General features: G+C 69.8%; 87 protein-coding genes and 1 pseudogene. 31 read left to right on the plus strand and 57 right to left on the minus strand.

All coding sequences use genetic code 11. The annotated features are described in order from the left end of the window. The 6 genes and pseudogenes from ACG0Z3_RS20160 to ACG0Z3_RS20185 form a co-directional block, all read left to right on the plus strand. A pseudogene (locus ACG0Z3_RS20160) lies at positions 1–249 on the plus strand (IS1634 family transposase); the annotation flags it as partial. Positions 250–472: 223 nt separating this feature from the next. Continuing rightward, entirely contained in the window at positions 473–1603 is a 1131-nt protein-coding gene (locus tag ACG0Z3_RS20165; protein WP_394400967.1) for a glycoside hydrolase family 88/105 protein, read from the plus strand. An 8-nt stretch (positions 1604–1611) separates the two neighbouring features. Further along, positions 1612–2859 (plus strand): DUF2264 domain-containing protein, encoded by a 1248-nt coding sequence (locus ACG0Z3_RS20170; protein WP_394400970.1) that lies wholly within the window; start codon positions 1612–1614, stop codon positions 2857–2859. Next, positions 2859–4112, plus strand: a complete 1254-nt coding sequence (locus ACG0Z3_RS20175; RefSeq protein WP_394400973.1) for a DUF4861 family protein — start codon at positions 2859–2861, stop codon at positions 4110–4112. Before ACG0Z3_RS20170 ends, ACG0Z3_RS20175 begins: the two co-directional genes overlap by 1 nt. Beyond that, positions 4109–5431, plus strand: a complete 1323-nt coding sequence (locus ACG0Z3_RS20180) for a BNR repeat-containing protein (RefSeq protein WP_394400976.1) — start codon at positions 4109–4111, stop codon at positions 5429–5431. The genes ACG0Z3_RS20175 and ACG0Z3_RS20180 overlap by 4 nt, the downstream gene beginning before the upstream one ends. Positions 5432–5476: 45 nt before the next feature. Continuing rightward, positions 5477–5608: a hypothetical protein gene (locus ACG0Z3_RS20185; RefSeq protein WP_394400979.1), complete on the plus strand. Its 132-nt coding sequence runs from the start codon at positions 5477–5479 to the stop codon at positions 5606–5608. Positions 5609–5689: 81 nt separating this feature from the next. Here the strand turns inward: ACG0Z3_RS20185 and ACG0Z3_RS20190 are convergent, their stop codons facing one another. After that, positions 5690–6469, minus strand: a complete 780-nt coding sequence (locus tag ACG0Z3_RS20190) for a helix-turn-helix domain-containing protein (RefSeq protein WP_394400982.1) — start codon at positions 6467–6469, stop codon at positions 5690–5692. 123 nt (positions 6470–6592) lie between these two features. Here ACG0Z3_RS20190 and ACG0Z3_RS20195 point away from each other — a divergent pair, with 123 nt between their 5' ends. After that, positions 6593–7387 carry an SEL1-like repeat protein gene (locus tag ACG0Z3_RS20195; RefSeq protein ID WP_394400984.1) on the plus strand — a complete coding sequence of 265 codons (795 nt, stop codon included), beginning with the start codon at positions 6593–6595 and terminating at the stop codon, positions 7385–7387. 56 nt (positions 7388–7443) lie between these two features. Beyond that, positions 7444–7665, plus strand: a complete 222-nt coding sequence (locus ACG0Z3_RS20200; RefSeq protein ID WP_394400986.1) for a SlyX family protein — start codon at positions 7444–7446, stop codon at positions 7663–7665. Here the strand turns inward: ACG0Z3_RS20200 and ACG0Z3_RS20205 are convergent, their stop codons facing one another. Beyond that, positions 7666–8151 (minus strand): cupin domain-containing protein, encoded by a 486-nt coding sequence (locus ACG0Z3_RS20205; RefSeq protein ID WP_394400989.1) that lies wholly within the window; start codon positions 8149–8151, stop codon positions 7666–7668. It lies immediately after the preceding gene. 26 nt (positions 8152–8177) lie between these two features. Here ACG0Z3_RS20205 and recQ point away from each other — a divergent pair, with 26 nt between their 5' ends. Then, positions 8178–10067, plus strand: a complete 1890-nt coding sequence (recQ, locus tag ACG0Z3_RS20210; protein ID WP_394400991.1) for a DNA helicase RecQ — start codon at positions 8178–8180, stop codon at positions 10065–10067. Here the strand turns inward: recQ and ACG0Z3_RS20215 are convergent, their stop codons facing one another. After that, positions 10068–10358 (minus strand): hypothetical protein, encoded by a 291-nt coding sequence (locus ACG0Z3_RS20215; protein ID WP_394400994.1) that lies wholly within the window; start codon positions 10356–10358, stop codon positions 10068–10070. A 171-nt stretch (positions 10359–10529) separates the two neighbouring features. Between ACG0Z3_RS20215 and ACG0Z3_RS20220 the strand changes: the two genes are divergently transcribed. Then, the gene (locus ACG0Z3_RS20220; protein ID WP_394400996.1) at positions 10530–14060 is read left to right on the plus strand and encodes a Dyp-type peroxidase; all 3531 of its coding nucleotides are present in this window, start codon (positions 10530–10532) and stop codon (positions 14058–14060) included. 48 nt (positions 14061–14108) lie between these two features. Here the strand turns inward: ACG0Z3_RS20220 and ACG0Z3_RS20225 are convergent, their stop codons facing one another. From ACG0Z3_RS20225 to ACG0Z3_RS20240, 4 genes are all read right to left on the minus strand, one after another. Next, positions 14109–15509 (minus strand): pectate lyase family protein, encoded by a 1401-nt coding sequence (locus ACG0Z3_RS20225; protein ID WP_394400999.1) that lies wholly within the window; start codon positions 15507–15509, stop codon positions 14109–14111. A gap of 333 nt (positions 15510–15842) precedes the next feature. Then, complete coding sequence (locus ACG0Z3_RS20230; protein ID WP_394401002.1) at positions 15843–18830, minus strand: ATP-binding protein; 2988 nt, start codon at positions 18828–18830, stop codon at positions 15843–15845. Between the two features lie 91 nt (positions 18831–18921). Continuing rightward, positions 18922–20172: a hypothetical protein gene (locus ACG0Z3_RS20235; RefSeq protein ID WP_394401005.1), complete on the minus strand. Its 1251-nt coding sequence runs from the start codon at positions 20170–20172 to the stop codon at positions 18922–18924. 154 nt (positions 20173–20326) lie between these two features. Continuing rightward, positions 20327–20551 carry a hypothetical protein gene (locus ACG0Z3_RS20240; RefSeq protein WP_394401008.1) on the minus strand — a complete coding sequence of 75 codons (225 nt, stop codon included), beginning with the start codon at positions 20549–20551 and terminating at the stop codon, positions 20327–20329. A gap of 177 nt (positions 20552–20728) precedes the next feature. Between ACG0Z3_RS20240 and uvrA the strand changes: the two genes are divergently transcribed. Continuing rightward, positions 20729–23623: an excinuclease ABC subunit UvrA gene (uvrA, locus tag ACG0Z3_RS20245; RefSeq protein ID WP_394401010.1), complete on the plus strand. Its 2895-nt coding sequence runs from the start codon at positions 20729–20731 to the stop codon at positions 23621–23623. Here uvrA and ACG0Z3_RS20250 read toward each other — a convergent pair whose 3' ends face one another. After that, complete coding sequence (locus ACG0Z3_RS20250; RefSeq protein ID WP_394401012.1) at positions 23624–24499, minus strand: MHFG family PEP-CTERM protein; 876 nt, start codon at positions 24497–24499, stop codon at positions 23624–23626. A 165-nt stretch (positions 24500–24664) separates the two neighbouring features. Between ACG0Z3_RS20250 and ACG0Z3_RS20255 the strand changes: the two genes are divergently transcribed. Beyond that, entirely contained in the window at positions 24665–25078 is a 414-nt protein-coding gene (locus ACG0Z3_RS20255) for a response regulator (RefSeq protein WP_394401015.1), read from the plus strand. A gap of 75 nt (positions 25079–25153) precedes the next feature. On the opposite strand, the gene ACG0Z3_RS20260 is transcribed toward ACG0Z3_RS20255, so the two are convergent. From ACG0Z3_RS20260 to ACG0Z3_RS20310, 11 genes are all read right to left on the minus strand, one after another. Next, positions 25154–25579 carry an SWIB/MDM2 domain-containing protein gene (locus tag ACG0Z3_RS20260; RefSeq protein ID WP_268166521.1) on the minus strand — a complete coding sequence of 142 codons (426 nt, stop codon included), beginning with the start codon at positions 25577–25579 and terminating at the stop codon, positions 25154–25156. Positions 25580–25787: 208 nt separating this feature from the next. Beyond that, positions 25788–27155, minus strand: a complete 1368-nt coding sequence (locus ACG0Z3_RS20265) for a sulfite reductase subunit alpha (RefSeq protein ID WP_394401018.1) — start codon at positions 27153–27155, stop codon at positions 25788–25790. Next, on the minus strand, positions 27152–28189 hold the full coding sequence (locus ACG0Z3_RS20270) for an FAD:protein FMN transferase (protein ID WP_394401021.1): 1038 nt from the start codon (positions 28187–28189) through the stop codon (positions 27152–27154). The genes ACG0Z3_RS20265 and ACG0Z3_RS20270 overlap by 4 nt, the downstream gene beginning before the upstream one ends. Next, positions 28190–29026, minus strand: a complete 837-nt coding sequence (locus ACG0Z3_RS20275) for a DUF4198 domain-containing protein (protein ID WP_394401023.1) — start codon at positions 29024–29026, stop codon at positions 28190–28192. Positions 29027–29043: 17 nt separating this feature from the next. Continuing rightward, positions 29044–29580, minus strand: a complete 537-nt coding sequence (locus ACG0Z3_RS20280) for a DUF2271 domain-containing protein (protein WP_394401025.1) — start codon at positions 29578–29580, stop codon at positions 29044–29046. A 26-nt stretch (positions 29581–29606) separates the two neighbouring features. Next, entirely contained in the window at positions 29607–30245 is a 639-nt protein-coding gene (locus tag ACG0Z3_RS20285) for a PepSY-associated TM helix domain-containing protein (RefSeq protein ID WP_394401028.1), read from the minus strand. After that, positions 30230–30910 carry a Fe2+-dependent dioxygenase gene (locus tag ACG0Z3_RS20290; protein ID WP_394401031.1) on the minus strand — a complete coding sequence of 227 codons (681 nt, stop codon included), beginning with the start codon at positions 30908–30910 and terminating at the stop codon, positions 30230–30232. Before ACG0Z3_RS20290 ends, ACG0Z3_RS20285 begins: the two co-directional genes overlap by 16 nt. 71 nt (positions 30911–30981) lie before the next feature. Continuing rightward, positions 30982–33366: a catecholate siderophore receptor Fiu gene (locus ACG0Z3_RS20295; protein ID WP_394401034.1), complete on the minus strand. Its 2385-nt coding sequence runs from the start codon at positions 33364–33366 to the stop codon at positions 30982–30984. 202 nt (positions 33367–33568) lie between these two features. After that, on the minus strand, positions 33569–33985 hold the full coding sequence (locus ACG0Z3_RS20300) for an ExbD/TolR family protein (protein ID WP_394401037.1): 417 nt from the start codon (positions 33983–33985) through the stop codon (positions 33569–33571). Positions 33986–33995: 10 nt separating this feature from the next. Then, the gene (locus ACG0Z3_RS20305) at positions 33996–34754 is read right to left on the minus strand and encodes a MotA/TolQ/ExbB proton channel family protein (protein ID WP_394401040.1); all 759 of its coding nucleotides are present in this window, start codon (positions 34752–34754) and stop codon (positions 33996–33998) included. Between the two features lie 18 nt (positions 34755–34772). Continuing rightward, on the minus strand, positions 34773–35510 hold the full coding sequence (locus tag ACG0Z3_RS20310) for an energy transducer TonB (protein WP_394401043.1): 738 nt from the start codon (positions 35508–35510) through the stop codon (positions 34773–34775). A gap of 159 nt (positions 35511–35669) precedes the next feature. On the opposite strand from ACG0Z3_RS20310, the gene ACG0Z3_RS20315 reads away from it, so the two are divergent. Continuing rightward, positions 35670–36023, plus strand: coding sequence for a phage holin family protein (locus tag ACG0Z3_RS20315; RefSeq protein WP_268166533.1), 354 nt, complete (start codon positions 35670–35672; stop codon positions 36021–36023). Positions 36024–36033: 10 nt separating this feature from the next. Here ACG0Z3_RS20315 and ACG0Z3_RS20320 read toward each other — a convergent pair whose 3' ends face one another. Next, positions 36034–37626 (minus strand): M48 family metalloprotease, encoded by a 1593-nt coding sequence (locus tag ACG0Z3_RS20320; RefSeq protein WP_394401048.1) that lies wholly within the window; start codon positions 37624–37626, stop codon positions 36034–36036. Between the two features lie 99 nt (positions 37627–37725). Between ACG0Z3_RS20320 and moaC the strand changes: the two genes are divergently transcribed. Continuing rightward, positions 37726–38217 carry a cyclic pyranopterin monophosphate synthase MoaC gene (gene moaC / locus ACG0Z3_RS20325; protein WP_394401051.1) on the plus strand — a complete coding sequence of 164 codons (492 nt, stop codon included), beginning with the start codon at positions 37726–37728 and terminating at the stop codon, positions 38215–38217. Here the strand turns inward: moaC and ACG0Z3_RS20330 are convergent. From ACG0Z3_RS20330 to recA, 12 genes are all read right to left on the minus strand, one after another. Continuing rightward, positions 38206–39906 (minus strand): PglL family O-oligosaccharyltransferase, encoded by a 1701-nt coding sequence (locus tag ACG0Z3_RS20330; protein WP_394401054.1) that lies wholly within the window; start codon positions 39904–39906, stop codon positions 38206–38208. The genes moaC and ACG0Z3_RS20330 overlap by 12 nt on opposite strands. 50 nt (positions 39907–39956) lie before the next feature. Further along, entirely contained in the window at positions 39957–41330 is a 1374-nt protein-coding gene (locus ACG0Z3_RS20335; RefSeq protein ID WP_394401057.1) for an O-antigen ligase family protein, read from the minus strand. A gap of 81 nt (positions 41331–41411) precedes the next feature. Continuing rightward, on the minus strand, positions 41412–41876 hold the full coding sequence (locus ACG0Z3_RS20340; RefSeq protein WP_394401060.1) for a pilin: 465 nt from the start codon (positions 41874–41876) through the stop codon (positions 41412–41414). Between the two features lie 243 nt (positions 41877–42119). Continuing rightward, the gene (locus tag ACG0Z3_RS20345; protein WP_394401063.1) at positions 42120–42905 is read right to left on the minus strand and encodes an MBL fold metallo-hydrolase; all 786 of its coding nucleotides are present in this window, start codon (positions 42903–42905) and stop codon (positions 42120–42122) included. Positions 42906–43061: 156 nt separating this feature from the next. Further along, entirely contained in the window at positions 43062–43727 is a 666-nt protein-coding gene (locus tag ACG0Z3_RS20350; RefSeq protein WP_394401065.1) for an FHA domain-containing protein, read from the minus strand. Between the two features lie 49 nt (positions 43728–43776). Beyond that, positions 43777–44574 carry a Stp1/IreP family PP2C-type Ser/Thr phosphatase gene (locus ACG0Z3_RS20355; protein WP_394401067.1) on the minus strand — a complete coding sequence of 266 codons (798 nt, stop codon included), beginning with the start codon at positions 44572–44574 and terminating at the stop codon, positions 43777–43779. Continuing rightward, positions 44571–45704, minus strand: coding sequence for a serine/threonine-protein kinase (locus ACG0Z3_RS20360; RefSeq protein ID WP_394401070.1), 1134 nt, complete (start codon positions 45702–45704; stop codon positions 44571–44573). Before ACG0Z3_RS20360 ends, ACG0Z3_RS20355 begins: the two co-directional genes overlap by 4 nt. Before the next feature lie 84 nt (positions 45705–45788). Next, positions 45789–46682, minus strand: coding sequence for a succinate--CoA ligase subunit alpha (gene sucD, locus ACG0Z3_RS20365; RefSeq protein WP_394401073.1), 894 nt, complete (start codon positions 46680–46682; stop codon positions 45789–45791). Between the two features lie 19 nt (positions 46683–46701). After that, on the minus strand, positions 46702–47862 hold the full coding sequence (sucC, locus tag ACG0Z3_RS20370) for an ADP-forming succinate--CoA ligase subunit beta (RefSeq protein ID WP_394401075.1): 1161 nt from the start codon (positions 47860–47862) through the stop codon (positions 46702–46704). A gap of 25 nt (positions 47863–47887) precedes the next feature. Next, entirely contained in the window at positions 47888–48460 is a 573-nt protein-coding gene (locus ACG0Z3_RS20375; RefSeq protein ID WP_394401078.1) for a DUF2889 domain-containing protein, read from the minus strand. A gap of 177 nt (positions 48461–48637) precedes the next feature. After that, complete coding sequence (locus tag ACG0Z3_RS20380; protein ID WP_394401080.1) at positions 48638–49171, minus strand: regulatory protein RecX; 534 nt, start codon at positions 49169–49171, stop codon at positions 48638–48640. Between the two features lie 25 nt (positions 49172–49196). Next, on the minus strand, positions 49197–50240 hold the full coding sequence (recA, locus tag ACG0Z3_RS20385; protein WP_394401082.1) for a recombinase RecA: 1044 nt from the start codon (positions 50238–50240) through the stop codon (positions 49197–49199). A gap of 148 nt (positions 50241–50388) precedes the next feature. Here recA and ACG0Z3_RS20390 point away from each other — a divergent pair, with 148 nt between their 5' ends. Together ACG0Z3_RS20390 and ACG0Z3_RS20395 are read left to right on the plus strand one after the other, a co-directional pair. Next, positions 50389–51060 (plus strand): response regulator, encoded by a 672-nt coding sequence (locus ACG0Z3_RS20390; RefSeq protein ID WP_394401084.1) that lies wholly within the window; start codon positions 50389–50391, stop codon positions 51058–51060. Further along, the gene (locus ACG0Z3_RS20395; protein WP_394401087.1) at positions 51060–52565 is read left to right on the plus strand and encodes a sensor histidine kinase; all 1506 of its coding nucleotides are present in this window, start codon (positions 51060–51062) and stop codon (positions 52563–52565) included. The genes ACG0Z3_RS20390 and ACG0Z3_RS20395 overlap by 1 nt, the downstream gene beginning before the upstream one ends. Before the next feature lie 31 nt (positions 52566–52596). Here the strand turns inward: ACG0Z3_RS20395 and rodA are convergent, their stop codons facing one another. The 5 genes from rodA to ACG0Z3_RS20420 all read right to left on the minus strand — a co-directional run bounded on the left by rodA (position 52597) and on the right by ACG0Z3_RS20420 (position 58481). Further along, positions 52597–53751 (minus strand): rod shape-determining protein RodA, encoded by a 1155-nt coding sequence (gene rodA, locus ACG0Z3_RS20400; RefSeq protein ID WP_394401090.1) that lies wholly within the window; start codon positions 53749–53751, stop codon positions 52597–52599. Further along, a complete protein-coding gene (gene mrdA, locus ACG0Z3_RS20405) occupies positions 53748–55793 on the minus strand; it encodes a penicillin-binding protein 2 (RefSeq protein ID WP_394401092.1) in 2046 nt (681 codons plus the stop codon). The genes rodA and mrdA overlap by 4 nt, the downstream gene beginning before the upstream one ends. A gap of 8 nt (positions 55794–55801) precedes the next feature. Further along, the gene (gene mreD, locus ACG0Z3_RS20410) at positions 55802–56323 is read right to left on the minus strand and encodes a rod shape-determining protein MreD (protein ID WP_394401094.1); all 522 of its coding nucleotides are present in this window, start codon (positions 56321–56323) and stop codon (positions 55802–55804) included. After that, positions 56320–57324 (minus strand): rod shape-determining protein MreC, encoded by a 1005-nt coding sequence (gene mreC / locus ACG0Z3_RS20415; protein ID WP_394401096.1) that lies wholly within the window; start codon positions 57322–57324, stop codon positions 56320–56322. Before mreC ends, mreD begins: the two co-directional genes overlap by 4 nt. Before the next feature lie 113 nt (positions 57325–57437). Then, complete coding sequence (locus ACG0Z3_RS20420; RefSeq protein ID WP_268166557.1) at positions 57438–58481, minus strand: rod shape-determining protein; 1044 nt, start codon at positions 58479–58481, stop codon at positions 57438–57440. A gap of 210 nt (positions 58482–58691) precedes the next feature. Here ACG0Z3_RS20420 and gatC point away from each other — a divergent pair, with 210 nt between their 5' ends. The 3 genes from gatC to gatB all read left to right on the plus strand — a co-directional run bounded on the left by gatC (position 58692) and on the right by gatB (position 62008). Next, positions 58692–58991: an Asp-tRNA(Asn)/Glu-tRNA(Gln) amidotransferase subunit GatC gene (gatC, locus tag ACG0Z3_RS20425; RefSeq protein ID WP_394401100.1), complete on the plus strand. Its 300-nt coding sequence runs from the start codon at positions 58692–58694 to the stop codon at positions 58989–58991. Then, complete coding sequence (gene gatA / locus ACG0Z3_RS20430; protein ID WP_394401102.1) at positions 58988–60475, plus strand: Asp-tRNA(Asn)/Glu-tRNA(Gln) amidotransferase subunit GatA; 1488 nt, start codon at positions 58988–58990, stop codon at positions 60473–60475. Before gatC ends, gatA begins: the two co-directional genes overlap by 4 nt. Before the next feature lie 81 nt (positions 60476–60556). Beyond that, a complete protein-coding gene (gene gatB / locus ACG0Z3_RS20435) occupies positions 60557–62008 on the plus strand; it encodes an Asp-tRNA(Asn)/Glu-tRNA(Gln) amidotransferase subunit GatB (protein WP_394401105.1) in 1452 nt (483 codons plus the stop codon). Positions 62009–62164: 156 nt separating this feature from the next. On the opposite strand, the gene ACG0Z3_RS20440 is transcribed toward gatB, so the two are convergent. The 3 genes from ACG0Z3_RS20440 to ACG0Z3_RS20450 all read right to left on the minus strand — a co-directional run bounded on the left by ACG0Z3_RS20440 (position 62165) and on the right by ACG0Z3_RS20450 (position 65888). Continuing rightward, positions 62165–62854, minus strand: coding sequence for a hypothetical protein (locus tag ACG0Z3_RS20440; protein ID WP_394401108.1), 690 nt, complete (start codon positions 62852–62854; stop codon positions 62165–62167). Continuing rightward, positions 62854–63519, minus strand: a complete 666-nt coding sequence (gene pyrE / locus ACG0Z3_RS20445) for an orotate phosphoribosyltransferase (protein ID WP_394401111.1) — start codon at positions 63517–63519, stop codon at positions 62854–62856. The genes ACG0Z3_RS20440 and pyrE overlap by 1 nt, the downstream gene beginning before the upstream one ends. Positions 63520–63626: 107 nt before the next feature. Then, entirely contained in the window at positions 63627–65888 is a 2262-nt protein-coding gene (locus ACG0Z3_RS20450; RefSeq protein WP_394401114.1) for a TonB-dependent receptor, read from the minus strand. Between the two features lie 180 nt (positions 65889–66068). Here ACG0Z3_RS20450 and ACG0Z3_RS20455 point away from each other — a divergent pair, with 180 nt between their 5' ends. Next, positions 66069–66857 carry an exodeoxyribonuclease III gene (locus tag ACG0Z3_RS20455; protein ID WP_394401117.1) on the plus strand — a complete coding sequence of 263 codons (789 nt, stop codon included), beginning with the start codon at positions 66069–66071 and terminating at the stop codon, positions 66855–66857. A gap of 326 nt (positions 66858–67183) precedes the next feature. Further along, complete coding sequence (locus ACG0Z3_RS20460; RefSeq protein ID WP_394401119.1) at positions 67184–68746, plus strand: peptide MFS transporter; 1563 nt, start codon at positions 67184–67186, stop codon at positions 68744–68746. 76 nt (positions 68747–68822) lie between these two features. Here the strand turns inward: ACG0Z3_RS20460 and ACG0Z3_RS20465 are convergent, their stop codons facing one another. The 5 genes from ACG0Z3_RS20465 to ACG0Z3_RS20485 all read right to left on the minus strand — a co-directional run bounded on the left by ACG0Z3_RS20465 (position 68823) and on the right by ACG0Z3_RS20485 (position 74290). Then, entirely contained in the window at positions 68823–71105 is a 2283-nt protein-coding gene (locus tag ACG0Z3_RS20465) for a DUF5916 domain-containing protein (RefSeq protein ID WP_394401121.1), read from the minus strand. Between the two features lie 203 nt (positions 71106–71308). Further along, complete coding sequence (locus ACG0Z3_RS20470) at positions 71309–72082, minus strand: SDR family oxidoreductase (protein WP_394401124.1); 774 nt, start codon at positions 72080–72082, stop codon at positions 71309–71311. Further along, positions 72079–72732 (minus strand): LPS export ABC transporter periplasmic protein LptC, encoded by a 654-nt coding sequence (gene lptC, locus ACG0Z3_RS20475; protein ID WP_394401127.1) that lies wholly within the window; start codon positions 72730–72732, stop codon positions 72079–72081. Before lptC ends, ACG0Z3_RS20470 begins: the two co-directional genes overlap by 4 nt. Continuing rightward, complete coding sequence (locus ACG0Z3_RS20480; protein ID WP_394401130.1) at positions 72729–73304, minus strand: KdsC family phosphatase; 576 nt, start codon at positions 73302–73304, stop codon at positions 72729–72731. Before ACG0Z3_RS20480 ends, lptC begins: the two co-directional genes overlap by 4 nt. Beyond that, entirely contained in the window at positions 73304–74290 is a 987-nt protein-coding gene (locus ACG0Z3_RS20485) for a KpsF/GutQ family sugar-phosphate isomerase (protein ID WP_394401133.1), read from the minus strand. The genes ACG0Z3_RS20480 and ACG0Z3_RS20485 overlap by 1 nt, the downstream gene beginning before the upstream one ends. 123 nt (positions 74291–74413) lie before the next feature. Between ACG0Z3_RS20485 and ACG0Z3_RS20490 the strand changes: the two genes are divergently transcribed. Together ACG0Z3_RS20490 and ACG0Z3_RS20495 are read left to right on the plus strand one after the other, a co-directional pair. After that, positions 74414–75907 (plus strand): sulfatase-like hydrolase/transferase, encoded by a 1494-nt coding sequence (locus ACG0Z3_RS20490; protein WP_394401135.1) that lies wholly within the window; start codon positions 74414–74416, stop codon positions 75905–75907. Between the two features lie 71 nt (positions 75908–75978). Beyond that, positions 75979–76185 (plus strand): hypothetical protein, encoded by a 207-nt coding sequence (locus tag ACG0Z3_RS20495; RefSeq protein ID WP_394401138.1) that lies wholly within the window; start codon positions 75979–75981, stop codon positions 76183–76185. A gap of 4 nt (positions 76186–76189) precedes the next feature. On the opposite strand, the gene ACG0Z3_RS20500 is transcribed toward ACG0Z3_RS20495, so the two are convergent. Further along, positions 76190–77347, minus strand: coding sequence for a GGDEF domain-containing protein (locus ACG0Z3_RS20500; RefSeq protein ID WP_394401140.1), 1158 nt, complete (start codon positions 77345–77347; stop codon positions 76190–76192). Beyond that, complete coding sequence (locus ACG0Z3_RS20505; RefSeq protein WP_394401143.1) at positions 77344–78531, minus strand: GGDEF domain-containing protein; 1188 nt, start codon at positions 78529–78531, stop codon at positions 77344–77346. The genes ACG0Z3_RS20500 and ACG0Z3_RS20505 overlap by 4 nt, the downstream gene beginning before the upstream one ends. Positions 78532–78552: 21 nt before the next feature. On the opposite strand from ACG0Z3_RS20505, the gene ACG0Z3_RS20510 reads away from it, so the two are divergent. Then, positions 78553–79302 (plus strand): SDR family oxidoreductase, encoded by a 750-nt coding sequence (locus ACG0Z3_RS20510; RefSeq protein ID WP_394401146.1) that lies wholly within the window; start codon positions 78553–78555, stop codon positions 79300–79302. On the opposite strand, the gene ACG0Z3_RS20515 is transcribed toward ACG0Z3_RS20510, so the two are convergent. Next, positions 79299–79874 carry a TetR/AcrR family transcriptional regulator gene (locus ACG0Z3_RS20515; RefSeq protein WP_394401149.1) on the minus strand — a complete coding sequence of 192 codons (576 nt, stop codon included), beginning with the start codon at positions 79872–79874 and terminating at the stop codon, positions 79299–79301. The genes ACG0Z3_RS20510 and ACG0Z3_RS20515 overlap by 4 nt on opposite strands. Here ACG0Z3_RS20515 and ACG0Z3_RS20520 point away from each other — a divergent pair. Beyond that, positions 79873–80529, plus strand: a complete 657-nt coding sequence (locus ACG0Z3_RS20520; RefSeq protein ID WP_394401152.1) for a peroxiredoxin-like family protein — start codon at positions 79873–79875, stop codon at positions 80527–80529. The genes ACG0Z3_RS20515 and ACG0Z3_RS20520 overlap by 2 nt on opposite strands. On the opposite strand, the gene ACG0Z3_RS20525 is transcribed toward ACG0Z3_RS20520, so the two are convergent. Then, a complete protein-coding gene (locus tag ACG0Z3_RS20525; protein ID WP_394401155.1) occupies positions 80526–81419 on the minus strand; it encodes a septal ring lytic transglycosylase RlpA family protein in 894 nt (297 codons plus the stop codon). The two genes, ACG0Z3_RS20520 and ACG0Z3_RS20525, sit on opposite strands and share 4 nt — an antisense overlap. On the opposite strand from ACG0Z3_RS20525, the gene ACG0Z3_RS20530 reads away from it, so the two are divergent. Then, positions 81418–82116, plus strand: coding sequence for a fumarylacetoacetate hydrolase family protein (locus ACG0Z3_RS20530; protein WP_394401158.1), 699 nt, complete (start codon positions 81418–81420; stop codon positions 82114–82116). The two genes, ACG0Z3_RS20525 and ACG0Z3_RS20530, sit on opposite strands and share 2 nt — an antisense overlap. Then, positions 82116–82979, plus strand: a complete 864-nt coding sequence (gene nadC / locus ACG0Z3_RS20535; RefSeq protein ID WP_394401191.1) for a carboxylating nicotinate-nucleotide diphosphorylase — start codon at positions 82116–82118, stop codon at positions 82977–82979. The genes ACG0Z3_RS20530 and nadC overlap by 1 nt, the downstream gene beginning before the upstream one ends. 44 nt (positions 82980–83023) lie before the next feature. On the opposite strand, the gene ACG0Z3_RS20540 is transcribed toward nadC, so the two are convergent. Genes ACG0Z3_RS20540 through ACG0Z3_RS20555 form a run of 4 tightly spaced genes read right to left on the minus strand, consistent with a single transcriptional unit; the run spans position 83024 to position 86618 of the window. Further along, positions 83024–83929 carry an alpha/beta fold hydrolase gene (locus ACG0Z3_RS20540; protein WP_394401161.1) on the minus strand — a complete coding sequence of 302 codons (906 nt, stop codon included), beginning with the start codon at positions 83927–83929 and terminating at the stop codon, positions 83024–83026. Continuing rightward, on the minus strand, positions 83926–84669 hold the full coding sequence (locus ACG0Z3_RS20545) for a proteasome-type protease (RefSeq protein ID WP_394401164.1): 744 nt from the start codon (positions 84667–84669) through the stop codon (positions 83926–83928). Before ACG0Z3_RS20545 ends, ACG0Z3_RS20540 begins: the two co-directional genes overlap by 4 nt. Before the next feature lie 36 nt (positions 84670–84705). Continuing rightward, entirely contained in the window at positions 84706–85962 is a 1257-nt protein-coding gene (locus tag ACG0Z3_RS20550) for a sensor histidine kinase (protein WP_394401166.1), read from the minus strand. Next, entirely contained in the window at positions 85959–86618 is a 660-nt protein-coding gene (locus ACG0Z3_RS20555; RefSeq protein WP_394401194.1) for a response regulator transcription factor, read from the minus strand. Before ACG0Z3_RS20555 ends, ACG0Z3_RS20550 begins: the two co-directional genes overlap by 4 nt. Positions 86619–86720: 102 nt before the next feature. Here ACG0Z3_RS20555 and ACG0Z3_RS20560 point away from each other — a divergent pair, with 102 nt between their 5' ends. Continuing rightward, positions 86721–87428 carry a phosphatase PAP2 family protein gene (locus ACG0Z3_RS20560; RefSeq protein WP_394401170.1) on the plus strand — a complete coding sequence of 236 codons (708 nt, stop codon included), beginning with the start codon at positions 86721–86723 and terminating at the stop codon, positions 87426–87428. Between the two features lie 43 nt (positions 87429–87471). Next, the gene (locus ACG0Z3_RS20565; protein WP_394401173.1) at positions 87472–89151 is read left to right on the plus strand and encodes a phosphoethanolamine transferase; all 1680 of its coding nucleotides are present in this window, start codon (positions 87472–87474) and stop codon (positions 89149–89151) included. Between the two features lie 122 nt (positions 89152–89273). Here ACG0Z3_RS20565 and ACG0Z3_RS20570 read toward each other — a convergent pair whose 3' ends face one another. The 3 genes from ACG0Z3_RS20570 to ACG0Z3_RS20580 all read right to left on the minus strand — a co-directional run bounded on the left by ACG0Z3_RS20570 (position 89274) and on the right by ACG0Z3_RS20580 (position 91013). Then, complete coding sequence (locus ACG0Z3_RS20570; RefSeq protein WP_394401176.1) at positions 89274–89585, minus strand: DUF3861 domain-containing protein; 312 nt, start codon at positions 89583–89585, stop codon at positions 89274–89276. Between the two features lie 2 nt (positions 89586–89587). Then, a complete protein-coding gene (locus ACG0Z3_RS20575) occupies positions 89588–90271 on the minus strand; it encodes a PadR family transcriptional regulator (RefSeq protein WP_394401179.1) in 684 nt (227 codons plus the stop codon). A gap of 121 nt (positions 90272–90392) precedes the next feature. Next, positions 90393–91013, minus strand: a complete 621-nt coding sequence (locus ACG0Z3_RS20580) for a site-specific integrase (RefSeq protein ID WP_394401182.1) — start codon at positions 91011–91013, stop codon at positions 90393–90395. A 328-nt stretch (positions 91014–91341) separates the two neighbouring features. Here ACG0Z3_RS20580 and ACG0Z3_RS20585 point away from each other — a divergent pair, with 328 nt between their 5' ends. Together ACG0Z3_RS20585 and ACG0Z3_RS20590 are read left to right on the plus strand one after the other, a co-directional pair. After that, a complete protein-coding gene (locus ACG0Z3_RS20585; protein ID WP_394401197.1) occupies positions 91342–91599 on the plus strand; it encodes a type II toxin-antitoxin system Phd/YefM family antitoxin in 258 nt (85 codons plus the stop codon). Then, the gene (locus ACG0Z3_RS20590) at positions 91599–92012 is read left to right on the plus strand and encodes a type II toxin-antitoxin system VapC family toxin (RefSeq protein ID WP_394401185.1); all 414 of its coding nucleotides are present in this window, start codon (positions 91599–91601) and stop codon (positions 92010–92012) included. Before ACG0Z3_RS20585 ends, ACG0Z3_RS20590 begins: the two co-directional genes overlap by 1 nt. A 519-nt stretch (positions 92013–92531) precedes the next feature. On the opposite strand, the gene ACG0Z3_RS20595 is transcribed toward ACG0Z3_RS20590, so the two are convergent. Then, complete coding sequence (locus ACG0Z3_RS20595) at positions 92532–93293, minus strand: hypothetical protein (RefSeq protein ID WP_394401188.1); 762 nt, start codon at positions 93291–93293, stop codon at positions 92532–92534. Positions 93294–93533 lie beyond the last annotated feature (240 nt).

Here is a 93533-nt window from a genome sequence, read left to right on the forward strand (position 1 = left end):
CACGCCAGCATCTGCTTCCTGGCGCTGATCCTGTACCGCGTGATGCGCCAGCGCCTGAAGCTGGCCGGCAGCGATTTGTCACCCGAAGCCGCCCTGGCGGACTTGCGCCGCATCCAGCGCCACACCGTCTGCATCGACAGCGGCGCGCCCATTCACGGCGTATCCACCGTTCAACCCCGCCAGGCCCAGGCACTGGCCGCACTTCGCATCAAGAAACCGACCATCGACACCCAACTGACGCTGCTGTAGTGACAATTCCGAAGGCCTGGCCTATACGGATCAAGCACTTACGGCGGTTGGTGTCGAACTCGAGGGCAACGCGCCGCCCAGCTATCCGGAAGCGGCCCGCAGCCATATGAAATCGCGATAACGGCCCGCCGGGCCCGCCTGCAGAATGGCGCCGCCCTGCGGGGCTGGGTGGTGGCGCGTGCCGCCAGTGATGCGGCCTTGTGGGGTGGATGCGATGACGTGGATGAAGCGCCTGGGAGGGCTGCTCGTGGTGGCGGGCCTGGGGCTGGCGGGCTGTGCCGGCACGGCCAACGAGCGTGAGGGCGAGCGGCGCGCCGTGGTCGCCGCGATCGACAAGGCCAACACCCACTGGATGGCGCTCAAGCCCGTGCAGGAGAACGCCTTCTGGGACGTGGCGGCGTATCACACCGGCAACGTCGAGGCCTACCGTGTCACCGGCGACAAGCGCTATCTGGCCTACACCCAGGCCTGGGCTGAGCACAACCGCTGGATGGGCGCGAAGTCGACCGACAAGGCGCGCTGGAAGTACAGCTACGGCGAGACCGACGACTACGTGCTGTTTGGCGACTGGCAGACCTGCTTCCAGGTCTATGCCGACCTCTACCAGCTGGACCGCGACCCGACGAAGATTGCCCGCGCCCGCGAAGTGATGGAGTACCAGATGGGCACGCCTGCGCAGGACTACCTGTGGTGGGTGGATGGGCTGTACATGGTGATGCCGGTGATGACCAAGCTGCACCGCATCACCGGCAATCCGCAGTACCTGGACAAGCTGCACCAGTACTACAGCCATGCCAACGCCATCATGTTCGATGCGGCCGAGGGCCTGTACTTCCGCGATGTGCGCTACGTGTACCCCAAGCACAAAAGCGTCAACGGCAAGAAGGACTTCTGGGCGCGCGGCAACGGCTGGGCGTTCGCGGCGCTGGCGCGCGTGCTGGCCGAGCTGCCGGCCGAGCACCGCCACCGAGCCGAGTACGAAGCGCAGTTCCGCCGCATGGCCGCCGCGCTGCTGCCGCTGCAGCAGGCCGACGGCACCTGGGCGCGCAGCCTGCTGGACCCGGCCCACGCGCCCGGCCCCGAGACCAGCGGTACCGCCTTCTTCACCTACGGCTTGCTGTGGGGCATCAACCAGGGCCTGCTGCCGCGTGACACCTACCTGCCGGCCGCGCAGCGTGGCTGGCGCTTTCTGAGCACCGTGGCCCTGCAGGCCGACGGCCGCCTGGGCTACGTGCAGCCCATCGGCGACCGCGCCATCCCGGGCCAGGTCGTCAACCAGCAGTCCACCGCGCACTTCGGCGTGGGCGCCTTCCTGCTGGCCGGCGCCGAGATGGTGCGCCTGCTCGACCGCTGAGGCCCGCCATGCAACGACGCCACCTCCTGCAGGCCGCCGCGCTTCTGCCCAGCCTGAGCCTCACCACTGGCCAGGCCGCCGCCAGCGCCGCGCCCGGCGCCGAACGCGCCTTCCAGCTCGACCTGCTGCGGCAGATGGCCGAGCCCGTGCTGGGCCTGATGTCGCGCGGCGAGCTCCAGCGGAAGTTCCCGCTGGAGGTCAGCCCCAGCTGGGACGGCCGGCCCAAGGCCGTGGCCTACCTGGAGTGCTTCGGGCGGCTGATGGCCGGCATCGCGCCCTGGCTGGCGCTGCCGGTGGACGACAGCGCCGAGGGCCGGCTGCGCCAGCGGCTGCGCGAGCAGGCGCTGCAGAGCTTCGTGCACGCGGTGGACCCCGCCAGCCCTGACTATTTGCTGTGGCAGGGCCAGGGCCAGGCGCTGGTGGACTCGGCCTACGTCACCAATGCGCTGCTGCGCGCACCGCAGGCGCTGTGGGCGCCGCTGGACGCGGCTACCAAGGCCCGCCTCGTGGCCGAGATCCAGGGCCTGCGCCGCATCGACGTGCCCAACATCAACTGGCTGCTGTTCGCGGCCATGAACGAAGCCTGGCTACTGTCCATCGGTGAGCAGTACGACCCGATGCGGCTGAACGGCGCCGTCCGCAAGATCAACGAGTGGTACGCCGGGGACGGCTGGATCAAGGACGGCCAGAACTTCCACTTCGACTACTACGGCGCCTTCGTCATGCATCCCATGCTGGTGGAGGTGCTGGAGGTGCTGGTGGCCCGCAAGGCGCCGTTCTGGGGTGCCAAGCCGGCTGAGCTGCTCGCCCAGGCGCTCAGGCGCGCCCAGCGCTTTTGCGAGCACCTGGAGCGCCTCATCGGCCCGCAGGGTAGCTACCCGCCGATCGGCCGCTCGCTGACCTACCGCACCGCCGCCTTCCAGCCGCTGGCGCTGCTGGCCTGGCGCAAGCAACTGCCGGCTTCGCTGCCCGAGGGCCAGGTGCGTGCCGCGCTGCATGCGGCCCATGTCGCCCTCTGGGGCGGGCCCAGCAACTTCACGCCCGACGGTTTCCTGAACATCGGCTTCCGCGGCCCGCAGCCCGAGCTGGGCGACCGCTACTCCAACAACGGCAGCATGTACATCGCCAGCACCGGCCTGCTGGCGCTGGGCCTGCCCGCCAGCGACAGCTTCTGGACCGCCCCGGCCCAGGACTGGACGCAGAAAAAAGCCTTCGCGAGCGCCCGCTTCCCGAAGGACTACGCGGTGGACTACTGATGCGCGGCCCGCACCGCCGTGCCGTGCTGGCCGCAGGCCTGGCGCTGCTCATGGCTGGCCATGCCGGCCTGGCCGGCGCGGCCGAGCACACGCCGCGCTTGCAGCTCACCGTGCGCCACACGCTGGCTGCTGCGCGGCCCGCGGAGACTATCGCCGTGCCGTGGCGCGAGGTGGCGCGCCAGCTGCCTGGCGCGCGCCTGCACCAGCTCGCCGTGCGCGACGAGACCGGCCGGCTGCTGCCCTACCAGGTCACCAACGTCGACCCGCAGGCCAAGGACCCGCGTGGCGAGGGCAAGGCCTACGGCGAGCTGCTGTTCCAGCACGACTTCGCGGCCGGCGAGCAGCAGGCGCGCTTCACCATCGAGCCGGCCGAGGCGGTCGTGCCGCCCTTCCCGGCGCAGGCCTATGCGCGGCCTGTGCCCGAGCGGCTGGACGACTTCGCCTGGGAGAACGATCGCATCGCCCACCGCACCTACGGCCCGGCGCTCGCCGCCCCGGCGCCGCCGGGCAGCGGCAAAGAGGTGCTGGTCAGCAGCGGCATCGACGTGTGGTTCAAGCGCCCCAGCTACCTCGTCATCGACCGCTGGTACACCAAGGGCCACGACCACTACCACCAGGAGCAGGGCGAGGGCCTGGACATGGTGGCCGTGGGCCGCTCGCGCGGGCTGGGCGGCACCGGTGTCTGGAACGGCCAGCAGCTCTTCACCAGCGGCAACTACTCGCGCTGGCGCATCCTCGCCAACGGCCCCATCCGCGTCGCCTTCGAGCTGGCCTACGACGCCTGGGACGCCGACGGCCGCGCCGTCAGCGAGCTCAAGCGCATCACACTGGATGCCGGTCAGCTGTTCACAGCCGTGGAGAGCCGCTTCACCGCCGCTGGTCCACAGCCACTGCGCGTCGCGCTGGGTCTGCACAAGGCGCCTGCCTATGCCGCGCAGGCCCCCGTGATCAGCACGCATCGCGCGCCCGACACGCTGGCGCAATGGGTGCGCCAGCGAAGCGCGGGTGATTTCGGCACCGCCCTCATCCTTCCCGGCGCCGACGGCCATGGCGCCGACGCGCTCAACGAGCTCATCCTCGCCACCGTGGTCGCCGGCCAGCCGCTGCGCTACCACTTGGGCGCGGCGGTCAGCTGGTCGGGCGAGTTCACCAGCGCCGAGGCCTGGCAGGCCCACGTGGCGGCCTGGCGCGACCGCCTTGCGGCGCCCGTGCAGGTGAGCGTCGACCCGCCGGCCGGCGGCGGGGCGCCGTGAAGCGCCGCGCGCTGCTGTCGTGCGTGGCCGCGGCCGGGCTGGCCGGCTGCGCGCTGGGGCCCGTGCCGGGCGCGGTGCGCCTGGTGGACGTGGGCCCGGGTTGGGCGCGCAACTCGGTCAACGCTGTCGTGTTCCGCAAGAACGCGCTGGTCAGCGACGGCGATTGGCAATACATCGCCTACTACGACGACCAGGCCCGCGTCGTGCTCGGCAAGCGCCGCCTGGGCAGCACGCACTGGACGCTGCAGACCACGCCCTACCGTGGGAATGCACGCGACGCGCACAACAGCATCAGCCTCATGGTGGACGGCGCGGGCTACCTGCACCTGGCCTGGGACCACCACAACAACCCGCTGCGCTATGCCCGCAGCCTGCAGCCCGGCGGTCTCACGCTGAGCGAGCTGCTGCCCATGACCGGTCAGCAGGAGCGCTCGGTCACCTACCCCGAGTTCCACCGCCAGCCCGACGGCGGGCTGCTGTTCTTCTATCGTGACGGCGGCTCTGGTCGGGGCAACCTCGTCATCAACCGCTACGACCCCGCCACCCAGGTGTGGACGCGCCTGCACGCCAACCTGATCAGCGGCGAAGGCCGGCGCAACGCCTACTGGCAGTCCACCCTCGACACGCACGGCACGCTGCACCTGTCCTGGGTGTGGCGCGAGTCGCCCGATGTGGCCAGCAACCACGACCTCGCCTACGCCCGATCCCGCGACGGCGGCGTGAGCTGGGAGACCTCCGACGGCCGCCCCTACACGCTGCCCATCACCGCGGCCAGCGCCGAGATCGCCGCACCCATCCCGCAGCGCCGCGAGCTCATCAACCAGACCGCCATGGCGGCCGACGCCGACGGCAACCCCTACATCGCGAGCTACTGGCGGCCCGAGGGTAGTGACGTGCCGCAGTACCAGATCGTCTACCGCCGCGACGGCCAGTGGCGCCGCCTGCTGCTGGACTGGCGGCGCACGCCTTTCTCGCTCAGCGGCGCCGGCACCAAGGCCATCCCCATCGCGCGGCCGCAGCTGATGCTGCGCCAGGGTGGCGGCCGGCCCGAGGCGCTGCTGGTGTTCCGCGACGAGGAGCGCGGCAGCAAGGTCTCGGTGGCCCACATCACCGACTTCGATGCCCGCCGCTGGACGCTGCACGACCTCACGCCAGGCAGCGTCGGCGCCTGGGAGCCTAGCTTCGACACCGAGCTCTGGCGTCACCGCGGCGAACTGCACCTCTTCGTGCAGGCCGTGCAGCAGGTGGACGGCGAGGGCCAGGCCCAGGTGCCGGCCAGCCCGGTGCGGGTGCTGGAGTGGCAGCCTCAGCGGCCTTGAGGCGCCGGGCAGGCAAGTCAACCAACGGGAGGTTTGATCACGGGCATGTCGATTTCCCTGGTGTTGCTGGTGGCTGCCGGCGTCATGAACGTGGTGATTTTTCTGGTGCTGCTCTTCGCGGTGCTGGCGGTGTTCCGTCTGGACAAGAGGACCCGACAGATGGAGTGGGGCTTGTAGGCCCCGCACGAAGAGCTGCAGCAGGCAAAGCAAGACATCCTGCGGGCCACGCGGGAAAGCTAGTCCAGCGAATCAGGCGGCTCAACGCCGCGCCTGGGCGCGCGGCGCGATGCCCGGCGCGGCGCCGGGCATGCGCAGCAGCGTGCGGAAGGGCTCGAACAGCCAGGAGCGCATGCCCAGCACCAGCGTGTAGGCCGTCTTGTCGCCGGCCGGCCGGACCTGGTCGGCCACATGCTGGTGCACGAAGTCCTGCGCCAGGCGCTGCAGGCGGTCGTGGAAATCGGCGGCACGGGCATGGGCAATCTGGCCGTGCACCAGGGCCAGCTGCTCGCCCGGGCCGTCGAAGCCGCCCTCGAAGTAGTCGGGCACTGCGTGCTGGCGGAAGAATGCCATCACCGGCCCGTCAGGGCGCCAGCGGAAGGTCTGGTCCACCTTGAGCCGGTAGCGGTTGTGGGCGCGCAGCTCGATGAAGCCCAGGCGGTCCAGCACCGTCAGCGCCGCCACCAGCTGCGCATGGGTGATGGCGTAGGTCTCCAGGATCTGCGCCGCCGTCCAATGGGCCTGCACGCAGATGGCCACCAGCAGCAGATGCGGGTCGGCCACCACGGCGGCTTCCTGTTCGGCGCTCAACGCCTGGCGAGCTGGCGTGGCCTGGGCCACCTCGCGGGCGAGGTCGACGAAGTCCAGCTGCAGCAGGGCCAGCACCTGGTCGATGCGGGCCAGCGTCAGCTCGCCGCGCGAGAAGATGCGCTTCACGCTGCTCTCGGCCAGGTCCAGGTGGACGGCCAGCTGCGCGTAGGTGATGCCGGCGCGGCGCAGCTCGGCCTTCAGTGCGGTGGTCAGGGCCTGGGTGGCTTTCATGGCCGTCAGTATCACTGGGCAATACCGGCGGGTGCGCCGGTCGTCACCTGCCGGGCAATGCTGGCCGCGCTGCGGCACGCGCCCCAGCATCCGCCCCCGTCGCCACTGCCCCGCTCCACCGCTATGCGCTGTTCGCCCCCCACCCGTCGCCACCTCAGCTCGCGCCGTGCGTTGCGAGCGCCCCTGCTGGCCTTGTGCGTTGCCGGCTTTGCGGCGGCCGCCAGCGAGCCCTCCCGGGCGCAGGCCGTCGATGATCCAGCAGCGCTGTTCGCCCGCGTCGAGGCAGCGGCCGGCCGTGGCGATCACCCCGCGTTGAAGTACCACCTGGGCATGCTGTTGAACAACGGCATCGGCACCGCGCGCGACCTGCCCCGCGCCTATGCCTTGTTCAACGAGGCGGCTGCGGCCGGCGACGTGCTGGCGGCCTACAAGGTGGGCTGCTATCTCGCCGGCCAATGGCCTGGCGTGGTGCCGCTGGACGAGACCCAGGCCCTGGCCAACAAGCAGCGCGCCGCCGAGGCCGGCTACGACCTCGCGCAGCACGATGTGGGGCTGATGCTGCTCAAACGTGGCGACCGCGCCGGCGGCGAGCGCTGGCTGGGCCTGGCGTCGCATCAGGGCCACGTGCCGTCGACCGCGCTGCTGGCCTGGTTGGCCGAGAAGGACGGCAAGGACCCGGCGCAGGCCCTGGGCCTCGCGTTGCTGGTGCAGGCCGGCATGAAGCAGGCGCCCGTGGGGCTGCCTGACCGCATCGCCGCGTTGAGGTCGGGCCTGGACGAGGCGGGTCGCCAGCGCGCCCAGGCGCTGCAGGCTGGCTGGGTGACGGGCCCGACCGCGTTGACCCAGCAGGCCCGCGCCGGCATGCGCGCCGTGGCGCCGTTGCTGGCCGCCGCCCCGCCGGCCACGCAGCAGCCCTGAGGCGCAGCGGCAGCCGCCCACACGGGCCGCCGCGCCGGCTCTGGCCCAATACGGGCATGGACACCCCCCTGCAGGCGCTGGAGCAGCGCATCACCGACCTCGAGATCAAGGCCAGCTTTGCCGAGGACACCGTCGAGCAGCTCAATGCCGTCGTCGTGCGCCAGCAAGCGCAGATCGACCGGTTGATCCGCGAGCTGGTGGAGCTGCGCGACCGCGCGTCGGCGGCCGAACCCGGCGCGGCGCGCACGCTGCGCGACGAGCTCCCGCCGCATTACTGATCAGGGCTCGCCGTCCCAGTAGTCCAGCCCGGCTTCGCGGCGCTGCAGCAGGCGCAGGCCGTCGCTGAACACGCCCACCTTGCCCGAGTCCGGGTACTCGCAGACCTCGGGCCTTGCCTGGGTGCTGATGGACAGGTAGTGCAGCGGTGCGTCGGAGGTGTTGATGAGCTGGTGCGGGTACTCGGGCCCGGGCGGGATGGTGATCACGTCGCCAGCACGCACCGGTACCCGCTCGCCCGCCACGCGCAGCGTGCCTTCGCCCTGCAGGATGATGAACATCTCTTCCTCGGCGTGGTGCAGGTGGTAGGGGCAGCTCATCTGGCCGGGCGCGACGGTGTCCACGCTCGCGCCCAGCTGGCGGGCGGCGGTGCCTTTCGTGAGGCTGGCGGCCTCGCTGTCGTACAAAGGCGCGCGCTGGAAGCGCTCGCGCGGCACGTCGTTGAAATTGCGGATCAGCCGCTCGCGCAGCTCGGCAGGTGTTGGCATCCGAAGGCTCCTGGGACAATGGCGGCGTGAACCCGCCCGTGCATCTTCCAAGCTCCACCGACGACCTGCAATCTGCTGCGCACCAGGTCCTGTCAGCAGTCTTCGGCTACACGGCCTTCCGAGGCCAGCAGGCCGAGATCGTCGAGCAGGTGGCCGCCGGCGGTGATGCGCTGGTGCTGATGCCCACCGGTGGCGGCAAGAGCCTGTGTTACCAGGTGCCGGCCATCGTGCGCCATGCGCGCGGCCAGGGCGTGGCCATCGTCGTCAGCCCGCTGATTGCGCTGATGCACGACCAGGTCGGCGCGCTGGAAGAGGCTGGCGTGCACGCCGCCTTCCTGAACAGCAGCCTGACCGGCGAAGAGGCCAGCCGCATCGAGCGCGAGATGATGAGTGGGCGCCTGACGCTGTTGTACGCCGCGCCCGAGCGGCTGACGACGCCGCGTTTCCTGGCGCAGCTGGAGAGCCTGCGCGAGCGCGGCCTGCTGTCGATGTTCGCCATCGACGAGGCGCACTGCGTCAGCCAGTGGGGGCACGACTTCCGCTCAGAGTACCTGCAGCTGAGCCTGCTGCACGAGCGCTTCCCCGAGGTGCCGCGCATCGCGCTGACGGCGACGGCCGACGACCTGACGCGCGCCGACATCATCGAGCGGTTGCAGCTGCAGGACGCGCGCGTCTTCATCAGCAGTTTCGACCGGCCCAACATCCGCTACCTCATCGTCGAGAAGAACGGCTCGCCGCGCGAGCAGCTGCTGCGCTTCATCCAGGATGACCACGACGGCGAGGCGGGCGTCATCTACTGCCAGAGCCGCAAGAAGGTGGAAGAAACCGCCGAGTGGCTGAAGAGCGAGGGCATCAACGCGCTGCCGTATCACGCCGGCCTGGACGCCGACGTGCGCCGCCGCCACCAGGACCGCTTCCTGCGCGAGGAGGGGCTCACCATCGTCGCCACCATCGCGTTCGGCATGGGCATCGACAAGCCCGACGTGCGCTTCGTCGCCCACCTGGACCTGCCCAAGAACATCGAGGCCTACTACCAGGAGACCGGCCGTGCCGGCCGCGACGGCGCGCCCGCCGAGGCGTGGATGACCTACGGCCTGGCCGACGTCGTCAACCAGCGCCGCATGATCGACGAGAGCCCGGCGGACGAGGTGTTCAAGCAGGGGCAGCGCGGCAAGCTGGACGCGCTGCTGGCGCTGGCCGAGGCGACGGACTGCCGGCGCGTGCGGCTGCTGAACTACTTCGGCGAGATGTCGACGGCCTGCGGCAACTGCGACAACTGCCTGAACCCGCCGGCCACGTGGGACGCCACCGAAGCGGCGCGCAAGCTGCTCTCCTGCATCTACCGCTTTCACCAGCGCGGCGAGCGCTTCGGTGCCGGCCACCTTATCGACGTGTTGCGCGGCAAGGCGACCGACAAGACCAAGCAGTACCGCCACGAGAGCCTGTCCACCTGGGGCTGCGGCGCCGACCTGTCCGAGCAGCAGTGGCGCGCCGTGCTGCGCCAGCTCATCGCGCTGGGGCATGTGGCCGCCGAGGGCGAGTTCCACACGCTGGCGCTGCAGGACAGCGCGCGCGGTGTGCTCAAGGGCGAGGTGGAGATCCGGCTGCGCGAGGCCGAGGAGAAGAAGCCGCGCGGCAAGGGGGCCAAGGCTGGCCGTGCGGCCAAGCCGAAGGCCGACCCGGCGCTGGGGCTGGACGCTGATGCCTCCGAGCGCTTCGAGGCGCTGAAGGCCTGGCGCTCCGAGGTGGCCAAGGAGCACGGGCTGCCGGCCTATGTGATCTTCCAGAACACCACGCTGGCCGAGATGGCGCGGCAGATGCCGGCCGACCTGGCCGAGCTGGGCGAGATCAGCGGCGTGGGCGCCAAGAAGCTGGAAGCCTACGGCCGCGAGATCCTCAGAGTCTTGGGTCGCTGATCAGCAGACCGCCGGGGCCACGCAGGCCGCGGCGACCTGGATGCCGTCGGCTGCGGCGTTGCGCTTGCCCACCACGACGACACGGGGCAGCTGCTTGACCTCGGCTACCAGGGCGTTGGCGCGCTTGCCTTCGACGACTACGCGTTCCAGCTTCACGACCGTCGGGCCGTCGTCGGGTGCCGTGACGGTCAGCCAGGCCGCGCCGGTCAGCGCGGTCAGTGCAATCAGGGCGGCAGCGCTGGCGGCCTGCAGGCGGGCGACGTGGTGGCTGGTGGTGCTGATGCGGGTCATTTCTTGCTCCTGGTGTGTGAGCGTGACTGTGCCCACCACGGGTTTGCCCGTCCTGGGGTTTGCGATAGGTCGCCATTTTTCGGCGACGAGCTGCAGCTGACGAGGATGAGCGCCGGTGTCACGATGCGCGCCGACACTGATTCGTGCACCAAGCACAGGGAGAACACACACATGGCACGCGGCAACGACGTCCAACTGGGCGGCATCACCGACCTCAACCTGCTGGCCGACATCAAGCGCGGCTTCGTCGACGCACTGGAAGTCGTCACCTACGTGGACCGGCTTCGCAAGGTGCTGAAGACGCTCAACGGCCTGCGCCTGGGCTCGCGCGAGAGCAGCGCGCCGGCTTCGCCCTACACCGACATCGTCGCCCGCTGGCGCATCGTCCACTCGTTCCGCTGGAGCATCGTGGAGGGCAAGGACGGCGCGCCGGACCGGCTGCTGCTGTGCGTGAACTTCGATGGCGGCTGGGAGCCCTACATGCGGGTCATCTGGGACCAGCTCGGCTCCACGCTGGACCTGATGCTGTGCCACACCGAAGGCTACACGCTGTCGCGCGACTGCAGCTTCGAGACTTACGCGCGCTGGGTGCGCGAGCACGAGGTGTCGGCGGATTTCCTGTTCATCGAGTCGGGCCGCACCGTCAGCGACGGCGAGTACCTGGCCAGGCTGGAGGCCGCCCAGCGCGGCCGCGCCAGCGAGCTGGAGTTCAACCGTCTGCGCGCGCCGGCTTCCGGCGAGACCCAGCCGCTGCCCGCCGCCGACAAGGACCGCTTCGCGATGGCCGCGCGCGGCCTGGTGCCGCTGGCGGGGCTGTTCACGCTGCAGCGCTTCTTCGGCGCCGCCGCGCCCGACCGCGCCTGCCTGCTGCGCGCCACGCACGACATCCTGTTCGAGCTGCGCGAGCTGGACACCGCCAAGCAGTTCCCCAACGACGGCGGCAAGACGCCCGGCGGCGCGCTGCGGCAGCGGCACTACGAGATGCTGCAGTGGTTCGAGCAGCCGCTGCCCGAGCCGCAACCCCAGGCGCGCGCGCTGACGCTGAAGCCCGGCGACCTGCAGGCCTGCATCCTGACCAAGCCGCCCGGCAACCGTGGCGGCCTGGTGCTGCTGCGCGTGGCCAACGCGGCGCAGGCCGTGGCCTGGCTCAGCACGGCGCCGGTCAACCGTGATAACGACGACGCCAGCCAGCCCGGCGTCTGGCGCCAGGTGGCGCTGACGCTGGCAGGCCTGAAGGCGCTGGGCGTGCCCGCCGCGCGGCTGGAGCGTTTCCCGCAGGCCTTCAAGGAGGGCATGGCCGCCCGCGCCGGCCTGCTGGGCGACGTGCGTCACAACCACCCCACGCACTGGGCGCTGGCCCGCCACGTCAACGGCGTGGACCGCGTTGCGCCCGACAACACGCATGTGCTGGTGCAGCTGCGCTTCCCGGCCGCCGAGCCGGGCGACACCTTCACGGCGGCCGACGACCAGCGCCTGCGCGCACTGGCTGACGCGCTGACAGTGGGCACCGGCCTGGCGCTGGTGGCGCTTGAGCCCATGCGCAGCAACGCGGCCGACAAGGAGCACTTCGGCTTCAAGGACGGCATCAGCCAACCCCAGCTCGCCGGCGCTGGCACGCCCGGCACCGCCTGGGACGACACCGTCAAGACCGGCGAGATTCTGCAGGGCTTCCCCACCGAGCGCGACAAGGGTTACGCCGTGCCCGAGCAGCCCGACGCGCTGCTGGACCGCGGCAGCTTCCTCGTCGTGCGCAAGCTGCGTCAGTACACCGGCCGCTTTGCCAAGCGCACCTACGAGCAGGCGAAGAAGATCGGGCTGGACCACGACCTGGTGCTCGCCAAGCTGATGGGCCGCTGGCAGGACGGCCGCGCGCTGGCCGCACCGGCTGTGACCGGTAACGACTTCAACTACGCCAAGGACGCACAGGGCGCCGCCTGCCCCTTCCACGCCCACATCCGCCGCGCCAACCCGCGCGACCTGGCCGGCACCGCGTTCTCGAAGAACCGCATGCCGCGCATCCTGCGCCGCGGCATGAGCTACGGCGCGCCGGTGCATGCCGACGCCCCGGACGACGCGGACCGCGGCCTGGTGTTCATGGCCTACAACGCCCACTTGGCCGAGCAGTTCGAGGTGGTGCAGCGCTGGATCGCCGGCGGCAACGCCAGCGGCGGCTACTCGGGCCAGCCGGACCCACTGCTGGGCGTGGTGGACGGCAGTGCCGGCCCGCGGCTGTTCCCGTTCGAGCATGCCGGCAAGCCCTACGAGGTGGACCTGGGCCCCGACCCCTTCGTCACGCTGCAGTGGGGCGCCTACTTCTTCGTGCCGTCCATCGCCGCGCTGAAGGGCTTGCCGGGCCTGGTGGAGTTGGCCCTGCCGCTGCCGGCGCCCGTGCCGGTGCCCGAGCGCGTGCCCGACCTGCAGGACAAGGCCGCCATGCAGCTGTGGCTGGAAGACACCAACACCCGCGATCAGGCCTGGGCCTGGGTGCGCGCCCAGCCCGGCGGCGTGGTGGACACCGCCTACGGCGTGCTGGTGGGCGCGGCCGAGCGCGTCTGCGAGGTGCTGAGGAACGCCCCCGACCGCTACTCCAACAGCGGCTACGGCGAGCGCATGCACGACTCCATCGGCGTGGGCTACCTGGGCCTGGACGACGACACCGGCCACCGCGAGCAGGCGCCCGCCGTCAACGCCGCCATCGAGGCCTACAGCGAGGCGCAGTGCTACGCCACGGCCTACAAGATCGCCAAGATGGGCCTGGAGAAGCTGAAGGGCGAGGCGCGCGCGCTGCTGGACGCCTTCCCCGCCAGCCAGAAACCCAAGGATCTGCCCGCTGACACGCCGCTGGACTTCGAGCGCCTGAGCGAAGGCGTGCTGGCCGCGTTGTGCACGGCCTGGTTCGGCCAACCCGACGGCAAGCGCATCTGGGGCACGGAGTTCCACGCTGAGGCCTATGCCGGCGCGCCGGGTGTCGGTGCCGTGGCGCCGCGCTGCCCGCGCGACCTGTTCAAGGTGTCGCGCCATGTGTTCGGCCCCTACCCGACCGACGCCGTGAAGGCCGAGGGCCGTGCGGCGGGCCAGCGCTTCCTGGCGGCCACCCAGGCTTGGCTGGAGGAGCCCGGCACGCAGCTGCCACCGCTGGCTGCCAAGATCGTCGCCGCCGCCCAGGCCGTGCCCGGCGCCACGCCGGACCTGCCGGCGCGCACGCTGGCCGGCATCATGCTGGGCTTCCCGCCCACCACGCACGCCAACCTGCTGACCGTGCTGGCCGGCTGGGTGCAGACGCGCAAGCTGTGGGAGCTGCAGCCGCTGTGGACCGAGGTGAAACCTGACGCGGCCACCGGCATGCGGCCCTACGCCGAGGCGGTCGCGCGGCTGCGGCCCACGATGGTCGCGACGCTGAACCAGCGGCCCACGCCGTTCCAGATCTGGCGCAAGGCGCGCGTGGCGCACAGGCTCGGGCAGGTGGATGTCCAGCCGGGCCGCGTGTTGGTGGTGGGCCTGGGCTCCGCCACGCAGCAGGACCCGCTGCGCCACCACGTCGCCTTCGGCGGCGACCGCGCCGACCCCAAGGGCGCGCCGCCGCACGCCTGCTCGGGCTACGGCATGGGCATGGGCGTGATGCTGGGCGTCATCGCGGCGGTGCTGGACGCCGGGGTCATGCGCTTCACGGGGGCGCCGACGGTGGTGGCGCTGGCGGTGTGAGCCACGTAGGGCGGGTCGAGACCCGCCCGACGAGCGAGACCGGCAGCGTCAGCAGCTGATCTTCGCGAAGTTCGTCCCCGCGCCCGCCGCTGCCGGCAGCTTCTGCTTCACACAGGACGCCGGCTGCAGCGTGTAGCTGTACGGGATGCCCAGCGGGAAGTTGGCGGTCGTCGTCCAGTCGGTCGCATCCCGCGACGGCGATGAGCCGCTGGCCACCCAGGTGATGCCGTAGGTCGCGAAGTCGGCCGGTGTGCGCACGTTGTTGTCGCGCAGCTGCCAGTAGCCGATGGCCGAGCTGTCGCGCGAGGTGACCGGGTTCTGCGCGTTCTCGAACCAGTTGCCTTCGATCAGCGAATAGCCGCTCATGCGGATGTTGGCGCCCGAGGTCTTCACGCCGCTGTAGAGGTTGTTGTAGAGGTGGGTGTAGCCGCCGCGCTGCAGCGGCAGGCGGGCGCTGACGTTCTGGTAATGGTTGTGGTGGAAGGTGATGAAGCGGTCGCTGGCGTCGCTGTCGCTGCTGCCGATCAGGCCGACCTTCTGGTGGTCGTGGATGTGGTTGTACGAGTAGGTGATGTGGTGCGCGCCGGCCTTGCTGTCGATGAGGCCGTCGAATTCCAGGTCACCCGCACCGCTGCAGTCCTTCAGGCTGCTGAACAGCGTGTTGTGGTCGATCCAGATGTAGCCGGGATAACCGCCGCCCTGGCCTTCGATGCCGATGGCGTCGATGGAGCCGGGCAGCAGGCCGAGGGTCATGTTGCGGATGATGACGTTCTGCGCATTGCCCTTGATGGCCAGGCCGAAGTTGGCGCCTGAGCCGTTGGCGCCCTCGATGGTGACGTTGCTCTTGTTCTTGACCTCGACGATGGCGCCGGCCGGCTTCTGCCATTGCGTGCAGCTGTCGGTGATGGATGCGAAGTCGAAGGTGCCGGTGTAGCGCAGCACCAGGCCGGAGCTGCCGTCGTAGGCGTTGATGGCCGCCTGCATCGCAGCGGCCGTGCTGACGGTGACGGGCGCCTTGCTGCCGCCGCCGGTCACGGTGCCGCCATAGCCGCCGCTGTGGCCGGCCGGCGCGGGCGCGGGCGTCGGCGCCGGGGTCGGTGCGGGCGTGGGGGCTGGGGTGGGCGCCGGCGTCGGTGCCGGGCCAGCCACCGGGCCGACGGCGCATTTCTCCTTCAGGCCGGGGTTGGGGTCGCTGCCGAAGGTGGCCGTCGTGCAGGCGATGTTGCCACTCAGGTTCTTGATGACCCACTTGTCCTTGACGCCGAAGGACACAGCGCGCGTGGCGGTGCCGACCTTGCAGGTGCCGCCTTCGTCGGCGCACTTTGAGTAGCCAGACGGCCAGTCGGCAGCCTGCGCGGCGGTGGCGGCCAGCAGCAGGCTCAGGGCAGTGCCGGCCGTGAGCACGGTGGGCAGCGGCGGCGGGGTCAGGGGCTTGTGCGAATGGGGCATGGAAGTCTCCGTGGTGGTGTGTGGGCCGCACGACGGAGCCAGACCCGGTTCACGCGCGCAGCCACGCCCGCGTCGGCCGGCGCGCAGGAGCGCACAGCCAGGGCGAACGTTGTTTTTGGGCAGGGGGAGCCAGCGCGGACGTCAGGTCGCCGCCGGTCGATCCGCGCGCACCGCGCAGCGACGTCAGGTCGGCGCGGCGTCTTCACCGCGCATCGTGGCGACGATCATGAAACGATGTTTCGATTTTGGCGATGCGGGCTTGCACGTAGCCCGCAGCGGGGTCGTTGCAGGTGTAAGCGACGTGACCGGATGCAGCGGCGCGGGCAGGCCCGTTCAGGGCTGCTGCAGCCGGTGCGCGCGCTGCAGAAAGCCGGTCATGCCCATGCGCTCGAACTCGGCCAGCGCCAGCGCCAGCGCGGCCGGCCAGGCGCTGTCCAGCTGCAGCTCGGCCTCTAGCAGCGCGGTGACGGCGGTCTCGTGGTCGGAATTGCGTTGCTCGCCGGCGCCCCGGGCCAGCGACAGGTAGCGGCGTGCCTGCACGGTGTCGCCCGCCTGGGCTGCCAGCCGGGCGGCGGCGCGGTAGGCCATGGCGCCGCCGATCCAGTCGTGCTGGCGGCCGCGCTTGAGCGCTCGTGCGATGTGGTGGCGCGCGGCAGCGTTGTCAGCCTGGGTGGACAGGATGTCGGCCAGCCAGCCGTGCTGGAAGCTGCTGTACAGGCCGCCGCCGCGCGGCGCCAGCCAGGCCGTGGCGTCGAGGATGTGCTGGCGGGCCAGCGGATCGGCGGCCGCCATCCAGGCGCCGTAGGCCCCGGCGGCATGGCCCATGGCGCATGTGAACATGCTGCGCACCTGGGCGCCGACGCGGTGCGCCACGGCCGCGGCCTGGCGGGCGTCGGCCCAGCGGCCCTGCCACAGCAGCACGGCGGCGCGCCAGCCCTGGATGCTTGCTTCCACGGCGTGGCCGCTGCCGTCGAAGGGCTCCAGGGCCTCGGCGAACACCTCATGGGCGTCGCTGAAGCGGCCCTGGTCGCCCAGGACATAGGCGCGGCAGCACAGCGAGAACGACAAGCCGATGCGGTTGACGGCGTTTTTGCTGGCGCGCGGGCGCTGGCGCTGGATGGCCAGGTCCAGCATGGGGATGGCCTGGGCGTAGTCGGCCGCGGCGGCCTGCAGCTGGCCCACGGTGCCGGGCAGCTGGGCCAGCAGCGCGTGGTCGCCGCACTGCTGGGCCTGCTCGACGGCGGCGCGCGCGTGGCGCAGGCTGTCGCGCGTCTCGCCCAGCGCGTAGCCCACGTAGGCCAGCCAGTACTCGGTGCGGGCGATGAGGCCGGCGTCGCCGTCGGCCTGGGCCAGCTGGGCGGCATGGCGCAACACGCGCAGGTCGTCCTGCGAGGCGTCGAACACGCAGGCCATGCCCAGCCGCTGCGCGACGCTGATCCAGCGGCGGCGGCGGCCGCGCCCGGCGTCGTCGCCGTCGGGCAGAAACTCCAGCGCGGCCAGCGCGGCGCGGAACTGCTTCTTGGCGCGGTCCAGCGCCGATGCGGCCAGCGCCTGGTCACCCGCGGCCTCGGCATGCAGGCCGGCGGCGGGCCAGTCATTGGCGGCGGCGGCGTGGTAGGCCAGCTGCTCGTGCAGCTCGGCGCCGCCGCGCGCGCGCAGCTCGGTGCTGATGCGCCGGTGCAGCGCCTGGCGCTCGTGCAGGCCAGTGGCTTCGTAGACGACGTCGCGCGTGATGCCGTGCTTGAAGCGCAGCAGGCCGGGGCTCTGATCCGGGAAGATGAAGTCCTGCCCGGCCAGCGCGCGCACGTCGGGGTGCTGCTCGCCGCAGCCGCTGAGGGCTTCGAGCAGCCACACCGGGATGACGGTGCCGATGACGGCGGCCAGCCGCACCAGCCGCGCCTGCTCTGGCGGCAGCCGGCCCATGCGCGACTCCACCAGCGCCGCCAGCCATGCGGCGCTGCTCTGCCCGGCCACCAGGCTGGCGCCCGCGTCGGCCGCCGCGTGGCACAGCTCCTCAATGAACAGCGGGTTGCCGCCGGCGTGGCGTCGCACCTCGGCGGCGATGAAGGGGTCTCCCTGAGGCAGCAGCTGTTGCACGGCGTGGGCGGACTCGCAGTCCGTCAGCGGCGGCAGTGTGATCAGCAGCTGGGCATGGTCATCATGGGCGCCCAGGCCGGTGCCGCCGGGCTGAGGGCGGCTGGCGGTCAGCAGCAGCAGTGGCAGGCCCTGGCGCTCGGCGGTGGTGCGCAGCCGGTGCAGCAGGCGCAGCGAGGCGTCGTCGGCCCATTGCAGGTCGTCGACGAACACCAGCTGCGGCATGCGTCGGGCCAGCGCGAGCAGCAGGTCCAGCAGCGCATCGGCGCGCTGCGGCGCGGCGCTGGCCTGGGCGTCGACCAGCTCGGGTGGCGCGTCGGTCATGCCGTCCATCGCGCGCAGCATCTGCAGGAAGGGCTGCAGCGGCTCGGCACTGAGGTAGCTCTCGCAGTAGCCGCGGTGGATGTGGCAGGGCTGCTCGGCCTGGTCGACGACGTGGCGCAGGAATTCCTCGGTGAGCCGGGTCTTGCCCACGCCGGCGCCGGCGCGCACGCCCAGCCAGCGGGTCTGACCGGACAGCGTGTCGGCCATGGCGGCCGACAGCGTGGCCAGCTCGTCGCCGCGGCCCACGAAGGGCGCCAGCCCACGCCGCATGCTGGCCTCGTAGCGCCGGCTCACGGCGGCGCGGCCCAGCACGCGGTAGGCCGCCAGCGGCGTGGCGCGGCCGCGCAGCTGAAGCGAGAAGCGTGCGCCGGTCTCGAAGAACTGCGCCTGCAGGCCCAGGCTCTCCTCGCTGGCGATGATCTCGTCGCGTTTGGCGGCCTCGCTCAGGCGGGCGGCGATGTTGGGCGCATTGCCCAGCAGCTCGAAGCGGCCGCGCATCTGGTCGCCCTCGCCCACAAGCACGATGCCGGCGTGGATGCCGCTGTGCAGCGTCAGGCCAGGGAAGTCGGCGGGCAGAGGGCCGGGCGGGCGCAGGCCGCGCACGGCGGCGTGCAGCTCCAGCGCGGCCTCGGTCGCGCGGCGGCCGTCGTCCTCGCGCACCTCGGGGTGGCCGAACACGGCCAGCATGCCGTCGCCCTGGATGCGCGCGATGACACCGCCGTGGTGCGGCACGATGCGTTCGTACAGGTCGCGCAGGGCCGCCAGCATGGTGGCGTAATGCTCTGCCTCCATCCACTCGGCCATCGCGGTGGAGCCGCTGAGGTCGACGAACAGCAGCGTCAGCAGGCGGCGCTGGCCTGCGGCCTGGGGGCCGGTGGCGGTGGAGGCAGGGGACAGAGTCACAACGCCCGGGATGCTAGCGGCTGTCGCCCCCGCTTTCGCCGAGATCGTGCGCTAGTTGGGGGCTGGCTCTAGACAACGTGCGGGGCGCCGCTCAGGCGTGCAGCGGGTGCAGGTCGGGGTCGGCCACGGTGCGGGCCACGGTGACCGGCAGGTCTTCCTCGCGCAGGCCCAGGTAGATGGGCTCGCCGTTGCGGCGGTGGATGTTGATCTTGGCGTTGTAGACGCGGTGGATCAGGCCGTGCTTGTCAGCGATCTGGTACTCGCTGATGCCCCACAGCCCGGTGCTGTCGCGCCGACCGGTCAGGTAGCAGGCGATCTCGTCGACCTCGGAGCCGGCCAGCCGCAGGCCGTTGAGGCTGCGCAGCGGGGCGCGTGTGCGCTCGACGAAGTCCAGGCTGTCGATGCGCACGTCCTCGCCGGTGGCGGCGTCGTGCATCAGCGTGTTGAACTTGCCCACCAGGATCTGGCCGGGCTGGGCGTTGTCGATCATGCGCGCCAGCTCGATGGTGACCTGGCCGACCAAGTAGCTGAACGAGGTCGGGTTCAGGCCCTCGGATTGGTAGAACTCGTAGTGCGAGCCGACGTGGAAGCAGGCGCGCAGCCGAGGCACGGACTCGGGCCGCGTTGCGCGCTCCTGGGCCAGCGCGTTGTCGGCCAGGATGAACTGCATCAGCTGGTACAGCTCGACATTGGCCTCCACGCCGCGCATGCGGTTCCAGATGTAGAAGCCGTCGCCCGTGGTGGTGCGGGCGAAGTTGATGTTGATCTCGCGATCCAGCAGCTTGGCGTAGGCGGCGTTGACGGAGCAGGACAGGCTGTTGAGCTGCACCACCTGCTGCAGCGGCGTGAGCAGCGAGAAGCCGACGGCGTCGAACAGGATGACGGCGCGGTCTTCCACCAGGCGCACGCCGTAGCGCGCGGCGATGGCGGCGATCAGCGGCAGGCCCAGGCCGTCCTCGGGCGCGAACGGCAGTTCGATGAGGCGGGGGCGCACGTCCAGCGCGCTGGCCACGCGGTCGAACTCGGCGGCCTCCAGGTGCTCCTGGTTGGACAGGAGCTTGTCCAGCAGCCGGGCGCGGCGCGTCAGCTCGGCCGGCGGCAGGTGGCCGTCGCCCAGCGCGAACTCGGTCAGCAGCGGGTGCGGCGCAACGATGACGCGCAGCCCGCGGGCCTCGGGCGTCCAGCCGAACAGCAGGTTGTCGCCGAGGTTCCACAGCGCGTAGAGCGCCTGGTCCAGCAGGATGATGTTGTCGCGAAGCTGGTTCTCGCCCAGGCCCGCCGGCGCCGGATAGGCCATGAAGCCGTCCAGCCATGAACGGCGTTTGCGCAACTCTTCTTTCACAAGCGGGCTCCGATGAAGAAGCCTGGATTGTCTTTCAGAGCCGTGACTTTTTACGCAAATTGACAAGCCGACTCGGCGGCGCAGCCCCGGCCACCGGCCTGCTGCGCCGGCGACTCGGCTCGTGGGGACGACATGCGACGGGTGCGCATGCAGCTCAGGCGCGGCGGGCCGTGACGGTCACGCGCGGCAGCTGGGCCACCTCGCGCTGGGCGTAGCCGGTCACGACGACGCGGGGCAGCTGCACCACGGTCTTGACGGCCTTGCCGGTGACGACGACGCGCGGCAGCTGGTGCACGGTCTGCGGGGCGGCGCTGGCGGCCAGGGCGGTGAAGGCAAAGGCGGCGATGGCGGCGGCCTGGATCAGAACGGTGGTCTTCATGGTGGTTTCTCCTGGTGTTCGCACTGCGGAATCGCGGTGTCGATGGCAGGCAGTGTGCGCAGCCGCGCCGGGCGCCGCGAGGCGCTTGCGATGAACCGCAGGCGGGGCGTGGTGAGCTGCGGCAAGCCAGGATGAAGCGCCGCGCCTATCATGGCCGGTTCGCTTGCAGGCGCCGCCATGTCCCATCCGCAGTCTCCCGAATCCCGTTTCATCCGCGTGCGCGGCGCGCGCACGCACAACCTGAAAAACATCGACGTCGACCTGCCGCGGCACTCGCTGGTGGTCATCACCGGCCTGTCGGGCTCGGGCAAGTCGTCGCTGGCCTTCGACACGCTGTACGCGGAAGGCCAGCGGCGCTACGTGGAAAGCCTGTCCAGCTACGCGCGGCAGTTCCTGCAGCTGATGGACAAGCCCGATGTGGACGTCATCGAGGGCCTGTCGCCGGCCATCTCCATCGAGCAGAAGGCCACCTCGCACAACCCGCGCTCGACCGTGGGCACCGTCACGGAGATCCACGACTATCTGCGCCTGCTCTACGCTCGCGCCGGCACGCCCTTCTGCCCCGACCACGACCTGCCGCTGGAAGCGCAGTCCGTCAGCCAGATGGTGGACGCGGTGCTGGCCCTGCCCGACGAGAGCAAGCTGATGCTGCTGGCACCCGTGGTGCGCGACCGCAAGGGCGAGTTCGTGGAGCTGTTCCAAGACCTGCAGGCACAAGGCTATGTGCGCTTCCGCGTCGACGGCGCGACGGTGGAGGCGCCCGACATCCCGGCGCTGAAGAAGGCCGAGAAGCACGACATCGACGTCGTCATCGACCGTATCAAGCTGCGCCATGACAGCGCCGACAGCCTGCGCCAGCGCCTGGCCGAGAGCTTCGAGGCCGCGCTGCGCCTGGCCGATGGCCGCGCGCTGGTGATGGACATGGATTCAGGCGCCACCACGCTGTTCTCCAGCAAGTTCGCCTGCCCGGTGTGCTCGTACTCGCTGCCCGAGCTGGAGCCGCGTCTGTTCTCCTTCAATTCGCCGGTGGGCGCCTGCCCCAGCTGCGAGGGGCTGGGCCAGGTCACGGTGTTCGACGAGGACCGCGTGGTGGCCTTCCCGACGCTCAGCCTCGCCAGCGGGGCTGTGAAGGGCTGGGACCGCCGCAACCCCTACACCTTCTCCATGCTGGAGGCCGTGGCCGCGCACTACAGCTTCGACGTGGAAGCGCCGTGGGACAGCCTGCCCGCCGACGTCCAGCAGGTGCTGCTGCATGGCTCGGGCGAGACCGAGATTGCCTTCACCTACCAGGCCGAGACGGCCAGCGGCAAGAAGCGCTCGGTCAAGCGCAGCCATGCCTTCGAGGGCATCTTGCCGACGCTGTCGCGCCGCTACAAGGAGACCGACTCGACTGCCGTGCGCGAGGACCTGGCCCGCTACATGGCTGCCAAGCCCTGCCCGCACTGCGAGGGCTCGCGCCTGCGCCGCGAGGCGCGCAACGTCGTGCTGCAGCCCGCCGACGCGCCCGCCGGCACGCGCGGCCGCCCCATCTACGAGGTGGAACATTCGACGCTGCGTGAGTGCCTGCACTACTTCGAGGGCCTGACGCTCAAGGGCAACAAGGCCGACATCGGCGACAAGGTCATCCGCGAGATCGCGTCGCGCCTGCGCTTCCTGAACGACGTGGGCCTGAACTACCTGAGCCTGGACCGCAGCGCCGACACGTTGTCCGGCGGCGAGGCGCAACGCATCCGTCTGGCCAGCCAGATCGGCTCGGGCCTCACCGGCGTCATGTACGTGCTGGACGAGCCCAGCATTGGCCTGCACCAGCGCGACAACGACCGGCTCATCGCCACGCTGCGCCGGCTGCGCGACCTGGGCAACTCGGTGCTCGTCGTCGAGCATGACGAGGACGCCATTCGCGCCGCCGACTGGGTGCTGGACCTCGGCCCCGGCGCCGGCGTGCACGGCGGCCGCGTGATGGCCCAGGGCACGCCCGACGAGGTGGCCGCCAACCCGAACTCACCCACCGGCCGCTACCTGAGCGGCGCCGCGCGCATCGAGGTGCCGGCCACGCGTCACACGGCGCCCGAAGGCCAGGTGCTGCGCATCGTCAACGCCCGGGGCAACAACCTGAAAGGCGTGACGGTGGACATCCCGGTCGGCGTGCTGACCTGCGTGACTGGCGTCTCGGGCTCGGGCAAGAGCACGCTGGTGAACGACACGCTGTACGCAGCTGTCGCCAAGAAGCTGTACCAGAGCCACGCCGACCCCGAGGCCCACGACGAGATCGAGGGCCTGGACGCGTTCGACAAGGTCATCAACGTCGACCAGTCGCCCATCGGCCGCACACCGCGCTCCAACCCCGCCACCTACACCGGCCTGTTCACGCCCATCCGCGAGTTGTTCGCCGAGATGCCCACGGCGCGCGAGCGCGGCTACGGCCCCGGGCGCTTCAGCTTCAACGTGGCCGGCGGCCGCTGTGAGGCCTGCCAGGGTGACGGCGTGCTGAAGGTGGAGATGCACTTCCTGCCCGACGTCTACGTGCCCTGCGACGTCTGTCAGGGCCGGCGCTACAACCGCGAGACGCTGGAGGTGCTCTACAAGGGCAAGAGCATCACCGATGTGCTGAACATGACGGTGGAGGATGCCTTCCACCTGTTCAACGCCGTGCCCACGCTGGCGCGCAAGCTGCAGACGCTGCTGGACGTGGGCCTGGGCTACGTGAAGCTGGGCCAGAGCGCCACGACGCTGTCCGGCGGCGAGGCGCAGCGCGTGAAGCTGGCGCTGGAGCTCTCCAAGCGCGACACCGGTCGCACGCTCTACATCCTGGACGAGCCCACCACGGGCCTGCATTTCGCCGACATCGCGCTGCTGCTGAAGGTGCTGCACCAGCTGCGCGACGCGGGCAACACCATCGTCGTCATCGAGCACAACCTGGACGTCATCAAGACGGCCGACTGGCTGATCGACATGGGCCCCGAGGGCGGGGCGGGCGGCGGCACGTTATTGGTGGCCGGCACGCCGGAAGACGTGGCTGCCTGCGAGGCCAGTCACACGGGGCGCTACCTGGCGCCGCTGCTGCGGCGCTGATCAGGCCCGGGCCGCCGCCGTGCGGCGGGCGCGCCAGCCCAGCAGCAGCAGGCCCAGTGCGGCCATGGCCCAGGTGCTGGGTTCGGGCACGGCCGGCGTGATGGACGGCACCTCGGCCACGCGCACCGTGCCCGGCGGCAGGGTCGGCGTGCCCAGGTCCACCAGCGACGGCAGGCCGCCACCAGCGACGCGCGTGCCGCCGCCGGCCGGGCTGCCGCCACCGATCAGGCTGCCACCACCGCTGTTGGTGCCGCTGCTGCTGGCCAGCGTCGGCACGCCCGACTGCTGGGCGAAGCTGTCCGGCGCGGCGGCCGCCATCGGGCCGGCACCCGGGGCCTCGAACTCCAGCGGCGTGTTGTTGTCGGCCTCGCGCGCGGCCGAGGCCACGTTGCCAGCGCCTGACGGCGCCACGGCCGCCGGCTTCTCCAGGCGCTTGATGCGGCTGACGTTGCGGCAGACCGTGGGCACCAGGATGCACTGGCCGTCCTCGCAGTACACGAGGCCGCGCTCCTGGGTCTTGGCGGTCCACCGGGTGCGTGTCACCGTCTTGCAGACTGCCCCCGGCCCGAAATGCATCTCGCTAATCTCGGGCGCGTACTCGGCGCGGCCCTGGCCCTTGATGGCGTCGCGCTCGATGACGGCGATGTCGTCGTAGCTGCGGGCCTTCATGCGCGCCTTGAGCTTTTCGCGGGTCGCGGCCGGGATGTCCTGGTAGCGGTCCACGGCGGCCACCACGTCGCCCATGAAGGGGTTGGCGCCCGGGCGGTCCCAGTTGCACTGGGGCAGCGTGGTGCCGGCAGAGACGGCAAGAGCAAGCGTGGCAATCAAGGACATCGGGAAGCCCGGAAAGGGGTTGGCGCCCAAGGTCGGGCGCATGTCCTAAATCTTAGGGATTCACAGGGTTTCCACGCGTGGCGAACACCCGAAGAGGGGGTGTCTGCGCGGTGCGAAATGTCACGCAAACCAGGGAAACGGCGAAAGGTGGCTGGTGGCGGCATTGCTGCTATCGTGCCGACCGCTGTAGCTACCCCCTGTCCTGCCATGCCCGACCGCGCCTCGCCGCTGGTGCTCTATGTCGAAGACGACCGCATCCATCTGATCCTGATGGAAGAGGTTTTCCGGCTGATGCCGGAACTGGCGCTGCGCTGTGCGGACAGTGGCGAAGAGGCGCTGGCGGTGCTGGCGCAGTGCCAGCCCGACGTGCTGCTGGTGGACATGAACCTCAGCGACATGACCGGCGTCGAACTGCGCATCCGGGTGGCCGCCGATGCGGCGTTGTCGGCCGCGCTGGCCGGCGCCCGGTGGGTGGCGCTGTCGGCCGACGACCCGCCGGACACCGTGCGCGCCGCCCGCGAAGCCGGCTTCGACGACTACTGGCTCAAGCCCATCGACGTGCTGCAACTGCAGGCGGGGTTGCGGCAGATGCTGGCCTCCCGGCCTGCCCCGCCGCGCTGAGCGCGACGGCTGCCACCAAAGAAAAAGCCCGGCAGTACCGGGCTTTGCTCAACGTGCCGCATGCGCGGCGCCGCATCACTTCAGGTGGCTGTTGATCAGCTTGGTCATCTCGAACATGTCGGCCTTGGCCTTGCCGAAGATTTCCTTCAGCTTGGCGTCGGCATTGATGACGCGCTTTTGCAGTTCGTCCTGCAGCTTGTTCTTCTTGATGTATTCCCAGACCTTCTTGGTCACGTCGGTGCGCGGCAGCGGAGCTGCGCCGACGATGGCTGCCAGCGCAGCGCTGGGGGTCAGGGCCTTCATGAAGGCGGCGTTGGGCGTGCGCTTCTTGGCGGGTGCCGCAGCCTTCTTGGCCGGGGCTGCCTTCTTCGCGGGCGCGGCGGCCTTCTTGGCCGGGGCCGCAGCCTTCTTCGCGGGCGCTGCCGCCGTCTTCGCCGGTGCGGCCTTCTTCGCCGGTGCTGCCGCCTTCTTCGCGGGCGCGGCCTTCTTCGCAGTTGCCATGTCGATTCACTCCATCAAAAGTTGTTGATGTGCCGGGTCCGGGTGAAGGCCGCGTAAGCCTTCAATACTCTCTAGCACCCTGCGGCGGCGATGGTACTGCGCTCCATAGGGGAAGAGAAGGATTTCTCCCAGGAGAAAACGCGTACGAGCCCAGGAAACATCGGGGTTGTCGCGGGCCTGCATCACCGCAGGCCCGTTACCACCGCGTTCAGTACACGTCGCGGCGGTAGCGGCCCTGTGCGATGAGGTGGTCCACGGCGCTGTCGCCGAGGGTCTCGCGCAGCACCGCATCGACCGCGCCGGCCATGCCCTGCAGGCTGCCGCACACGTAGAGGGCGGCGTCGCGGGCGATCCAGTCGCGCAGCAACGCGGCCTGCTCGGCCAGCAGGTGCTGCACGTAGCGGGGCTGCGGCGCGTCGCGCGAGTAGGCGCGGTCCAGGCGCGCGAGCAGGCCTTGCGCGACCCAGGCCTGCAGCTCGGCGTCGTAATGGGCGTCGTGCGCGGCCTGGCGTTCGCCGTACAGCAGCCAGGCGGGCGGCGCGCCGGCACCGGCGCGAGCCTTGAGGTGGGCGCGCAGCCCGGCCAGGCCGGTGCCGTTGCCGATGAGGATGAGCGGGCGCTGTGCGTTGTCGCCGATGCGGAAGCTCGCGTGGCTGCGCACGCGCAGCGCGATGGCATCGCCAGGCTGCGCGTCGTGCGTGAGCCAGCCGGAGGCCAGGCCCGGGCGGCCGTCCTCGCGGCGGGTCTGGCGCACCATGAGGTGCAGGAGGCCGTCGGCGGGCAGCGAGGCGATGGTGTATTCACGCGGCTGGCCGGGCTCGTCGGCGTGTTGCACCTGCACGAGGTCGCCGGCCTGCCAGTCGGGCAGGGGCTGGCCCGGCGGGGGCGTGAGTTCGAGATGAAACACGCCGCCGCCGGCGCTGCCGGGGTTGAGGTGCTGGCGCGCGGCCAGCGGCCAGGGCTCGAAGGGTGCTTCCTCCCAGGCGGGCAGGTCGGCGGTGCCGGCGAGGTGGCTGAGCTGGTGGCGCCAGTGGTCCAGCGCGGCGGCGTCGCTGCGGTCCACGTCGATGCGCTCGAACAGCGGGTTGGCGCCGCTGCGCCGCAGCCAGTCGTCCAGCGCCTGGCCGAAGCCGCAGAACTGCTGGTAGCTGCGGTCGCCCAGCGCGAGCAGGCCGTAGCGCAGGCCGCTCAGGTCGGTGTTGCCGTCCAGCGCGGCACGCCAGAAGGGCGTGGCGGCGTCGGGCGGGTCACCTTCGCCGTAGGTGCTGGCGATGAGGAGCGCGTGGGTCGCGCCGCGCAGGTCGTCGGGGCGCAGGCTGCCCAGCGCGGCCAGGCGCACGGGTTGGCCGGCCAGGTGCAGCGCGCGCGCGGTCTGCAGCGCGAATTCCTCGGCCTGGCCGGTCTGGCTGGCGTGCAGCACCAGCATGGGCGCGCTGCCGCCGGCCGCCGGCAGCAACTGCGCGGCGGTGCGGGCCTGCGCCTGCAGGTGGCGCCGGTGGCGCCAGGCGACGGCGGCGCACAGCAGCAGGTACAGGGCGATCAGCGCGATCGCCAGCGGCAGGCGGCCGGCGATCACAGCGCGAGTTCCTGCAGCGCGGGCGTCCAGGCCTCGGCGAAGCGGCCGTCGGCCTCGCGCCAGACGAGCAGGGCGGCCAGGCCTTGTGCCTGCGCCAGCGCGAGGCCGGCCTCGTGGCCGAGCACGGTCAGCGCGGTGGACCAGGCGTCGGCCCACATGGCGCTGTCGTGCACGACGCTGACCGAGGCCATGCCGTGCGTGATGGGCCGGCCGCTGCGCGGGTCCAGCGTGTGCGGCAGCCGCCGGCCGTCGGCCGTGGTGAAGCAGCGGCGGTAGTCGCCCGAGGTGGCGATGGCCAGGCCGTGCAGCGCGAGGCGTGTCGGGGGCAGGCCGCAGTCGGGGGTCGGCGGTTCGAGGTCCACCCACCAGGGCTGGCCGTCGGGCTTGAGGCCGGCGCCGCGCAGCTCGCCGCCGATCTCGACGAGGTGGTCCGGCAGGCCGCATTCCGCCAGCGCGTCGGACACGCGGTCCACGGCATGGCCCTTGGCGATGGCCGACAGGTCCAGCCGCACGCCGCCGGGCTGGGTCAGCCGGCGCTGGTGGGCGTCCCAGCGCAGCGTGCGCCAGTCGCGCTGGGCGGCGGCGATCTGGGCCTCGGTGGGCAGTGCGAAGCCGGGTTCGTCGTGGCGCGGCCGCAGCCAGGCCGGGCCGAAGCCCCACAGCGCGACAAGCTCTCCGGCGCCGGGGTCGTAGGCGCCGTCGCTGGCGGTGGCCACGCGCAGCGCGGCGTCCATGACGGTGGCAAAGCCGGCGGGCAGGGACTGCACATGGCCAGGCGGCGCCACGTTGAAGCGGCTCAGCGCGGAGCTGGCCTCCCAGTGGCTCATTTGCGCGATGACGTCGTTCAGCGTCGCGGCGATCACCGCCTCGATGGCGTCCAGCCGCAGTGCGGCCGGGCCGACGCAGCGCACCGACCATGTGGTGCCCATGCTCTGCCCCTGCAGCGCATGGACGACCTGGCCCCAGGCCGGCGGCTCGCCACGGATGGCGAGTGGCACCAGCACACGGGGCGCGAGGTCGGCGGCAGGCGTCATTTACTTGGGCAGCACTTCGAAGGTGGCGGCCAGGCTGGCGCGCTGAAGCGGCTTGTCGCGCGTGCCCTGCGGCTGGCCTTGCGCCGGGCGCTCGCCGTGGCTGGCGCCGATCAGGTAGCGGCCGGGCTCGGTCCAGCTGACGGAGAACTCGCCCTTGTCGTCGCTGGTGAGGCCTTCCTCGCCCAGCTTGTAGCGGTAGCGGCCGCCCTCACGCTGCAGGCGCAGCGTGGCGTTGGCCAGCGGCTTGCCGTCCAGCAGCAGGCGAAAGCGCGTGGTGTCGCCGTGGCTGAGGTCGGTGACGGGGCCCAGCGGCAGCAGCTCCAGCCCGTCGCCTTCGGGCACGAACGCGAGCTTGCCCGGCTGTTCGCGTGTGACAAAGGTCTGCAGCCGGCTGGTGGAGACGACGAAGCTGGTGATCTCCGCGTCGGCGGGCACATCCTTGGCGAGGTTGGCCTGCGTGCTGCGGAAGCGCTTGGTCTCCGCGCCCTGCTTGTAGCTGCCCATCACGGCCTGGCTGAAGTTGCTGACGCGGTAGGTGCCGTCCAGCGGCAGCTTGACTTCGAAGCTCTCGCGGTGGCGCGAGCTGACGCGGTTCTCGGCCTCCAGCGCCTTGCCGTCCGGGCCGGTGATGCGCAGCACGTCCAGCTTGAGGCCGCGTTCGAACGTGAACAGGCTCTCGGAGACTGCGGCATCGAAGGCGGCCACCGGGGCTTCGCGACCGACGCTGAATTGCGTCTGGTTGGGCAGCAACCAGGTTTGGTGCGCCTGGACGGCGGTAGACAGCAGCGCGGCCGACAGGGCCAGCGCCAGGGGGGCGATGCGGGTGATGACGCTCATGTTTGTCTCCTTGGGGGTCAGGGCTTGACGGTCAGCTGCACGGCGCCGAGCTCGTGCTCGCCCTGGGCCTTGGCTTCGGCGGCGGTCTTGACGGGCCAGGTGAAGGGGATGCGCTGCACCTCGCGGCCGCCGGCCTCGCGGCTGGACTCGATGACCAGCTCGTACTGGCCGGCCGGCAGCTTGGCGAGGTTGGGGTGCTTGTCGAACGAGATGACGTGCTCGCCGGGCGCCCGCGTGGCGCCGCTGACGCCGTCCACCGGCATGGTCAGCTCGCGGCCTCCCTGGCGCCACCACTGGCGCATGTCCTTCAGCCACTTGGTGCCTGCGCTGTTGGGCTTCTTCATGTCGTACCAGACGGCCAGTTGCGCGGCCGCGCCGGGCTCGCCGGCCTTCTCCAGCCACACGCCGATGTAGGGCTTGTGGTACTCGGCGACGTTCAGGCGCGGCACTTCGATCTTGAGCTGCACGGTGGCGGCCCAGGCAGGGCTGCCCACGGTGAGGGCGCCCAGGGCGCCGATAGCGGACAGCGTGGGAGTGAGGCGATGACGGGTCATGGCGGTTCTCGGTTCGAGTGGGAGATTCAGTGGATGAGCAGCAGTGCCAGCAGCGCCGGCAGCACGAAGCCGATGCCCACCAGCGGCCAGGTGCTGGGGCGGTGGGTGGCGTGGTACTTCAGGATCAGCAGCCCGGTGATGCAGAACACCAGGCAGGCGATGGCGAAGATGTCGAGGAACCAGCTCCAGGCCGTGCCGGTGTGGCGGCCCTTGTGCAGGTCGTTGAGGTAGGAGATCCAGCCGCGGTCGGTGGACTCGTACTCGGCGGCGCCGCTGCGGCGGTCGATGCGCAGCCAGGCGTCGCCGCCCGGGCGGGGCTGGGCGACGTAGATCTCGTCGGCCGTCCATTCGGCGGCGAGCGTGCCGTCAAAACTGCGCGGCAGCGTGCGGCCCGTCCAGGCCTGCAGCGCGGCGGGCAGGGGCTTGTTCTCGTCGACGGCATCGTCGGCCGCGTGCACCAGCGGCAGCAGTTCGGCGGGCAGCTGCAGCTGGCGCTGCACGATCTGCGGCTTGGCCTCGATGCTGCTGGCGTGGTTGAGCGTGATGCCGGTGATGGCGAACAGCATCATGCCGACCAGGCACATCGCCGAGCTGATCCAGTGCCAGGTGTGCAGCTGTTTGAGCCAGCCGGGGCGGTGCTTGGTGGCGCTCACAGCTCCGCCCATTGCCGCAGCAGGTTGTGATAGTGGTGGGTCAGGGCTTGGGTGTCGGCGTCGTCACCCAGGCGGGCGCGCAGGCGCTGGATGGCCTGGTCGAGTTCGAACAGCATGGTGCGGCGGCCGTCGTCGCGCACCATGCTTTGCGTCCAGAAGAAGGAGCACACGCGGGCGCCGCGCGTGACGGGCTCGACGCGGTGCAGGCTGCTGCTTGCGTAGACGACCATGTCGCCGGCCGCCAGCTTGACCTCGTGCTCGCCATAGGTGTCGACGACGATGAGCTCGCCGCCGTCGTACTCCTCGGGCTCGCTCAGGAAGACGGTGGTGGAGACGTCGCTTCGCAGGGGGTGATCGCTGCCGGCCTGGCGCATGATGGCGCCGTCTACGTGCAGGCCGTAGTGCTCGCCGCCTTCGTAGCGATTGAACAGGGGGCTGAGCGTGCGCACGGGCAGCGCGGCCGAGATGAACAGCGGGTGGCGCGCCAGCACCTGGCGGATGTGTTCGCCGATCTGCAGGCCCAGCGGGTGGCCCACGGGCAGCTGGCGGTTGCGCTTGACCAGCGCGCCCTGGGCGCCGACGGTCTCGCGGCCGTCGGTCCAGTCGGCGGCGTCCAGGCCGCGGCGCATCTCGCGCACGTCGTCTTTGCTCAGAACGGCAGGAATGTGGAGAAGCATGGCTGAAGTGGCCAGGCCCGCGTCGGCGGGAAGGTCGACGCGGGCTGGTGTTGGCTAGCTTGAGAAAGGCCTCAGAACGAGAAGCGGCCGGTCAGCGTGACCGAACGCGGCGTGCCCAGGAACAGGCGCGAGCCACCGTTGTTCAGCGCGGCCATGTAGACCTTGTCGGTCAGGTTGGCGACGTTGAGCTGCAGGTTCACGTTCTTGGACAGGCGGTAGGCGGCCATCACGTCCACCACCGAGTAGGCCGGCAGGTTGGGCGTGTTGCCCGGGGTCGCACCAGCGGCCAGTGCGGTGATGACGCGGCGCTGCTCGCCGGTGTGGCGCACGCCGCCGCCGACGGTCAGGTCGTTCCACTGGTACGACGTCCACAGCGTGGCCGAGAACTCGGGTGACCAGCGCACGCCTTCCGTCACCGTGGTGGTGGTGACGCCGTTGGTGGTGCTGAAGCTCTGCTGGTTGATCTGCTTGGTCTTCATGGTCTGCAGACCGGCGGTGACCTGCCAGAAGTTCGTGATCTGGCCGACGGCGGCCAGCTCGATGCCTTCCACGCGGGTCTTGCCACCCTGGATGCTGATCATCGTGACCGGGTCCTGCGTGACCTGCTTGTCGTTCTCGCTGCGGTACAGCGCGGCGCTGAGGTTCAGGCGCTTGTCCAGCAGTTCCCACTTGGTGCCCAGCTCGTAGTTGGTGGCCTCCTGCGGCTCGGCGGTGCCGGCCTGCTGGCCGGTGGCGGCCAGCGTGAAGTTGGTGCTGGCCGGCGGCGTCAGCGAGTTGGCGACCGAGCCGTACACCGTGGCGTTGGGGGCGAACTTGTAGACGGCGCCCAGGTTCCAGCTGGTCAGCCAGTCGGAAGCGCTCAGGTTGGTCGGCACGATCGCGCCGACGCCATAGCCGCGCGGCTGGTAGGTGGCCAGGTTGCCGTTGCTGCCGCCGGTCACCAGCGTGCCGGTGTTGGTGGTGGTGGTGTAGTGCTCCACGCGCAGACCGGCGTTGAGCTTCCAGGCGTCGTTCAGCGTGAGGGTGTCGAAGGCGTAGAGCGCCTGCGTGAAGGTCTTGCCCTCGGTGTCGGCGCCGGTGAACAGCGGCGTGCCCAGCACATCGCCACTGTTGGGCGCGTACAGGTTGGCGGCCGGATTGCTGATGGCGGCGATGGTCTGGCCGTTCAGCACCACGGTGGCCGTGGCGCTGCTGCCGGTGGTAGTGCCGCGCGACAGCTGGCGCTCCACCATCAGCTCCATGCCGGTGGCCAGGTCATGCTTGATGCCGGCAGTCGTGAAGCTGGTGTTCAGGCTGGTCTGGTTGGCCAGGATCTCGTTGGTCTGGTCCACGCGCTGGCGCGAGCGGGCGATGGTCCATTGCGCCTGCGGCAGCAGCACGGCGGTGGCGCCCGTGCCGGTGGCGACTGTGAGGCCGTTGACGCCGGTCAGCACGCGGTCCATGTGGGTGCGGCCGTAGCGCGAGATGTTGCGCACGGTGGTGCCGCTGCCCAGGTCCATCTCCAGCTTGGCCGTGACCATGTCGGCCTCGACCTTCTCGTAGTCGCTGGCGCTGCCGTAGTAGTTGCTCGTGTTGGCGCGCGGCGCGGCCAGCAGGGCCGACTGCACGGTCGCGTTGTTCGCAAAGGTCTGGCCGAAGCCGGGGAAGCCGACCGTGGAAATGCCGCCGTCGGGCGTGTTGTCCTGGCGGGCGTGCTGCGAGTAGACGAAGAAGCGCGTCGGCGTGCCCAGGCCGAAGGCGATGGACGGCGCGATGGCCCAGCCCTTCTTGTCGACGGCGTCGCGGCCCGGCGTGCCGTAGTCCTGCGTCATCACGTTCAGGCGCACGGCCGTGCCTTCGCCCAGGCGGTAGTTGGTGTCCAGCGTGGCGCGCTTGCGGTTGGCGTCGCCCAGCGTGACCGTGGCGTCGGTGATGTTGTCGCGCTGCGGCAGCTTGCTGATCAGGTTGATGTAGCCGGCGCTGGCGCCGCGGCCCGTGTCGGCGCCGGACGGGCCCTTCACGATCTCGATCTGCTCCAGGTTGAACACGTCGCGCGTGACGGCGCCCAGGTCACGGATGCCGTCCACGAAGGTGGAGGTCTGCAGCGCGAAGCCGCGCATCTGGAAGGTGTCGCCGGCCGAGGTGTTGCCGTTCTCGCCCAGCTGCATCGTGATGCCGGGGGTGTTCTGCAGCGCCTCCATCAGCGAGACGGCGCCCTGCTCCTGCAGGGTTTCCTTCTTCACGACCTGGATGGTCTTGGGCGTCTCCAGCAGCGGCTGGGTGATCTTGGACGACGCGCTGACATCAGCCTTGAACGGCACGTCCTTGGCGGCCTGCACCTTGACGGTGGGCAGCGCGGCTTCGTCCTTCTTGGCGGCTGTAGGTGCTTGCTGGGCGGCCACGGGCAGGCTCAGCGCGGCCAGGGCGGCCAGGGCGTGGGGGGCAAGCTTGTGCTTGCGGCTCTTGATCATGGACATGGGGAAATCTCCGAGGGGAATGCAGGCCGACCCGATCAGGCGATGCGACACATCGGCGTGCGGCACCTGGGGTGGCAGTGGACAGGGTGGCGTCAGGATTGACGCAACATGCAAATGCTAATAATTCGCATTTGCTATTGCAAATAAGTTTTGCTGCGCAAGGGCATGGCGTCGCGTGGGAGCGACGCTGCGTGCGCGGCGCTCAGCGTTCGGGTTCGCTGACGAAGCCGACCTTGCTGAGGCCGGCCTTGGAGGCATCGGCCAGCGTCTGGGCGACGGCCTTGTAGGCCACCTCCTGGTCGGCGCGCAGGTGGATTTCGGGTTGCGCGGGCTTGCGGCCTTCGACGAGGAAGCGCGCCTGGGCTTCCTCGCGCGTGACGGTCTCGCCGTTCCAGTAGCGCTGGCCGCTGGCGTCGATGGCGAACTCGATCTTGTCGGGCTTGATCTCGTTGGCCTTGGAGCTGACCTTGGGCAGGTCCAGCTTGACGGCGTGAGTCAGCAGCGGCGCCGTGACGATGAAGATCACCAGCAGCACCAGCATCACGTCGATGAGCGGCACCATGTTGATCTCGGCGACCGGCGCATTGCTGCGCTTGCTGTCGAAGGAGGCGAAGGCCATGGCGCGGGCCTCAGTGCGCGGCGGCCGGCTTGAGCGGGCGCACGGTCGTGGTCTGAGCGGCGGCGCCAGGGGCTTCGCCCAGCGTCAGGAAGCTGTGCAGCTCGTAGGCGAAGGCATCCAGCCGCGCCGACAGCACGCGGTTGCTGCGCGTGAAGGCGTTGTAGGCGATGACGGCGGGAATCGCGACGGCCAGGCCGATGCCGGTCATGATGAGTGCCTCACCCACCGGGCCAGCCACCTTGTCCAGCGTGCCGGCGCCGCTCATGCCGATGGCCAGCAGCGCGTGGTACACGCCCCAGACCGTGCCGAACAGGCCCACAAAGGGCGCCGTGGCACCCACGGTGGCCAGCGTCGTCAGGCCGGACTCCAGCTGCGTGGTCTCTTCATCCAGCACCTTCTTGATGGTGCGGGTGATGAAGTCGGTGGCCGTGCCGGCCTCGCTCAGCTTGGCCGCGCCATAGCGGGCGTGGTGGGCCTGGGCGTGCAGTGCGTGGGCGCTGAGGTGGGAGAAGGGGTCGTGCGCGCCGTGCGTGTTGAGCTCGGCCTGCACGGCATCCAGGCTGCGCGCGTTCCAGAAGAAGTCCAGGAAGGTGGTGGAGCGCTTGTTGCGCAGGAACTGCGACACGCCCTTGGCGATGATCAGGCCCCAGGAGATGACCGACATCAGCACCAGCGCGCCCAGCAGGAACTTGCCCACGGCGTCGGACTGGGCGATGAAATGGCCGAACCCGGGAGCGGGTGCGGCGGCGGTGATGGCGGTGGCGTCCATGAGGGTCTCAGTCAGCGGTCAAAGTTCGTAGGCCAGCGGGGCCAGGGTCTGCCATTCGACGGGCTTGCCGTCTTCCATGTAGGGCGCGAAGCGGGCGCTGCGGATGTCGCTGAGCGCGGCCTGGTCGATGCTCGCGAAGCCCGATGAGCGCTGCACCGTGGCGGCCTTCAGCCGACCCTCGGCATCCACGGTGATGCGCAGCACCACGGTGCCCGACTCGCGGGCCCGCTTGGCCAGGGCCGGGAAGTTCAGCTCCGGCAGCTTCACGTAGCGCACGGCGCTGGGGGCAATCTGGCGCGGGCCTGCGGGCGCGGGCGGTGCCGGTGCGACAGCGGGCGGTGCCGGGGGCGCCGGGGCGACGTTGACCGGGGCCGGAGGTGTGGGCTCGGGCGGCGGCGCCACGAAAGCAGCGGGCGCGGGCGTGGGGCTGGGTGCAGCGGCGATCACCGGCGCAGGTGTCGGTGCCACGCGCTGCGGCGGCGCTGGGGGCGGTGGTGGCGGCGGCTTGGCGGGCTCCGGCGGCGCAATCATGTCCACCATCAGCACGGGCACAGCCTGGGCCACGGCGCTGCGCACGGCGTCCACCTGCATCAGCGCCCAGGCACCGACGAGGTGGGCCGCGAGCACGCCGCCCACCAGGGCACGCCGCCCCACGGCGCCGAGTTCATCGCCGCGCGCGGGCGGCGGCGGCAGCACCACGGGCCGCAGGGGAGCGGGCGGCGCGGTGTCGGCAGGCAGGCTGGAGGCAGGAATCACGCGGGCGGCAATGCAAGTGGGCGCTCAGCCAGCGGTGCCTGCCCCAGGCGGGCACGTCAGCAAACTGGCTTTACACGACAGGCATGGATAGTAACAGGAATGCGAATGATTCCTATTGAATGATTTGCCTGCCCAGCGCGGCTTGTATGCTCGCCGGCCATGAAGACACTCACCCGTTGGCTGTTGCTGGCTGGCGCGCTGCTGCTGGTGGCGCACCTCTACGCGGGCGTCGTCGTGACGAGCTTCACCTCGGCGCTCATCGCGGCGCTGGTGCTCGGGCTGCTGAACACCGTCGTGCGGCCCATCCTCGTGCTGCTGACGCTGCCGGTGACCGTGCTGACGCTGGGCCTGTTCCTCTTCGTCATCAACGCCCTCACCTTCTGGGCGGCCGCCTCGCTGCTGCCTGGGCTGGCCGTCAACGGCTTCTGGGCGGCGCTGATCGGCTCGCTGATCTACAGCCTGTGCGGCATGGTGATCGACGTGGTCGTTGAGCGGCTGTTCCCGGCTGACTGAGCGCGGGCGCTCAGTCCGGCAGCCGCGCGTCCGGCGGGATGTAGCGGCCCGGGTACATCGCGCCCATCAGTGCCTGGCGTTCGTAGGTGAGCGCGCGCAGCCGGGCCTCGATGACGGCGGCTTCCACCTGGTCCGCATCCGGCCGGCGCGACTGGCGCAGGCCGGAGCTCATGCGGTCGATCGCCCCATTGAGGTCGCCGGCAGCCGCCCGCGTTTCCGCCTGGGCGCGCACGGCCCGCAGCGGCTGGCCCAGCTTCTCCCACACGAGCGCCAGCTGCGCCCAGGCCAGTGCATCCAGCGGCTCCAGGCTCACATGGGTCTGCAGCGCGTCAGCCGCGTCGCGCAGCATTGCGTCCCCGGGGGCGCCCGCCAGCGCCAGGCCCACGCGCTGCAGCAGCAGCGGGCGCGACTTCTCGCCCCGCAGCGTTTCCAGCGCGGCCACGCCTTCCATCGGCCGGCCACGGACCTGGGCCAGCTCGGTGCGCAGATAGGTCAGCAGCCGTTTCGCCGCCGCCGTCTCGGAGGGGCTGGGGTTGATGAGCTGCAGCGTGACCTCGGCGCTGCGCAGCGTCGCCTCGGCACGGTCGAAGTTGCGCAGCTTGATCGACGCCAGCGCGGCCGCGTAGCGCGCGCCCAGCTGCTCGTAGCCGCCGCTCTCCTTGATGTTGCGGGCGCCGGCGTCGTAGTTCTCCAGCACCTTCCAGGCGTCCACGCGCTGGTCCATCAGCACGCGGGCCCGCGCCGCGATCAGCGCATGCTCAGCCAGCCCGCGCGGCCGCGAGAACGGCTCCAGCGCCAGGCGCGTGCGCGCATCACCGATGCGCTCGCTGGTCAGCGGGTGGCTGCGCAGGTACGGGTAGGCGCCATCGTCCATCAAATGGTAGGCCTGCTCCATGCGCTCGAACATGCTGACCATGCCGCTGCCCGCGAACCCGGCCTCCACCAGCACGTTGAAGCCCACGCGGTCGGCCTCGCGCTCCATATCGCGCGAGAAGTTCAGCGACATCTGAGCGGCCGCCGCCTGCCCGCCGACGATGCCCGCGTTGGCCATGTCAATGTTGCCGCGAGAGGCCGCCAGCACGCCGAGCAGCAGGCCGGCGATGGCCACCATGTTGTTCTTGGAATCGCCCGCGATGCGCCGGGCGATGTGGCGCTGCGTGACGTGCGAGATCTCGTGGCCGATGACCGAGGCCAGCTCGTCGCGCGACACCGTCATCGCAATCAGCCCCAGGTGCGTGCCGACAAAGCCGCCCGGCATCGCGAACGCGTTGATGCTCTTGTCCTCGACGAGGAAGTGCTCCCAGGCCAGCCGCCCCTGCTCGTCGCTGATGTGGCCCAGCTTGCGCGCGGCTGCGATCAGCGGGTTCCAGATGCCGGCCATGTATTCCTGCAGCAGCGGGTCGTGCACGTAGGCCGGGTCCACCCGGATCATGCGCATGTAGCGCTCGCCCAGCTGCCGCTCGGTGTTGATGTCCAGGTCCTGCGAGACCGAGTCGCCCAGTGCCGGCAGGTTGACCTGCGCATGCAGCGGCGCGCCCGGCAGGGCCAGTGTGGCAGCGGCGAGCAGCGTGAGCAGAGGGCGGGTGGCGAACGAGGTGGTCATCTGGCAGGGGCTCCGGCCGCCGACGGCTCAGGCCCGGGCGGCTGTCTATGATGCCTGCAAGCCACCGGCTCAATGTTTCGTGAAGATGAAGCCCCTCGCATGACCTCCCCGCTGACCCACTTTGATGCCCAAGGCCAGGCCCACATGGTGGACGTGTCCGCCAAGGCCGAGACGCACCGCGTGGCCGTCGCGGCCGGCGAGATCCGCATGCAGCCGGCGACCTTCGCGCTCATCGCCAGCGGCACCGCCAAGAAGGGCGACGTGCTGGGCGTGGCGCGCATTGCGGCCATCCAGGGCGCCAAGCGCTGCAGTGACCTCGTGCCGCTGTGCCACCCCTTGCCCATCACGCGTGTGAAGGTCGAGTTCGAGCTGGACGAGGCTCACAGCCGCGTGCTGTGCCGCGCCCAGGTGGAGACGCTGGGCCGCACGGGCGTGGAGATGGAAGCGCTTTGCGCCGTGCAGGTGGGCCTGCTGACCGTCTACGACATGTGCAAGGCCGCCGACCGCGGCATGGTCATCGCCAACGTGCGCGTACTGGAGAAGCAGGGCGGCAAGTCGGGCGAGTGGCGCGCCGTCGAGTCAGCGGAGTGAGCGCCAGTCGATGACTGTCGACGCGGGCTGGCACTGCACCATGGGGGCCGATGCCGGCTCGGTGCAACTGGCAAACCAGCCGTCCCCGGTGGGGTTGCGGAACTCGCGCAGGCGGTCCGCCAGGTAGCGCGCGCCGTCGAGGTCGCCCGTCGCCTCCAGCGAGCGCGACCAGTGCATCAGCAGCCGGGCATCGATGAGGCTGAACGCCGTGCGCCGCGTGGCGGCCAGCGCCGCCGGGCCCGGGGGCTGGCTGGTGGCTGCCGCGTAGTCGGCCTGGTGCGCAAAGAACGGCGACGCCTGACCGGCGGCGATGCGCTGCCCCAGCGGCAAGGCATCCTCGCCCGGCGCGTAGATGGCGACGATGCGCTGGTAGTCCCACACCGCAAACAGGCTGCCGGCCACCAGCACAGCGCCCGCCAGGCTCAGCGGCACCGACGAGGCCGTGCGCCCGCGTTCGCCGGCCGGCAGTGCCAGCCCCAGCGCAAAGCAGGCGGGCAGCAGGAAGTAGGCATACCACAGCGGGTACTCCAGCAGGCTGTGCAGGCCGATGGTCAGCACGATCATCAAGGCAGCCCGGCGCAGCGGCGCGTCCTCATCGGCCCGCGCGGCGCCTCGCCAGGCCTGCCACAGCGCCCAGCACAGCAGGGCCAGCACGGCACCCGCCCACGGCAGCCCCAGCTCGACCGCCAGCTGCGACGGCAGGTTGTGCGTGTGGTCGAAGAAGGCGATCGGGCGTGCGGGGAACGGTGTCAGGCTCCATGCGAAATTAAAGCTACCCCAGCCCACGCCGACCAGCGGATGCGCCAGCGTCAGCGCCCAGGCGTCGCGCAAGATGGCCAGCCGCGATGGCGAGCCCGCGCCCTCCGACAGCCGCGACGCGGCACCGAAGGCATGGCCCTCAGCCGACCACTGCGCCATCAGCCACCAACTCAGGCCCAGCATCAGCGGCGTGGCCAGCAGCGCCAGGCGCGCCGTGCGCGACAGCCGGCGATCCACCAGGCCCCAGATCGCCAGCATCGCGATGCCGATGAAGCCCGTGCGTGACGCGCTCAACACCACCGTGAACACGCTCGCGAACAGCAGCGGCGCCAGCAGCGCGCGCCAGCCTCGCTTCTCAGTGATGAAGACGGCCGCCACGGCCATCCACATCATCAGGCTGGCCAGGTGGTTGGGCTGGCGCAGGTTGCCCACGGCCCGGCCGGCAATGCCGGAGCGGGCGATGACGGTGCCGTTGGCCAGGTCCGGCGCGAACACCTGCACCAGGCTGATGGCCACGGTGAGCAGGCCAGTGACGAGCAGACCCCAGGCCAGCGCCTCGCCGGCCGTGCGGCGCGCAACGGGAGACAGGCCTTGCGCCAGCAGCAGCACCGCCAGCCCCGCGCCCAGGATGGCCGCAGCCCCCAAGCCCAGCGACGGCGGCAGTCCACGCCACAGCACGGATGAGAGTGGGGCGACGAACAGCAGCGCCAACGCCAGCGAGGCGGGCGACGTGAGTCCGCCGCGCCAGTTCGGCACGGCACGCGCGCACAGCAGCAGTGCCAGCCCCCAGCCGGCCAGCGCGAGCAGCTGGTTGTAGAGCGTGGCGGCGGGGGTCTGGTTGAAGGCCAGCAGCGGGGGTAGGAGCGTGGCCAGCGCGATAGCGGGGATGCTCGTATCGGCCAATGCGGCCGGGGACCTGGAACCGGTCATGTGCGGTCAATCGGAGGTTGTGACCCGCAATGCGCGGGATAGCGGCCGCCTCAGAGCCAGCCTTGTTGCCAGAACCGCGGACGCGGCTTCTGGTCGGCAGTCGTGACCGGGCTGAGGTCGGAAATGCGCGGCGGATCGTACTGCCATTGCTGCCAGGTCACGGCTGCCAGCCAGAGCTGCACCGTCATCAGCGGCAGCATGGGCAGCAGGCTTGCGCGCCTGCGCTGCGACAGGGCCGTCGTGTGCGGGAGTTCGGCCCACAGTAACCCATAAACCAACGCGATCCAGACCTGCGATACCGGCATCACGAAGTTGCCTGAGAAACCCGCATCCACCAAGGCGGCGACGATCGCGGCGCCCAGCGCAGCTGTCATTCCGTGTTGTGTCGAGCGGGTCTGCCGTAACGTTGTCGAGGCCCGCCACAGCGGCAGCAGCAGCAGGGCCAGAAGTAGGAGCAGCGACGGCAGCCCGAACTCGGCAGCCCATTGCAGATAGAGGTTGTGTGGGTGCGCGCCTTTCGGGTGAGCCAGCGCGGCGAAATGCATGGGGCCGGCGCCGAGCCACGGGTGGGCCTGGATCTGTTCCAGCGCCGCAGACAGAAGAAGGTCGCGGGAATGACTGCTGCCGAGCTCTTGCACACTCGCGAACTGGCCTGCCCAGTTCCGGTTCAGCAAGCGCGGCAAGGCGACGAAGAGCGACAGATGCAGCCCCGCCCCCAGCAGCGCGCTCAGTGCCAGTCGGCGCCACAGGGCCGTGGCCCCGACGCATGCGCACCAGACGGCGGCGACAGCCAGCGCCAGCAGGCTGGCCCGCGCGAGGTCCATGAACAGCCAGGCGAAGTGCAGCGATGCCACGCCCAGCGCAACACGTCGCCGCTTTTGGCCAGGGGCTGCCACAGACCAGCCCAGCAGCACAGGCACAGCCAGCGTCTGGGCGTGGTTGAAGAAGCGTGGGTTGTCGAAGCCCAGATGCAGCATGCGCGCGTTCAGCGGCGCCCCTTCGGCGAGCGCTGCAGCATAGATGCCGAGGGTCAACGTGAAGTACGCGCAGCTAGCGGCTAGCAGCGCGTCGTAGACCCATCCGACCGCCGCGCTTCGTGCCGCGCGGTACGCCTGGCGTGCCACGACGGCCAAGCCCAACAGCAGCGCCACCTCTTGAGCCGCAGCGCCGAACTGCGCTGCCGTCAGTAGCGACCCTAGCGCTAGAGTCAGGCTGGCGGCGCCACAGCCCAATAGTGACCGGTGCTTCGTCCATTCAGGTACCGCCGGCGAGAACAGGGCGAGGCTGGTCACGACAGCCAGCAAGCCCACTTGCAGGAGCCGGCTGCCGTCGTGGCTGGAGACCGCAAACGGCAGCAGTGGCGCGACAGCCAGATAGGTGATGCTGGCGGCAAGCGCTGCAGTGGCGGGCGTGTCGCGTTCCATGGTTGGTAGTGACGTGGCGCGGCGGCGCTGTAAAACTGAAAAAGGGGCCTAAGCCCCTTTTCTGTTTCAAACCTCGGCAGGTCAGGTGCCGGCGTTGTTCTTCTTGAGCGATTCGATGAGAACCGTATTGTCGGTACCAGTGATGGTCGTATCGGTGTTCCAGATCACGGCGTCGCCGACGACGTTCGCGACCTTGAACGTGATCGTCTTGCCAGCGGTGTCTTTGCCGATGTCATTCAGCGTCAGGGTGATGTCGCCGTCTACCACGGCCACCGAAGCGACTTCCTTGGTAGCCACGGTAGCGGGAATGCCATTCGTGCTGAGGTTGCAGCCGGTCTTGACACCGCCCTTTTCTTGGATGCACAGCGCGACAGCGCTCTTGTACGCATCGCCCACGGTGATCGCGTTGGCCGCCTTGGCGCGCGACGTGTAGGTGCGGTACTGCGGCAGCGCCACAGCGGCCAGGATGCCGATGATGGCCACGACGATCATCAGTTCGATCAGGGTGAAGCCCTTCTGGGCTTGGGTGCGTGCGTTCAGTTGCATGTCAGTACTCCAGGGAGAGGGGTTGGGGGTGAGGACAGTCCCCTTGAATGCAGGGCGCGTGCCAGCTTTTTGAGGGCCTGGGCGCGTGCAAAAGCGCACGATTGACGGCCCAGTTCGGCGGGCGCTGACAAAAATCGTCACTTCGCGCTGCCGCGTTTTGTCAGATGGGCGGATTGGGGCAAGAAACGTCAGGCATGAAAAACGGCGCCGAAGCGCCGTGGGTGTAACCGAGCTCACGCGCTGTTACAGCGACATCACCTGGCCCGCCTGCAGGGCGGAGATGCGGTGTGGGCTGTCCAGCCGCTGCACGCCCTGCATGACGGCATCCATCTCACCGGGCTTGATGTGCGTGATGCGCACATCCACGCTGCCGTCGAGGTGGCTCAGTTCCTGGCCGAGGTCGGTGGGGCACAGGTGTTGGCTGACATGGGCCAGCGCGATCTCGTCGTCGCTGAACGCGGTCTCGATGACGAGGTGGGACAGCCGCAGTTCCGCCAGCCGGCGCCACAAGGCCGGGTTGGGGCCGGTGTCGCCGGTGAACACCCAGTGTGCGTGGCCGCTGGCCGGGCCGCCGTCCACGGCAAAGCCGACGGCGGGCACGGTGTGGACCGCCGACAGCACCTCCACGAAGCGGCCGCCCAGTGCAAGCCGGTCGCCCACCTGGAAGGGGTGCAGGCTCAGCACCGGGGCCTCGCGGCTGGGCAGGCGGGTGAAGTCGGGCCAGATGGCGCCGTTGAAGACGTGTTGCTGCAGCGCGGCCAGGGTTTCGGGCAGCGCGTGGACCTGGATGGGCGGGCGGCCGGCCGCAGCGCGCAGGCGCAGCACGGCGTCGGCCAGCAGCGGGATGCCCAGCACATGGTCCAGGTGGGAGTGCGTGAGCAGGATGTGGTCTATGGCGGCCAGCGCGTCCAGCGGCAGGTCGCCCACGCCGGTACCGGCGTCGATGAGGACATCGTCGTCCAGCAGGAAGGCAGTGGTCTTGCAGCCGGCGGCGATGGCGCCGGAGCAGCCCAGGACGCGGATGTTCATGCGGTGCGGTGGCTCGGGATCGGTGGCCTCGCAGTGTGCGAGGTGGAGCCAAGAATGTACGCACCCGTCCCCGGGGGCTGTCGGTCGGAATACCGGGTTGGGGCCATCCCCGGCGTGAGGATGTCACGCCGCCGCTGGGGCTGGCGGCGTGCGCCCTCAGCCCTGCACGAATTGCATCTGCGTGCCGGCCAGTTCGATGAGGTCGCCGGTGCGCAGCGCCATGGATTCGCCGGTCAGCGGGATGCCGTTGACGCTGGGGCGCTGGGCGCCTTCGACGTGGGCGAACACATAGCCGGTGGGGCGCTTGGTGATGGAGGCCACCTGCACGCCGGGCTTGCCCAGCGTTGTGACGACCTTGGTCAGCGCGACCTCGCGGCCCGCCGCCGCGCCGGTCAGCACTTTGATGGCTGCGGGGCCGACGGCGGGAGCGCCACCGCCCAGGCCGCCGAAGGAGGAGCCGGTGCCGGCACTGCCGCCGAGGCCGGGCACGGCCGCGCCCGGCTTGAGGATCATGGTCTTCTCGTAGTCGCCGCCGTCATTGAGCAGGAACTTGATCTTGTACTTGCCGATCTCGACGGTGTCGTTGTCCGCCAGCAGCTGCTTCTTGATCGCCTTGCCGTTGATGTAGGTGCCGTTGGTGGAGTTGAGGTCTTCGATGAAGACGTCGTTGCCCACCATCTGCAGCACGGCGTGCTCACCCGAGACGGCCAGGTTGTCGATGACGATGTCGTTGTAGGGACGCCGACCCAGTGTGGTCTTGTCCTTGGTGATCTGCACCTCCTTGATCACGACGCCGTCGAGCGAAACCACCAGTTTGCCCATGAATGACCTCAAGTTCTGTTGTTCGTGCCGCGACTCTCAGGCGGGGATGTCAGTTGCCGCCACGCCGTCCGAAGGGCCACCAGCCCCGCCCTTCGGTGCGTTGACGGCCCTCCGCGCGGGCCAGGATGAGAGCGATGTTATCGCGGCCGCCATGGTCATTGGCCGCATTGATCAGTGCCTGCGCCGCCTCCGGCAGCGTTGCGTGCGCATTGAGCAACGCAGCGATGCTGTCGTCCGGCAGCATGTCGGACAGGCCGTCGGAGCAGAAGAGGTAGGTGTCGCCCGCTTGCACCTCGTGCAGGTGCAACTCCATCAGAACTGTGTCTTCGACACCCACGGCGCGCGTGACGAGGTTCTTGTTGGTGGAGTAGGCCGCCTCTTCTACGGTCAACAGGCCGGCGTCGATCTGTTCCTGCAGCAGCGAGTGGTCGCGCGTGATCTGGGTGAACTGGCCGGCGCGCAGACGGTAGCCGCGTGAGTCGCCGACGTGGCCCAGCAGCAGGCCTTCGGGGCGGAACACGCCCAGCACCAGCGTCGTGCCCATGCCGGCGTACTGCGGGTTGGTGTTGGCGGCGTTGAAGATGGCACGGTTGGCGTTGTCCACGCAGATGTCCATCGCGCGCTTGACTTCTCCGGCACGGGCCTCGCGGCCGGCGTCCTTGAGCCAGCGCCCGAGCTCGGTGCTGATGAAGCCGGTCAGCATCTGGCTGGCGACCTCGCCGGCGTTGTAGCCACCCATGCCGTCGGCCAGCACCGCCAGGCCGGCGGCTTCGTCCAGCGCGACCGAGTCTTCGTTGTTGTCGCGCGCGCGGCCCACGTCGGTGGCGCTGAAGAACTCCAGGATCATGAGGCTCGGGCGGGGTCTTGGGGCTCGTGGGGCTCGCCGGCAGGCGCGGAGGAGCGGCGATTCTGCCCTGCTTCCTCTGGCGTCAAGCGCAGTGTTTGTGCGAAGGCTTCATCCTGGGGACGGGCGGCCCCGGGTTCGCTGGCGGCCGGCTCGGCCTGCAGGTCCATGATGAGCACAGCCTCCAGGTCGCGCGCCATCTGTTCCCCGCTGGGGTAGCGCAGCTCCGGGCGCTTCTCCAGGGCCACGGTCAGCACCAGCGCCAGCGATTCGGGCAGGCTGGGGCGGTGAATCCTCACGTCGGGCGCGGACTCGGTGGCGATCTGCTGCATCAGCCTTGCCATGGAGTCGCTCTGGTGTGGCAGCACGCCGGTCAGCAGCTGATACAGCAGCACGCCCAGGGAGTACAGGTCACTGCGCCCGTCGACCGTCAGGCCTGCCAGCTGCTCCGGTGACATGAAGGACGGCGTGCCCAGCACCAGGCCGGTCCGCGTGCGGCTGCCGTCGCCGACGCGGGCGATGCCGAAGTCCATCAGCTTGAGGCTGCCGTTGACGCGGTCCAGCATCACGTTGGCGGGCTTGATGTCCCGGTGGACGACGCTGCGGCTGTGGGCGTAATGCAGCGCACGCGCCAGCCGCGCGCCGAGCTGCACGACTTCGCGCACGGGCAGCAGCTGGCCGGGCTTGGTGAAGAGGCTGAGGTCGCGGCCCAGCACGTACTCCAGTGCGATCCAGGCATCGCGGCCGTCCTGGCCGGCGTCGACCACCTGCAGGATGTCCGGGTGCTCCAGTTGCCGCGCGGCCCGGGCTTCGCGCATGAAGCGCTCGCGCACATCGACCAGGTCTTCGGCCGAGAACTCGCGGCTCAGCGCCAGCCGCTTGACGGCCACCTGCCGACCGGTGGAGCGCTGTGTGGCCTTGTAGACGATGGCCATGGCACCGCGGCCGATTTCGGCGCCGAGTTCGAAGTCGTGCAGTTCGGGGGGCGCGGGCGCCGGTTTGACCGACGCGGCAGATGTGCCCGGCGCCTGGGTTTGCTGCACAAGGGGCAGCGTGGACAGTTCGCTGGGCACGGCCTCGTCGCCCGCACGCCCGATGAGGCGCTGCCAGAACCCAGGTTTGCCGCTAGCCATGGTGAACATCTTAGGGGGCTGGACCGACCAAGAAAAAAGCCGCTGGTTTCCCAGCGGCTTTCGAGCTTGAGCGCGAGGTGCAGCTTACAGCAGGCCCTTGAGCAGGCGACCCATCTCGGACGGGTTGCGCGTGATCGTGAAGCCGCACTCTTCCATGATGGCGAGCTTGGCATCAGCTGTGTCGGCACCGCCGGAGATCAGCGCGCCGGCATGGCCCATGCGCTTGCCGGGAGGGGCGGTGACACCGGCGATGAAGCCGACGATGGGCTTCTTCATGTTGGCCTTGCACCAGCGCGCGGCTTCCGCCTCGTCCGGGCCGCCGATCTCGCCGATCATGATGACGGCGTCGGTGTCCGGGTCGTCGTTGAAGGCCTTCATCACGTCGATGTGCTTCAGGCCGTTGATCGGGTCGCCACCGATGCCGACCGCCGACGACTGGCCGATGCCCAGTTCGGTCAGCTGTGCCACGGCTTCATACGTCAGAGTGCCGGAGCGCGACACGACGCCGATGCGGCCCTTGCGGTGGATGTGGCCCGGCATGATGCCGATCTTGATTTCTTCCGGCGTGATCAGGCCCGGGCAGTTGGGGCCCAGCAGCAGCGTGCGCTTGCCGCCGGCGGCTTCCTTGGCCTTCATCTTGTTGCGCACTTCCAGCATGTCGCGGACGGGGATGCCTTCCGTGATGCAGATGGCCAGGTCCAGGTCGGCCTCAACGGCTTCCCAGATGGCGGCAGCGGCGCCGGCGGGCGGCACATAGATCACCGAGACGGTCGCGCCGGTCTGGCCGGCGGCTTCCTTGACGGTGGCGTAGATGGGGATCTCGGAGAACTTCTCGCCTGCCTTCTTCGGGTTCACGCCCGCGACGAAGGCGTTCTTGCCGTTGGCATAGGCCTGGCAGCCCAGCGTGTGGAACTGGCCGGTCTTGCCAGTGATGCCCTGGGTGATGACCTTGGTGTCTTTGTTGATGTAGATCGACATGGTGTGGAACTCCTGGGCTTTACTTGACGGCGGCGACGATCTTGGTCGCGGCTTCGGCCATGGTGTCGGCCGCAATGATGGGCAGGCCCGACTCGGCCAGCATCTTCTTGCCCAGTTCTTCGTTGGTGCCCTTCATGCGCACGACCAGCGGCACGGACAGGTTCACGGCCTTGCAGGCGGTGATGACGCCTTCGGCGATGGTGTCGCACTTCATGATGCCGCCGAAGATGTTGACCAGGATGCCCTTGACTTCCGGGTTCTTCAGCATGATCTTGAAGGCTTCGGTGACCTTCTCGGCCGTGGCGCCGCCGCCGACGTCCAGGAAGTTGGCCGGCTCACCGCCGAACAGCTTGATGGTGTCCATCGTGGCCATGGCCAGACCGGCGCCGTTCACCAGGCAGCCGATGTTGCCGTCCAGCGAGATGTAGGCCAGGTCGAACTTGGAGGCTTCGACTTCAGCCGGGTCCTCTTCGTCCAGATCGCGGTAGGCGACGATCTCGGGGTGGCGGAACAGTGCGTTGGCGTCGAAGTTGAACTTCGCGTCCAGGGCCATCAGGTTGCCCTTGGAGTCGCAGTTCAGCGGGTTGATTTCCACCAGCGACGCGTCCGTCTCCATATAGCACTTGTAGAGCTTGGCGAAGATGTCGACGGCTTGGTCGATGGAGCCGCCGGTCAGGCCGATGGCGGCAGCGATCTTGCGCGACTGGGCTTCGGTCAGGCCGGCCAGCGGGTCGATCATCTCGGTGATGATCTTCTCGGGCGTGCTGTGGGCCACTTCTTCGATGTCCATGCCGCCTTCGCTCGAGGCGATGAAGGCCACCTTCTGAGTGCCGCGGTCGGTGACCAACGAGACGTACAGCTCGTTCTTGATGTCAGCGCCGTCTTCGATGTACAGGCGGCGAACCTTTTGGCCTTCCGGGCCGGTCTGGTGCGTCTTGAGCTGCATGCCCAGGATGCCTTCGGCCTTTTCCTTGACGTCGTCGATGGTCTTGGCGACCTTGACGCCGCCGCCCTTGCCGCGGCCACCGGCGTGGATCTGTGCCTTCACGACCCAGACCGGGCCGCCCAGCTTCTGGGCCGCTTCAACGGCTTCCTGCACGGTGAAGGCCGGGATGCCGCGCGGCACCGGCACGCCGAACTGGCGCAGGATTTCTTTGCCCTGGTATTCGTGGATTTTCATGGCTGGGTCTTTCGGGTCGGGGGAGTCAGGAAGCGGTCGAGGCTGGCGCTGCGGACAGGTGCCAGCGGGGATAGAACTGGGCGACGGTGGCGCTGTCCCGGCGCAGGGCATGACAGCGGTCGAGCTGGTAGGGCGGGTTGCCGGCGGCATCGCCCTCGCGGGTGTCGATGACCGACCCTGCCAGCGCCTGGATGACGGCGGTCGGCAGGATCTGGCAGAGCTCGGTGATGTGGGTGCAACCCTGCGTGCCGCCCAGGCGGTCGGTCACGGCCTGGCGGAAGCCCTTCATCAGGTTCAGACCGACAAGGCGTGCATAGGCATCACCGTGCTCGCCGCATGCGGGGGCGTAGGGCATCCAGCGCGTGTCGGAGGCGGCCGCCGTGATGGTCAGCTGGGCGTCCACGGTCAGCTGCAGTTGCATCTCGTGGATGGGGTCGCCGGCCTTGCGGGTGCTGCCGGCCAGCGGAACGTCGTGCGACTTGGTGTCGCTCAGGCTGGCTTCGACGTCGAACAGGCCGTCATCGCGCGCGAACACCTGCACATCGAGGGCGCGGCGATGCAGCGGGCGGCGCGTGATGGACGGGTGGGCGGGGGGCATGCAGCAGGGCGGGCGAAACAACCCGGCCAGTGCCGGGGTACGGCGGTGGGACCGGCTCTCAGGGCCACTTTGCCAAGGAGCTGGGAGGTGTGTAACCGGATGAACCGCCGTTTTGGCGGCAACCAGCAATGTAGCACGCTGGGGAAAAATGCCGATCTGCGCGCCGTCAAGCCGGCCTCAACCCTTGAGCAAGCGGCGCACCAAATCGGGGGCAAATCCGCGGGTCAGCAGGAAACGCGTCTGGCGCGCCAGCTCCAGGGTGTCGCGAGACGGCATGGCCCCGAAGCGCTTGTGCCAGACCTCGCGGGCGCGTTCCAACTCGGTTTCACGCAGCGCGACCTGTTGTTCGGCATCCAGTTTCAGCCCGTGGCGGGCCAGTTCCTGCTGGATGCGCTGCGTGCCAAAGCGATTGGCGCGCACATGCAGTCGCGACTCGATGAAACGGCTTTCGTCGAGGTAAGCCTCGGCCGCCAACTGGTCGAGCAGCGGGTCGACTATGGCGGTGAAGTCGGCGTCAGGCGCAGCGTCGTCCCCGGCGCCTGGCACGTCGCTGTCATCTCGGAAAGAAGTGCTCTCCGACGAGGCTGCCCGCCGGGCCAATTGCTGCTGGATGCGCAGCAGTTTGCGCCGCAGTTCAGACCGGCTGTGTTCCCGTTGGGCCAGCAGCCCGATGGCGCGCGCCTTCAGTGACAGGGGCGCGCGTGTCGCCATAGTGCCCGCGAGACTGGGCTTGTGTTTACTCGTCGCCGGCGGCCGACGCCGCCTGAGGCGCAACACCCACGGCCTCGCGGATGCGGTTTTCGATCTCGTGGGCGATGTCGGGGTTCTCGCGCAGGAACTCGCGGGCGTTGTCCTTGCCCTGGCCGATCTTCTCGCCCTTGTAGGCGTACCAGGCGCCCGACTTGTCGACGATCTTGTGCAGCACGCCCATGTCGACGATCTCGCCCTCGCGGCTGATGCCCTCGCCGTACAGGATGTCGAACTCGGCCGTCTTGAACGGGGGGCTGACCTTGTTCTTGACGACCTTGACCTTGGTCTCGGAGCCGATGACTTCCTCGCCCTTCTTGATGGAGCCGATACGGCGGATGTCCAGGCGCACGGAGGCGTAGAACTTCAGCGCATTGCCGCCGGTGGTGGTTTCGGGCGAGCCGAACATGACGCCGATCTTCATGCGGATCTGGTTGATGAAGATGACCGTGCAATTGGTCTTTTTGATCGTGGCGGTCAGCTTGCGCAGGGCCTGGCTCATCAGGCGGGCTTGCAGGCCGGGGAGTTGGTCGCCCATCTCGCCTTCGATTTCGGCCCGGGGCGTCAGCGCGGCGACCGAGTCGATGACGATGAGGTCCACGGAGCCGGAGCGCACCAGCGCATCGACGATCTCCAGGGCCTGTTCACCGGTGTCGGGCTGGCTGATGAGCAGGTCGGTCAGGTTGACGCCCAGCTTTTGCGCGTACTGGATGTCCAGCGCGTGCTCGGCATCGATGAAGGCGCAGGTGCCGGAGAGCTTCTGCATCTCGGCAATGACCTGCAGCGTCAGCGTCGTCTTGCCGGAGGACTCGGGGCCGTAGATCTCGATGACGCGGCCGCGCGGCAGGCCGCCGACGCCCAGCGCGATGTCCAGCCCCAGCGAGCCGGTGGAGACGATCTGGATGTCTTCCAGCGCCTCGCCCTCGCCCAGTCGCATGATGGAGCCCTTGCCGAACTGCTTCTCGATCTGCGCGAGGGCGGCTTGCAGGGCCTTGGCTTTTTCGGTGTTCAGGGCTTTGACGGGGGCGTCCATGTGGTTCTCCAGAGAATGGAATGAATTATGGGGCAATATGTATGTTTGTACAGTGGTTTGTCCCCAGGCTTGATGAATCATCGGCGATGGGTGGCTCATGACGTGAGCCATGGGCGCACCGCCTAACATCGGGCGAGGAGACAAGACCATGCGCATCCTGATTGCGGAAGACGACCAAGTGCTGGCCGATGGCCTGCTGCGCGCGCTGCGGGCCTCGGGCTATGCCGTGGACCGGGTGATGTCGGGCACGGAGGCCGACACGGCCCTGGCGACCCATGAGTTCGATCTGGTGATTCTGGACCTGGGCCTGCCGCGCCTGCATGGGCTGGAGGTGCTGCGCAAGCTGCGCGCTCGCGGGTCGACGATGCCTGTGCTGATCCTGACCGCGGCCGACAGCGTCGAGCAGCGCGTCAAGGGCTTGGACCTGGGCGCCGACGACTACATGGCCAAGCCGTTCTCGCTGCAGGAGCTGGAGGCCCGCGTGCGGGCGCTGACGCGCCGCGGCCTGGGCACGGCCAGCAGTGTTATCAAGCACGGGCCGCTGAGCTTCGACGCCACCGGCCGCGTGGCCTACATCAACGACCAGATGCTGGAGCTGTCGGCGCGCGAGTTGTCGCTGCTGGAGGTGCTGCTGCAGCGAGCCGGGCGGCTGGTCAGCAAGGATCAGCTCGTCGAGCGCCTGTGCGAATGGGGTGAAGAGGTCTCGAACAACGCGATCGAGGTCTACATCCACCGGCTGCGCAAGAAGATCGAGCAGGGGCCGATCCGCATCGCGACCGTGCGTGGCCTGGGCTACTGCCTCGAGAAGATCTCGTCCTGATGGCCAAGGAGGGCGCCAGCCCCCAGCAGGGCTCGCTGTTCGGCGAGATCCTGGACTGGATGCTCGCGCCGCTGCTGCTGATCTGGCCGATCAGCGTGGCGCTGACCTGGCTGGTGGCGCAGGGCATCGCCAGCCGGCCCTACGACCGCGAGCTCGGCGAGATGGCGCGCAGTCTGGGCCAGCAGGTGGCTTCGGTGGAGGCGCCCAGTCGCGGGCGGGATCGCTACGCGCTGGCACCAGAGGCCGCAGCGCTGCTGCGCGTAGATGCATCGGACACGGTCTTCTACCAGGTGCTGGGCTTGCGGGGCGAGTTGCTCAGCGGTGATGCGACCTTGCCCGTGCCCACGCCGGACGGGCCGATCGCGCCCTGGGAGCTGCATTTCCGTGATGACGAGGTGGGCACGGACGGCGTGCGCGTGGCCTACCTGTGGGTGGCGCCCGAGGGCGAGGTGGCGCCGGGCCGGCTGATGCTGGTGCAGGTTGCCGAGACGCTGGGCAAGCGTTCGCGGCTGACCAACGAGATCATCAAGGGCGTCATCCTGCCGCAGTTCGTGATCCTGCCTCTGGCGGTGCTGCTGGTGTGGCTGGCGCTGGCGCGCGGCATCTCGCCGCTGAACGAACTGCAGCGGCGCATCCGCTCGCGGGAGAGTTCGGACCTGTCGCCCATCGACGAGCAGCGCGTGCCCGACGAGGTGGCGCCGCTGGTGCGCGCCATCAACGACCTGCTGGCGCGGCTGGATTCGTCGATGAGCCGGCAGAAGCACTTCCTGGCCGACGCGGCGCATCAGCTGAAGACGCCGCTGGCCGGCCTGCGCACGCAGGCTGAGCTGGTGCAGCGCGAGATCGACGCGGGCCGCTCCAGCCCGGGCGAGCTCAAGCGCTCGCTGGCGCAGATTGCCAAGGCCAGCGAGCGCGCGGCGCACATGGTCAACCAGCTGCTGGCCATGGCGCGCGCGGAGGATGTGGAGCAGGCGCTGCGTCGCGAGCCGGTCAACCTGGCCGAGATCGCCATCGACACCGTGCGCGACTTCGTGCCGCGCGCGCTGGAGCGGCGCATTGACCTGGGCTACGACGGCGTCGTGCCGGACGACAGCCGCCTGTGCGTGCAGGGCCAGCCGGTGCTGATCGGCGAGCTGATCCGCAACCTGGTCGACAACGCGCTGCTGTACACGCCGGCCGGTGGCGTGGTGACGGTGCGTGTGGTGGAAGACCCCTTCGGCCAAGTCGTCGTGCTGCAGGTGGAGGACACCGGCCCTGGCATCGCGCCGGCCGAGCGGGAGAAGGTGTTCCAGCCCTTTTATCGGGCGCTGGGCAGCGGCGTGGAGGGCTCCGGGCTGGGGCTGGCCATCGTCAAGGAGATCGTGCAGCAGCATGACGCTGAGCTGATGCTGGACGACACCCGCGTGCGCCGCGCGGCGGGCGGCGAGTCGCCCGACGGCCAGGGCCCGGGGGCGCGCTTCACGGTGCGCTTCAAGGCCCAGGTGCGCGCGCTGGAGGCGCCCTGAGCGGGTCTGACCGGCGGGCTGCCGCGCAGTGTCAGGTCTTGACGAGCTTCTTGACCCGCGCGATGGACATCAGCATGCCCAGCGACAGCCCCAGCGTCACCATGGCCGTCCCGCCGTAGCTGATGAAGGGCAGCGGCACGCCCACCACCGGCAGGATGCCGCTGACCATGCCCATGTTGACGAACACGTAGGTGAAGAAGGACAGCGTCACCGCGCCGGCCATCAGGCGGCCGAACAGCGTGGGCGCGTCGGACGCGATCATCAGCCCGCGCAGGATCAGCGCCGTGAAGCCGGCCAGCAGTGCCATCGCACCGAGGAAGCCGAACTCCTCGCCGAAGGCCGCGAAGATGAAGTCGGTGGTGCGCTCGGGGATGAACTCCAGGTGGGTCTGCGTGCCCTGCATGAAGCCCTTGCCCGTCATGCCGCCGGAGCCGATGGCGATCTCGCCCTGGATGATGTGGAAGCCCTTGCCCAGCGGGTCCTTGGACGGGTCCAGCAGCGTGCAGACGCGGTGGCGCTGGTACTCCTTCAGCACCGGCCAGGTCACGTCGGGCTGGCAGATGCGCTCCTCGCTGAGCACCAGCGTCGTGATGCCGGCGGCGGCCAGCACGAAGGCCGGGGCGATGAGCTTCCACGGCAGGCCGGCGAAGAAGATCACGTACAGGCCGGCGGCCAGTACGAGGATGCCGGTGCCCAGGTCAGGCTGTTTGGCCACCAGCAGGAAGGGCAGCAGCAGCAGCGCGAACGCGGCCATGAAGTCCGGCCAGCGCAAGATGCCCTCGCGCTTCTGGAACCACCAGGCCAGCATCAGCGGCGTGGCCAGCTTGAGCAGCTCGGACGGCTGGATCTGCGTGATGCCGATGTTGAGCCAGCGCGTCGCGCCCTTCTTGGAGATGCCGAACAGCGCCGTCGCGATCAGCAGCGCGATGCCCAGCGTGTACACGGGCACGGCCAGTGCCATCAGCCGCTGCGGCGGCACCTGCGCCACGATCAGCATCAGCCCCAGGGCCAGCGCCATGTTGCGGGCGTGGTCGACGAAGCGGGTGCCGTGGTCGTAACCGGCCGAGTACATGCACAGCAGGCCCCAGCCGCACAGCCACAGGATGACCAGCAGCAGCGGGACGTCGAAGCCGCGGAGCCAGGGCTTGAGCCGGCTCAGCAGCGGCGGGCGTTCGATGACGGTCATCGCGAGGCTCCCCGGGCGGGTGTGGACGCGGCGGCAGCGGCCGAGGCGGCGGAGGCGGCGGAGGCTGGTGTGGCCGGTGCCGAGGCCGCTTGGCCAGGCAGCGGCACGTCGGCCGCGCGGCGCGGCGTGCCGATGGGGGCGAAGGTCTGGCCCAGCTGCGTCTTGGCGATGTCTTCCTCGCTGGGGTAGGTGCCGGTCAGCAGGTAGTCGAACACGCGGCGTGCGATGGGCGCGGCCGCGGCCGAGCCCCAGCCCGCGTTCTCGACGATGACAGCCAGCGCCACGCTAGGCTGCTCCAGCGGCGCGAAGGCGACGTAGAGCGAGTGGTCTCGCTTGCGTTCGTCGGCCTTGATGGCGCTGTAGCGTTCGCCGGCGCGCAGGCCCACGGCCTGGGCCGTGCCCGTCTTGCCGCCGCTCTGGTAGGTCGCGCCCATGAAGACCTGGCGCGAGGTTCCTTCCAGCGTCACGCCGTTCATCGCGTTGAGGATCACGCCGACGTCGGCGGCCTTCAGCGGCAGCGGCTCGCGCGCGTCGCTGGCGATGCGGCGCTGCTCGTGGCGAGCCACGTCCTCGATCTCGCGCACTAGCCGCGGCTTGAAGCGCTGGCCGCCACTGGCCACCGTGGCATAGGCATTGGCCATCTGCAGCATGGTGAAGTTGTTGTAGCCCTGGCCGATGCCTAACGAGATGGTCTCACCGGCATACCAGCGCTTCTGCTCCGGTGTCTTGAAGCGCCGGTCGGTGCGCTTCCACTCGGTGGACGGCAGCACGCCGGTCACCTCGCCCTGCAGGTCGATGTCGGTGCGGCTGCCCAGGCCGAACGGCGACAGCTCCTGGTGGATCAGGTCCACGCCCATCAGATTGGCGAGGTCGTAGAAGTAGACGTTGCTGGACGACACGATGGCCGCGCGCATGTCCTTGGGCCCGGGCCGGTCGGCCTCGGGGCTGCCGAAGCTGCGGCCGCCGAAGCTGTAGACCAGGTTGTCCTGGATGACGACATGCGGCCCGCGCTTGCCGCTGGTCAGCGCGGCCATGGCCATCAGCGGCTTGAAGGTGGAGCCTGGAGGGTAGGTGCCGCGCAGCGCGCGGTTCAGCAGCGGCTTGTCGATGTCCTCGTTGAGCTCGCGCCAGCTGTCGGCGTCAATGCCGTCGACGAAGAGGTTGGGGTCGAACGTGGGCTTGGACACGAAGGCCAGCACCTCGCCGTTGCGCGGGTCGATGGCCACCAGCGCGCCGCGCCGCTCGCCGAACAGCTGTTCGACGAGCGCCTGCAGCTTGATGTCGATGGACAGGTTCAGCGTGTTGCCGGGCGTGGGCGGGCGGTGGTCCAGCCGGCGCACCGCGCGGCCACCGGCGCTGGTCTCGACCTGCTCGAAGCCGGTCAGCCCGTGCAGCTCACGCTCGTAGGCCTGCTCCAGCCCTAGCTTGCCGATGTACTCGGTGCCGCGGTAGTTGGCGAGGTCTTCTTCTTCCCAGTCGTCCATGGCCTTCTTCTCGGCCTGGTTGATGCGGCCGATGTAGCCGATCAGGTGCGAGCCGACCTCGCCCAGCGGGTAGGAGCGGAACAGCCGCGCCTTGATCTCCACGCCGGGGAAGCGGAAGCGCTGCGCCGTGAAGCGCGCGACCTCCTCGTCCGTCAGCTTGGTGCGGATGGGCAGGGAGTCGGTGTGCTTGGCCTCTTCCAGCAGGCGTTTGAAGCGGCGCTTGTCGCGCGGCTGGATGTCGATGAACTGACCGAGCTGCTCGATGGTCGCGTCCATGTCGATCACCTTGGCCGGGTTGATCTCCAGTGTGTAGGCCGAGTAGTTGCTGGCCAGCACGACGCCGTGGCGGTCCTTGATGAGGCCTCGGTTGGGCACGATGGGCACGACGGCGATGCGGTTGGACTCGGCCCGCTCGGCCAGGCTGTCGTGCTGCATGATCTGTAGCCACACCAGCCGCGCCACCAGCAGCCCGAAGCAGAACAACACGAAGGCGCCCGCCGCCAGCACCCGGGCGCGAAAGCGCGCCAGCTCCTGGTGCAGGTTCTTCAGGACGACCACGGATGCGCTCAGAGCGGCCGATGCGCGTCGCGGTCCGGCGCGCGGCGCTGCGGCGCGAGCAGCAGCGCGCTCGCGACGGGCCACAACGCGGCCTCCAGGAAGGGCGCCAGCAGCACGTCCCAGCCCGGCCACATGCCGCCCACAGCCATGCGCACGAGCAGTGTCAGCACATGCGCGGCCACGAACAGCGGCAGGATCTGCACCGCCTGGCCGGCGAGGCTGAACCAGGCCATGCGCCGGTGCAGCGAGATCGCGCCGAAGCTCAGCGCGCTGTAGGCCAGCGCGTGCTGGCCCAGCACCGCGCCGTCATGCACGTCGATCAGCAGCCCGAACGCGAACGCCCATAGCACGCCCACGCGGCGCGGCTGGTGCACGCCCCAGAACGCGAGCACCACGGCCAGCAGGTCCGGCATCCAGGCCAGCCGGCCCAGCGGCACCATGTCGACCAGCAAGGCGAGCAGCAGCGAGAAGCCGATGAACCAGGGGTTGGCGGGGAGCAGCAGCTTTTCGGCTGCGCGCGGCATGATCATGGCGTGGCTCCCGAGGCCTTGGCGGCCGCTTTCTCGGCGGCCTTCTCGGCGCGCTCGGCCTTCTTCGCGGCACGGGCGTTGGCCTTGGCCTCAGCAGCCGAAGCGGCCTCAGCCGCCGCCGCAACCTCGGCCTCGTGCCTGGCCGCGAGATGGCGGTCCATCGGCAGCAGCACCAGCACGTGGCGGGCGCTGTCGGGCTGCGCGACGGGGGCGAGCTGCACCTGCGCGAAGCTGGAGTCGCCACGCCGCTCCACGGCTGCGACGCGCGCCACCGGCAGGCCTGGCGGGTAGATGCCGTCCAGCCCCGACGTGATCATGGCGTCACCCACCTTGATGTCCGCGTTGGCGGCCAGGAAGCGCAGCTCCATGCCGCTGCCGTCGGCGCGGCCGGCGGCCGCATTGCGCATCTGCGTGCGCGCGTTCAGCAGCGGGATGGCGGCGTCCTTGTCGGTCAGCAGCGTGACCTCGGCGGACAGCGGGTACACGCGCGTCACTTGGCCCAGCACGCCGGCCTCGTTGATGACCGGTGAGCCGGCCTTCACGCCCTGCGTGGCGCCGCGGTCGATGACGACGCGGCGCGAGAACGGATCCGGCGCCTCGAACAGCACCTCGGCGGCCAGCGACGGCACGACCAGCGCGGGCTGCAGCGCCAGCAGCTTGCGCAGGCTGTCGTTCTCGGCTTGCAGCGCGGCCACTCGGGCCAGGCGCTCGGCCTGCTGCGCCAGCTGCCGCTTGGCCAGGTCCTCGGCGGCCATCGCGCGCTGGGTGCCGCGCAGGTAGTCGCCGGCCTTCTCCCAGGCATCCACGGGCGTCAGCAGCAGGCGCTGCACGGGCTGCAGCACCAGTGCCAGCGCGCTGCGGGCCGGGTGCATGAGCTTGAAGCGCGCGTCCGCCACCATCAGCAGCAGCGCCAGTGCCGAACACAGCGCGAGCTTGGTCAGCGCCGACGGCCCCTGGCGGAACAGCGGCGGCGGGTTGCGGTCGAGGGTGCCGAGGGGCATCGCAGAAAGAAGGGGGTGATGCGCGCGGCTGTCAGCCGAGAGCCGGGCCGCCCCAAGGCGGCTGACGACCTTCTCGGAGGGTGGGCTCGGTACTCCGAGACCGGGTGCTCACATCAGTCAGAGGTGAAGATGCTGCCCAGGCGCTCCATGCGCTCCAGGGCCATGCCGCAGCCGCGCACCACGCAGGTCAGCGGGTCTTCGGCCACCAGCACCGGCAGGCCGGTTTCCTCGGACAGCAGGCGGTCCAGGTCGCGCAGCAGCGCGCCACCACCGGTCAGCATCATGCCGCGCTCGGCGATGTCGGCGCCCAGCTCGGGCGGCGTTTGCTCCAACGCGTTCTTCACGGCGGAGACGATCTGGTTCAGCGGGTCAGTCAGGGCTTCCAGGATCTCGTTGGACGAGATCGTGAAGCTGCGCGGCACGCCCTCGGCGAGGTTGCGGCCCTTGACCTCCATCTCCTTGACCTCGGAGCCCGGGAAGGCGCTGCCGATGTTCTTCTTGATGGCTTCGGCGGTCTGCTCGCCGATCAGCATGCCGTAGTTGCGGCGGATGTAGTTGATGATGGATTCGTCGAACTTGTCACCGCCGACGCGCACCGAGCCCTTGTAGACCATGCCGCCCAGCGAGATGACGCCGACTTCCGTCGTGCCGCCGCCGATGTCCACCACCATGGAGCCCGAGGCCTCTGCCACCGGCAGGCCGGCGCCGATGGCCGCAGCCATCGGTTCCTCGATCAGATAGACCTCGCTGGCGCCGGCACCCAGTGCGGCGTCGCGGATGGCGCGCTTCTCGACCTGCGTGGAGCCGCAGGGCACGCAGATGATGATGCGCGGGCTGGGCTTGAAGGTCTTGCTGTCGTGGACCATCTTGATGAACTGCTTGATCATCTGTTCGGTCACGACGAAATCGGCGATCACGCCGTCCTTCATCGGGCGGATCGCCTCGATGTTGCCGGGCACCTTGCCCAGCATGGCCTTGGCCTCGCGGCCGACGGCCTGGATGGTCTTCTTGCCGTTAGGGCCGCCTTCGTGGCGGATGGAGACGACCGAGGGCTCATCCAGCACGATGCCCTTGCCGCGCACGTAGATCAGGGTGTTGGCGGTGCCGAGGTCGATGGCCAGGTCGGTGGAGAAGTAACGGCGCAGGGAGGCGAACATGGTGTGGCGCGGGGAGCCTCGCCGGCAGGGCGCGGCTTGAAATCGGGGGCTGAATAAGCAGCGAGGCCGCCCGGGCCGCGACGGAATGCATCGCGAAGCGGGCAGCCTCGAAGGCTTGCAAGATGGGCGGCGATAATAACCGAACACCCCTGTTTTGAGCCTGCCGACACGCGCTTTTCGGCTCAATCCTTACACCTGAAAACGCCCTCCATGAGCCTCAGCCACGACGACGTGAGCCGCATTGCCAACCTGGCCCGGTTGGAGCTGCAGCCGGCCGAATCCGCCAGCCTGCTCGGCAACCTGAACGACTTCTTCAAGATCGTCGGCCAGATGAGCGCCGTCGACACGGCCGGCGTCGAGCCGCTGTACACGCCGCTGTCGGCCATCCAGCAGGTGCAGCTGCGCCTGCGCGAGGACGCCGTCACCGAAAGCAACCAGCGCGAAGCCAACCAGCGCAGCGCCCCGGCCGTCGAGGACGGCCTCTTCCTCGTTCCCAAGGTCATCGAATGAAGCCCGTTCACGACATGGGCGTGGCCGAGCTGGCCGCCGCCCTGAAATCCCGCGTGCTGTCCAGCCGCGAGGCCACGCAGGCGCTGCTGGCCCGCATCGCCGCGCATGACAAGGCGCTGGGCGCCTTCTTGCACGTCGACGCCGACGGCGCACTGGCCCGCGCGGCCGCGGCCGACGCGCTGCTGGCCGCCGGCCAGGGCAGCGCACTGACCGGTGTGCCGACCGCGCACAAGGACATCTACGTCACGTCCGACATGCCGACGACGGCGGGCTCCAAGATGCTGGCCGGCTATCGCAGCCCGTTCGACGCCACGGTCGTGGCCCGCCTGAACGCGGCCGGCACCGTCTCTTTGGGCAAGCTGAACTGCGACGAGTTTGCGATGGGCTCGGCCAACGAGAACAGCGCCTTCTTCCCGGCCAACAACCCATGGGACCTGGGTCGCGTGCCCGGCGGTTCGTCCGGCGGCTCAGCCGTCGCCGTGGCGGCACGCCTGGTGCCCGGCGTGACCGGCACCGACACCGGCGGCTCCATCCGCCAGCCGGCCAGCTTCACCGGCATCACCGGTATCAAGCCGACCTACGGCGTGTGCTCGCGCTACGGCATGATCGCCTTCGCCTCCAGCCTGGACCAGGCCGGCCCGATGGCCCGCTCGGCCGAGGACTGCGCGTTGCTGCTCTCCAGCATGAGCGGCTTCGACGAGCGCGACGCGACCAGCGTCAACCAGCCGCCGCAGGACTTTCACGCGCAGATGCTGGCCGTCCGCGATGGCGCCACCGCCGCGCAGCCGCTCAAGGGCCTGCGTATCGGCCTGCCGCGGGAGTTCTTCCCCGCCGGGCTGTCGGCCGACGTGAATACCGCCGTGCGTGCCGGCCTGGCCGAGCTGGAAAAGCTGGGCGCCACGCTGGTGGACGTCAGCCTGCCGCGTACCGAGCTGGCCATCCCCGTGTACTACATCATTGCCCCGGCCGAGGCGAGTTCCAACCTGAGCCGCTTCGACGGCGTCAAGTTCGGTCATCGGGCCGCGAAGTACGACGATCTTCTCGACATGTACAAGAAGACGCGTGCCGAAGGCTTCGGTGCCGAGGTCAAGCGCCGCATCATGATCGGCACCTATGTGCTAAGCCACGGCTACTACGACGCCTACTACCTGCAGGCTCAGAAGCTGCGCCGCATGATCGCGGACGACTTCCAGCAGTGCTTCACGCAGTGCGACGTCATCGCCGGTCCGGTGGCGCCCACCGTCGCCTGGAAGCATGGCGAGGGCAAGGACGACCCGACGCAGGCCTACCTCGCCGACATCTTCACGCTGCCCGGCTCGCTGGCCGGCCTGCCCGGCATGAGCGTGCCGGTGGGCACCGGCGCCGGCGGCATGCCCGTCGGCCTGCAGCTGATCGGCAACTATTTCAAGGAAGGGCAGTTGCTGCACACCGCGCACGCCCTGCAGCAGGCGACCGACTGGCACCTGGCCGCGCCAGGAATCTGATGGCCCCCACGCTCACCATGTTCGCTGCCCCCCGAGGGGGCGCCAGCCTCCTTGAGGCGGCTCTGCGGAGTCTGATCTGACATGCCCACGACCCACCAACTCATCCGCGGCTACGAAGTCGTCATCGGCCTCGAAAACCACGTCCAGCTCTCCACGCAGAGCAAGATCTTCAGCGGCAGCTCCACCGCCTTCGGTGCGGAGCCCAACACGCAGGCGTCGCCGGTGGACCTGGCGCTGCCCGGCACGCTGCCAGTGCTGAACCGCGCCGCCGTCGAGCGCGCCATCCGCTTCGGCCTGGCGGTGGGCGCCAAGGTGGCGCCGCTGTCCATCTTCGCGCGCAAGAACTACTTCTACCCCGACCTGCCCAAGGGCTACCAGATCAGCCAGTTCGAGATCCCGGTGGTGCAGGGTGGCAAGGTGGAGTTCTTCGTCGGCGACAAGAAGCACGTCGTCAACCTGACCCGCGCCCACCTTGAGGAAGACGCCGGCAAGAGCCTGCACGAGGACTACCACGGCCAGTCCGGCATCGACCTGAACCGCGCCGGCACGCCGCTGCTGGAGATCGTCTCCGAGCCCGACATGCGCTCGGGCGCAGAAGCCGCCGAGTACGCCAAGACGCTGCACGCCCTGGTGATGTGGCTGGGCATCTGCGACGGCAACATGCAGGAAGGCTCGTTCCGCTGCGACGTCAACGTGTCCGTCCGCAAGCCCGGCGAGCCCTTCGGCACGCGCCGTGAGATCAAGAACCTCAACAGCTTCCGCTTCCTTGTGGACGCGGTGAACTACGAGGTCAACTGGCAGATCGACGAGATCGAGGACGGCCGCAAGATCCAGCAGGCTACGGTCCTCTACAACCCGGACACCGGCGAGACCCGCGCGATGCGCAGCAAGGAAGACTCGGCCGACTACCGCTATTTCCCCGATCCCGACCTGCCGCCGCTGGTGATCGCACCGGAATGGGTGGAGCGCGTGAAGGGCGAGATGCCCGAGCTGCCGGCCGTGATGGCCGCGCGCTTCATCGAGGTCGATGGCCTGCCCGAGTACGACGCGACGATGATGACGCAGAGCCTGGCGACGGCCCGCTACTACGAGGCCGCCAAGGCCGCAGGAGCGGTGCCGAAGCTGGTGGCGAACTGGGTCATGGGCGAGATCAGCAAGCGGCTGAATGCGAGCGGTGGCGAGATCGACGCCGCGCCGGTCGGCCCCGAGCTGCTGGCCAAGCTGATCGCTCGCATCTCGGACGGCACCATCTCGAACAACGCCGCCAAGCAGGTGTTCGAGGTGCTGTGGACCGGCGAGGCGAGCGACGTGGACGCCGTCATCGACGCCAAGGGCCTGAAGCAGGTCAGCGACACCGGCGCCATCGAGGCCATCCTCGACGAGGTGCTGGCCGCCAACCAGAAGTCCGTCGACGAGTTCCGCGCCGGCAAGGACAAGGCGTTCAACGCGCTGGTGGGCCAGGCCATGAAGGCCACCAAGGGCAAGGCCAACCCGGCGCTGGTCAACGAACTGCTGAAAAAGAAGCTGGGCTGAAGTGAAGCCTGCCCCTCGCCCAGTCTTGCCCTGCTGAACGCAGGCAAGCCCGGTCGGCCCCCCAAGGGGGCGGCGATGCTTGCCGGATCGACCGGCAAGCACATCGTCAGACGGGCCGGCTTGGGGCGGCCCGGCGCTCGGCCCCAGGGAAAACGCTTAGCGCTTGGGTGCGGAGGCAGTGGCCGTCGGCGCCGCCTTGGGCAGCTCGCCCAACGGCGGCATGGAGCCGGGCGCCGCGCCGGCCCACAGCTTCTTCAGCCGTGCCAGTTCGGCGTCGTAGCGCGTGTTGATGCGCACGATCTCGGCCTTCTGGTTCTCGATGAGCACCTGCTGCGCCTCGACGCTGGCGTCGTTGGCGTCCAGCTGCTGCTTGAGCTTGGCCGGCAGCGGCCGGCCCCTGTAGAACTCGGCCTCGTCCAGCAGTGGCTTGCGCTCGGCACCGAGGTCCTTGATGCGGCGCTCGGAGATGCGCATGGCCTTGTTGGCGTCGTCCAGCGCGGTGTTGCGGGCGCGTTGGTGTGCTGCCTCGGTGGGGTAGCGCTGCACCAGCGAGCGGTCACGGCGGACGGCGTCCTGCTGGGCGATGCGCTCGGCTGCGGCGCGGCGGTCGGCGGCCTCCTTGGCGGCGCGCTCCTCGGGGCTGAGGAAGGGCGGCAGCGTCGTGCGCTGCGAGCCGTCGGTGTTGAGCACGCGCTGCTCGCGCGCCGTGCATTCGGCGATGGGGCGGTCGCTCGTCAGCCGCCGGCCGTCGGCCGTCGTGCAGGTGTAGATGCCCTTGCCCGGCGCACCGTCCTGGGCCCAGGCGGTGGCGGTGAGCAGCAGACCGGTGACGAGCAGCAGGCGCATCAGACCCCGTAACGCTCTCGGTAGGCCAGCACGGCCGGCCGGTGCGCGGCCAGCTCGGGCGCGCCGTCCAGGTAGGCCAGCAGGTCGGCCAGGCCGGCGATGGCGACGACCGGCAGCTGGTAGCGTTCCTGCACCTGCTGCACGGCCGACTGCGTGCTGTCCACGCCGCCCTCGGCTGCTTTCTCCTGGCGGTCCAGCGCGATGGACACGCCGCAGGGCGTGGCGCCGGCGGCCTCGATCATCTGGATGGACTCGCGCACCGAGGTGCCGGCGGAGATGACGTCGTCGATGATGAGCACGCGGCCCTTGACCGGCGCGCCGACGAGAGTGCCGCCTTCGCCGTGGTCCTTGGCTTCCTTGCGGTTGTAGGCGAAGGGCACGTTGCGGCCGCGGCGGGCCAGCTCCATGGACACGGCAGCAGCCAGCGTGATGCCCTTGTAGGCCGGGCCGAAGATCATGTCGAAGGCAAGACCCGACGCGATCAGGCGCTCCGCGTAGAAGCCGGCCAGCCGGCCCAGCTTGGCGCCGTCATCGAACAGGCCGGCGTTGAAGAAGTACGGGCTGAGGCGCCCGGCCTTGGTCTTGAACTCGCCGAAGCGCAGCACGCCCGCCTCGACGGCAAAGGCAACAAAGGACTGGGCGAGTGGGTCGGCAACGGGATACATGTTGCAAAGATTCTAGGGGTCAAAAAAAGAGGCCCGACCCCTAGAAAGGGTTGGGCCTCCAGGTGATTCTCACCACGTCGCAGGTCAGGCCTGCAAAGCGTCAGGCGTCAGAACGAGGCCTTGAACTGCACGCCGTAGCTGCGTGGCTCGTTGACGATGCCGGTCATGTTGTTGAAGTCGATGGCGGCCACGATCTGACGATGGTTGGTGATGTTGCGGCCGTAGGCGGCCACTTCGTACTTGCCATCGGCCCAGGCGTAGCCCACGCGCAGGCCGCCCTCCAGCGCCGACTTGGCGCGGTACTCCACGGCCTCGTACAGGAACATGTTGTACTTGTCCTTGTAGGCCCAGTCGGTCAGCACGGTCAGCTCGCCGCCGGCCAGCTCGGTGCTGTACTTCATCGTCCAGTTCCACACCAGCTTGGGCGCGCGCGGCAGGTCGTTGCCGTTGATGCTGACCGTGCCGGCGAACGGGCCCGCCGGGTCGCGCACCGTGCAGCCCGAGCCGCAGGGCGAGACGAACAGGCCGGCGTCCTTGATCTGCGTGTCGTTGTACGAGAAGCCCAGCGTCGTGCGCCAGTCGCGCGCGATGATGGCCTGCGCATCGACCTCGAAGCCCTGGCCCTCGGCCTTGGCGGCGTTGACCAGGCGGTTCTGGTTGACGCTGCCGCTGCCGGCGGTCAGCTGCAGATCCTTCACACGGTACTTGAACACCGTGCCGGTGATGCGGGCGGTGTTGTCCAGCAGGTCGGCCTTGAAGCCGGCCTCGATGGACAGCATCTTCTCGGAGTTGGCTACCGAGATGGTGTCGCCGAACAGCACGCGGCCCTGGATGGACGGGGCGCGGTAGCCGGTGGCAACGCGCGTGAACAGGCTGGTGGTCTTGCTCAGCGCGTAGTTGGCGCCCAGGTCCCAGCTCCAGTTCGTCGACGCGGGGTTGGCGCGCAGCGGGCCGACGTTGTTGCCGCCGAACGGTGTCTGTGTGCGCGCGGCGTCGAAGTCCTTCTTGTCGTCCGTGTAGCGCAGGCCGGCCGTGAGCTTGAGCTCCGGCGTCACCGTGTACTTCACGTTGCCGAAGGCGGCCCAGGACTTGGCGTTCTGGTGCTGCACGGCATAGCCGTTCTGCGTGTCGCCGGCGTTGAAGCTGTCGAAGTTGAAGCTGTCCACCTGCAGCTTCTCGTTGAAGTAGTACAGGCCCAGGATCCACTGCATCGCGTCGCTGGTGGTGGACTGCAGGCGGAACTCCTGCGTGGTCTGGCGCAGCGTGGGGATGCCGTCGGCGGTCTGCGCGTCGAACGGGATGTTGGCGTTCTGGCTGCCGTAGTTCGGGCCCGACGGCGGTGCGTAGGGGGCGCCGAAGCCGCCGTCCACATCACCGCGGCTGTAGAACTCGGCGCGGGCGTGCGACGTGATGGAGTACAGCGACACGCCGGTGAAATCCCAGCGCAGGCGGGCGCTGACCTCGTTGGACTTCAGCGTCTGCGAGTTGTAGCCGTCGGTGGGGTAGTAGGCGTCGTTGTAGCCGTCGACGAAGTCGTTCGTGCCCTTCTTGATGATGTTGGCGCGGAAGGTCGTTGCCGTGCCCTTGTAGTCACGGGCCTGCACCTTGAACAGGCCTTCGAAGCCGGCGGTCTTGTACAGGGCCTGCACGCGCAGGGCCTTGTCGTTGTAGCCCTCGAGGTCGGACGTGGCGCCGGCGATGGGGTTGTGCACGCGGTCGTCCTGGCGCTGCACCAGGCCGGCCACGCGGACCTGCAGGGCACTGCTGATCGGCACGTTGACGGCGGCTTCCAGGTTGGTGGCGTTCCAGCGGCCGAAGCCGATGTTGGCGTAACCCTCCAGGTTCTTGGTCGGCTTGGCCGAGTCGAACTTCATGACGCCGGCCGGCGAGTTGCGGCCGAACAGCGTGCCCTGCGGGCCGCGCAGCAGTTCCACCTGCGCCATGTCGAAGACCGGGAAGCCCTTCAGCGCGATGCTTTCCTGCACCACGTCGTCGTACACCAGGCCCACGGGCTGCGAGGCGTTCATGTCGAAGTCGGTGTTGCCCAGGCCGCGCACATAGAAGCGCGGGAAGGTGCGGCCGAAGTCGGACTCGATGTTCAGGCTGGGCACCTTGCCCGACAGCGCGCGGATGTCCTGGCCGCTGGCGTTGTAGGTGTCCAGCTCTTCGGACTTGATCGCCGAGATCGACAGCGGCACGTCCTTGAGGTTCTCGGCGCGGCGGCTGCCGGTCACGATGACGGCCTCCAGCTGGCTGACGTCCTTCTTGGCTTCCGGCGCGGCGGCGGCTTGTGCCACGGCGGCCTGCATCGGGAAGGCCGCGCCCAGCGCGAGCGCGAGCAGGGTCGGAGTGAGACGGGGGTTCGGCATGAAAAATCCTCGGGTTGACGGGGGTTGGGCTGCGCGGAACAAAAAAATGGGCGCTGTAACGCCTCTCTTTCCTACGGGATCGTAAAGATCAGATGACGCTTTCGTGATGAAAGCGGGCCGGGGTGTTGTGCGTTTGCTGCACTGCGATACTGCGCGCCGCCTCATCTCCTCGGAAACCCGATGCGCTTCATCACCGCCAACCTCAACGGCGTGCGTTCCGCCGCCAGCAAGGGCTTCTTCGACTGGCTGGCCCAGCAGAAGGCCGACGCCGTGGGCGTGCAAGAGCTCAAGGCGCAGGCCGATGTCGTCGAGGCGCAGTTCCGCACCTGCGACCGCCTGGCGGGCCACTTCCACTACGCAGAGAAGAAGGGCTATTCGGGCGTGGGCCTGTACACGGCGCAGGAGCCCAGCGAGGTCCTCATCGGCTTCGACGGCGGCGAGTTCGACGGCGAGGGCCGCTGGGTGGAGACCCGCTACGACAAGCCCGGCCGCAAGCTCAGCCTCATCAGCTGCTACTTCCCCAGCGGCTCCTCGGGTGAGGACCGCCAGCAGGCCAAGTACCGCTTCCTGGCCGCGATGTACCCGCACCTGCAGGCACTGAAGGCCGAGCGCGAGTTCATCCTGGTGGCCGACGTGAACATCGCGCACCAGGAAGCCGACCTGAAGAACTGGCGCAGCAACCAGAAGAACAGCGGCTTCCTGCCCGAGGAGCGCGCCTGGATGACGCGCCTGCTGAGCGAGGGCGGCCTGGTGGACGTCTACCGCCGGCTGCAGCCCGACACGACCGACACCTGCTACACGTGGTGGAGCAACCGGGGCCAGGCCTACGCCAACAACGTGGGCTGGCGGCTGGACTACCACCTGGCCACACCGGCGCTGGCCGCGCTGGCCCGCACCCAGTCCATCTACAAGGACCAGAAGTTCAGCGACCACGCGCCGCTGAGCATCGACTACGACTTCCAGCTCTGAGAGGCTGAGAGTTTTTCACCCATGCCCGCCTTGCACGCCAAAACGCCCTCGCCCGTCGTTGCAAATGCTCGCCATAGCCCGAGCTATGGCTGCGCTTTGCGCCTAGTTCGAGGGCGCTTTGCCGCGCCTTTCTGGCACGGCCGAAAAACTCTCAACCTCTGAGGCGGCAAAGCCGTCGCTGAGTCGGCCCGCGCGGGCCTTGCCTTCAGGGGAATCCCGAGGTCTCGCTGCGCAGAAAGCGCGCGCCGGGACCGGACAATCGCGCTCCTGTCTGCGGGCCACCGCCCGCGCCGCCGCCCTATCGGGTCCCTCCTGGAACGACTGACGTGACTACCCCCACCTCCGTGGCCCATCCGGCCACGCCGCCTGCAGGCGCCACCATTCTTGGCCAGCCCAACCAGCTGTTCGTCCTCTTCTTCACGGAGATGTGGGAGCGCTTCTCTTACTACGGCATGCGGGCGCTGCTGGTGCTGTTCCTCATCGCCGAGGCCAGCAAGGGCGGCTGGGGTTGGACGCGCGAGCAGGCGCTGGACCTGTACGGCTGGTACACGCTGTTTGTCTACCTGACACCCATCCTCGGCGGCTATGTGGCCGACCGCATCCTGGGCACGCGCCGCTCGGTGCTGCTGGGCGGCTTCATCATCGCCGCCGGCCACATCGCGCTGTTCCTGGAGACGGTGCCCAGCTTCTACGCGGGCCTGGCCCTCATCGTGCTCGGCACCGGTCTGTTCAAGCCCAACATCTCGGCCATCGTGGGCCAGCTCTATGGCAAGGACAACGAGGGCGCCCGCGACGGCGGCTACACCCTGTTCTACATGGGCGTGAACGCCGGTGCCTTCTTCGGCATCTCGCTGTGCGGCTACATCGGCGAGAAGATCTCCTGGAACCTGGGCTTCGGTCTGGCCGGCATCTTCATGATTCTGGGCGCGCTGCAGTTCTGGCTCAGCCAGGGGCTGTTCGGCAAGATCGGTGACAAGGTGGACGCCGAGTCCGCCGCGCGCCTGGCCGCCGCCGAGGCCCAGGACGACACGCCCAAGCACGTGGTGGCCGACCGCCTGAAGGCCATCTTCGTGTTCTCGTTCTTCACGATCTTCTTCTGGTTCGCGTTCGAGCAGGCCGGTGGCTCCATGACCATCTTCGCGGCCGACTACACCGACCGCACGCTCAGTGGCAGCGCCGGGCTGATCTTCAAGGTCATCAACACCGCGATGACGCTGGTGCCGGCCGCCATCCTGACCTGGCTGCTGTTCAAGCTCTACCGCGCCACGGGCGGCAAGTACGCGCTGGCCAATGCCTCGCTGGCGCTGGCCTTCGCCATCATCTGGGGCCTGTGCCTGTGGATGCTGGGCCGCGAGTTCGCGATGGACCAGAGCGAGGTGCCCGCCACCTGGTTCGGCGTGCTGAACAGCTTCTTCATCGTCGTGCTGGCGCCGATGTTCTCCAAGATGTGGGAGGACAAGTGGAACCCGTCCGGCCCGGTCAAGTTCGGCACCGGCCTGGTGCTGCTGGGCCTGGGCTTCGCCGTGCTGTCCTACGGCTCGGCTGGCATCCCGCAAGGCGCCAAGACCGCGCAGGTCAGCATGATGTTCCTGGCGCTGGCCTACCTGTTCCACACCATGGGCGAGCTGTGCCTGTCGCCGGTGGGCCTGAGCTACATCTCCAAGCTGGCCCCAGCGCGCCTGCTGGGCCTGATGTTCGGCGTCTGGTTCCTGAACTCCGCCATCGCCAACAAGATCGCCGGCTCCACCGGCGCCTACATCGACCACATCTCGTCCACGTACTCGATGTCGGCCTTCTTCCTCATCTTCACCGTCATCCCCATCGGCGCCGGTGTCGTGCTGATGGCCATGACGCCACTGATGAAGAAGTGGATGCACGGCGTGCACTGAGCCTGCGTTCCGCTGCTGCAAAGCCGCCAGCGCCCGCCGGGCCTGGCGGCTTTTTCGTTGCCCGCCGAGGCGGGCGTCAGTAGCCCAGCGTCAGCTTGGCGAACAGCTCGTGGCCGCGTGCCAGGCCGGGGCGTGCGCTGGCGCGGTTCAGGCCCAGGCTGGCCAGGCGCGACAGCCCCACGCGGTGCTGGAACATCAGCGCCAGCTGGCGTTGGCGCTCGGCGGCCGCCGCGAGGCCGAGGGCGGCGTCCTCACGGCGTGTGGTGTGCGATTGCTGGTGGATCAGTCGCAGCGTGTCGCGTGCGCTGAGGTGCAGCACCACCAGGCTCTGCGCGCTGCGGTCGGTGAAGGCGCGCCGGCCATCGGGCGCGTCCACGGTGCCCAGGCCCAGGCGCTGCTCGAACTCCAGCCACCAGCCGCCCGGCAGCGGCGTGCGCAGCTTGGCCTCCAGCTGGGCTTGCAGGCCCGTGCCCACGCGGTCGGCCTCCACGTCCAGACGGCGGCCCCACTCGACCTCGGCCATCAGGAAGCTCAGCCACTCGCCCGGGTTGGACTCCACGCCCAGCAGCAGGGTGCGCGTGTCGTGCCGCCGACCGCCGCTCCTCGCGCGGTAGCTGTCCAGCCCCACATGCCCCCAGACGCCGGTGTTGCGCGCGGCGGCGAACCAGAAGCCCGGCTGGAACAGTCGGTCCACCACCTGCTGGGCCGCCACGCCCAGCAGCGGGTCGGCCAGCGTGCGCGTCTCCTGCAGCTTGAGCGTGAGCTCGCTCTCGTGCATGTCCACGCCCAGCAGCTGGCGCTCGCCCAGGCGCCGGTAGCCGAACAGCGACGCGCGGCGGATGCCGCTCTGGCTGACAAAGCCGTTGTCGTTGGCGAAGCGCGGGCTGACCTCCTCGACGTTGACGTTGGCGAACCAGTCCGCATCGAGGTGGCGCCAGCCCAGCCACGCGCGGTGGCCGTGCTGGCGCGCCACACGCCCGACCCCGCCGTCTTCGTCCACGCTCAGCGTGGTGGCCGACAGCAGCAAGTGGCCGCGCCACTGGTCGTTGTCGCCCGCACGCCAGGTGCCGTCACTGCCGGCCACCTGCGTCGTGAGCCCGGGCCCGAAGTCGCGGTGCGACACCAGCCCGGCCAGGCCGAGCGCGCCCCATTGCAGGCGCCCGCGCGCGAAGCTGGCCTCCGAGTCGCGCGGCTGCACGCCCGTGCGTGTGGCAAACGCGCCTGCCCGCAGCACCGGGCCGCCGCCGCCATCGCGCAGGTGCAGCGCCGTGGCCTCGGCGCCAGCGCCGCGCCAGGTGGCGCGCAGGCCCCAGGACGGGGCGGTGATGGCGCGTGTGTAGAAGGCTGCGAGGCTGCGGTTCTCGCCAGACTCGTCGGCCTGTGTGGGGCCCACGACGTCGGCGCTCTCCAGGAAGAACGGCCGCTTCTCCGGCACGCTGAGCGCGAAGCGCGTGTTGCCGGCGAGCTGGGGCTCGTCCAGCTCCACCTGGGAGAAGTCGGGGTTCAGTGTCGCGTCAACAACCCAGTCGGCGCGTGGCCGCCACTTGAACTCCGCGCCCAGCGAGGCCTTGCGGGTGCGCCGCGTCGGGCCGGCGTCGTCACGCGTGGTCGTGGAGCGCAGCGTCAGCTCGGGCCGCAAGGTGATGAAGCTGCGCTCGCGCACCTGCGCCACCAGGTCGCCCAGACCCTCCAACGGCTGCAGCTCGGCGATGAAGTTCAGCACGCTCTTGGTCATGGCCGGCGCGCTGACATCCAGCGTGCGCTGCTCGCGCGGGATGTTGCGCGTGACCATCACGCGCCACGGTGCGCCGTCCGTGTGCGGGAAGCGCAGCGCCGCCAGCGGCCAGCGCAGCTCGACGCTGTAGCCGTCCGGCAGGCGCTGCGCGGCGGCCTGCAGGTCGAAGTCGGGCGCGCTGTCTTCGGCGTCGTCCTCGGCGCTGAAGAGGCCATCCTCCAGCACGCCGGCCGGGCTGACGCGCGCGTACTGCGCCGTGCGGCGGTGGCCCACGGGGTCGATGAAGACTGTGACGAAATCCTGATCGGACTTGACCTGGTCGCGACGCGCCAGCGGCGCCACCAGGCGGCCGGGCTCGGGGTCCCAGGCGCGGATGCCGAAGACGAGGGCGTCGTGCGTGACCAGCACCTGCATCGTCGTGCGCCAGCGCGCGGGCTGCCGGTCGGCGGGCAGGAACTGCACGAAGCGGTCGTGCACGGGCGCGCGCTGCCAGGCGTCGTCGTCGAGCCGGCCGTCGATGTGCGGTGCGGTGCCAGCAGCACCCAGACGCAGGGCCGTGGGGGGCTGGGCCCAGGCGGGCAGGGCCAGGGCGAGCAGGCCCAGGCCGAAAAGGCGGGATGTCATCGTGTGAACGAACCGAAGGCGCCGCAGACCCGGGTCGGGCGGCGGCGAGATGCAGGGAGCCCGGTGCGGGCAGCGGAGGGCGAGCGCTGGATGGACGTCAGCGCGCGGGCGTCAGCAGGGGTGAAGAACCTTCAACATGGTGACCTCCTCGGCTGCTTCGGTGCGGCAGCATTCGGTGCGAGGCGCGCAGTGTAGCCGTGCAGTTATTCGGTCGCGCGCTTCTTGCGCGGCCGGCGCGCCAGCAGGCGGTCGTACAGGCTGTTGGGCAGCAGCCGCAGGATCTTGGCCAGCACGCCCATCTGCCACGGGATGACGCGGTAGCTGACCTGCGCGCGGATGGCCCGCACCGCCTGCGCGGCGAAGTCTTCCACCGGCATCAGGAAGGGCATGCTGTAGCGGTTGCCGCGGGTCAGCGGCGTGTCGATGTAGCCTGGCAGCAGCGTGACCACGCGCACGCCGAAGGACCTGCACTCGCCCCGCAGGCTCTCGCAGTAGGCCACCACCGCCGACTTGCTGGCGCAATAGGCGCCGTGCCCCGGCAGGCCGCGGATGGCGGCCACGCTGGCCACGCCCACCAGCGTGCCGCTGCCGCGCCGGCACATGGCGTCCACGAAGGGGTGGAAGGTGGCGGCCAGGCCCACGTTGTTGGTGGCGAAGGTGCGGCGCATGACGTCCAGGTCGTCGAACTGCGTGGTGTCCATGCCGACGCTGATGCCGGCGTTGGCGATGACGACGTCGGGCAGGCCTTGGCGCGCGATGCAGTCGCGGCCGGCGCGGGCGATGGCCTCGCTGTCAGCCACGTCGGCGCCGTAGATGGCGAAGCGGGCGGCGTCCAGTTGCTGCTCGGCGGCCCAGCGCGCGACCTCGTCCGTGCGGCGAGCCACCAGCGCGAGGCGGGCGCCATCGCGGTAGTAGCGCAGCGCCAGTGCCTGGCCGATGCCGCTTGACGCGCCAGTGATGAAGACCAGCTCGCTCATCGGCTGGCGTTGATCTGCCCCTGCGCCTTGCCCGCGAAGCGCAGCTGGCCGGTCAGGTGGCGGTACTCGAAGTTGCCGACGTTCAGCGTCACGCCGCCCTGGCGCACGGTGGTGGGCAGGTGGGAGCGCAGCACCTCGCTGTTGGACAGCGCCTGCATGAACTCGCTGCGCACTTCCATCAGCGCCGGGTTGTCGTCGCCGGCCCCGGCGGGCAGGCGGCGCAGCCGCACGTCGCCGCTCAGTTGCAGGTCGCTGCCGTCGGCGTTGCTGATGGCGCGCTTCGCGTCGGCGATGGCCAGCGTGCCGTCCGGCGCGATGGCGCGCACGCGCACGTTGTCGATCTCGATGGTGTCGGTGTCCGGGTAGTGGCGCAGCTCGGCGCCGGCGATCTGCACGCTCAGCCGGCCGTCCGCGCCGATGCGCTGGATCTCGAAGTTGGCCATGCGGTAGTCGGGCACATGGCGCGGCGGTGCCAGCTCACCGGCCTCGCCCAGCAGCGGCGTGTTCTTCACCAGCCACCAGGTGCCGCCGGCCAGGAAGGACATCAGCAGCAGCGGCAGGTAGTTGGACAGCAGGCCCTGCACGCGCCACAGCCAGGGCTGGGGCGGGCGGCGGCGCGGCGTCGGGGCCGGCAACGTTGTCGCGTTCAACCGCGCCCTCCGTCCAGCGTCTCGTGGTGGGCGTGCAGCAGCCGCTCGTAGTGGCCAGCCGCCATCAGCAGCAGGTCGCAGCACTCGCGTGCCGCGCCGAAGCCGGCTGGCGCGCGCGTGACGTGGTGAGCCACTGCCAGCACTTCCGCATGGGCTCCGGGCGGCGCGCAGGCGAAGCCAGCGCGGCTGAGCAGCGGCAGGTCGGGCCAGTCGTCGCCCATGGCAGCCACCTCGCCCCAGTCCACGCCCAGCTGCTGCAGCAGCGGGCGGGCGGCGGCCAGCTTGTCGCTGATGCCGTACAGCGCGTGCGGCAGGCCGAGGTCGGCCACGCGGCGGCGCACGGCGGGGCTGTCGCGGCCGGTGATGATGACCGGCGTGATGCCCACCTGCAGCAGCGACTTCAGGCCGTGGCCGTCCAGCGTGCTGAAGGCCTTGAACTCTTCGCCGCGCTCGCCGATGTAGATGCGGCCGTCGGTCAGCACGCCGTCCACGTCAAACAGCGCGGCCTTGATGGCCAGGCCCGTGCCCTGCGCGCGCACGAGCAGCTCGGTCGGGAAGTGAAGTGCCGCCATCAGATCACCTTTGCGCGCATGAGGTCGTTGATGCTGACGGCACCCAGCAGCCGGCGCTCAGCGTCCACGACGAGCACCACGGTGATGCGGGCGGCTTCCATCAGGTCGGCGGCGTCCACGGCCAGCGCCTCGGCAGGCACGGTGCGTGGCTTTGGGTGGGCCACCTCGGCGGCGGTCAGCGCCCGCAGGTCGCGGCCCTGCTCGATGAGGCGGCGCAGGTCGCCGTCGGTGAAGATGCCCTGCACGCGATCCTCGGCATCGACGACGACCGCCATGCCCAGCGCCTTGGCGCTCATCTCGCGCATCAGCTCGGTGAAGGGGGTGTCAGCGGCCACGCGGGGCAGCGCGTCGCCGCTGCGCATCAGGTCGCGCACATGCGTGAGCAGCTTGCGGCCCAGCGCGCCGCCCGGGTGCGATCGGGCGAAGTCCTCGGCCTTGAAGCCGCGCGCGTCCAGCAGCGCCACGGCCAGTGCGTCGCCCAGCGCCATCTGCGCCGTGGTGCTGGCGGTGGGCGCCAACTGCAGCGGGCAGGCCTCTTCGGCGACGGCGCTGTCCAGCACGATGTCGGCATGCGCGGCCAGGCTGGACTGCGCCCGGCCGGTGACGGCGATGACGGGCACGCCCAGGCGCTTGAGCACCGGCAGGATGGCGTTGAGCTCGTCGCTCTCGCCGGAGTTGGACAGCGCCAGCACGATGTCGCCGCCGGTCACCATGCCCAGGTCGCCATGGGCCGCCTCGGCGGGGTGGACGAACAGCGCCGGCGTGCCGGTGGAGGCCAGCGTGGCGCTGATCTTGCGGCCCACGTGGCCGCTCTTGCCCATGCCCATCACGGCCACGCGGCCACGGCAGCCCAGGATGACCTGCACCGCGTGCGCAAACGGCTCGGCCAGGCGCGGCGCCAGCTCGGCCAGCGCACGGGCCTCGACGGCCAGCGCCTGGCGGCCGATCTCGATGGCGCGCTGGGCGTCAAAAACGGGGGAACTCATGCGGCCAGTGTAGACAAGGCCCGCCGCCATGCGCGGCCATGGCGCACAGTGCTTTGCACGGCACAACACTCGGCAACAGAGTGCAGACACGTCGGCAAAGCGCGGTACCCAGACTGGCCGGTGATGCCTGCTGCCCTGCCGTTCCGTCCTTCCCCGTCGTCGCGCCGTGCCTGGCTGGTGCTGCTGGTGTTCACGTTGTGGGCGGTGGTGGGCGTCAGCTGGTTCATGCGCCATTACTTCGGGCTGGTCACGCCAGACCAGGTGCTGTTCCACCTGCAGCATGGCGGCCTGGGTGAGGCCGACGGCCGGCTGCAGTGGCGCGCGCTGCGCTGCCTGGCCGGCGTCGTCGCGCTGACGGCGCTCAGCCTGCTGCTGCTCGGGCGGCTGCGGCGCTGGCCCCGATGGCCGTTGCTGGGCCTGCTGGGGGTCGGGGCCGTGGTGTCGGTGCAGGCGACGGTGGCCGACCCCTGCGAGCCCGAGCCCGACGGCAGCGACTACCTCGCCCGCCATTACGTGGCGCCGGACCGCGTGCACTGGGTCGCGCCGGCCGTGCGGCCGGATGTGCTGCTGGTGTTCGTCGAGTCGCTGGACCAGGCCTACACCCGCCCGCGCGACCCGGCCGCGGCGCTGCTGCCGGCCCTGGCCCGCTGGCAGGGCGAGATGCAGACCCTGGGCCAGTTGCGTAACCTCAGCGGTGCCAGCTGGACGATGGGCGGGCTGTTCGGCGCGCTGTGCGGCCTGCCGCTGCAGCCAGTGGGCGTCATGAGCCGCAACGCCTTCGAGTACGCCAGCCAGTTCTTCGCCGGCGGCAGCTGTCTGACCGACGTGCTGGCGGCGCAGGGCTGGCAGCTCAGCTTCTACGGCGGGGCCTCGCTGCGCTTTGCCGGCAAGGGGCAGTTTTTGCAGGATCACGGCGTGGGTCGGCGCTTCGGCGCCGAGCAATGGCGGCAGGCCGGCGTGCCGGTGCCGTCGCAGGGCTGGGGCCTGCTGGACAGCGCGCTGGTGGGCCATGTGCTCGCCGACCTGCAGCGCCCGGTGGCCGGCAGCGCGCCGCAGCTGCGCTTCGTGCTGACCGTCAACACCCACGGCCCGGCCGGGGCGCGCGAGCCAGGCTGCGACACGGCCGCCCCCCGACCGGCCGACGAGGACGACGATGAGCAGCCCACCGAGCTGATGCGCGGCGCGCTGCGCTGCACCGACCGGGCCGTGGTGCGGCTGGTACAGGGCTTTGTCGCGCAGCGCGATGGCCGGCCCAAGGTGGTGTGGGTGATGGGGGATCACCTGAACCCCGCGCCGCTGCTGGACGACGAGCTGCAGCCGCCGGCTGCCGGCGGTCGCGCCGTTTTCCATGCGCTGGCCCGTTATGACGCCGCCGGCCGGCTGCTGCCCGGGGCCGACCGGCAGCGCGAGTTCACGCATGTGGATGTGTTGCCCACGCTGGCCGAGGCCATCGGCCTGCGCTGGTCGCCGCAGCCGCACCGGCTGGGCCTGGGCGTGTCGCTGCTGGCCGAGGCCCAGCCCGCGACGCTCGTGGAGCGCGACGGCCTGGCGCGCGTGGACGGCCGCCTGTCCTGCCGATCGCCGTTCTTCCAGCGGCTGTGGCTGGCGGGGCGCTGATTCAAGGCGGGTTGTCGCAAGGCGGGCCCGTAAGGCGTCTGTACCAGCAAGCCGCTCTCATCGCTGCCGCCATGAACGCCCTGCCTCGCCGCCTGCTGACCCCCTTGATGCCGCCGCCCGGCCTGCCGCACCGTGCGGTCGAGCCGCGCCTGGGGCTGGACGGTCCGTCTGCGCCGGCCAACCGCTGCACGATGGAGCAGCTGCTGGCCGAAGGCAGCCGGCGCGTCTACAGCCCGCGCCAGGAGGCCGAGGTGCTGGACACGCGGCGGCGCTGCTGAGCGCTCAGGGCTGCACGACGTTGCGGCCCTGGCCCTTGGCGCGGTACATGGCCGCGTCGGCGCGGGCCATCACCGTGCCGCCATCGGCGTCGCCGCGCTCGGCCTCGGTGATGCCGAAGCTGGCGCTCAGCGGCCAGTCCTGCTCAAGCCAGCGCAGCGGCGCGGCCTCCACCAGCGCACGCATGCGCTCAGCCACCAGGGCGGCGCCGGCGATGTCGGTGTCGGGCAGCAGCACGCAGAACTCCTCGCCGCCTAGTCGGCCGAAGCGGTCCACCTCGCGCAGGCAGGGCTGCAGCTCGCGCACCATCTGGCGCAGCGCGGCGTCGCCAGCCGCGTGGCCCAGCGTGTCGTTGAGCTGCTTGAAGCGGTCCATGTCGATCATCACCAGCGCATAGCCCCGGCCGCGTTTGAGCCAGGCATGCGCGTCGGCCAGCGCGCAGTCGAAGGCGCGGCGGTTCAGCGTGTCGGTCAGCGCGTCGCGCTCCAGCAGCCGTTCGATGCGCTGGATCAGGCGCATCAGCACCAGGAAGGCCAGCGTCGAGTTCTGCACCAGCGTCAGCACCAGTGCCGCCCACAGGAAGGCCAGGTTGAATGGCGTGGGCAGCCGCATGTCGGGCGTGCGCCCGGGGTTGACGAAGGTCTCCAGCCCTCGGGCCGCCATCAGCGCGCCGATCAGCAGCAGCGGCAGCGCCAGCCGGGCCGGGGTGCGTCGCACGTCGATGGCGCGCAGCTGGCGCCACACCGCCGTGCCGGCGGCCAGCGTCAGCAGGGCGCAGCTGGCGTTCACGACGCGGGCCGGCCAGCGCAAGTCGCCGTCATAGGGCAGCAATGTCAGCAGTGCGCCGGCAGCTGCGGCCGTGATGGCCGTTGCGCGCCAGGGCGGGTGGCGGTTGTAGACGGCTTGCGCGGCCGTGCCGAGCAGCGCGAAGGACAGCACCGCCAGCAGGTCGCTGAGCCGGTAGGTCAGCAGGTCGGGCAGCTTGCCGCGCAGCGCGTGCAGCGCCAGCGACGCCGCCGAGGCCAGGTTGGCGCCGGCCATCAGCAGCGAGGCGCGGGGGGTGACGCGGGCCGCCCAGGCCAGCGACACCCACACCAGTGAGGCGATGGCACCCACCATGATGATGGCGGCCAGCAGCGTCAGCGTCTGCGCGGGCGAGATCATGCGTTGCCGCTCAGTGGTGTGGCCACGCAGACGCGGTTGCGGCCCTCGGCCTTGGCGCGGTAGAGCTCGGCGTCGGCGCGCACCAGGCCGATCTCCCCCAGGGTGTCGCGCGCCACTGGCAGGGCCACGCCGATGCTGGCCGACAGCGGCAGCGCCAGGCCGTGCCAGCGCAGCGGCTGTGCTGCTAGGCTGGCGCGCAGCCGCTCCGCCACTGTGGCGGCGGCCGAGAGGTCGCCGGCAGTCGCCAGCGGCAGCAACGCGCAGAACTCCTCGCCACCCAGCCGGCCCAGCCGGTCCACCTCGCGCAGGTTGGCCTGCCAGATGCGCACGCAGTGCTGCAGCGCCGCGTCACCGGCCTGGTGGCCGTGCTGGTCGTTGATGCGCTTGAAGTGGTCGATGTCGATCATGGCCAGCGCGAAGCCATGGCCGCGCTGCAGCTGGGCTTGCGCATCGGCCAGGGCCTGCTCGAAGGCGCGCCGGTTCAGCGCGCCGGTGAGCGGGTCACGGAAGGTGAGGTGCTGGATGCGCGCGACGACGCGCCAGATCATCAACGCGATCAGGCTGAGCGTGGTGCTGACCGTGACCAGCAGCCACAACGAGGCGCGCGCGGCGGAGGGCGGTGTGCTGGCCAACGTGCGGGCGGCCCAGGCCGGTTCGGTCAGCAGCTCTGCGCCATGGGCCAGGCCGATCAGCACCATGGCGACGAAGGGCAGCGTGGTCAGGCCCCCCACCACGCGCGACAGCTCACCACCGGTGCAGCGCACCACCTCGCGTGTGGCCAGCGCCGCCAGCACAGTGGCCGCAGCGGTGCTGGCGAACTGCGCCAGCACGCTGCCCTGCAGCGCCAGGCCGATGGCGATACCCAGCGCCCCCAGGCCGCTCACCCAGGCCATATCCGTGGCGCGCTGACGGCTGCGCAGCATGCGGCGCACTGCCAGCAGCAGCAGCGCCAGGCAGCCCAGCAGGCCGAACTCCGGGATGCCATCGCGCAGCAGGGCGGGCCAGCCGGCCATGCATGCGGTGCAGCCTTGGGTCAACAGCCACAGCAGATGCCCGGCCGCCATCAGCCGGCTGGCCCGCGGCGCGATGCGAAAACTCTGGGCCAGCACCAGCCAGGCCAGTGCCGCCATCAGGTTGAACAGCGCGCTGACCTGCAGAATCGTCGAGACGTCGAGGAAATCCATGCAGAGGAAGAAGGAGCCGCCATGCCAGACACAAGCACCTGGATCTTGATCACCGGCGCGTCGCGCGGCATCGGCGCGGCCACCGCACGGCGCTGCGCCGAGGCCGGTTGGGACGTGGCCATCAATTACGCGCAGGATAGCGCCGCTGCCGAGCAGCTGGCCAGTCAGGTGCAAGGCTGGGGACAGCGTGCGCTGACCCTGCAGGCGGACGTGGCGGACGAGGCCCAGGTGGCCGCGATGTTCGCGCGGCTGGACGCGGCTGGCGGCCGCCTCGGCGGCCTCGTCAACAACGCCGGCATCGTGGCGCCGGCCGCCCGGCTGCAAGACATGACCCCCGCGCGCTGGCGCCGGCTGTTCGATGTCAACGTGATCGGCACGTTGCTGTGCTGCCAGCAGGCCGCGCGGCGCATGAGCACGGTCCATGGCGGGGCCGGCGGCGCCATCGTCAACCTCAGCTCGCGGGCGGCCGAGTACGGCTCGGCCGGCATCTATGTGGACTACGCCGCCACCAAGGGCGCCGTGGACACGCTCACCAAGGGCCTGGCCCGTGAGCTCATCAGCGAGGGCATCCGCGTCAACGGCGTGCGGCCCGGCATCATCGAGACCGACATCCACGGCCGCAGCGGCATGGACGCGCAGGGTGCAGCCGCCACGCTGCCCATCCAGCGCCTGGGCCGCCCCGAGGAGATCGCCGAGGCCGTGGCCTGGCTGCTCAGCGACGCGGCCAGCTACACGGTGGGTGCGCTGCTGGACGTGGCAGGCGGGCGCTAGGCCAGCACGCCGGCAAGCCAGGCGCGGCTGGCGTCCACGCGTCGCCGGATGACGTCGGCGTTGCGCCCGGCCTGGGCCAGCACGGCAGCACCCTGCAGTGTTGCCAGCAGGTGTTCCGCGCAATCCTGCGCCGCCGCCGCCGGCAGCACGCGCTCGAATTGCTGCCGCAACCAGGCCTGCAGGCCCAGCAGCAGGCCGGCGGCCGGCGGGTGCAGGCGGTCGTCGAGCTTGCCGAGCTCGGTGGCCAGGCTGCCGATGGGGCAGCCGGATAGCGCCACCTCGGCGGCGTGCGTCTCGACATAGGACAGCAGCCGCTCGATGGTCTCGGCCGGTGAGGCCTCCGTTGTCAGGCCCAGCGCCTGCTCAAGCTCAGCCTGGCGCCGGCGCAGGACGGCTTCCAGCAGGGCGGGCTTGGTCGGGTAGTAGTAGGCCAGGTTGCCCTTGAGCATGCCGGCCTCGGCAGCCACGTCGGCGATGGAGGTGGAGGCGTAGCCGTGCTTCTCGAACAGCCGCAGCGCTGCGTCAACGATGCGCTCCTGTGCGGTCGGCGGGGTGTCAGTCGAGGTGCTCATGCGTCGCGGGATCGTAGCAGTCGATCCGAAGGACTCGGCTTGTTTTTGGACGATCGACCTGATAAGGTTGGTCGATCGTCCAAAAGTGGAAATTTCCATGCGTATTCAAGCAGAGCAGCGGGCGCCCGACTTTCAGGCCGTGGATGTCTTCGGTAGCCCCGTCTCGCTGCAGGCGCTGCAGGGCCGGATGGTGCTGCTGTCGTTCTACCGCTATGCGTCCTGCCCGCTGTGCAACCTGCGGGTGCGTGACCTCCGCGAGGCTGCACCGGGGCTGGCGGCGGCAGGGGTGGCGATGGTGGGCGTGTTCCAGTCCGATGCGGCGAGCATCCGTCGCCATGCTGGACGCATGCCACTACCGTTCCCACTGGTCGCAGACCCCGACATGGTGCTGTACCGCAGCTACGCCGTCGAACGCAGCTGGGTGGCGATGCTGCGCTGGCCGACGCTGGTGGCGGCCGTGCGCGCGCTGGCTGCCGGCTTCTTGCCGGGGCGCATCGACGGCCCGGTCGACCGCACGCCGGCCGATTTCCTGATCGGCCCTGACGGCCGCGTCGTCCTTGCCCACTACGGCCGTCATCTCGATGACCATCTGCCGCTCGACGCCATCCAGGCCGCGCTGGCGACACCCGTGCCGCGCCCGGTACTGGCGGGCTAACGCTTCTCGATCAGACTGCTGTCCAGCCCGCGCTCGCTGCGTAGGCGGTCGGCCAGCGTGCGCGCCTCGTCCACGCTGGGGAAGGGGCCGGCGCGCAGCCGGTGCAGGCCGGCCTCGCGCACGATGGTCAGCAGCGGCAGCAGGCCCAGCTCGGCCTCGGCGACCTTCTGGCGCAGCGCCTCGGCGCCGTCCAGCCGGCTGAACGCACCGAACTGCAGCCACACGCCGGCGCCGATGGACGCGCCGGGCGTGCCCTCTCGCTGCGGGGCGCCGGGGACGCCGTCGGGCACGAAGAGCGGCGCCGGCTCGGTGGTCGACTGCCATTGGCCGGCGCGGATCTCGGCGTAGGTGATGCGTCGCACCTCAACCGGCGCCACGCCCCGCAGCAGGTCCAGCCTCAGCGCGGCGGTGTAGCTGAGGTCGATGATGCGACCCTTGTGGAAGGGGCCGCGGTCGTTCACGCGCACGATGACTTCGCGCCCGTTGGCCGGGTTGCGCACCCGCGCGTAGCTGGGGATGGGCAGCGTCGGGTGCGCGGCTGTCATCGCGTACATGTTGTAGACCTCGCCGCTGGCCGTGGGGCGGCCGTGGAACTTCTTGCCGTACCAGGAGGCCAGGCCGCGGTCGGTGTAGGGCGCGTCCACGGTGATCGGCTCGTAGCGCTCGCCCAGCACCTCGTAGGGCTTGTTGGGGCCGCCTACGCGGATGGGCTCCAGGCGCGGCACGGCGTCGGGCACCTGGCCGAGGTTGGCGGGCGGGTTGGCCTCGGGGCCGTCACGGCCGCTGGCCGGCGGGCGGCTGGCGCAGCCGCTGAGCAGCGCCGCCAGCGCGAGCGCCAGGGCCGGCCCAGTATGCTGCGCGGTCTGTGTCCATTGGCGATGCCAATCCATGAGCAACTTCGTCTTTCCTCCGGCCGAGATTCCCAGTGCCGCGGTGCGCGGCACGGACGCGCGCTACGCGGTGCGCCGCATCTTCTGCGTCGGCCGCAACTATGCCGATCATGCCCGCGAGATGGGCGCCGACCCGACGCGCGAGCCGCCGTTCTACTTCACCAAGCCGGCCACCGCGCTGACGCCCTCGGGCGCCACCGTGCCCTACCCGACCGAGACGAAGAACTACCACTACGAGATGGAGCTGGTGATCGCCGTTGGCGCGCCGGTGTTCAAGGTCACGCCCGAGGCTGCGACGGCCGCCATCTGGGGCTACGCGCCGGGCCTGGACATGACGCGCCGCGACCTGCAGGCCGCAGCCAGGGCGGCCGGCAAGCCCTGGGACACGGCCAAGGGCTTCGACCAGTCAGCCATCTTGGGCGAGATCGTGCGCGTGGCCGACGTGGGCCTGCTGGCGAGTGGTGCCATCACGCTGGCCGTCAACGGCGTGGAGAAGCAGCGCGGCGACCTGGCCGACATGATCTGGCGCCAGGCCGAGATCGTGTCCAACCTGTCGCAGCTGTACCGCCTGCTGCCGGGCGACCTCATCTATACCGGCACGCCGGCCGGTGTGGGCGCGGTGCTGCCGGGAGACGTGATCACGGGCCGCATCGAGGGCCTGGGCGACATTGCACTGACGATCGGGCCGGCCGAATGATGTTTGAAGAAGAGACCTTGGCGCAGGCCCGCGCCCGCAACATCCACGACGCGCTGGCCGAGGACATCGGCCGCTGCGACTGGACGGCCCAGCTCGTGCCCGCCGGCCGACGCGTGGCGGCACAGGTGCGCGTGCGCGAGCAGGCCGTGCTGTGCGGCCGTGAGTGGTTTGACGGTGTGTTCGCCGCACTGGACGCCAGCGCGCGCATCACCTGGTTGTACGACGAAGGCGCGGTGATGGCGGCCGACAGCATCGTCTGCCGCATCGAGGCCGATGGCCGGCTGCTGCTGAGCGCCGAGCGTCCGGCGCTGAACTTCCTGCAGCTGCTGTCCTTCACAGCTACCACCACCCGTGCCCATGTGGACGCGGTCGCCGGCGCCAGCGCCAACCCACGGGGCTGCGCCATTCTGGACACGCGCAAGACGCTGCCCGGCCTGCGCCTGGCGCAGAAGTACGCGGTGCGCGTGGGTGGCGGGCAGAACCAGCGGCTGGCGCTGTATGCCGGCATCCTGATCAAGGAAAACCACATCGCGGCCGCTGGCGGCGTGGCGCTGGCGCTGCGCGCTGCGCAGGCTCTGAAATCCGGCGTGGACATCCAGGTCGAGGTGGAGACCATCGCCCAGCTGCACGAGGCGCTGGATGCAGGCGCGGTCAGCGTGCTGCTGGACAACTTCAGCGAGGCGCAGATGCGCGAGGCCGTGGCCGTCAACGCGGGTCGGGCGCTGCTGGAGGTGTCGGGCGGCGTGGCGCTGGAGCAGCTGCGCTGGATCGCGGCCACCGGCGTGGACCGCATCTCCATCGGCCGCCTGACCAAGGACGTGCGCGCGACCGACTACTCGATGCGGGTGCTGGGGCCGGCCTGAGAGGTTGAGAGTCTTTCACCCATGCCCGCCTTGCACGCAACCGTTCAGCCCAGCAGGTGGGCTCGCACTCGGGCCGCGGTGTCCTCGGGGCGTTCTTGCATGAAGCAGTGCCCGCCGGCCGTGACCTGCACATGCACATGCGGCGCGTTGTGCGCATGGGCTCGCGCGCAGCCTGTCTTCACGAAGGGCATGGTGGTGTCGCCATGCAGCAGCAGCGTGGGCACGGCGATGCGGCGCAGCCGGCTCCACAGCCGCTCGGGCATGGTGCTGAAGATGGTGGACTCCAGCGCCGGCGAGCATTTCAGCTGCACCTGACCGTCGGGGCTGTCCCGCAGCGCGTGGGTGATGAAGGCGTCCAGCGCCGGCTCGGTCCAGCCGCGGTAGGTGCCGCGCCCGCGCAGGGCCTGGCGGGCGTGCTCGCGGCTGGGCCAGCTGGGGCGGCGGCGCTTGGTGGCGCGCGCCAGCGGGTTCACCAGGCCGGTGCCGGTGCGGCCCATCAGCCGCGCGGCCAGCAGCATCGGCGGTGGGAACAGCACCGGGTCCAGCAGCACTGCGCGGCTGAAGGGTTGGCCGGCCGTACCCAGCAGCAACGCTGTCTGCACGCCGCCAAAGCTGTGGCCCGCGGCCATCGCTGGCACGTCGCCATAGGGTGCGCTGCCAGCCTGGAAGGCCTCCAGCGCGGCCTCGGCGCAGCGGTTCCAGCCCAGGAAGTGGGGCGTGGCTTCGCTGTCGCCGTGGCCGGGTGCGTCGCACAGCCAGAGGTCGAAATCCCGTGCCAGCAGCTGCAGCAGCGGCTCGTAGACGCGGCCGCAGAAGCCGTTGCCGTGCAGGAAGTGCAGCAGCGGCCGCCCCGAGGGCGCCGAGCGCCAGCCGTGCAACGTGGTGCCCGTCACTGGCGAGGCGTGGGTCCAGGGCAGCAGCGTCAGCGGCGGGGCAGTGCCGGCGCTCATGTCGAGAACCACGGCTCGTTGGGCAGCTCGTCGAAGACCTTGCGCAGGCCGGCGCTCCAGCCGCTGCGCAGCGACAGGAAGTAGGGGTCGTCGCGCTCGATGCGGTGCGGTGGCTGCATGGCCTGCTCGAAGCGGTTGGCGCGCAGCATCACCATGTCGATGGGCAGGCCCACCGACAGGTTGGACTGGATGGTGGAGTCGAAACTCACCAGCGTGCACTTGGCCGCCTCTTCCAGCGCCGTGGTCTCGTAGCGGATGACGCGGTCGATGATGGGCTTGCCGTACTTGCTTTCGCCGATCTGGAAGTAGGGCGTGTCTTCCGTCGCCTCGATGAAATTTCCCTGCGGATAGACGTGGAACAGCCGCGGGCCCTCGCCTTGGATCTGGCCGCCGAGCAGGAAGTTGGCGCCGAAGTCCACGCCTTGGCCCTGTGCGCCGCCCGGCGTGTCGCGGGCCACCACCTCCTTGAGCGTGCGGCCCAGCAGAACGGCCGCGTCGTACAGGCTGGGCACGTTCAGCAGGTGCTCGCCCTCGCCCTGCAGGCGCTGGTTCAGCAGCGACATGACGGACTGCGTGGTGGCCAGGTTGCCCGCAGTCAGGAGGACGATCTCGCGCTGGTGCGGGATCTGGAACTGGTACATCTTGCGAAAGCTGGCGATGTGGTCCACGCCCGCATTCGTGCGGGTGTCGGACGCGAACAGCAGGCCCGCACGCAGGCGCATCGCAACGCAGTAAGTCATGGCAGGAGTCCTTGCGGAGGTGATCTGCCAGGCATGTTACGGGCCGAGGTCCAGCTCGATGCCGAAGCCCGGTCCGTCGGCCAGCAGCCGCAGGCTGCCGCCGTGGGCGCGCGCCACGATGTCGGCCAGCATCAGGCCCAGGCCCATGTGGCCGTCGTATTGCTCGGCCTGCAGTGCGGCTTGCAGCGCGGCGACGCGCTCGGGCGTGCAGCCGCTGCCGTCGTCCCGCAGCTGCAGCCGGTTGGGGCCGGCCGGCGCCACCTGCAGCCGCCGCGCGCCATGGCGCAGCGAGTTGTCCACGAGATTGATCAGCGCGGCGGCCAGCAGGTCGGCATCGGCCTGCACGGTGGTGGTGGCGGGCGCGTCGATGTGCAGGCCGTCCAGCGGCAGCCGCTCCAGCAGGCCGGCCACGTCCACCGGCTGGCGCTGCAGATCCACGCCGCTGCGGAACAGCGTCAGCAGCGCCGTGACGACGCGGCTGAGCCGGCCGGCCGCCTGGCGCATGCGGGCCAGCCGCGGGTGTAGCGGTGCCGGCGCCTCGCGCAGCGCAACGGCCAGCTGCGCATCCAGCCCGGCCAGCGGCGTGCGCAGCGCGTGGGCGGCGTGGGCCGTGAAGGCGCGCTCGTTGGCCAGCCGGCGCTGCAGCCGCTGGCCCAGCTCGGCCAGCGCGTCGTGCATGGGGGCGATCTCGGCCCGTGTCGCGGCGGGCAGCGTGGCGGCCGGGGTCAGCGGGTCGTGGCCGCGCAGCGCAGTGGAGAAGTCGTGCAGCGGCTGCAGCTCGCGCCGCAGGCGCGCGCGCAGCAGCGCCAGTGCCAGCAGGCCTACGCCCAGCGCCGTGCCCGCGCTGGCCAGGCCCACGGCAGCCAGCGCCTCGCGGCGCTCCAGCGTCGTCTGCGCTACATACAGCGTGGCTGCGCCGAGCGGCTGACCGTAGGTCTGCCAGCGGTCCGCCGCCGTCGCGAAGCCGTGCTGCGCCACGGCATGAAAGGGTTGAGCCGGCGCCCGGGCCGAGCGGGCCCGCAGCCGGCCGTCGGGCCCTACCAGCTGCCAGGAGAAATGGCTGTCCGGCGCCGCTCCGCTCACCACCACCGGCGCGCCGCTGTCAGGCGGCGGGGCCACCTGCAGCGCCTGGGCCAGCGCATCGGCGGCGTCCTGCAGCGTCTCGTCCATCAGCTCGTCGACCTCGGCCCGCACCGCCAGCCACACCAGCCCCGCGCCTGCGAGCGCCCACAGCAGCGTCAGTCCCAGCACGAAGCGGGACAGCCGGCCCTGGATGGACGGCAGCGCCGTCATGGCGACGGCACCAGCCGGTAGCCCAGGCCGCGCCGGGTCTCGATGAGCTCGCGCCCGAGCTTGCGGCGCAGGCTGGATACATGCACCTCCAGCGCATTGCTGGCGATCTCGGCCTCGCCGCCCAGCACGATGAGCTCCAGCTCGCGCTTGTCGACGATGCGGCCGCTGCGCTGCACCAGCGCCTCCAGCAGCGCCCATTCGCGCGCGGTGAGCTCCACGTCCACGCCGTCGCGCCGAGCCAGCCGGGCGGCGAGGTCGATCGCTACCGGGCCCAGTACCACCGTGGCACTGGCCGCACCGGCGCGCCGCCGCGCGATGACGCGCAGCCGGGCCAGCAGCTCCTCGGGCTCGAAGGGCTTGACGAGGTAGTCGTCGGCGCCGCTGTCCAGCCCCTCGATGCGGTCGCTCAGCAGGTCCCGCGCGGTCAGCACCACCACCGGCGTGGTGTTGCCCTGGCGGCGCAGCGCCCGCACCCAGGCGATGCCCGAGCCATCGGGCAGCTGCCAGTCCACCAGCAGCGCGTCGTAGGGGTCGGCCGCCAGCGCGCGGGCCGCGCCGAGCGTGCTCGCCCAGTCCACCGCATGGCCCTCGGCCGCGAGGAAGTCGCGCAGGCCTTCGCCCAGCACGTCGTCGTCTTCCAGCAGCAGCAGGCGCATCGTGGTCGGGTCAGGCATCAACAGGTCAGGGCTGCGAACGCTAGCACGCGGGGCGTGACGGCTTCAGCCTGTCTTCAGGTGGCGTGGGCTCAATGCGGGGCCATGTCGCTGTCTGCCCCGCCCCTGTCCCCGCTGTCGCTGTCTGCCGGCCCGCTGTCTGTGACTCCCGCCGGGCGTGCCGAGCTGTGGGCCACGCTGCTGTCGTTGGGCCTGCTGCTGGCCTGGGACGCGTCGGCGCTGGACCTCGCGGCCGTGCGCGCCTGGGGTGACGCCGCCGGCTTTGCGCTGCGCGAGCACTGGCTCACCAGCGGCGTGCTGCACCAGGGCGGCCGGGCGCTGGCGTGGCTGATGGCCGGCTTGCTGCTGCTCAATGTCGTCCGACCGGTGCTGCCGCGCCAGACCCGCCGCGAGCGCGTCTGGTGGCTGGTCATGACGCTGCTGTGCGTGCTGCTGATCCCGCTGCTCAAGCGCGCCAGCACCACCAGCTGCCCTTGGGACCTGGCCGAGTTCGGCGGCCTGGCCCAGTACGTGTCGCACTGGCGGCCGGGTGTGCTGGACGGTGGCGGCGGCCACTGTTTCCCGTCCGGCCATGCCAGCGCCGCGTTCGTGTTCTTCAGCGGCTACTTCGCGCTGCGGCGCGCCTACCCGCGCGCGGCCATCGCGTGGTTGTGCGCGGTGCTGCTGGCCGGCGCGGTGTTCGGTTGGGGGCAGATGGTGCGCGGCGCGCACTACCCCAGCCACACGCTGTGGACGGCCTGGATCTGCTGGGCCGTCGCGCTGGCCGGCAGCCGGCTGCTGAAGCAGCCCTGATGCCACCCGGCGGCCCGCCCGCCTCACGATCCCAAGCCCTGCCGTGACTTCTCCCTTCAAACAAGCGCTGGCCTGGTGCCGGCCCGATGTGTCGCGCCCACTCACCCAGGCCTGGCTGGCCGCGCTGTGGATGGGCCTGCTGGCCAACTGGCCGCTGTGGCGCCAGCTGCAGGCGCTGCCCGAGGTGACCGGGCTGCGCGGCCTGGGCTTCGGGCTGGCGATGGCGGGCATCGTGACGGCCTCCACCGGCGCGCTGCTGAGCCTGCTGGCCTGGCCGCGCGTGGGGCGGCCGCTGCTGGCGCTGCTGCTGCTGGCCGCAGCGGCGCTGGCGCACTTCATCGGCAGCTACGGCATCGTGTTCGACCCCAGCATGGTGGTGAACATGGCGCAGACCGATGCCCACGAGACCCGCGACCTGCTGAGCGGGCGCCTGCTGCTGAGCCTGGCGCTGCTCGGCGCGCTGCCGGCCTGGTGGCTGCTGCGCCGGCCCGCGGCCGCGGCGCAGCGGCTGGGCGCCCGGCTGGGCGGCAACGCCGCCGGCTTCGTGCTGGGGCTGGCGGCGGCGGCTGTGCTGGCGGTGGGGGTGTTCGCCGACCTGTCGTCCACCATGCGCAACCACAAGCGGCTGCGCTACATGATCACGCCGCTCAACGCCGTGTACTCGCTGGGCGCGGCGGCCTCGCGCGGCAGCGCGGCCCCTTCCGGGCCGCCCTCCGTCATCGGCGCCGATGCCCGCCTGCTGCCGCGCCCGCCGGGCAGCCGGCCGCCGCTGTTGCTCATCGTCGTCGGCGAAACGGCGCGCAGCATGAACTTCAGCCTCAACGGCTATGCGCGGCCCACCAACCCCGAGCTGGCGACGCTGCCCGTGCTCAGCCTGCGCGACGTCACGTCCTGCGGCACGGCCACCGCAGCGTCGCTGCCGTGCATGTTCTCGCCGCTGGGCCGCGAGGCCTTCCTCGCGCTCAAGCAGCCGCAGGAGAACCTGCTGGACGTGCTGCAGCGCGCCGGCCTGGCCGTGCTGTGGCTGGACAACCAGAGCGGCTGCAAGGGGCTGTGCGACCGCGTGCCCCACAGCCCTACCACCCGGTTGCCCCCCGGCGCCGCGCCGCTACCCGCCGGCCTGTGCGACGGCGACGAATGCCTGGACGACGCGCTGCTGCACGGGCTGGACGCGCGCCTCGCTGCGCTGGACGCCGAGCGCGCCAGCCGCGGCGTGGTGCTGGTGATGCACCAGATGGGCAGCCACGGCCCGGCCTACTACAAGCGCTCAGCGCCTGATCAGAAGCCCTTCCAGCCCGAGTGCCGCAGTAGCTCGCTGCAGCAGTGCCCGCGCGAGCAGGTCGTCAACGCCTACGACAACAGCCTCGTCGCTACCGACCGGTTGCTGGCGCGCAGCATTGCCTGGCTGCAGACGCAGCAGCAGCGCTTCGACACCGGGCTGCTGTACGCGTCCGACCACGGCGAATCGCTGGGCGAGGGCGGGCTCTACCTGCACGGCATGCCCTATGCCTTCGCCCCGCGCGAGCAGACCCACGTGCCCATGATCCTGTGGGTGCCCGCAGGCGGCGCGCTGGCCGCGTCGCTCAAGCCCGGCTGCCTGCCCGCGCTGCGCGACCGGCCGGTCTCGCACGACCACTTCTTCCACACCGCGCTGGGCTGGGTGGGCGTGCAGGCCAGTGTCTACCGGCCCGACTGGGACTTGCTGGCGGGCTGCCGGCGCTGAGAGGCCGGCGGCCGCGCCGCCGCCGCGAGCACAGCGGTGACGAAGCCGGCCCGCAGCGTGCGATGCGGCACGGGCATTTGTGGCGGCTGCCGCCAGCAGGGGTCAGGTGCCGTGGCGGCGGTTCATGCGTTCCCCTGCGTGGCGGCCGGGCCGCGCTTGAGCTGCTGCATGAAGGCCTTGAAGTGCGGCGCGAAGCCGGCGAACAAAGGCAGCTCGCGGTGCTGCAGCATCACCTCGCTGAACAGCTTCAGGCCCACGGCAAAGGCCGTCGCATCGGCCTCGGGCAGGTCGCCGCGCAGGCGCATGCGCGCCACGATGGCCAGGATGTCGTCGTGGTTGCCGGTCTGGAAGCTCAGCGGCTGCGGCGCCAGCGGCGGGCTGCCGTCCGGCAGGGCGAGGTGCTCGATGGTCACGCGGTAGCGGTGCTGCTTCATGGTCAGACCTCCAGTTTCTGGATGGCGAGCGCGGCCTCATCGATCAGCGTGGCCACGCGCCGGGCGAGATCGGGGCTGGCATTGGCCGGTGAGAAGCGCATGTGCAGCACCGCCTTCAGGTTGCCCATGGCGCGTTCGATGTCGGGCGAGCGACGGGCGCCGGCACCTTCGCGCACCCCGCGCAGCCGCTCGGTCAGGGCGGTCAGTTCGTCGCGCTGGCGTTCCAGTTGCGCGAGGCCCTCCGTCGTCACCGTGTACTGCTTGCGGCCGGCATCACCGTCCGCGACCGTCGCCCAGCCCATGTCGACGAGATAGGTCAGCGTCGGGTAGATGACGCCCGGGCTCGGGCTGTAGTCACCGCCCACCAGGCCTTCGATGAACTTGATGAGCTCGTAGCCATAGCAGGGCCGCTCGGCGACCAGGCTCAGCGCCAGCAGCTTGATCGCGCCGGCTTCGAACATGCGGCCGCCGCGGCCGTGGCCACCGCCGTGGCCGCCCGGGCCGCCGCCGCCGTGGCGACTGAAGCCGCCACCGGCCGCCCCACGGTGGCCGCCGCGCCCTTCGGCGTGGCCTACGCGCATGCCGTGGTGAGGTTGGCGAGCCTCGCGCTCGCCCGGGTGGATGGGCGACGAGGGGCCGCAAGCGGCGGCAGGGCGCCGGTCGAAGAAGAAATGTCGTGGATGCAAGTTGCAACTCCGATGTGGTTTAGATGCATCTAAGATATATCTCAAAGCAAACAAAGTCCAGCGGGTGAGCTGCAGCTTTGCAGAGCTTCACGTGGCGCCCGGGGCGATCGCGCGCCCTGGCCTACCAGCTCAAGCAGGCCAGGCCTGCGGCGCGCGGGTTTCGGGGGGTGATTTGGGGCGCCCCCGTTCGACGGTCAGTTGCGAACCCAAGAATGGGCGCAACTCTGGGGGGCAGGTCGACGCCGGCTTCAAGCAGGTGAGTGGCGAAGCAGTGACGCAGGGTGTGGGTGCTGCCGGCCTTGTCGATGCGGGCATCGCGCCGTGCGGCCTGGTAGTGGCGCAGCCCGCAGGCGTACAGCGTTTGCAGCAGCATGCGGGCCATGGGGCTGTGGCAGTGCGCGAAGAGCCGGGCGATCTGCTCGCGGCTCAGCAGCTCGGGCTGCTTCTGGCGCGTGCGCGCCACCGGCGGCAGCATGCGCTCGCCCGTCTCTGGCTGGGCCAGCACGTGGGTGAACAGGAAGCGGCTGGCAGCGGCGACGTGGTTGCCGCTGGAGAAGGACAGCTTGCGGTCCTTGACGAGGTACAGCATGTAGGTCTCGATCTCCTGGGCGCTCAGCACGGCCGGGCTGCGTCCGAAGTAGCGCGCCATGCGCCCTAGCGAGTCGACGTAGGTCTCTTGCGTGCGCACCGCCAAGCCGCGCACCGCCATGGCATTCAGCATCTGTTGCCGCAACGGGGTCATGACCTTCTCCTTCGTGCCGGGGAACGTTCCCCAAGCAGAAGGCTTGACTCGCCACGCCCTTCTCGCAAGTCCCGCTTGAATGCAAAACGCGGTGGCCGCCGCACGGGCGCACCGCGTCAGCGGTTTAGTTCAACGCCCGAGTTCACCGGCGTCGGAGCACCGAAGGTGCGCAGGGCACCAACACTGGCCATAAGAATGCCGAAGGTATGGTCAGTGTTGGCGTCCGCGTGCAACGGCCTGTTGGCCCGGGTTGGGCCACCGAAGGTTGTTTGACTTGCGGTAGCAAGTGATGCAGACTGGTTGAATGACTAGTTCGATGGAGGTGGCAATGCATACGTGGCCAGTTCAGGATGCAAAGGCGCGGTTCAGCGAGTTCTTGGATGCCTGCCTGCACGAAGGACCGCAGATGGTGACGCGGCGAGGCACGGAAGCCGCTGTGCTCATTCCAGTGGAGGAGTGGCGCAGGCTCCAATCAGCCGCGCGCCCCTCACTCAAGCAGCTTTTGTTGTCTGACGCTGCGCGGGCTGATTTTGAAGTGCCTGCTCGCGGCAAGGCTACGCGTCGCAAGGTGGAGCCCATGCTGTGATGAGGAAGTACCTGTTGGACACCAACGTGGTGTCTGAACTCCGCCGCCAACGCCCACACGGAGGCGTGGTTGCCTGGCTTGAATCTTTGGATGACGCGCAACTGCACCTGTCCGCAGTGACGCTGGGCGAGATCCAGGCCGGCATTGAGATGACGAGGGAACAAGACCCCGACAAAGCGCGAGAAATCGAGGGCTGGCTCGAACAAGTTTCCGGCAGCTACAACGTGCTGCCAATGGATGCCAGCACATTCAGGGCGTGGGCGCGATTGATGCACAGGAAGTCCGATACGCTTTATGAAGACGCAATGATTGCAGCCACTGCGCAGGTGCACGGATTGACCGTTGCAACGCGAAACGTCAGTGATTTCAATGCGTTGGGGCTGGAAGTCTTCAATCCATTTGCCTCGGTGTAGGCATGCAGTGCCTGAGGGCGCCAAACGCGCCGAACATCGCCGCCGTGAGCACCCCACGCCCCGTCTGGCGCTGCACCTGCGGCCAGCCCATGGCCGTGCTGTGTCGGCGCATGCCACCGCTACAGCCGTCGCCCTGCGCCACCGCCCGGGCCCTGCGGCCCGACGCGCCCGGCAAGGCTGACAGGCCCAGGCCCGGCAGGCCCGATCAAGCGCGAGACGCAACGATGCACTGACCCTTGGGCACCGCCGCCGTCTTCAACGGGCTCCACCAAAGCGCCGTCGCGCCAGCTTGCACGCCCATCTGACATAACGGCCAGAACCAGCGCCAACTCCGCCCGCTCAGACCGCCCGCAGCAACCTCGACACGCCTCTGCGCACTTCGCCGCCGCTGCCAGCGCCGTTCACGCGACTGGCTCCCCCGAATCTATTTGCAGTGGCCCGCCACCCGACGCGCCGCCTGGCCCCGGGCTTGTCCAACAAACGGATCAGATCGCGGCAAGCGCGATCTATCCTTACTCGTTAGGCATCAGGCGCGGCGGTGGATGAGTTAGCAATACGTTGATACTTAGATGTAATCTTCTCTAAGCGCTGAATTATCTTCCGATTTACTGCAACTTTGTAATCAGCCATGCCGTGAACGACTTCATTGCGTATCCGGCGCAACTCCTCTATTTCTTTGGCATCGGAGGATTCAAAGACCCCGGCACGAATCATTTCGTTCATCGCCATTAGTGGTGGTCTGATCCGGCCGCCTAGAGTAGACAACTTGTCAGAGTTTTGCTTACCAAGGTCCGCAGTCATTCGCTCGAATGCAACCCATGACGCTAGGAATTCACCCAACAGCTGGTGCTGATCTTCTGGCGAAAAGGAGAGGGTCTCACCAAACAGATTTTCGAACAGGAGCTTTGCCAGTTCTGAATAGATGTCGACTTTGTCGCGATCAACTGTTAGGCCGTTGCCTTGATGATAGAGCTGATTTCTAAGCCTGTGAAACCACTCAATTTCGCCGAGATCTATTCCCGCAATTTTGTCCGATGCGTATTGCTCAAGTGCATCTAGTAGCTTTGGAAAACTTTCACTGAATTCCGCAAATTCCTTTCTTGGAACAGTAATACCATTTATTCGCTTTGGTAGTCCAAGATATGTCTTGATCGTAAGTTCAACTGCATTGTCAACGCTTAATAGTGCGAGTCGCCTATTCTTATCGCTATCTTTGCGCAGTAGGGAAATTCCGTGTTCTAGAATTTCTTTCGGCCCTGCAGCCCAAGGTTGTGTCGCCATGTGCCTCCGTTGTATTTCTGATGCCTAACGTTGAAGCTCAGCGGACGGCGAAGCCGCTACGCGGAGCAACCCCGAAGGCAGAGCCTGCGAAGGGTCCGATGCTGCGCTGAGTCGTCCCGTAATGTTGCTGTTCACGCGATCCATTCTGACGCGTGAGACCGAGCAACTCAGCGAGGACTTTCCATCATGGCCATCCACCCCACCGGCAAGCAGCCCGCCGCGCCGCAGGCGAACTACCCT

The sequence above is a fragment of the Pelomonas margarita genome, assembly GCF_043555875.1.
Classification (GTDB): domain Bacteria; phylum Pseudomonadota; class Gammaproteobacteria; order Burkholderiales; family Burkholderiaceae_C; genus Pelomonas; species Pelomonas margarita.

Excerpts from the sequence above, each read along its gene's own strand:
- ACG0Z3_RS20465 (WP_394401121.1), bottom strand. The coding sequence starts at position 71,105 with ATGACATCCCGCCTTTTCGGCCTGGGCCTGCTCGCCCTGGCCCTGCCC.
- ACG0Z3_RS20345 (WP_394401063.1), bottom strand. The coding sequence starts at position 42,905 with ATGAACATCCGCGTCCTGGGCTGCTCCGGCGCCATCGCCGCCGGCTGC.
- ACG0Z3_RS20545 (WP_394401164.1), bottom strand. The coding sequence starts at position 84,669 with ATGACTTACTGCGTTGCGATGCGCCTGCGTGCGGGCCTGCTGTTCGCG.
- ACG0Z3_RS20185 (WP_394400979.1), top strand. The coding sequence starts at position 5,477 with ATGTCGATTTCCCTGGTGTTGCTGGTGGCTGCCGGCGTCATGAACGTG.
- recA (WP_394401082.1), bottom strand. The coding sequence starts at position 50,240 with ATGGACGCCCCCGTCAAAGCCCTGAACACCGAAAAAGCCAAGGCCCTG.
- ACG0Z3_RS20280 (WP_394401025.1), bottom strand. The coding sequence starts at position 29,580 with ATGACCCGTCATCGCCTCACTCCCACGCTGTCCGCTATCGGCGCCCTG.
- ACG0Z3_RS20275 (WP_394401023.1), bottom strand. The coding sequence starts at position 29,026 with ATGAGCGTCATCACCCGCATCGCCCCCCTGGCGCTGGCCCTGTCGGCC.
- nadC (WP_394401191.1), top strand. The coding sequence starts at position 82,116 with ATGTTTGAAGAAGAGACCTTGGCGCAGGCCCGCGCCCGCAACATCCAC.
- ACG0Z3_RS20215 (WP_394400994.1), bottom strand. The coding sequence starts at position 10,358 with ATGACCCGCATCAGCACCACCAGCCACCACGTCGCCCGCCTGCAGGCC.
- ACG0Z3_RS20250 (WP_394401012.1), bottom strand. The coding sequence starts at position 24,499 with ATGCGCCCGACCTTGGGCGCCAACCCCTTTCCGGGCTTCCCGATGTCC.
- ACG0Z3_RS20350 (WP_394401065.1), bottom strand. The coding sequence starts at position 43,727 with ATGGGCAAACTGGTGGTTTCGCTCGACGGCGTCGTGATCAAGGAGGTG.
- ACG0Z3_RS20195 (WP_394400984.1), top strand. The coding sequence starts at position 6,593 with ATGCGCTGTTCGCCCCCCACCCGTCGCCACCTCAGCTCGCGCCGTGCG.
- ACG0Z3_RS20175 (WP_394400973.1), top strand. The coding sequence starts at position 2,859 with ATGCGCGGCCCGCACCGCCGTGCCGTGCTGGCCGCAGGCCTGGCGCTG.
- ACG0Z3_RS20595 (WP_394401188.1), bottom strand. The coding sequence starts at position 93,293 with ATGGCGACACAACCTTGGGCTGCAGGGCCGAAAGAAATTCTAGAACAC.
- uvrA (WP_394401010.1), top strand. The coding sequence starts at position 20,729 with ATGTCCCATCCGCAGTCTCCCGAATCCCGTTTCATCCGCGTGCGCGGC.
- ACG0Z3_RS20555 (WP_394401194.1), bottom strand. The coding sequence starts at position 86,618 with ATGCGCCTGCTGCTGCTGGAAGACGACGACGTGCTGGGCGAAGGCCTG.
- ACG0Z3_RS20375 (WP_394401078.1), bottom strand. The coding sequence starts at position 48,460 with ATGCCCCCCGCCCACCCGTCCATCACGCGCCGCCCGCTGCATCGCCGC.
- ACG0Z3_RS20560 (WP_394401170.1), top strand. The coding sequence starts at position 86,721 with ATGTCGCTGTCTGCCCCGCCCCTGTCCCCGCTGTCGCTGTCTGCCGGC.
- ACG0Z3_RS20420 (WP_268166557.1), bottom strand. The coding sequence starts at position 58,481 with ATGTTCGCCTCCCTGCGCCGTTACTTCTCCACCGACCTGGCCATCGAC.
- mreD (WP_394401094.1), bottom strand. The coding sequence starts at position 56,323 with ATGATCATGCCGCGCGCAGCCGAAAAGCTGCTGCTCCCCGCCAACCCC.
- ACG0Z3_RS20290 (WP_394401031.1), bottom strand. The coding sequence starts at position 30,910 with ATGCTTCTCCACATTCCTGCCGTTCTGAGCAAAGACGACGTGCGCGAG.
- ACG0Z3_RS20525 (WP_394401155.1), bottom strand. The coding sequence starts at position 81,419 with ATGGATTGGCATCGCCAATGGACACAGACCGCGCAGCATACTGGGCCG.
- ACG0Z3_RS20580 (WP_394401182.1), bottom strand. The coding sequence starts at position 91,013 with ATGACCCCGTTGCGGCAACAGATGCTGAATGCCATGGCGGTGCGCGGC.
- ACG0Z3_RS20395 (WP_394401087.1), top strand. The coding sequence starts at position 51,060 with ATGGCCAAGGAGGGCGCCAGCCCCCAGCAGGGCTCGCTGTTCGGCGAG.
- ACG0Z3_RS20390 (WP_394401084.1), top strand. The coding sequence starts at position 50,389 with ATGCGCATCCTGATTGCGGAAGACGACCAAGTGCTGGCCGATGGCCTG.
- ACG0Z3_RS20255 (WP_394401015.1), top strand. The coding sequence starts at position 24,665 with ATGCCCGACCGCGCCTCGCCGCTGGTGCTCTATGTCGAAGACGACCGC.
- sucD (WP_394401073.1), bottom strand. The coding sequence starts at position 46,682 with ATGTCGATCTACATCAACAAAGACACCAAGGTCATCACCCAGGGCATC.
- gatA (WP_394401102.1), top strand. The coding sequence starts at position 58,988 with ATGAAGCCCGTTCACGACATGGGCGTGGCCGAGCTGGCCGCCGCCCTG.
- ACG0Z3_RS20440 (WP_394401108.1), bottom strand. The coding sequence starts at position 62,854 with ATGCGCCTGCTGCTCGTCACCGGTCTGCTGCTCACCGCCACCGCCTGG.
- ACG0Z3_RS20470 (WP_394401124.1), bottom strand. The coding sequence starts at position 72,082 with ATGAGCGAGCTGGTCTTCATCACTGGCGCGTCAAGCGGCATCGGCCAG.
- ACG0Z3_RS20270 (WP_394401021.1), bottom strand. The coding sequence starts at position 28,189 with ATGACGCCTGCCGCCGACCTCGCGCCCCGTGTGCTGGTGCCACTCGCC.
- ACG0Z3_RS20530 (WP_394401158.1), top strand. The coding sequence starts at position 81,418 with ATGAGCAACTTCGTCTTTCCTCCGGCCGAGATTCCCAGTGCCGCGGTG.
- ACG0Z3_RS20300 (WP_394401037.1), bottom strand. The coding sequence starts at position 33,985 with ATGGCCTTCGCCTCCTTCGACAGCAAGCGCAGCAATGCGCCGGTCGCC.
- ACG0Z3_RS20485 (WP_394401133.1), bottom strand. The coding sequence starts at position 74,290 with ATGAGTTCCCCCGTTTTTGACGCCCAGCGCGCCATCGAGATCGGCCGC.
- sucC (WP_394401075.1), bottom strand. The coding sequence starts at position 47,862 with ATGAAAATCCACGAATACCAGGGCAAAGAAATCCTGCGCCAGTTCGGC.
- ACG0Z3_RS20510 (WP_394401146.1), top strand. The coding sequence starts at position 78,553 with ATGCCAGACACAAGCACCTGGATCTTGATCACCGGCGCGTCGCGCGGC.
- ACG0Z3_RS20315 (WP_268166533.1), top strand. The coding sequence starts at position 35,670 with ATGAAGACACTCACCCGTTGGCTGTTGCTGGCTGGCGCGCTGCTGCTG.
- ACG0Z3_RS20205 (WP_394400989.1), bottom strand. The coding sequence starts at position 8,151 with ATGCCAACACCTGCCGAGCTGCGCGAGCGGCTGATCCGCAATTTCAAC.
- ACG0Z3_RS20495 (WP_394401138.1), top strand. The coding sequence starts at position 75,979 with ATGAACGCCCTGCCTCGCCGCCTGCTGACCCCCTTGATGCCGCCGCCC.
- ACG0Z3_RS20165 (WP_394400967.1), top strand. The coding sequence starts at position 473 with ATGAAGCGCCTGGGAGGGCTGCTCGTGGTGGCGGGCCTGGGGCTGGCG.
- ACG0Z3_RS20170 (WP_394400970.1), top strand. The coding sequence starts at position 1,612 with ATGCAACGACGCCACCTCCTGCAGGCCGCCGCGCTTCTGCCCAGCCTG.
- ACG0Z3_RS20540 (WP_394401161.1), bottom strand. The coding sequence starts at position 83,929 with ATGAGCGCCGGCACTGCCCCGCCGCTGACGCTGCTGCCCTGGACCCAC.
- ACG0Z3_RS20490 (WP_394401135.1), top strand. The coding sequence starts at position 74,414 with ATGCCTGCTGCCCTGCCGTTCCGTCCTTCCCCGTCGTCGCGCCGTGCC.
- ACG0Z3_RS20360 (WP_394401070.1), bottom strand. The coding sequence starts at position 45,704 with ATGGCTAGCGGCAAACCTGGGTTCTGGCAGCGCCTCATCGGGCGTGCG.
- pyrE (WP_394401111.1), bottom strand. The coding sequence starts at position 63,519 with ATGTATCCCGTTGCCGACCCACTCGCCCAGTCCTTTGTTGCCTTTGCC.
- ACG0Z3_RS20455 (WP_394401117.1), top strand. The coding sequence starts at position 66,069 with ATGCGCTTCATCACCGCCAACCTCAACGGCGTGCGTTCCGCCGCCAGC.
- ACG0Z3_RS20285 (WP_394401028.1), bottom strand. The coding sequence starts at position 30,245 with ATGGGCGGAGCTGTGAGCGCCACCAAGCACCGCCCCGGCTGGCTCAAA.
- ACG0Z3_RS20450 (WP_394401114.1), bottom strand. The coding sequence starts at position 65,888 with ATGCCGAACCCCCGTCTCACTCCGACCCTGCTCGCGCTCGCGCTGGGC.
- ACG0Z3_RS20500 (WP_394401140.1), bottom strand. The coding sequence starts at position 77,347 with ATGATCTCGCCCGCGCAGACGCTGACGCTGCTGGCCGCCATCATCATG.
- ACG0Z3_RS20550 (WP_394401166.1), bottom strand. The coding sequence starts at position 85,962 with ATGACGGCGCTGCCGTCCATCCAGGGCCGGCTGTCCCGCTTCGTGCTG.
- mreC (WP_394401096.1), bottom strand. The coding sequence starts at position 57,324 with ATGCCCCTCGGCACCCTCGACCGCAACCCGCCGCCGCTGTTCCGCCAG.
- ACG0Z3_RS20355 (WP_394401067.1), bottom strand. The coding sequence starts at position 44,574 with ATGATCCTGGAGTTCTTCAGCGCCACCGACGTGGGCCGCGCGCGCGAC.
- ACG0Z3_RS20295 (WP_394401034.1), bottom strand. The coding sequence starts at position 33,366 with ATGTCCATGATCAAGAGCCGCAAGCACAAGCTTGCCCCCCACGCCCTG.
- ACG0Z3_RS20305 (WP_394401040.1), bottom strand. The coding sequence starts at position 34,754 with ATGGACGCCACCGCCATCACCGCCGCCGCACCCGCTCCCGGGTTCGGC.
- rodA (WP_394401090.1), bottom strand. The coding sequence starts at position 53,751 with ATGACCGTCATCGAACGCCCGCCGCTGCTGAGCCGGCTCAAGCCCTGG.
- ACG0Z3_RS20340 (WP_394401060.1), bottom strand. The coding sequence starts at position 41,876 with ATGCAACTGAACGCACGCACCCAAGCCCAGAAGGGCTTCACCCTGATC.
- gatC (WP_394401100.1), top strand. The coding sequence starts at position 58,692 with ATGAGCCTCAGCCACGACGACGTGAGCCGCATTGCCAACCTGGCCCGG.
- ACG0Z3_RS20585 (WP_394401197.1), top strand. The coding sequence starts at position 91,342 with ATGCATACGTGGCCAGTTCAGGATGCAAAGGCGCGGTTCAGCGAGTTC.
- ACG0Z3_RS20590 (WP_394401185.1), top strand. The coding sequence starts at position 91,599 with ATGAGGAAGTACCTGTTGGACACCAACGTGGTGTCTGAACTCCGCCGC.
- ACG0Z3_RS20330 (WP_394401054.1), bottom strand. The coding sequence starts at position 39,906 with ATGACCGGTTCCAGGTCCCCGGCCGCATTGGCCGATACGAGCATCCCC.
- ACG0Z3_RS20200 (WP_394400986.1), top strand. The coding sequence starts at position 7,444 with ATGGACACCCCCCTGCAGGCGCTGGAGCAGCGCATCACCGACCTCGAG.
- ACG0Z3_RS20190 (WP_394400982.1), bottom strand. The coding sequence starts at position 6,469 with ATGAAAGCCACCCAGGCCCTGACCACCGCACTGAAGGCCGAGCTGCGC.
- ACG0Z3_RS20260 (WP_268166521.1), bottom strand. The coding sequence starts at position 25,579 with ATGGCAACTGCGAAGAAGGCCGCGCCCGCGAAGAAGGCGGCAGCACCG.
- ACG0Z3_RS20380 (WP_394401080.1), bottom strand. The coding sequence starts at position 49,171 with ATGGCGACACGCGCGCCCCTGTCACTGAAGGCGCGCGCCATCGGGCTG.
- ACG0Z3_RS20520 (WP_394401152.1), top strand. The coding sequence starts at position 79,873 with ATGCGTCGCGGGATCGTAGCAGTCGATCCGAAGGACTCGGCTTGTTTT.
- moaC (WP_394401051.1), top strand. The coding sequence starts at position 37,726 with ATGACCTCCCCGCTGACCCACTTTGATGCCCAAGGCCAGGCCCACATG.
- ACG0Z3_RS20320 (WP_394401048.1), bottom strand. The coding sequence starts at position 37,626 with ATGACCACCTCGTTCGCCACCCGCCCTCTGCTCACGCTGCTCGCCGCT.
- ACG0Z3_RS20225 (WP_394400999.1), bottom strand. The coding sequence starts at position 15,509 with ATGCCCCATTCGCACAAGCCCCTGACCCCGCCGCCGCTGCCCACCGTG.
- ACG0Z3_RS20515 (WP_394401149.1), bottom strand. The coding sequence starts at position 79,874 with ATGAGCACCTCGACTGACACCCCGCCGACCGCACAGGAGCGCATCGTT.
- ACG0Z3_RS20505 (WP_394401143.1), bottom strand. The coding sequence starts at position 78,531 with ATGGATTTCCTCGACGTCTCGACGATTCTGCAGGTCAGCGCGCTGTTC.
- ACG0Z3_RS20480 (WP_394401130.1), bottom strand. The coding sequence starts at position 73,304 with ATGGCGGCACTTCACTTCCCGACCGAGCTGCTCGTGCGCGCGCAGGGC.
- ACG0Z3_RS20570 (WP_394401176.1), bottom strand. The coding sequence starts at position 89,585 with ATGAAGCAGCACCGCTACCGCGTGACCATCGAGCACCTCGCCCTGCCG.
- gatB (WP_394401105.1), top strand. The coding sequence starts at position 60,557 with ATGCCCACGACCCACCAACTCATCCGCGGCTACGAAGTCGTCATCGGC.
- ACG0Z3_RS20240 (WP_394401008.1), bottom strand. The coding sequence starts at position 20,551 with ATGAAGACCACCGTTCTGATCCAGGCCGCCGCCATCGCCGCCTTTGCC.
- ACG0Z3_RS20335 (WP_394401057.1), bottom strand. The coding sequence starts at position 41,330 with ATGGAACGCGACACGCCCGCCACTGCAGCGCTTGCCGCCAGCATCACC.
- ACG0Z3_RS20220 (WP_394400996.1), top strand. The coding sequence starts at position 10,530 with ATGGCACGCGGCAACGACGTCCAACTGGGCGGCATCACCGACCTCAAC.